General features: G+C 49.3%; 111 protein-coding genes, 1 tRNA gene, 1 riboswitch and 1 other annotated feature (2 of these 114 cut by a window edge). Of the genes, 64 read left to right on the top strand and 48 right to left on the bottom strand.

What is annotated here, in order from left to right:
* The 11 genes from H0248_RS00840 to dtpA form a co-directional block, all read left to right on the top strand.
* Window positions 1-174, top strand: the end of a protein-coding gene (locus tag H0248_RS00840; protein WP_180784309.1) for a ribulokinase. Its footprint begins 1,512 nt before the window's first position; the window shows 174 of its 1,686 coding nt (coding positions 1,513-1,686); the start codon falls outside the window, past its left edge; the stop codon is at window positions 172-174.
* Window positions 175-210: 36 nt separating this feature from the next.
* Window positions 211-1,716 carry an L-arabinose isomerase gene (gene araA, locus H0248_RS00835; RefSeq protein ID WP_039315063.1) on the top strand — a complete coding sequence of 502 codons (1,506 nt, stop codon included), beginning with the start codon at window positions 211-213 and terminating at the stop codon, window positions 1,714-1,716.
* Between the two features lie 278 nt (window positions 1,717-1,994).
* Window positions 1,995-2,210: a transcription modulator YdgT gene (gene ydgT, locus H0248_RS00830; RefSeq protein WP_010275188.1), complete on the top strand. Its 216-nt coding sequence runs from the start codon at window positions 1,995-1,997 to the stop codon at window positions 2,208-2,210.
* A 216-nt stretch (window positions 2,211-2,426) separates the two neighbouring features.
* Window positions 2,427-3,008 (top strand): electron transport complex subunit RsxA, encoded by a 582-nt coding sequence (rsxA, locus tag H0248_RS00825; RefSeq protein WP_180784308.1) that lies wholly within the window; start codon window positions 2,427-2,429, stop codon window positions 3,006-3,008.
* On the top strand, window positions 3,008-3,586 hold the full coding sequence (gene rsxB, locus H0248_RS00820; protein WP_180784307.1) for an electron transport complex subunit RsxB: 579 nt from the start codon (window positions 3,008-3,010) through the stop codon (window positions 3,584-3,586). Before rsxA ends, rsxB begins: the two co-directional genes overlap by 1 nt.
* On the top strand, window positions 3,579-5,711 hold the full coding sequence (gene rsxC, locus H0248_RS00815; RefSeq protein WP_180784306.1) for an electron transport complex subunit RsxC: 2,133 nt from the start codon (window positions 3,579-3,581) through the stop codon (window positions 5,709-5,711). Before rsxB ends, rsxC begins: the two co-directional genes overlap by 8 nt.
* Window positions 5,712-6,767: an electron transport complex subunit RsxD gene (gene rsxD, locus H0248_RS00810; RefSeq protein ID WP_180784305.1), complete on the top strand. Its 1,056-nt coding sequence runs from the start codon at window positions 5,712-5,714 to the stop codon at window positions 6,765-6,767.
* 10 nt (window positions 6,768-6,777) lie between these two features.
* Window positions 6,778-7,407 carry an electron transport complex subunit RsxG gene (gene rsxG / locus H0248_RS00805; protein WP_180784304.1) on the top strand — a complete coding sequence of 210 codons (630 nt, stop codon included), beginning with the start codon at window positions 6,778-6,780 and terminating at the stop codon, window positions 7,405-7,407.
* On the top strand, window positions 7,404-8,111 hold the full coding sequence (locus H0248_RS00800) for an electron transport complex subunit E (RefSeq protein WP_039279660.1): 708 nt from the start codon (window positions 7,404-7,406) through the stop codon (window positions 8,109-8,111). Before rsxG ends, H0248_RS00800 begins: the two co-directional genes overlap by 4 nt.
* Window positions 8,108-8,743, top strand: a complete 636-nt coding sequence (gene nth, locus H0248_RS00795; protein ID WP_180784303.1) for an endonuclease III — start codon at window positions 8,108-8,110, stop codon at window positions 8,741-8,743. The genes H0248_RS00800 and nth overlap by 4 nt, the downstream gene beginning before the upstream one ends.
* Window positions 8,744-9,432: 689 nt before the next feature.
* Window positions 9,433-10,950 (top strand): dipeptide/tripeptide permease DtpA, encoded by a 1,518-nt coding sequence (dtpA, locus tag H0248_RS00790; RefSeq protein ID WP_180784302.1) that lies wholly within the window; start codon window positions 9,433-9,435, stop codon window positions 10,948-10,950.
* A 130-nt stretch (window positions 10,951-11,080) separates the two neighbouring features.
* Here the strand turns inward: dtpA and cysB are convergent, their stop codons facing one another.
* Window positions 11,081-12,055, bottom strand: coding sequence for an HTH-type transcriptional regulator CysB (gene cysB / locus H0248_RS00785; RefSeq protein WP_005968651.1), 975 nt, complete (start codon window positions 12,053-12,055; stop codon window positions 11,081-11,083).
* 380 nt (window positions 12,056-12,435) lie between these two features.
* Window positions 12,436-15,036 (bottom strand): type I DNA topoisomerase, encoded by a 2,601-nt coding sequence (topA, locus tag H0248_RS00780; protein WP_180784301.1) that lies wholly within the window; start codon window positions 15,034-15,036, stop codon window positions 12,436-12,438.
* A gap of 369 nt (window positions 15,037-15,405) precedes the next feature.
* Here topA and H0248_RS00775 point away from each other — a divergent pair, with 369 nt between their 5' ends.
* On the top strand, window positions 15,406-15,675 hold the full coding sequence (locus tag H0248_RS00775) for a YciN family protein (protein WP_180784300.1): 270 nt from the start codon (window positions 15,406-15,408) through the stop codon (window positions 15,673-15,675).
* Between the two features lie 198 nt (window positions 15,676-15,873).
* On the opposite strand, the gene sohB is transcribed toward H0248_RS00775, so the two are convergent.
* Entirely contained in the window at window positions 15,874-16,920 is a 1,047-nt protein-coding gene (gene sohB / locus H0248_RS00770; RefSeq protein ID WP_180784299.1) for a protease SohB, read from the bottom strand.
* 356 nt (window positions 16,921-17,276) lie between these two features.
* On the opposite strand from sohB, the gene H0248_RS00765 reads away from it, so the two are divergent.
* A complete protein-coding gene (locus H0248_RS00765) occupies window positions 17,277-18,038 on the top strand; it encodes a YciK family oxidoreductase (RefSeq protein WP_180784298.1) in 762 nt (253 codons plus the stop codon).
* 18 nt (window positions 18,039-18,056) lie between these two features.
* The gene (gene cobO / locus H0248_RS00760; RefSeq protein WP_180784297.1) at window positions 18,057-18,647 is read left to right on the top strand and encodes a cob(I)yrinic acid a,c-diamide adenosyltransferase; all 591 of its coding nucleotides are present in this window, start codon (window positions 18,057-18,059) and stop codon (window positions 18,645-18,647) included.
* Between the two features lie 81 nt (window positions 18,648-18,728).
* On the opposite strand, the gene rluB is transcribed toward cobO, so the two are convergent.
* Window positions 18,729-19,613, bottom strand: coding sequence for a 23S rRNA pseudouridine(2605) synthase RluB (gene rluB / locus H0248_RS00755; protein ID WP_103860720.1), 885 nt, complete (start codon window positions 19,611-19,613; stop codon window positions 18,729-18,731).
* Between the two features lie 112 nt (window positions 19,614-19,725).
* Between rluB and H0248_RS00750 the strand changes: the two genes are divergently transcribed.
* Both H0248_RS00750 and H0248_RS00745 read left to right on the top strand, forming a co-directional pair.
* The gene (locus tag H0248_RS00750) at window positions 19,726-21,396 is read left to right on the top strand and encodes a tyrosine-type recombinase/integrase (protein WP_257981523.1); all 1,671 of its coding nucleotides are present in this window, start codon (window positions 19,726-19,728) and stop codon (window positions 21,394-21,396) included.
* An 840-nt stretch (window positions 21,397-22,236) separates the two neighbouring features.
* Complete coding sequence (locus H0248_RS00745; protein ID WP_044204534.1) at window positions 22,237-22,953, top strand: YagK/YfjJ domain-containing protein; 717 nt, start codon at window positions 22,237-22,239, stop codon at window positions 22,951-22,953.
* Window positions 22,954-23,218: 265 nt separating this feature from the next.
* Here the strand turns inward: H0248_RS00745 and H0248_RS00740 are convergent, their stop codons facing one another.
* From H0248_RS00740 to H0248_RS00730, 3 genes are all read right to left on the bottom strand, one after another.
* Entirely contained in the window at window positions 23,219-23,788 is a 570-nt protein-coding gene (locus H0248_RS00740) for a recombinase family protein (RefSeq protein ID WP_044204535.1), read from the bottom strand.
* Window positions 23,789-24,099: 311 nt separating this feature from the next.
* Window positions 24,100-24,714 (bottom strand): zinc ribbon domain-containing protein, encoded by a 615-nt coding sequence (locus H0248_RS22000; protein WP_240345983.1) that lies wholly within the window; start codon window positions 24,712-24,714, stop codon window positions 24,100-24,102.
* 12 nt (window positions 24,715-24,726) lie between these two features.
* The gene (locus tag H0248_RS00730; protein WP_240345984.1) at window positions 24,727-25,032 is read right to left on the bottom strand and encodes a hypothetical protein; all 306 of its coding nucleotides are present in this window, start codon (window positions 25,030-25,032) and stop codon (window positions 24,727-24,729) included.
* A 102-nt stretch (window positions 25,033-25,134) separates the two neighbouring features.
* Between H0248_RS00730 and H0248_RS21995 the strand changes: the two genes are divergently transcribed.
* On the top strand, window positions 25,135-25,344 hold the full coding sequence (locus tag H0248_RS21995) for a hypothetical protein (RefSeq protein ID WP_039531525.1): 210 nt from the start codon (window positions 25,135-25,137) through the stop codon (window positions 25,342-25,344).
* A 382-nt stretch (window positions 25,345-25,726) separates the two neighbouring features.
* Here the strand turns inward: H0248_RS21995 and H0248_RS00725 are convergent, their stop codons facing one another.
* Window positions 25,727-26,347, bottom strand: a complete 621-nt coding sequence (locus tag H0248_RS00725) for an L-threonylcarbamoyladenylate synthase (protein WP_039517275.1) — start codon at window positions 26,345-26,347, stop codon at window positions 25,727-25,729.
* 150 nt (window positions 26,348-26,497) lie between these two features.
* Window positions 26,498-27,382 carry an RNase RNM gene (rnm, locus tag H0248_RS00720; RefSeq protein ID WP_308415649.1) on the bottom strand — a complete coding sequence of 295 codons (885 nt, stop codon included), beginning with the start codon at window positions 27,380-27,382 and terminating at the stop codon, window positions 26,498-26,500.
* Between the two features lie 220 nt (window positions 27,383-27,602).
* Window positions 27,603-27,707 (top strand) — a sequence feature (Trp leader region).
* Between the two features lie 31 nt (window positions 27,708-27,738).
* Here rnm and H0248_RS00715 point away from each other — a divergent pair.
* The 7 genes from H0248_RS00715 (at window position 27,739) to H0248_RS00685 (ending at window position 35,454) form a co-directional block, all read left to right on the top strand.
* Window positions 27,739-29,301 carry an anthranilate synthase component 1 gene (locus tag H0248_RS00715; protein WP_180784294.1) on the top strand — a complete coding sequence of 521 codons (1,563 nt, stop codon included), beginning with the start codon at window positions 27,739-27,741 and terminating at the stop codon, window positions 29,299-29,301.
* Window positions 29,301-29,879 (top strand): glutamine amidotransferase-related protein, encoded by a 579-nt coding sequence (locus tag H0248_RS00710; RefSeq protein WP_010275261.1) that lies wholly within the window; start codon window positions 29,301-29,303, stop codon window positions 29,877-29,879. Before H0248_RS00715 ends, H0248_RS00710 begins: the two co-directional genes overlap by 1 nt.
* 83 nt (window positions 29,880-29,962) lie before the next feature.
* Window positions 29,963-30,961, top strand: coding sequence for an anthranilate phosphoribosyltransferase (trpD, locus tag H0248_RS00705; RefSeq protein ID WP_180784336.1), 999 nt, complete (start codon window positions 29,963-29,965; stop codon window positions 30,959-30,961).
* Window positions 30,962-30,968: 7 nt separating this feature from the next.
* On the top strand, window positions 30,969-32,336 hold the full coding sequence (trpCF, locus tag H0248_RS00700; RefSeq protein WP_180784293.1) for a bifunctional indole-3-glycerol-phosphate synthase TrpC/phosphoribosylanthranilate isomerase TrpF: 1,368 nt from the start codon (window positions 30,969-30,971) through the stop codon (window positions 32,334-32,336).
* A gap of 13 nt (window positions 32,337-32,349) precedes the next feature.
* Window positions 32,350-33,543: a tryptophan synthase subunit beta gene (gene trpB, locus H0248_RS00695; protein WP_180784335.1), complete on the top strand. Its 1,194-nt coding sequence runs from the start codon at window positions 32,350-32,352 to the stop codon at window positions 33,541-33,543.
* Complete coding sequence (trpA, locus tag H0248_RS00690) at window positions 33,543-34,349, top strand: tryptophan synthase subunit alpha (protein WP_180784292.1); 807 nt, start codon at window positions 33,543-33,545, stop codon at window positions 34,347-34,349. Before trpB ends, trpA begins: the two co-directional genes overlap by 1 nt.
* 385 nt (window positions 34,350-34,734) lie before the next feature.
* Complete coding sequence (locus H0248_RS00685; RefSeq protein WP_180784291.1) at window positions 34,735-35,454, top strand: oligogalacturonate-specific porin KdgM family protein; 720 nt, start codon at window positions 34,735-34,737, stop codon at window positions 35,452-35,454.
* A gap of 209 nt (window positions 35,455-35,663) precedes the next feature.
* Here H0248_RS00685 and ompW read toward each other — a convergent pair whose 3' ends face one another.
* The gene (gene ompW / locus H0248_RS00680; RefSeq protein WP_180784290.1) at window positions 35,664-36,296 is read right to left on the bottom strand and encodes an outer membrane protein OmpW; all 633 of its coding nucleotides are present in this window, start codon (window positions 36,294-36,296) and stop codon (window positions 35,664-35,666) included.
* A 349-nt stretch (window positions 36,297-36,645) separates the two neighbouring features.
* On the opposite strand from ompW, the gene H0248_RS00675 reads away from it, so the two are divergent.
* From H0248_RS00675 to yciA, 3 genes are all read left to right on the top strand, one after another.
* Window positions 36,646-37,398: a YciC family protein gene (locus H0248_RS00675; RefSeq protein WP_180784289.1), complete on the top strand. Its 753-nt coding sequence runs from the start codon at window positions 36,646-36,648 to the stop codon at window positions 37,396-37,398.
* A gap of 199 nt (window positions 37,399-37,597) precedes the next feature.
* A complete protein-coding gene (locus H0248_RS00670) occupies window positions 37,598-38,167 on the top strand; it encodes a septation protein A (protein WP_180784288.1) in 570 nt (189 codons plus the stop codon).
* A gap of 19 nt (window positions 38,168-38,186) precedes the next feature.
* Complete coding sequence (gene yciA / locus H0248_RS00665; RefSeq protein ID WP_180784287.1) at window positions 38,187-38,609, top strand: acyl-CoA thioester hydrolase YciA; 423 nt, start codon at window positions 38,187-38,189, stop codon at window positions 38,607-38,609.
* Window positions 38,610-38,722: 113 nt separating this feature from the next.
* Here yciA and tonB read toward each other — a convergent pair whose 3' ends face one another.
* Window positions 38,723-39,481, bottom strand: a complete 759-nt coding sequence (gene tonB / locus H0248_RS00660; RefSeq protein WP_180784286.1) for a TonB system transport protein TonB — start codon at window positions 39,479-39,481, stop codon at window positions 38,723-38,725.
* 266 nt (window positions 39,482-39,747) lie between these two features.
* Here tonB and H0248_RS00655 point away from each other — a divergent pair, with 266 nt between their 5' ends.
* Both H0248_RS00655 and H0248_RS00650 read left to right on the top strand, forming a co-directional pair.
* On the top strand, window positions 39,748-40,044 hold the full coding sequence (locus H0248_RS00655) for a YciI family protein (protein WP_180784334.1): 297 nt from the start codon (window positions 39,748-39,750) through the stop codon (window positions 40,042-40,044).
* 131 nt (window positions 40,045-40,175) lie between these two features.
* Window positions 40,176-41,849 (top strand): Tar ligand binding domain-containing protein, encoded by a 1,674-nt coding sequence (locus tag H0248_RS00650; RefSeq protein ID WP_180784285.1) that lies wholly within the window; start codon window positions 40,176-40,178, stop codon window positions 41,847-41,849.
* A gap of 68 nt (window positions 41,850-41,917) precedes the next feature.
* On the opposite strand, the gene H0248_RS00645 is transcribed toward H0248_RS00650, so the two are convergent.
* Window positions 41,918-42,094 (bottom strand): YciY family protein, encoded by a 177-nt coding sequence (locus H0248_RS00645; protein WP_125176083.1) that lies wholly within the window; start codon window positions 42,092-42,094, stop codon window positions 41,918-41,920.
* A gap of 190 nt (window positions 42,095-42,284) precedes the next feature.
* Between H0248_RS00645 and cls the strand changes: the two genes are divergently transcribed.
* Both cls and H0248_RS00635 read left to right on the top strand, forming a co-directional pair.
* Window positions 42,285-43,745, top strand: coding sequence for a cardiolipin synthase (gene cls / locus H0248_RS00640; protein WP_180784284.1), 1,461 nt, complete (start codon window positions 42,285-42,287; stop codon window positions 43,743-43,745).
* Between the two features lie 55 nt (window positions 43,746-43,800).
* The gene (locus H0248_RS00635; RefSeq protein ID WP_039286579.1) at window positions 43,801-44,124 is read left to right on the top strand and encodes an HI1450 family dsDNA-mimic protein; all 324 of its coding nucleotides are present in this window, start codon (window positions 43,801-43,803) and stop codon (window positions 44,122-44,124) included.
* A 219-nt stretch (window positions 44,125-44,343) separates the two neighbouring features.
* On the opposite strand, the gene oppF is transcribed toward H0248_RS00635, so the two are convergent.
* From oppF to oppA (H0248_RS00605), 6 genes are all read right to left on the bottom strand, one after another.
* Complete coding sequence (gene oppF, locus H0248_RS00630) at window positions 44,344-45,378, bottom strand: murein tripeptide/oligopeptide ABC transporter ATP binding protein OppF (RefSeq protein WP_180784283.1); 1,035 nt, start codon at window positions 45,376-45,378, stop codon at window positions 44,344-44,346.
* Window positions 45,375-46,370: an ABC transporter ATP-binding protein gene (locus tag H0248_RS00625; RefSeq protein ID WP_180784282.1), complete on the bottom strand. Its 996-nt coding sequence runs from the start codon at window positions 46,368-46,370 to the stop codon at window positions 45,375-45,377. Before H0248_RS00625 ends, oppF begins: the two co-directional genes overlap by 4 nt.
* Before the next feature lie 11 nt (window positions 46,371-46,381).
* A complete protein-coding gene (oppC, locus tag H0248_RS00620) occupies window positions 46,382-47,290 on the bottom strand; it encodes an oligopeptide ABC transporter permease OppC (protein WP_180784281.1) in 909 nt (302 codons plus the stop codon).
* Window positions 47,291-47,301: 11 nt separating this feature from the next.
* Window positions 47,302-48,222, bottom strand: a complete 921-nt coding sequence (gene oppB / locus H0248_RS00615; protein WP_180784280.1) for an oligopeptide ABC transporter permease OppB — start codon at window positions 48,220-48,222, stop codon at window positions 47,302-47,304.
* A 53-nt stretch (window positions 48,223-48,275) separates the two neighbouring features.
* Window positions 48,276-49,913, bottom strand: a complete 1,638-nt coding sequence (gene oppA, locus H0248_RS00610; RefSeq protein ID WP_180784279.1) for an oligopeptide ABC transporter substrate-binding protein OppA — start codon at window positions 49,911-49,913, stop codon at window positions 48,276-48,278.
* 196 nt (window positions 49,914-50,109) lie between these two features.
* A complete protein-coding gene (gene oppA, locus H0248_RS00605) occupies window positions 50,110-51,780 on the bottom strand; it encodes an oligopeptide ABC transporter substrate-binding protein OppA (protein ID WP_180784278.1) in 1,671 nt (556 codons plus the stop codon).
* 1,008 nt (window positions 51,781-52,788) lie between these two features.
* Here oppA (H0248_RS00605) and adhE point away from each other — a divergent pair.
* Window positions 52,789-55,464, top strand: a complete 2,676-nt coding sequence (gene adhE / locus H0248_RS00600; protein WP_180784277.1) for a bifunctional acetaldehyde-CoA/alcohol dehydrogenase — start codon at window positions 52,789-52,791, stop codon at window positions 55,462-55,464.
* 154 nt (window positions 55,465-55,618) lie between these two features.
* Here the strand turns inward: adhE and H0248_RS00595 are convergent, their stop codons facing one another.
* Window positions 55,619-56,215 (bottom strand): thymidine kinase, encoded by a 597-nt coding sequence (locus tag H0248_RS00595; protein ID WP_180784276.1) that lies wholly within the window; start codon window positions 56,213-56,215, stop codon window positions 55,619-55,621.
* A gap of 393 nt (window positions 56,216-56,608) precedes the next feature.
* On the opposite strand from H0248_RS00595, the gene hns reads away from it, so the two are divergent.
* Entirely contained in the window at window positions 56,609-57,016 is a 408-nt protein-coding gene (gene hns, locus H0248_RS00590; RefSeq protein ID WP_180784275.1) for a histone-like nucleoid-structuring protein H-NS, read from the top strand.
* Window positions 57,017-57,162: 146 nt separating this feature from the next.
* Here the strand turns inward: hns and galU are convergent, their stop codons facing one another.
* From galU to rssA, 3 genes are all read right to left on the bottom strand, one after another.
* Window positions 57,163-58,074: a UTP--glucose-1-phosphate uridylyltransferase GalU gene (gene galU, locus H0248_RS00585; RefSeq protein WP_014915333.1), complete on the bottom strand. Its 912-nt coding sequence runs from the start codon at window positions 58,072-58,074 to the stop codon at window positions 57,163-57,165.
* Window positions 58,075-58,279: 205 nt separating this feature from the next.
* On the bottom strand, window positions 58,280-59,296 hold the full coding sequence (gene rssB / locus H0248_RS00580) for a two-component system response regulator RssB (RefSeq protein ID WP_180784274.1): 1,017 nt from the start codon (window positions 59,294-59,296) through the stop codon (window positions 58,280-58,282).
* 84 nt (window positions 59,297-59,380) lie between these two features.
* Complete coding sequence (gene rssA / locus H0248_RS00575; protein ID WP_180784273.1) at window positions 59,381-60,286, bottom strand: patatin-like phospholipase RssA; 906 nt, start codon at window positions 60,284-60,286, stop codon at window positions 59,381-59,383.
* A 132-nt stretch (window positions 60,287-60,418) separates the two neighbouring features.
* Between rssA and H0248_RS00570 the strand changes: the two genes are divergently transcribed.
* The 3 genes from H0248_RS00570 to H0248_RS00560 all read left to right on the top strand — a co-directional run bounded on the left by H0248_RS00570 (window position 60,419) and on the right by H0248_RS00560 (window position 62,058).
* Complete coding sequence (locus tag H0248_RS00570; RefSeq protein ID WP_180784272.1) at window positions 60,419-60,886, top strand: YchJ family protein; 468 nt, start codon at window positions 60,419-60,421, stop codon at window positions 60,884-60,886.
* Between the two features lie 83 nt (window positions 60,887-60,969).
* Entirely contained in the window at window positions 60,970-61,818 is an 849-nt protein-coding gene (gene purU, locus H0248_RS00565) for a formyltetrahydrofolate deformylase (protein WP_180784271.1), read from the top strand.
* 155 nt (window positions 61,819-61,973) lie between these two features.
* Window positions 61,974-62,058: transfer RNA gene (locus H0248_RS00560), tRNA-Tyr, on the top strand.
* A gap of 187 nt (window positions 62,059-62,245) precedes the next feature.
* Here H0248_RS00560 and H0248_RS00555 read toward each other — a convergent pair.
* A complete protein-coding gene (locus H0248_RS00555) occupies window positions 62,246-62,872 on the bottom strand; it encodes a trimeric intracellular cation channel family protein (protein ID WP_039277547.1) in 627 nt (208 codons plus the stop codon).
* 21 nt (window positions 62,873-62,893) lie between these two features.
* Window positions 62,894-62,989: riboswitch (glycine riboswitch) on the bottom strand.
* Window positions 62,990-63,290: 301 nt separating this feature from the next.
* Between H0248_RS00555 and xthA the strand changes: the two genes are divergently transcribed.
* Window positions 63,291-64,097 (top strand): exodeoxyribonuclease III, encoded by an 807-nt coding sequence (gene xthA / locus H0248_RS00550; RefSeq protein ID WP_180784270.1) that lies wholly within the window; start codon window positions 63,291-63,293, stop codon window positions 64,095-64,097.
* 131 nt (window positions 64,098-64,228) lie between these two features.
* Here xthA and H0248_RS00545 read toward each other — a convergent pair whose 3' ends face one another.
* From H0248_RS00545 to H0248_RS00535, 3 genes are all read right to left on the bottom strand, one after another.
* Entirely contained in the window at window positions 64,229-64,519 is a 291-nt protein-coding gene (locus H0248_RS00545) for a DUF1496 domain-containing protein (RefSeq protein ID WP_180784269.1), read from the bottom strand.
* Window positions 64,516-66,441, bottom strand: coding sequence for a DNA topoisomerase III (locus tag H0248_RS00540; RefSeq protein ID WP_180784268.1), 1,926 nt, complete (start codon window positions 66,439-66,441; stop codon window positions 64,516-64,518). Before H0248_RS00540 ends, H0248_RS00545 begins: the two co-directional genes overlap by 4 nt.
* 96 nt (window positions 66,442-66,537) lie before the next feature.
* Window positions 66,538-67,089, bottom strand: coding sequence for an NAD(P)H nitroreductase (locus H0248_RS00535; protein WP_039464123.1), 552 nt, complete (start codon window positions 67,087-67,089; stop codon window positions 66,538-66,540).
* 268 nt (window positions 67,090-67,357) lie between these two features.
* Here H0248_RS00535 and sppA point away from each other — a divergent pair, with 268 nt between their 5' ends.
* The 3 genes from sppA to pncA all read left to right on the top strand — a co-directional run bounded on the left by sppA (window position 67,358) and on the right by pncA (window position 71,127).
* Window positions 67,358-69,208, top strand: coding sequence for a signal peptide peptidase SppA (sppA, locus tag H0248_RS00530; RefSeq protein ID WP_180784267.1), 1,851 nt, complete (start codon window positions 67,358-67,360; stop codon window positions 69,206-69,208).
* A 233-nt stretch (window positions 69,209-69,441) separates the two neighbouring features.
* Complete coding sequence (gene ansA / locus H0248_RS00525; RefSeq protein ID WP_180784266.1) at window positions 69,442-70,461, top strand: asparaginase; 1,020 nt, start codon at window positions 69,442-69,444, stop codon at window positions 70,459-70,461.
* An 18-nt stretch (window positions 70,462-70,479) separates the two neighbouring features.
* The gene (pncA, locus tag H0248_RS00520) at window positions 70,480-71,127 is read left to right on the top strand and encodes a bifunctional nicotinamidase/pyrazinamidase (RefSeq protein WP_180784265.1); all 648 of its coding nucleotides are present in this window, start codon (window positions 70,480-70,482) and stop codon (window positions 71,125-71,127) included.
* A 51-nt stretch (window positions 71,128-71,178) separates the two neighbouring features.
* On the opposite strand, the gene H0248_RS00515 is transcribed toward pncA, so the two are convergent.
* Together H0248_RS00515 and msrB are read right to left on the bottom strand one after the other, a co-directional pair.
* Window positions 71,179-71,457 (bottom strand): YeaC family protein, encoded by a 279-nt coding sequence (locus H0248_RS00515; protein WP_010275380.1) that lies wholly within the window; start codon window positions 71,455-71,457, stop codon window positions 71,179-71,181.
* 136 nt (window positions 71,458-71,593) lie between these two features.
* The gene (gene msrB / locus H0248_RS00510; RefSeq protein WP_180784264.1) at window positions 71,594-72,013 is read right to left on the bottom strand and encodes a peptide-methionine (R)-S-oxide reductase MsrB; all 420 of its coding nucleotides are present in this window, start codon (window positions 72,011-72,013) and stop codon (window positions 71,594-71,596) included.
* Between the two features lie 344 nt (window positions 72,014-72,357).
* Between msrB and gapA the strand changes: the two genes are divergently transcribed.
* Complete coding sequence (gene gapA / locus H0248_RS00505; protein WP_010295247.1) at window positions 72,358-73,353, top strand: glyceraldehyde-3-phosphate dehydrogenase; 996 nt, start codon at window positions 72,358-72,360, stop codon at window positions 73,351-73,353.
* 107 nt (window positions 73,354-73,460) lie between these two features.
* Window positions 73,461-74,330: a D-hexose-6-phosphate mutarotase gene (locus tag H0248_RS00500; RefSeq protein ID WP_180784263.1), complete on the top strand. Its 870-nt coding sequence runs from the start codon at window positions 73,461-73,463 to the stop codon at window positions 74,328-74,330.
* Window positions 74,331-74,411: 81 nt separating this feature from the next.
* Here the strand turns inward: H0248_RS00500 and H0248_RS00495 are convergent, their stop codons facing one another.
* Together H0248_RS00495 and H0248_RS00490 are read right to left on the bottom strand one after the other, a co-directional pair.
* Window positions 74,412-75,263, bottom strand: a complete 852-nt coding sequence (locus H0248_RS00495; RefSeq protein WP_180784262.1) for an aldo/keto reductase — start codon at window positions 75,261-75,263, stop codon at window positions 74,412-74,414.
* A 158-nt stretch (window positions 75,264-75,421) separates the two neighbouring features.
* The gene (locus H0248_RS00490) at window positions 75,422-76,171 is read right to left on the bottom strand and encodes a MipA/OmpV family protein (RefSeq protein WP_180784261.1); all 750 of its coding nucleotides are present in this window, start codon (window positions 76,169-76,171) and stop codon (window positions 75,422-75,424) included.
* A gap of 454 nt (window positions 76,172-76,625) precedes the next feature.
* Between H0248_RS00490 and yeaG the strand changes: the two genes are divergently transcribed.
* The 4 genes from yeaG to H0248_RS00470 all read left to right on the top strand — a co-directional run bounded on the left by yeaG (window position 76,626) and on the right by H0248_RS00470 (window position 81,810).
* Window positions 76,626-78,560 carry a protein kinase YeaG gene (gene yeaG, locus H0248_RS00485; protein WP_180784260.1) on the top strand — a complete coding sequence of 645 codons (1,935 nt, stop codon included), beginning with the start codon at window positions 76,626-76,628 and terminating at the stop codon, window positions 78,558-78,560.
* A 36-nt stretch (window positions 78,561-78,596) separates the two neighbouring features.
* Window positions 78,597-79,871, top strand: a complete 1,275-nt coding sequence (locus tag H0248_RS00480; RefSeq protein ID WP_180784259.1) for a YeaH/YhbH family protein — start codon at window positions 78,597-78,599, stop codon at window positions 79,869-79,871.
* A 139-nt stretch (window positions 79,872-80,010) separates the two neighbouring features.
* The gene (locus tag H0248_RS00475; protein ID WP_180784258.1) at window positions 80,011-80,421 is read left to right on the top strand and encodes a hemerythrin domain-containing protein; all 411 of its coding nucleotides are present in this window, start codon (window positions 80,011-80,013) and stop codon (window positions 80,419-80,421) included.
* Between the two features lie 189 nt (window positions 80,422-80,610).
* Window positions 80,611-81,810 carry a multidrug effflux MFS transporter gene (locus H0248_RS00470; protein ID WP_180784257.1) on the top strand — a complete coding sequence of 400 codons (1,200 nt, stop codon included), beginning with the start codon at window positions 80,611-80,613 and terminating at the stop codon, window positions 81,808-81,810.
* Between the two features lie 384 nt (window positions 81,811-82,194).
* Here the strand turns inward: H0248_RS00470 and H0248_RS00465 are convergent, their stop codons facing one another.
* Window positions 82,195-83,232, bottom strand: a complete 1,038-nt coding sequence (locus tag H0248_RS00465; RefSeq protein ID WP_180784256.1) for an AraC family transcriptional regulator — start codon at window positions 83,230-83,232, stop codon at window positions 82,195-82,197.
* Between the two features lie 238 nt (window positions 83,233-83,470).
* Here H0248_RS00465 and H0248_RS00460 point away from each other — a divergent pair, with 238 nt between their 5' ends.
* The 3 genes from H0248_RS00460 (at window position 83,471) to H0248_RS00450 (ending at window position 88,048) form a co-directional block, all read left to right on the top strand.
* Window positions 83,471-84,841 (top strand): PTS transporter subunit EIIC, encoded by a 1,371-nt coding sequence (locus tag H0248_RS00460; protein WP_180784255.1) that lies wholly within the window; start codon window positions 83,471-83,473, stop codon window positions 84,839-84,841.
* A 23-nt stretch (window positions 84,842-84,864) separates the two neighbouring features.
* Window positions 84,865-86,328 carry a glycoside hydrolase family 1 protein gene (locus tag H0248_RS00455; protein WP_180784254.1) on the top strand — a complete coding sequence of 488 codons (1,464 nt, stop codon included), beginning with the start codon at window positions 84,865-84,867 and terminating at the stop codon, window positions 86,326-86,328.
* An 82-nt stretch (window positions 86,329-86,410) separates the two neighbouring features.
* Entirely contained in the window at window positions 86,411-88,048 is a 1,638-nt protein-coding gene (locus H0248_RS00450; RefSeq protein ID WP_180784253.1) for a carbohydrate porin, read from the top strand.
* A 369-nt stretch (window positions 88,049-88,417) separates the two neighbouring features.
* Here H0248_RS00450 and H0248_RS00445 read toward each other — a convergent pair whose 3' ends face one another.
* The 3 genes from H0248_RS00445 to H0248_RS00435 all read right to left on the bottom strand — a co-directional run bounded on the left by H0248_RS00445 (window position 88,418) and on the right by H0248_RS00435 (window position 90,367).
* Window positions 88,418-88,774 carry an MmcQ/YjbR family DNA-binding protein gene (locus H0248_RS00445; protein ID WP_095700283.1) on the bottom strand — a complete coding sequence of 119 codons (357 nt, stop codon included), beginning with the start codon at window positions 88,772-88,774 and terminating at the stop codon, window positions 88,418-88,420.
* 132 nt (window positions 88,775-88,906) lie between these two features.
* Entirely contained in the window at window positions 88,907-89,365 is a 459-nt protein-coding gene (locus H0248_RS00440) for a nuclear transport factor 2 family protein (protein WP_180784252.1), read from the bottom strand.
* Between the two features lie 81 nt (window positions 89,366-89,446).
* Window positions 89,447-90,367 carry an NmrA family NAD(P)-binding protein gene (locus tag H0248_RS00435; RefSeq protein WP_180784251.1) on the bottom strand — a complete coding sequence of 307 codons (921 nt, stop codon included), beginning with the start codon at window positions 90,365-90,367 and terminating at the stop codon, window positions 89,447-89,449.
* A gap of 91 nt (window positions 90,368-90,458) precedes the next feature.
* Here H0248_RS00435 and H0248_RS00430 point away from each other — a divergent pair, with 91 nt between their 5' ends.
* Complete coding sequence (locus H0248_RS00430; RefSeq protein WP_205559024.1) at window positions 90,459-91,010, top strand: TetR/AcrR family transcriptional regulator; 552 nt, start codon at window positions 90,459-90,461, stop codon at window positions 91,008-91,010.
* Between the two features lie 47 nt (window positions 91,011-91,057).
* Here the strand turns inward: H0248_RS00430 and H0248_RS00425 are convergent, their stop codons facing one another.
* Window positions 91,058-91,438, bottom strand: coding sequence for a winged helix-turn-helix transcriptional regulator (locus H0248_RS00425; RefSeq protein WP_180784249.1), 381 nt, complete (start codon window positions 91,436-91,438; stop codon window positions 91,058-91,060).
* A gap of 144 nt (window positions 91,439-91,582) precedes the next feature.
* On the opposite strand from H0248_RS00425, the gene H0248_RS00420 reads away from it, so the two are divergent.
* Window positions 91,583-92,164, top strand: coding sequence for an NAD(P)H-dependent oxidoreductase (locus H0248_RS00420; RefSeq protein ID WP_180784248.1), 582 nt, complete (start codon window positions 91,583-91,585; stop codon window positions 92,162-92,164).
* A 374-nt stretch (window positions 92,165-92,538) separates the two neighbouring features.
* Here H0248_RS00420 and H0248_RS00410 read toward each other — a convergent pair whose 3' ends face one another.
* The gene (locus tag H0248_RS00410; protein ID WP_180784246.1) at window positions 92,539-93,786 is read right to left on the bottom strand and encodes a D-amino acid dehydrogenase; all 1,248 of its coding nucleotides are present in this window, start codon (window positions 93,784-93,786) and stop codon (window positions 92,539-92,541) included.
* A gap of 484 nt (window positions 93,787-94,270) precedes the next feature.
* Here H0248_RS00410 and H0248_RS00405 point away from each other — a divergent pair, with 484 nt between their 5' ends.
* From H0248_RS00405 to H0248_RS00370, 8 genes are all read left to right on the top strand, one after another.
* Entirely contained in the window at window positions 94,271-95,251 is a 981-nt protein-coding gene (locus tag H0248_RS00405) for a 6-phosphofructokinase (RefSeq protein ID WP_102117586.1), read from the top strand.
* A gap of 10 nt (window positions 95,252-95,261) precedes the next feature.
* The gene (locus H0248_RS00400; RefSeq protein WP_010295258.1) at window positions 95,262-95,555 is read left to right on the top strand and encodes a PTS sugar transporter subunit IIB; all 294 of its coding nucleotides are present in this window, start codon (window positions 95,262-95,264) and stop codon (window positions 95,553-95,555) included.
* 13 nt (window positions 95,556-95,568) lie between these two features.
* Window positions 95,569-96,906, top strand: coding sequence for a PTS sugar transporter subunit IIC (locus H0248_RS00395; protein WP_102117585.1), 1,338 nt, complete (start codon window positions 95,569-95,571; stop codon window positions 96,904-96,906).
* Between the two features lie 44 nt (window positions 96,907-96,950).
* On the top strand, window positions 96,951-97,229 hold the full coding sequence (locus H0248_RS00390; protein ID WP_180784245.1) for a hypothetical protein: 279 nt from the start codon (window positions 96,951-96,953) through the stop codon (window positions 97,227-97,229).
* A gap of 6 nt (window positions 97,230-97,235) precedes the next feature.
* Entirely contained in the window at window positions 97,236-97,673 is a 438-nt protein-coding gene (locus H0248_RS00385; RefSeq protein WP_102117584.1) for a PTS sugar transporter subunit IIA, read from the top strand.
* Window positions 97,670-98,203 carry an AAA family ATPase gene (locus H0248_RS00380; RefSeq protein WP_102117583.1) on the top strand — a complete coding sequence of 178 codons (534 nt, stop codon included), beginning with the start codon at window positions 97,670-97,672 and terminating at the stop codon, window positions 98,201-98,203. Before H0248_RS00385 ends, H0248_RS00380 begins: the two co-directional genes overlap by 4 nt.
* A gap of 37 nt (window positions 98,204-98,240) precedes the next feature.
* A complete protein-coding gene (locus H0248_RS00375; RefSeq protein WP_180784244.1) occupies window positions 98,241-99,140 on the top strand; it encodes a tagatose-bisphosphate aldolase in 900 nt (299 codons plus the stop codon).
* Window positions 99,141-99,397: 257 nt separating this feature from the next.
* A complete protein-coding gene (locus H0248_RS00370) occupies window positions 99,398-100,939 on the top strand; it encodes a SpoVR family protein (protein ID WP_116162350.1) in 1,542 nt (513 codons plus the stop codon).
* A 97-nt stretch (window positions 100,940-101,036) separates the two neighbouring features.
* Here the strand turns inward: H0248_RS00370 and fadR are convergent, their stop codons facing one another.
* Entirely contained in the window at window positions 101,037-101,756 is a 720-nt protein-coding gene (gene fadR, locus H0248_RS00365) for a fatty acid metabolism transcriptional regulator FadR (protein WP_102117582.1), read from the bottom strand.
* Window positions 101,757-101,986: 230 nt separating this feature from the next.
* Here fadR and nhaB point away from each other — a divergent pair, with 230 nt between their 5' ends.
* Together nhaB and dsbB are read left to right on the top strand one after the other, a co-directional pair.
* Window positions 101,987-103,567 (top strand): sodium/proton antiporter NhaB, encoded by a 1,581-nt coding sequence (gene nhaB / locus H0248_RS00360; protein WP_102117581.1) that lies wholly within the window; start codon window positions 101,987-101,989, stop codon window positions 103,565-103,567.
* 194 nt (window positions 103,568-103,761) lie between these two features.
* Complete coding sequence (gene dsbB / locus H0248_RS00355; RefSeq protein WP_102117580.1) at window positions 103,762-104,292, top strand: disulfide bond formation protein DsbB; 531 nt, start codon at window positions 103,762-103,764, stop codon at window positions 104,290-104,292.
* A gap of 343 nt (window positions 104,293-104,635) precedes the next feature.
* Here dsbB and H0248_RS21980 read toward each other — a convergent pair whose 3' ends face one another.
* The 6 genes from H0248_RS21980 to H0248_RS00325 form a co-directional block, all read right to left on the bottom strand.
* Window positions 104,636-104,833, bottom strand: coding sequence for a DNA polymerase III subunit theta (locus H0248_RS21980; protein WP_102117674.1), 198 nt, complete (start codon window positions 104,831-104,833; stop codon window positions 104,636-104,638).
* A gap of 210 nt (window positions 104,834-105,043) precedes the next feature.
* Window positions 105,044-105,646, bottom strand: coding sequence for a hypothetical protein (locus H0248_RS00345; RefSeq protein WP_116155821.1), 603 nt, complete (start codon window positions 105,644-105,646; stop codon window positions 105,044-105,046).
* A 60-nt stretch (window positions 105,647-105,706) separates the two neighbouring features.
* The gene (locus tag H0248_RS00340; RefSeq protein WP_180784243.1) at window positions 105,707-105,910 is read right to left on the bottom strand and encodes a hypothetical protein; all 204 of its coding nucleotides are present in this window, start codon (window positions 105,908-105,910) and stop codon (window positions 105,707-105,709) included.
* A gap of 86 nt (window positions 105,911-105,996) precedes the next feature.
* Window positions 105,997-106,443 (bottom strand): YcgN family cysteine cluster protein, encoded by a 447-nt coding sequence (locus H0248_RS00335; RefSeq protein WP_116155820.1) that lies wholly within the window; start codon window positions 106,441-106,443, stop codon window positions 105,997-105,999.
* A 117-nt stretch (window positions 106,444-106,560) separates the two neighbouring features.
* Complete coding sequence (locus H0248_RS00330; protein ID WP_010295272.1) at window positions 106,561-107,217, bottom strand: fumarylacetoacetate hydrolase family protein; 657 nt, start codon at window positions 107,215-107,217, stop codon at window positions 106,561-106,563.
* A gap of 343 nt (window positions 107,218-107,560) precedes the next feature.
* Window positions 107,561-107,818, bottom strand: coding sequence for a YcgL domain-containing protein (locus H0248_RS00325; RefSeq protein WP_102117577.1), 258 nt, complete (start codon window positions 107,816-107,818; stop codon window positions 107,561-107,563).
* A 136-nt stretch (window positions 107,819-107,954) separates the two neighbouring features.
* Here H0248_RS00325 and minC point away from each other — a divergent pair, with 136 nt between their 5' ends.
* From minC to minE, 3 genes are read left to right on the top strand one after another with little or no spacing between them, the layout of a single operon-like run.
* The gene (minC, locus tag H0248_RS00320; protein ID WP_102117576.1) at window positions 107,955-108,641 is read left to right on the top strand and encodes a septum site-determining protein MinC; all 687 of its coding nucleotides are present in this window, start codon (window positions 107,955-107,957) and stop codon (window positions 108,639-108,641) included.
* A gap of 20 nt (window positions 108,642-108,661) precedes the next feature.
* Window positions 108,662-109,474, top strand: coding sequence for a septum site-determining protein MinD (gene minD, locus H0248_RS00315; protein ID WP_102117575.1), 813 nt, complete (start codon window positions 108,662-108,664; stop codon window positions 109,472-109,474).
* 3 nt (window positions 109,475-109,477) lie between these two features.
* Window positions 109,478-109,747, top strand: a complete 270-nt coding sequence (gene minE, locus H0248_RS00310) for a cell division topological specificity factor MinE (RefSeq protein ID WP_005968801.1) — start codon at window positions 109,478-109,480, stop codon at window positions 109,745-109,747.
* Window positions 109,748-109,967: 220 nt separating this feature from the next.
* On the opposite strand, the gene rnd is transcribed toward minE, so the two are convergent.
* The 5 genes from rnd to H0248_RS00285 form a co-directional block, all read right to left on the bottom strand.
* Window positions 109,968-111,092 carry a ribonuclease D gene (gene rnd, locus H0248_RS00305; RefSeq protein WP_102117574.1) on the bottom strand — a complete coding sequence of 375 codons (1,125 nt, stop codon included), beginning with the start codon at window positions 111,090-111,092 and terminating at the stop codon, window positions 109,968-109,970.
* A 141-nt stretch (window positions 111,093-111,233) separates the two neighbouring features.
* Window positions 111,234-112,919 (bottom strand): long-chain-fatty-acid--CoA ligase FadD, encoded by a 1,686-nt coding sequence (fadD, locus tag H0248_RS00300; RefSeq protein WP_125176087.1) that lies wholly within the window; start codon window positions 112,917-112,919, stop codon window positions 111,234-111,236.
* 198 nt (window positions 112,920-113,117) lie between these two features.
* A complete protein-coding gene (locus H0248_RS00295; RefSeq protein WP_374705250.1) occupies window positions 113,118-113,720 on the bottom strand; it encodes a Slp family lipoprotein in 603 nt (200 codons plus the stop codon).
* 111 nt (window positions 113,721-113,831) lie between these two features.
* Window positions 113,832-114,533 carry a tRNA (adenosine(37)-N6)-threonylcarbamoyltransferase complex dimerization subunit type 1 TsaB gene (gene tsaB, locus H0248_RS00290; RefSeq protein ID WP_102117571.1) on the bottom strand — a complete coding sequence of 234 codons (702 nt, stop codon included), beginning with the start codon at window positions 114,531-114,533 and terminating at the stop codon, window positions 113,832-113,834.
* A 116-nt stretch (window positions 114,534-114,649) separates the two neighbouring features.
* On the bottom strand, window positions 114,650-115,343 hold the final stretch of the coding sequence (locus H0248_RS00285) for an ATP-dependent DNA helicase (protein WP_180784242.1). It continues 1,226 nt past the right edge of the window; the window shows 694 of its 1,920 coding nt (coding positions 1,227-1,920); its start codon lies off the right edge, out of view — the gene reads right to left on this strand; it ends in the stop codon at window positions 114,650-114,652.

Here is a 115,343-nt window from a genome sequence, read left to right as displayed (position 1 = left end):
GGCGTTCACGGCGATATCCCAACGGCACAGCAGCATATGGCCAGCGGCATCGAGCGCACCTTAATGCCAGACAGCAAGCGCGTCGCCCGTTATCAGCAGCTTTATGAGCGCTATCAGCAGTGGTGCCGCCTCGCGGAACACGCCTATAGCCCAACGTCTACGGCAAAAAACTAATTTTATCCCTCTGGGGATCACGTTACAGGAGTCATCATGGATCATTTTAAGCAGCTTGAAGTCTGGTTCGTCATCGGTAGTCAACACCTCTATGGGCCAGAAACGTTACGTCAGGTAAAAGAGAACGCGGAAAAAGTCGTCGCCGGATTGAATCAACAGGCCAACCTGCCCGTTAAGCTGGTACTGAAACCGCTGGTGAAAACACCGGACGAAATTCTGGCACTGTGTCGCGATGCCAACTATCAGGATAACTGTATCGGCCTGCTGACCTGGCTGCATACCTTCTCTCCGGCCAAAATGTGGATTGGCGGCCTGAGCGTACTCAGTAAACCCCTGCTGCAATTCCACACCCAGTTCAATGCCGAAGTGCCGTGGGACACCATGGACATGGATTTCATGAACCTGAACCAGACCGCGCACGGCGGACGTGAATTTGGCTTCATCGGAGCCCGGATGCGGCAGGCGCATCAGGTTGTCGTCGGCCACTGGCAGGATAAGAACGCCCATGCCCGTATCGGCAAATGGATGCGGGTTGCCGCCGCCATTCAGGAAAGCAAACAGCTGAAGGTTGCGCGCTTTGGTGACAACATGCGTGAAGTCGCCGTCACCGAAGGCGATAAAGTCGGCGCGCAGATCCAATTCGGCTACTCCGTCAGCGCCTGGGGGCTGGGCGATTTAACCGCCGTGGTCGATGCTGTATCCAAAGGCGATATCGATGCGCTGGTCGAAGAGTACGAAGCCAGCTATCAGTTAACCGACGCGGTGAAACTCAACGGCGCGAACCGTCAGAACCTGCTGGATGCGGCACAGATTGAACTCGGGATGAAACGCTTTCTGGAACAAGGCGGTTATCACGCGTTCACCACCGATTTTGAAAACCTGTACGGTTTGAAACAGCTGCCGGGACTAGCGGTGCAGCGCCTGATGCAGCAAGGCTACGGCTTCGGTGGCGAAGGCGACTGGAAAACGGCCGCGCTGCTGCGCATCATGAAAGTGATGGCCGGCGGGTTGTCGGGCGGGACGTCCTTCATGGAGGACTACACCTATAACTTCCAGAACGGTAACGATCTGGTCGTCGGCTCCCACATGCTGGAAGTCTGCCCAACGATTGCGAAAGAACAGAAACCGATTCTGGATGCGCAATACCTTGGTATTGGTGGCAAAGCCGATCCTGCCCGTTTGATTTTCTCCACGCCGGCTGGGCCGTCCCTCAACGCCAGCGTGATCGACATGGGCGACCGTTTCAGAATGTTGGTTAATCTAGTCGATACCATCGAACAGCCGCGCCCGTTGCCGAAACTGCCGGTTGCCCGCGCCATCTGGAAAGCCCAACCGTCGCTGGAAGTGGCGGCCGAAGCCTGGATTCTGGCTGGCGGTGCGCACCACACCGTCTTTAGTCAGGCGTTGGATCTCGAACACATGCGGCTCTACGCCGAGATGCAGAATATTGAACTGCTGGTGATCGACAACGAAACCCGACTCCACGAATTCAAAGATGCGCTGCGCTGGAACGAGGTGTATTACAAACTTTGTAGCCGCTAAGTCCGATCTCTGGGGCCGGTTGTCTATGGATAGGTGTCCGTGAACAATCTGCCCCTTTGCCAGCATTCGTATAGGCCCCCCCCACACTCTGATTTTCCATCGACCTGTCGCCCGACATTGCCCGAAACACATAACCTTTTTCTGTCAATCCGTTATTTTGCATTTTCATTTGTTTGTTATTGAAAAATAAGCGTACTTTATTCCATCGCCCTCTAGACAGGCTTTCTTGCTTGAATATACTTAGTCATCTTAACCACATAACTATTAGACCAATCACCATGACCGTTCATGACTATTTGCTCAAATTCAGGAAAGTCAGCTCAACAGAAAGTCTGGAAAAACTCTTTGATCACCTCAATTATTCTCTGACAGACAGTCAGGAAATCATCAACATGTATCGTGCCGCGGACCATCGGCGGGCTGAATTGGCATCCGGCGGGCGCTTGTTCGATCTCGGCTGCGTGCCAAAATCCGTCTGGCATCACGTTCTGTAGTTGTTAGCAACAAAAAGAATAATTATGCAATAATTTCCTTCCGGGATATTACGCAGAACGCTCAGCTCGTTACTGTATAATAGCCCGGCGCTTCTGTTATTAAGCGACTCTGACCTTCCGCCCCTTGAAGGGGACGGCGATAACCCTACTTTGGGTATGTTGTCGAAAACCCAACAATGCCTGATAATAGTCCGATTTTGTTTTCTAGGCACCGTAATGACCGAATACGCATTGCTCTTTGTTAGCATCCTTCTGGTAAATAATTTCGTCTTAGTGAAGTTTCTTGGGCTGTGCCCCTTTATGGGCGTGTCCAAAAAACTCGAGACGGCAATTGGCATGGGCATGGCGACCACGTTCGTCATGACTGTCGGTTCAATGTTTTCCTGGCTGGTCAACGAATTTATTCTCGTTCCGCTCGATATTCTCTATTTGCGCACCATGGCCTTTATTCTGGTGCTCGCCGTGGTGGTGCAGTTTTCCGAGATGTTCGTGCGCAAAGTCAGCCCTGAGCTGTACCGCCTGCTGGGGATCTTCCTGCCGCTGATTACCACCAATTGTGCGGTGCTTGGCGTTGTTCTGCTCAACATCAACCTGTCACACGGTTTCCTGCAATCGACGATTTATGGTTTCGGCGGCGCAGCGGGCTTCTCGCTGGTGATGGTGCTTTTTGCCGCCATTCGTGAGCGTCTCGCCGTATCGAATATTCCCGCGCCGTTCCGCGGTTCGTCTATCGCGCTGATCACCGCAGGCCTCATGTCGTTGGCGTTTATGGGCTTTACCGGACTGGTGAAATTCTGATGAGCGCTATCTGGATTGCCATTGCGGCATTAAGCGCCCTGGCGCTAGCATTCGGTCTGATACTCGGCTACGCCTCCCGTCGGTTTGAAGTCGAAAACGATCCGATCGTGGAAGAAGTGGAAGCCATGCTGCCACAAAGCCAGTGCGGCCAGTGCGGCTACCCCGGCTGTCGGCCTTACGCCGAAGCGGTCGCGCTGAATGGTGAAAGTATTAATAAATGCGGCCCCGGCGGCGAAGCGATGATGCTGAAGCTGGCTGAAAAGCTGAACGTCGATCCGCAACCGCTGGAAGGTGACGCCGACGTTCAAGCTCCCGCGCGCCAGGTTGCCTGGATCGATGAAAGCAACTGCATCGGCTGCACCAAGTGCATTCAGGCCTGTCCGGTTGATGCCATCATCGGCAGTACCAAAGCGGTACACACCGTCGTCAGCGATTTGTGCACCGGCTGCGATCTCTGCGTTTCCCCTTGCCCGACGGACTGTATCGAATTACGTCCTATCACGCCGACTCCCGCTAACTGGAAATGGGATCTCGATACGATTCCAGTACGCGTTATTCAAGTAGAACGACATGCTTAAGCTGTTTTCCGCCTTTAAAAAAGACAGGATCTGGGATTTCGCCGGAGGCATTCATCCGCCGGAAATGAAAACGCAGTCCAGCCAGACGCCACTGCGCCAGATTCCGCTGCCAGAACAGTTCATTATTCCGCTCAAGCAGCATCTTGGGCCGGAAGGCGAGATCTGCGTCAGCGTCGGCGATAAAGTCCTGCGCGGTCAACCGCTAACGCGGGGAAAAGGCCGCACGTTGCCCGTTCATGCACCAACGTCAGGAACGGTGAACGCGATTCGTCAGCATACAACGGCGCACCCGTCTGGCTTATCCGAACTCAGCATCATCATCGTGCCGGATGGCGAAGATCGCTGGTGCGAACGCCAGACCTTTACAGATTACCGTGAGCATAGCGTCGATACCCTGCTTGCCCATCTGCATCAGGCTGGCATTGCGGGCTTGGGCGGGGCAGGCTTCCCTACCGCGGCCAAGTTACAAGGCGGGATGCACGGGATTGAAACCCTGATTATCAACGGCGCAGAGTGTGAACCCTATATCACCGCCGACGATCGACTCATGCAGGAGTGTGCCGAGGAGATTATTCAGGGCATCGAGATTCTGTCATTCCTGTTGCAGCCGAAACGCATTCTGATTGGGATCGAAGATAACAAACCGGAAGCCATCAGCGCCCTGCGACTGGCCCTGGGCAAACGCAGCGACATACAGCTGCGCGTCATCCCAACCAAGTATCCGTCAGGCGGTGCCAAGCAGCTCACCAAGATTCTGACTGGTAAGGAAGTCCCGTTCGGTAAACACTCCGCCGCCATTGGCGTGCTGATGCAGAACGTCGGAACGGCTTTCGCCATCAAACGCGCCGTGATCGACGGCGAGCCGCTCACTGAACGCGTGGTGACGCTGACTGGTGAAGCCTTGCGCCAGCCCGGCAACGTCTGGGCACGACTGGGGACACCGGTACGTCACCTGCTCAAACAGGGCGGCTTCCACGTCAATAAGCAGCCAATGGTGGTGATGGGCGGTCCGCTGATGGGCTTTACCCTGCCGTCGCTGGATGTCCCTATCGTTAAAATCAGCAACTGCCTGCTCGCGCCGTCGCATACGGAAATGGAGCCGGTTGCTGAAGAACAATCCTGCATTCGCTGTAGCAAATGTGCCGATGCCTGTCCGGCAGGACTTTTACCGCAGCAGCTTTACTGGTTCAGTCGCGGGCAGGAACACGAAAAAGCCCGCAATCACCATCTGTTTGACTGCATCGAATGCGGTGCCTGTGCTTACGTCTGCCCCAGCAATATTCCGCTGGTGCAGTACTACCGTCAGGAAAAGGCCGAAATTCGGGCCATCGACGAAGAGGCACAGCGTGCCGCACAGGCCAAAGTGCGCTTTGATGCTAAACAGGCTCGTCTGGCGCGAGAAAAAGCCGCACGCGAACTGCGCCACAAACAGGCAGCAACTGGCGTATCCACCACGGATAAAGATGCCGTTCAGGCTGCACTGGAGCGCGTTCGCCGTAAGCAAACCACTGCAACAGAGGTCGGTTCGCCTATCGCCGTCATCCCCGATGCAGAGCCGGATAACAGCGCCGCCATCGCCGCGCGGGCTGCCCGCAAGGCATTAGTACGTGAAGAACAAGCACGTGAAAAACAGTTACGTGAAGAACAGTTGCATGAACAACGACAGGCGCAGCAGGAAGCGCCTACGGTCGAGGTTCCCTCTTCCGAGCTTGACGATCCCCGTAAAGCAGCGGTGGCCGCCGCCCTTGCACGTGTTAAAGCGCGTAAGGCTGCGCAGCAGTCTGAGGTAGTAAGCTCAGGAAGCACGGAAGAAGCGACGGCTCCTGCGGTTTCCAACGTGGCGGCAGAACCGATTGCCGTTGTTGAAGTACAAGAGCCAGAAGATCCGCGCAAAGCTGCCGTTGCCGCCGCTATCGCGCGCGTTAAAGCTCGTAAAGCAGCACAGCAATCTGCAACAAACACGGAAGAGCCGGTTCCGTCGGCTGCCTCTGACGTAGTGGCAGAGCCGATTGCCGTTGTTGAAGTACAAGAGCCAGAAGATCCACGTAAGGCTGCCGTTGCTGCCGCTATCGCTCGCGTTAAAGCCCGTAAAGCCGCGCAGGCATCGTCATATCAAGAGGAATAAATGGCTTTTAGAATTGCGAGTTCACCGTTCACACATAACCAGCAGCGCACACAGCGCATCATGCTGCTGGTCATTTTGGCCTGCCTGCCAGGCATGCTGGCGCAGGTCTATTTCTTTGGCTACGGCAACCTAATTCAGGTCGGGCTGGCGTCCGCTACTGCCCTTATTGCAGAAGGTGTGACACTGTCACTGAGGAAGTTCGCCGTACGCTCCACGCTGGCTGATAATTCCGCACTATTGACCGCCGTGCTGCTCGGCATCAGTCTGCCGCCGCTTGCCCCCTGGTGGATGGTGGTCATGGCAACCGCCTTCGCGATCATTATCGCTAAACAGCTGTATGGCGGCTTAGGGCAAAACCCTTTTAACCCCGCGATGATTGGCTATGTTGTGCTGCTGATCTCTTTCCCGGTCCAGATGACAAGCTGGCTGCCGCCCGTGCCGCTACAAACCATTCCCGTCGGTTTCCATGATGCGTTAGTTATCATCTTTACCGGACACACACCTGACGGGTACACCATGCAGCATCTGATACACAACGTTGATGGCGTCAGTCAGGCTACCCCGCTGGACACGTTTAAAACCGGTCTGCGCTCCGGCCAAACGCCGCAGGACATTCTGCAACAGCCGATATTTGCTCAATCGCTGTCCGGTATTGGCTGGCAGTGGGTGAATAGCGGTTTTCTTATCGGCGGACTGTTTTTGCTGATGCGCGGCACCATTCGCTGGCATATTCCGGTCAGTTTCCTGCTGTCGCTGCTGTTCTGCGCCTCGCTAAGCTGGATCATTTCGCCGGAGAAATTCGCGCCACCGATGCTACATCTGCTGTCTGGGGCGACGATGCTCGGTGCCTTTTTCATTGCGACCGATCCCGTTACCGCGTCAACTACCAACCGGGGACGTCTGATTTTCGGGGCACTGATTGGGTTACTGGTCTGGCTGATTCGTACCTACGGTGGCTACCCGGACGGCGTCGCGTTTGCCGTTCTGCTGGCAAACATCACCGTGCCGCTGATCGACTATTACACTAAGCCACGCGCTTACGGCCACCATCGCTGAGGAGACGCCTATGATGACGACAATGCGCCGCCACGCGACAACACTGGCCCTGTTTGCTGCTGGCACTACCGCATTAACTGCGGTAGTGAACATGTTAACGGAACCGACGATCTCGCATCAGGCGATGCTGCAACAAAAGATACTGTTGGATCAGGTGGTTCCCGCCGAGTTATACAACAATGACATGCAAAAAGAGTGTTACGTCGTCACTAATCCTGCACTCAGCTCGTCAGCGCCACACCGCGTGTTTATCGCCCGCCAGAACGGTGAACCGGTTGCAGCCGCACTGGAAAGTACCGCACCGGATGGCTATTCTGGTGCTATTCGACTGCTGGTTGGTGCCGATTTTCACGGTAAGGTACTCGGCGTTCGCGTTACCGAGCATCATGAAACACCGGGACTGGGTGATAAAATCGAAATACGAATTTCTGACTGGATCACCCGATTCAGCGGACAAACGGTACAGGGTGAGCAGGATGCCCGCTGGGCTGTGAAGAAAGAAGGCGGCATGTTTGATCAATTTACCGGCGCCACCATTACGCCGCGCGCCGTCATTAACAGCGTAAAACGCAGCGCCCTTTACCTGCAAACGTTGCCGCCACAAATCAACACGCTGTCCACCTGTGGAGAGAACCAATGAGTCAAACCAAAGCACTTTTCGTTGAAGGGTTATGGAAGAACAACTCGGCACTGGTTCAATTGTTGGGCCTTTGCCCCCTGCTGGCCGTGTCATCCACCGCGACTAACGCGCTGGGATTAGGGCTGGCAACCACGCTGGTTCTTACCTGTACCAACATGGCCGTCTCCGCGCTACGCCGCTGGGTGCCAGCGGAAATCCGTATTCCCATTTACGTCATGATCATCGCCTCGGTGGTCAGCACCGTGCAGATGTTGATCAACGCCTATGCCTATGGCCTATATCAATCTCTGGGGATTTTTATCCCGCTAATCGTGACGAACTGTATCGTTATCGGCCGGGCAGAAGCCTTTGCCTCCAAGAATGCGGTCTTCCCTTCGGCTATTGACGGCCTGGCAATGGGGCTGGGAGCCACCAGCGCACTGGTGGTGCTCGGTTCTCTACGTGAGATTCTGGGTAACGGTACGCTATTCGACGGCGCGGATTTGCTGCTGGGCAGTTGGGCTAAAGCGCTGCGCATTGAGGTTGTTCACCTCGATTCCCCTTTCCTACTGGCGATGCTGCCACCGGGCGCGTTTATTGGTCTGGGGCTGTTGTTGGCCGTGAAATATTTGATCGATGAGAAAATGAAACAACGTCGAGCTCGCGCGGCTGTCACCGAAGAGAAAGCCACGCCGGCAACCGGCACCGTAGGGGAATCGCTGTGAATAAGGCTAAGCGGATTGAGATCTTAACGCGTTTACGCGACAACAATCCCCATCCGACGACTGAATTGCAGTTCAGTACGCCCTTTGAACTGCTGATCGCCGTGCTGCTTTCCGCGCAGGCAACCGATGTTAGCGTCAACAAGGCAACCGCAAAGCTCTACCCTGTCGCCAATACGCCCGAAACCCTGCTTGAGCTCGGCGTAGACGGCGTGAAAGACTACATCAAGACAATCGGCCTGTTTAACAGCAAAGCGGAAAACGTCATCAAAACCTGCCGTTTGTTGCTGGAAAAGCATCAGGGACAGGTTCCAGAAGATCGTGCTGCGCTGGAAGCCTTACCCGGCGTAGGACGAAAAACGGCAAATGTCGTCCTGAACACCGCGTTTGGCTGGCCAACGATTGCCGTTGATACGCACATCTTTCGCGTCAGTAACCGGACAGGATTCGCGCCAGGTAAAAATGTCGAACAGGTAGAGGAAAAACTGCTGAAAGTCGTTCCGGCAGAATTTAAAGTCGACTGCCATCACTGGCTAATCCTGCATGGTCGTTACACCTGTATTGCCCGTAAACCGCGCTGTGGTTCCTGCCTGATTGAAGATTTATGTGAATTTGGCGAAAAGGTCGACGCCTAATCTGTCAAAGTCTGGTGGAATCCCCTTTCGCCAGACCTTCTTCTCCGTTATTCCATACTCCGCCTCGTCTTTCGCTCTCTCATCAGCAAAGCGAGCCGCGTGTTCTCTGCATCTTACGGCTCAGACAACGATGGTCTCAGGCAGTTTATTCGATGCACTGCAGCGTATTCCTCTATCAAAAAGCCTGTATAAAAGTACAAGTAACCACTATTTAAGGCTAATAAGTTATTTTTAATAGAAAATTTAGTGATTGAAAGTCACTTTGAGTGACTATATCGATATTTATCTTATTGTTTGCTATTGATGGATTTTTATACTCACTGCATAGTTAGTGATATGCAAAACATTAAACCGCATATTCATTCATAGTTAATGATATTGTCTTTATTTTAAGTAAAAGGCAGATTATATCCCTTTTATAAAAAATAAATGGGTGAAATCAATATAATCATTTGAAGCAAAAGAAAGTTATGAAATTAAACTCTGCATAACATTTAATTTATAGTTTTATCCAACAACAAAAACCACTTGTAACAAAACATGTCAAATGACTTGCCTGTCCGTAAAATCACGTCAATATAGCGCCGTTTTTCCTCCCCATAACTAGTCAAAAGAGGTTGCAGTTTCACTGTTTCACTCTTGTTATTTTCTCGTTAAAAAAAACGAGATAGGTAAAATCAGAGGTCTTTGTGTCAACAGCAAACAACAACAGCGAATCCCCTGAAAGCGTCAGCATGAACGCTTTCAAACAACCAAAAGCGTTTTATCTCATCTTCAGCATCGAACTGTGGGAGCGTTTTGGTTACTACGGTCTGCAAGGCATTATGGCGGTTTATCTGGTCAAAATGCTGGGCATGTCCGAAACCGATTCCATTACCCTTTTCTCCTCATTCAGCGCACTGGTATACGGTTTCGTCGCCATTGGCGGCTGGCTGGGTGATAAAGTCCTCGGCACTAAACGTGTGATCGTGCTGGGTGCCATCGTGCTGGCGATCGGTTACACCATGATTGCCTACTCAGGCCACAGCGTGGCGTGGGTGTATATCGGCATGGCGACCATTGCCGTCGGTAACGGATTGTTTAAAGCCAACCCGTCAGCCCTGCTGTCTACCAGCTATGCGAAAGACGATCCGCGCCTGGACGGTGCTTTCACCATGTATTATATGGCGGTGAACATCGGCTCCTTCTTTTCTATGCTGGCGACACCGGTACTGGCCGCGAGCTATGGCTGGAGCGTGGCCTTCTCCCTGAGCGTCGTGGGTATGATTCTGACGCTGATTAACTTTATGTTCTGCCGCAAGTGGGTCAGCACACAAGGTTCTCAGCCCGATTTCCAACCGATCAATCTGCAGAAGCTCGCTGTCACGCTCGCAGGTATTGTCGCGCTGGTCGCACTTTCCACTTGGCTGCTGCACAACCAGAGCATCGCACGTTGGATTCTGACGCTGATTTCACTGGCCGTTGTTGCCATCTTCATCAAAGAGATGCTGGCAGTGAGCGGAGCAGAACGCCGGAAAATGATTGTCGCGCTTCTGCTGATGCTGGAAGCGGTGGTCTTCTTTGTGCTGTACAACCAGATGCCAACCTCGCTGAACTTCTTTGCTATTCGCAACGTTGAGCACTCGATTTTAGGCTTTACCTTTGAGCCAGAGCAGTATCAGGCGCTCAACCCGTTCTGGATTATGGTTGCCAGCCCGATTCTGGCGGCGGTTTACAACAAAATGGGCGACCAGTTGCCGATGGCGCATAAATTTGCGGTGGGTATGGTGCTGTGCTCTGGCGCGTTTCTGGTGCTGCCGTGGGGTGCCAGCATGGCAAATGAACAAGGTATTGTGTCCGTCAACTGGCTGATCCTCTGCTATGGCCTGCAAAGTATCGGGGAGTTGATGATTTCCGGTCTGGGTCTGGCGATGGTCGCTCAGTTGGTACCACAGCGCCTGATGGGCTTCATTATGGGTGCCTGGTTCCTGACGTCAGCCGGTGCCGCCATTATCGCAGGCTACGTTGCTAATATGATGGCCGTACCTGAGAACGTCGTAGACCCGCACGCGTCTCTTGAGATTTATAGCAATGTCTTCATGCAGATTGGTATCGTTACAGGCATCATCGCCGTTCTGATGCTGCTGACCGCGCCGAAACTGACGCGTATGACGCAGGATGTCACCGACACGCCAGTAGAGGCCGTCACGACGACAGTCTCTGCCTGATAACTAGCCGGAACACGCCACGTCAATGACGGTATGACGTGTTACTGGTGAAGCGTTAGAGATAGCCAGATGATAAAAAGCCAGACAGTGTCTGGCTTTTTTACGCGGGTTGATCCGTCCTGAATGACGTTTACTTCACGGGCAGCGTCACATCTTTGAACATCGCTTCAATTTCATCATTCGAACGCAGCGCAACGGCAGAATCGACGACATCACGCGTTAAGTGCGGCGCAAAGCGCTGGATGAAATCGTACATGTAGCTGCGCAGGAATGTGCTGCGGCGGAAGCCAATTTTCGTCGTGCTGTAGCTGAAGATGCTGTTCGCGTTGATGGTCACCAGATCGGTTTCCGTCTGCGGATCGACCGCCATATTCGCAATAACCCCGACACCCAACCCTAAACGCACGTAGGTCTTAATCACATCGGCATCCGTTGCGGTAAAGACGATACGCGGCGTAAGGCCAGCGCGGTTAAACGCGGTATCCAGCTCGGAGCGCCCCGTAAAGCCAAAGGTATAGGTGACGATAGGATAAGCGGCCAGTTCTTCGATGGTGATATCGGTCTTAGATGCCAGCGGGTGATCCGGTTTTACCACCACCGCGCGATTCCAGTGGTAGCACGGCAGCATGATCAGATCGTCGTACAAATGCAACGCTTCGGTCGCAATAGCAAAATCCGCAGAGCCTTTCGCAACGGCCTCAGCAATCTGCGTCGGCGAGCCCTGATGCATGTGCAGCGACACGCGAGGATAGCGATCGATGAAACCTTTAATGACGCTTGGCAACGCGTAGCGCGCCTGCGTGTGCGTGGTCGCGACATACAACGACCCTTTATCGGGATAGGTGTGCTCTCCGGCAACCGCTTTGATGGCATCGACTTTCGACAACACTTCACGCGCGATGCGGATGACTTCCTGTCCGGCTGGTGTCACCTGTGTCAGGTGTTTTCCACTACGGGCAAAAATCTGAATGCCCAACTCATCCTCCAGCATGCGGACCTGTTTACTGATCCCCGGCTGAGAGGTGTACAACCCTTCTGCGGTAGAAGACACATTCAGGTTGTGATTAACAACTTCAACAATATAACGAAGCTGTTGTAGTTTCATAATTTATCCCATTCCCAATTGAAGTGTGCGCGTGGCATCTCACAACGTTCTGACGACGTTCCGTTTTATTGATTTTGATTGCGTCTTAACCATCTGGCGCATATTTCCATCAATTAATGTCATTTAATCATAAAAACTATTTTTATATAACCATTTCTGCATGGCGGCAGCGATAAAGAACGCGGTGCATGCGATTATCACCGAGGTAAACCGCATCATTCTCTATCACGGATCAACAATCGTCATGCTACCGCAGGACAATCTTCATGCACCTGTTTTATCGAGATATTTTCTGCGATCAAAAAAGCCAGCCTTACGGCTGGCTTGATTTAGCGATGTTTTACACATAACTCAGTTATGCACGGGGTAACTGAAAGAGGTTACTTCTTCCCTTCAACCCATTTTCCATCGATGTAAAACGCTGACCAGCCCGTTGCCTTGCCGTCTTTCTCTGACGAGACATATTGCTGTTTGGTCTTACGGCTGAAACGCACCTGCGTTTTGTTGCCGTCTTTATCGACCACTGGCGCTTCTGCCAGATAGCGCAATTTTTCCGGTAAACGATCTTTGAATCGCACCAGTTCTTCTACCAGCGGTGCCCGCGTTTCGCGAGATTTCGGGAACGTATTGGCCGCAAGGAAGACCCCTGCTGCGCCATCACGCAAGACGAAATAGGCATCAGACTTCTCGCAAGGCAGCTCAGGTAACGGCACCGGATCTTCTTTCGGTGGCGCAACATCGCCATTACGCAGGATCTTACGCGTGTTACTACAGGTCTCGCTGGTGCACGCCATGTATTTACCGAAACGTCCCATTTTGAGGTGCATTTCGGAGCCACACTTCTCGCACTCAACAATCGGGCCATCATAGCCCTTGATGCGGAACTCACCAGCTTCGATCTCATACCCGTCACAGGCTGGGTTATTCCCGCAAACGTGCAGCTTGCGCTGATTATCAATCAGGTAGCTGTCCATCGCCGTACCACATTTTTCGCAGCGACGACGGGCACGCAAGGCGTTGGTTTCGGCATCGTCGCCTTCCAACACGTTCAGGACTTCAGTTTCCGGTATCAGGTTGATCGTGGTCTTACAGCGCTCTTTCGGCGGCAGTGCATAGCCGGAACAGCCCAGGAACACCCCAGTACTGGCAGTACGGATACCCATTTGACGAGAGCAGGTTGGGCAATCAATGCTGGTTAACACCATCGCATTGGGGCGCATACCGCCTTCTTCAGGATCCTGCTCTGCTTTTTCCAACTGCTGGCTAAATTCGTTGAAGAATTCATCCAGTACCGCTTTCCATTCCGCCTGATTATTGGCGACCTGATCGAGACGGCTTTCCATCCGTGCGGTGAAATCGTAATTCATCAATTCGCGGAAGTTTTCTTCCAGTCGATCGGTAACGATTTCACCCATTTTCTCGGCATAGAAACGGCGGTTCTCCACTCGAACGTAGCCGCGATCCTGAATGGTGGAAATAATAGAAGCATAGGTAGACGGACGGCCAATCCCACGTTTTTCCAGCTCTTTAACCAGAGAAGCATCGCTGTAACGAGCCGGTGGTTTAGTGAAGTGTTGCCCTGGCAGCAGTTTCTGCAGCGACAGCAATTCGCCCACAGCCACGGTCGGCAACGTGCGATCTTCATCATTTTTACGCAGCGCAGGCATGACTTTTGTCCAGCCATCGAAACGCAGCGTACGGCCTTTGGCACGCAGTTGATAATCGGCAGCTTCGACGATTAGCGTGGTGGAGTCGTATTGCGCAGGCGTCATTTGGCAGGCGACGAACTGACGCCAAATCAGTTGATACAGCTTCTGTGCATCGGCTTCCATATCTTTCAGGTTGTCAGCCAGCACGCCAACATCAGAAGGACGAATCGCTTCGTGCGCTTCCTGCGAGTTTTCTTTGCTGCTGTAAAGGTTCGCTGACTCCGGCAGATAGCGCTTGCCAAACTCTTCACCAATATAGCCACGCACCATCGTCAAGGCATCCTGACTGAGGTTCGTTGAGTCGGTACGCATGTAGGTAATGTAACCTGCTTCGTACAGACGCTGCGCCATCATCATGGTCTTTTTCACGCCGAAGCCAAGGCGCGTACTGGCAGCCTGTTGCAGCGTGGAGGTGATGAACGGCGCGCCCGGTTTGCTGCTGGTCGGCTTGTCTTCACGATCGGCAACCACATAACGCGCGTGTTCAAGCAGACTGACCGCCGCATGCGTTTGTTCTTTATTAACCGGTTTAAACGGCTTGCCGTTGTGGTGTGTCACCTGCATTTGCAGTTGAATATCGCTGCCTGCCAACAAATCAGCGTGCAGTTCCCAATATTCTTCCGGCACGAACGCTTTGATTTCGCGCTCGCGATCGACAATCAGGCGCACGGCAACCGACTGTACGCGCCCAGCGGACAGGCCACGGGCAATTTTTTTCCACAGCAGCGGGGAAACCATGTAGCCCACCACGCGATCCATAAACCGACGCGCCTGCTGGGCATTAACGCGGTCAATATTCAACGTATCGGGTTTTTCAAACGCCTGTTTAATGGCATTTTTCGTGATTTCGTTAAACACCACGCGGCTGAAACGCTGATCGTCACCACCAATGATTTCCCGCAGGTGCCAGGCAATGGCTTCCCCTTCGCGGTCAAGGTCGGTTGCGAGATAGATGTGGTCAGCATTTTCCGCCAGCGTTTTTAATTCGGAGACAACCTTCTCCTTACCCGGCAGTATTTCGTAGTTGGCTTTCCAGCCATGATAAGGGTCGACGCCCATACGATTAACTAGCGCGGATTTCTCATCCTTTTTGACTTTCTTTTTCGTTTTATCTTTAGTCGTTGAGTCCGCGCTCTTTTTACTGACTGAGCCACTCGTCGGCAGATCGCGCACATGACCGACGCTGGATTTCACCACGTAGTCATTGCCTAAATACTTATTGATCGTTTTGGCTTTTGCCGGGGACTCGACGATAACGAGAGCTTTACCCATATGTACTATTACCTGCTGAATTCTTCTGAAAATCAGATATTTTTCGGGGCATCCAGAGCGGATTCTACTGACTGCGCAAAATCCCACACTCTACCTGATAAATATTGCCACGCAACCTAATTAGCATGGAAACCCTGTTTTATCCGCTTCCTGCCACACTGAATATCGGCAGGTAAGCGCCTAAAATGTAGTCCATTTGCATTATAATCTACGCTTTACGCTGAAACCGTATCGCAGTACCCTTCCTCTTGATGCGACTTTTGAAATAACCGCATTGTGTTTTGAAATTGCGGTGTTGATTTTAGCAATAGCCTTGTTGATATAGTGCAACGCCCCCTTTTTTCAAGGGTGAGTACAGGAGTAACAATCATGTCACCTGAACATCAGGTTAACGAAGAAAGGCGTCCTATTGACCGCCAGAGCTTATTAATTGAAGCCAATGACATCATTAAGCATCACGATGATTATTTGCATGGCATGGTCGCTGATAGCGTAGAACAAAAAAACGGCGTACTGGTTTTTCGCGGTGAGTTTTTTCTCGATGAGAACGGAATACCGACCTTAAAAAGCACCGCGGTATTTAACATGTTCAAGCATCTTGCGCATGTTTTATCCGAAAAATACGTCTTGATCGATTAAATAGCTTGGTGGATTAAATGCAAATGCCCGCAAATTCGCGGGCATTTGATTGTGTATTCTAGTCATATATACCCTAAATAATTCGAGTTGCGTGAAGGCGGCAACCGAGCGAATCCCCAGGAGCTTACTCAGGTAAGTGACTGGGGTGAGTAAGGGCAGCCAACGCACAAGCAGCTTGAAGTATGACGGGTATAGCAATTACAGCATGGGCTTTGAACCACGTTGCCACCAGCGCAACATCAGTCGTTCTGCGGTATCGCCAGCGCTGCCCGTCAGACGATCCAGCAGGCGTTTACGCCGTGTATAGCGAACGCTTAACACTTCATGACTGGCCATTTCAGCAATCAGCAGATCGTCACTGGTGCCGATAGCGTCAATCAACCCCAAATCTTTCGCCTGAGTACCAAACCAGTGCTCTCCGGTCGCCACCGAATCAATATCCAGCGAAGGACGCATCTGCTGTACAAAATCCTTAAACAGCGTGTGCGTGACATTCAGATCTTCACGGAATTTCTCACGACCTTGTTCGGTGTTCTCACCAAACAACGTCAGCGTACGCTTGAATTCACCCGCCGTGTGCAGCTCAACATCAATGTCTTTGTTTTTCAGCAAACGGTGGAAGTTGGGGATTTGTGCCACAACGCCAATAGACCCTACAATCGCGAACGGTGCCGCTACGATGCGGTCAGCCACGCAGGCCATCATATATCCGCCACTGGCAGCCACTTTATCCACGGAGACCGTCAAACGCACGCCGCCCTGGCGTAAACGCTGCAATTGCGAGGCCGCCAATCCATAACCGTGTACCACACCGCCTGGGCTTTCCAGACGCAGCAAGACCTCATCTTTCGGTTTCGCCACAGCGAGCACGGCGGAGATCTCTTCACGCAGCGAACTGACTTCGCCTGCATCCATACTGCCGTTGAAATCGAGCACGTACAGACACGGTTTAACACTCTTCTCTTCGCCACGTTTGGCGCGCTGTTTGTCTTGCTTCGCGGTTTCTTTTTCTTTCTTCTTTTCTTGTTTAGATAACAGCTTACGCTCGGTGTCGCTCATACAAGCGGTCTGCATTTCACGCTGCATTTCCTGATATTGTTCACCCAAATTCGTGACCTGCAACTCACCTTTATGCGGGCGCTTACGCTGCGTCATCCCGAATGCCAGAACGACTAACGCACCAATCGCCACCACGATGGTGAGTACCTTAGCCAGGAATAAACCGTACAGAGAAAGTAATTCCACAAACACCGTCCTCATTGACTGCGTATTAATTAATGTTGGTTTACTCACCAACCATGGCGTTGACGTCGTGCGCCATTCCCTTCCTATAACCTAACTGATGGCACGCAATATGGCGATGTGATTCCTGTGGTTTTTACGCCTGTTGCTGCTTTTTACAACAGCACAGGGGTAAATAGAGGCAGTCTCATTGAAAACAGTCGACATTTGAGGCATAACACCCCCATTCACCCTGCCCGGATGCGCCGTTATCTGACGTTCCGAGCGACACGACCGACGCATCTCATCGTGCCGACACGCGATGGCAGATCTATTATCTGAAGCGTGGCTGTTTTGCGCCACGGCAAGAGGAATTCATTGTGCATTACCAGCCTAAAATCGATTTACTGCAAAACCGCATCATTCTGGTTACCGGTGCTGGCGACGGCATTGGCCGAGAAGCCGCGCTGACCTACGCTCGCTACGGCGCGCACGTCATCTTATTAGGGCGGACAGAGAGTAAACTTCAGTCGGTTAAACAGCAGATCGAGCAGGAACACGGTACGCCAGCGCACGTGGTTGTCTGCGATATGCTGGCCTTATCCTCCGCGCAGTGCTTTCAACTGGCTGACGAACTGGCACAGGTTGTGCCGCACCTGGATGGGGTTCTCCACAACGCCGGATTACTCGGGGAAATCACCCCTATCAAACAGCAAACGCCTGAGATCTGGCATCAGGTTATGCAGGTCAACGTCAACGCGACCTTTATGCTGACACAGGCGCTGCTGCCTCTATTATTGAAATCGCCTTGTGCTTCTCTGGTTTTCACCAGTTCCAGCGTGGGCCGCGAAGGTCGTGCCGGCTGGGGAGCCTATTCCGTATCCAAATTTGCGACAGAAGGCCTGATGCAAGTGCTGGCCGAAGAGTATCGTTCGCACAATCTGCGCGTGAACTGCATCAATCCTGGCGGAACACGTACAGGAATGCGTGCGTCAGCCTTCCCCAACGAAGATCCAATGAGACTGAAAACGCCAGCAGATATTATGCCGCTGTATCTCTACCTGATGGGCGATGACAGCCGCCGTAAGACGGGGATGAGTTTTGACGCACAGCCGGGCAGAAAAGCCGGTCCAGCCGAATAATAGAGAAGAGCACGCACGATGAGCGATGAACGCCACCAGCAACGCCAACAGCGTCTGAAAGAAAAGGTCGACGCCCGTATTGCCGCCGCGAATGAAACACGCGGTATCCTGATCGTCTTCACCGGTAACGGGAAAGGAAAAACCACAGCGGCCTTTGGTACCGTCACGCGAGCGATAGGCCACGGATTACGGGCAGGTGTGATCCAGTTTATTAAAGGCGAATGGCCTAACGGTGAGAAGAATCTGCTGCAACAGCACGGCGTGGAATTTCAGGTCATGGCGACAGGCTTTACCTGGGATACACAGAATCGCCAGACGGATACCGAAGCGGCACAGCACGTCTGGCAGCATGGCAAACGCATGTTGGCCGATCCACAGCTCGACCTCGTCGTGTTGGACGAACTGACGTATATGATTAGCTATGATTATCTGGATTTAAGTGACGTTGTCACTGCATTAAAGCAACGCCCTGCCGAGCAGACAGTCATTATTACCGGACGAGGTTGCCATCGTGATTTGCTAGAAATGGCTGATACCGTGACGGAAATGCGTCCGGTAAAACATGCGTTTGATAGCGGAATTCAGGCCCAGCAAGGCATTGACTGGTAGCCGTTAGCTTTCATTAGTGATAAGCAGAGCGCAAATGAAAACGGGCAGCGAAAGCTGCCCGTGAAGCGTATAGAGAGAAGATTATCCGTTGCGCTTAGGTTTTGGCGAGGTACGGCGCGCTGGAGCACTGTTGAGCTGGCTGTGACGTTTTACCGCACGACGGATCTGGTTCGCTTTCACTCGGCGGCGTTCGCGCTCAACTGGTAGTTTCGATACCGTTTCTGCCGGAAGCTGCACGAGCTCACGCAGATAGTTCAGTTGTTCCAACGGCATTTCTGTCCAGCCACCGCGCGGAATGCCTTTCGGCAACGAAATGTCGCCGTAACGCACGCGAATCAGGCGGCTAACCTGCACGCCAACTGCTTCCCACAGACGGCGAACTTCACGGTTGCGCCCTTCGGTCAGCGTCACGTTATACCACTGGTTCAACCCTTCACCGCCCTGATAGCGGATAGTACGGAACGATGCTGGGCCGTCTTCCAGCTGTACACCTTTACTCAGTTGTTTGATCTTTTCATCGTCAACGACACCGAAGACCCGCACGGCATATTCGCGCTCAACTTCACGGCTGGGGTGCATCAGGCGATTGGCTAACTCACCGTCGGTCGTGAACAGTAGCAGACCGGAGGTGTTCACGTCCAGACGCCCTACGGCAACCCAGCGAGAGCCCTGAATTTTTGGTAGACGGTCAAATACCGTCGGGCGGCCATCAGGATCGTTACGGGTGCACAATTCACCTTCCGGTTTATAGTACATCAGTACGCGGCACACAGACTCTTCGGTTTCCTTAACGGTAACCACATGACCATCGATACGGATTTTGGTGGCTTTCGTCACTTCAACGCGATCGCCCAGAGTGGCAATCTTACCGTCAACGCTGACGCGTCCAGCCTGAATGATACCTTCAATTTCGCGGCGTGAACCATGTCCGGCACGCGCCAGAACTTTTTGTAACTTTTCGCTCATTGAGCAACCTCTAGTGTCGCCTTCCCAGGCGTCTGGTATACTTTAAAAAACAACGAGTTAACACCAATCTAGACGTAACTCACTGATATGTAACTATTTAATGGCACACAGCATGGCAAACAATATGTCACACAAGCTGTCACACACAATGATTCGTGGGCGCACATACTACACGAATTTTAGATTAAATGATTCAACTCGTTTCATCCGTATTTCGTTGGGGACTGACAGTTTCAAACAAGCAGAAATGCTGATGACCCAAGTTCGCCCATTTATACCTTTAGTACAAAACGGGACTATGAGCGTCGATGAATTTAAAAGACGCTTGCACGGCTTCAGGGTCGCTACAAAAAAAGATTTTGACGAATATCTTATAAATTGGCTAAAAGGTGGCCTTGAAGAGGCTCAACGGTTACCAGAATTAGGCAGGTATCATAAACAGATTACAGGTGAGCCTTTATCGCCCCTAGACACTGCAAACGAGGCGCGAGGCTACGCCAACTCCCATATGGGGCATATGTATAACGGTAACGATATTTCCGCCAGAATGATGACTGCTGCACTCAAGAAGAGGTTAACGGTTAATGAATCCGACCTTGATCAGATTCACCATATTGCCAGCCAGATAGATATGAATCAGGCCCTTATGTCACAGGCCTATGAGGCATTCTATTCTGGTGATTTGATCCGATACCAACAGCTCCTAGACTCTATGGCTTCTGCTTTGCAGAAAGCAGCTCCAACGGACAAGGCCGTTGTACAAGAATCATTCCCTCAAAATAAAGTTGCACTTGATGAGACATCGCCAGCCATAGGGCCTACTTTGCTAGAGGTGTGGAATGAATATATAAACGATAAAGGTCAAAAGTGGCGGAAACAGACAGCAAACGAGAATCAGCGTTTCTTTGATGTCCTCTACCATGTTGTAGGTAATGTCCCTATCGATAGCGTTACGAAACAGCATATAAGAGATTCTCTCAAGGTTGCGGAGAATCTGCCTACTCGAACTAGACTCCCTTATTCCAGAATGAGTCTTGCCGAGTGCATTGATTACGATGTACCCGAGGATGACCTGATCGCCAGTGAGCACGTCCACAAGCATTTAAAGCTCTGGCGCTCATTGTTCAAAACGTATCTAGTAGATCAGAAAGATATTCTTATCAAATCCCCTACCGATGGGATTAGTTACGAGGTGAAATCTAACCGGGGTGGGAACTACACAGCCAGCGAACTCAGTCGAATCAAAGAGTATCTCTTCGCACTACCAGACAGTGATTATCGGAAATGGTATTTCCTTACACTGGTCCATACGGGTGCCCGACGTAGTGAGATAGCGGAGATCCGTAAGCACCACATACGGAAAGATGATGAAACCGGGCGTTGGTATACCTTTATTGAAGGTGGGAAAACCGAACACGCCCGGCGACAGGTTCCAATCCATAAGGCTATAGAGGCGGGACTCTTGGCCTGTGTGGAAAACCGGAAGGATTCCGACCCTGTGTTTGGTAATCTTCCAAACTATACAACTATTACTTATGATTGGGTGGAATTGCTCAGAGTGCTAGAGATACCAGATTACAACGAGTTTGGACTAAAGCGGCGGGTACATTCACTACGACATACATTTATAAGTAATGCGATAGCATCCGTTGGAAATCAGGCGTTGGTTCAATTTGTCGTGGGTCACAGTAGAACGCAATCTCTCGGTATCACAGCCAGATACACACATACACCACCATTGAAGGCTTTACTTCCAGTCATTGATTGGGCAAGTCGAAAATAATTTATATAATAAAATCATACAGAAAAATTTAAAATAACTGTTTTGTACTGTGCTAAACACAAGCATCTCAAACATTAATAGTTATTGTGAGATATCGGGATAGAGTCCGTCCAAATAATCTGTTAATTAGCCCGGAAATAAAAATAATTCTCATTTCCATTTTTGGTGTTATTTGATAAAATTCTCTGTGAGATCAATCAACTCGCAGAGAGGAAAACTTGTACACTGAGTCCAATCTGCCAGCGTTTAGGCCACCGCTTTTGGATGAGCGTAAACGTATGGCAACCATCCTGAAGTCAGCGGGATTAACACTGACAACTTCGCGTATCAATATCTTATTCCACCTCACCCGAACAGTTATCCCAAGTACAGCTCTCGAACTTTCAAAACTCCTAAGCGTTCCACTTTCAAGCACACACCGAAATCTTTCTGTACTGACTGACGCGGGTTTGGTGGGTTACATCATAGATCGTTCAGGCATATCTCGTTGGTTCCTAATTGCAACGGGAAAGATAAATTTTTGTCCTTGCTGCAATCAGAAATACAGCACCAATTTTCGGCTTTCCTGAATAAAAATTCCTAGTAGGAACCTTAAATCTAAATCCTCGTTGGTGGGCTGATTTAAGTTAATGCTTGCAGTCCCGATATAATATTGATACTGTTATAATGGATTTTTATACGTGAAACTTTGATCGAAAAAAACACCCTCACTTCCCCGCCTACACCCCTTGCTGGAAGAGGCTTCAAGCTATTTCTTAGGTGGCGTTATGCGGTGGTCTGATGGTAATAACTTATAGGGTGGTGTATAGGATCATTTGTGTAAATATAAAGGGGGGTTTTTTGTTAACAACACTACAGTTAGACTCTGCATTTCCACCACCTACGCCATCTAAAACAATCTCACATAAGCATGGTCGCTATCCGCTAGTAGATGGTAATACATTCCACTATGGTGGCTTTGAATATCCGATTAACACTACAGATAAATCAGGTGTGCGATCAGATATTCTTACTCCTATCGTCGATGAGCTTAAGGCTATACAGACAATTTATAGTCGTGTGTTCTTTACTCGTTTTGACTTACGCATACCTAAAGGTACGCCTGTAGAGATCAGCAATAATTGGATGAGACTGTTATTTAAGACATTACATGAACGCCTTAAATCAAAGAACCGCAGACCAAAAGGCATTACTAGCCCAATAAACAATTTTGCCTATGGCTGGGTACGTGAAAAAGAAACGGCTAAACAAGTTCATTATCATTGCTGGATCGCACTACCACATCGAATCATACAGCGACTGGGTGGTCCAACATATGGCGTAGGGAGCGCTATTATTGATATCTGGTGTGACCTTACTAGGGGTGAGCATACACTGGTTGACCTTCTAGGTAAGGATGGCCGTTTTCCGAGTAATTATGTTATTGAACGTGGTAAACCAGAAACGTTGGAAGGCCCAATCAAATGGGTGTCATATCTTGCCAAGGAGCGCGGGAAGTCCCAAACTGGCAAGGGCCATCGTGTACATTCAACGTCAAAGCTAAGAAATAAAAAATAACCATTCCGTAAATGCCCAGCATAACGAGCCATGTTGAATTGTAACCTGTATGTAGTAGGTTGGTATTGGTTACACAATAAAAATCGATTACAGATCGATGTGTAGCGCTTAGCGTGCGTCGCTATCTGTCATCTCAGCTTAAACGTAATTTATTATACATCACTCTCAGTTTTGATTAATAATTAACCGTAGGGCTACTCGATTTAATCGATGTGGCCCTTTTTTATTTTCTCAGATTTATTACTATAAAAACTGAAAATATTATCTACTGGTTCCAATTTCGTTTGATGGTTGGAAGACTCAAACCTAACTCGGTAGCCACCTTAGATTGACTTAGTCCCTTAGCTCTGGCCTCCTGCACACGCCTACGAGTATCTGTAGCTGCTGGGCGACCTAACTTTTTCCCTTCCTTCTTCGCACGCTCCAAGCCCTCTTTAGTTCGTTCTACGATGCGCGACTTCTCAAATTCAGCAAAGGCTGAAAACATTTGTAGCATCAACTTTCCTTCAGCACTGGCAAGGTTGTGTGTTGGCAGGTCCAGCGATACAACATCAATTTTCTTTTCCATCAACATTGCGATAGTTTGTTGTACGTCGATGTTGTCACGGCCTAATCGATCGAGTTTGATAACGACTAACCGATCACCAGACTCCAGCTTATGATTCACCATATCCGCAAAAGCCTTACGTTTCATAGCTTGTACACTACCTGAAACGACTTCTGACACCACGCGATTATCAATCACGTCATAACCAGCCTGACGAATCGCTATGATTTGGTTTTCTGTTGTCTGCTCGCTGGTGGACACACGGCAATATGCAAATGTACGGCTCATAACATTCCCTTAAATGGTATCAACTAACGGTATCATAATTGATCATTGGTATCTTTATGTCAATAAGGTAATTTGATGATACCAATTTTGGGCAGGTTACACTGGTATCTTAAAACGTTCGATTGTTGATACCAATCTGTTGATATTTGCCAAACATTCAATGGGCAGTTCAGAGATATAAATAACTTGCTTGATCAGGCAATCCAAATGTTAACGATATTTGTTTCATCGAACATAGATTCAGCCAGTGGCTTCATGCGTAGGGTAAGAGAGTAAAGCGAGGTAGCAGGAACGCTACCTCTACGCGGGATTTATTGAAAGTCTTTCATTGTGTACTTGTACGACACATTGTCCGAGTTTGCGTACAGTTCGGTTACTCTCAGTTCTGAGTTATTTACAGTAAATTCAACATTGAATTCTACATTGCCAATCCCATTCCAACGATTAGATGTCTGCCCAGATTCGACCCAGATAACATTGTTTCCTGAAAGCTTGCAATCAAATGAAAAACGTTGGTTGTCTGACGGCCGACGGTAAGAAACTTTAAACACATCAAGAATCTTTGTCTTTTCTACTTTGATCGTATTTAAATTACGCCCAAACATCCCTGAAATCGTAGCCTTACAAACTTGCATATCTGAGAACGGCTTTGTAATTGCTGCTGCCATGTTTACTGGTGCTGCTGATTTAACCTTAGCTACATTCGTTGATGTGGGGGCGTTACTTGCTGGTACATCTGCTACTTTAGACGCAGATGACTTGTCAGAACTACCGCTGCAACCCTTGATGACAGCAAAGATAACAATTGCAATAAAGATGAAACCACGAACAGGAGACTCATAGGGTTTTTTAACGCCACAATTAGGGCATGTCTTTGCATCAGATGAAACACCATGTCCACATTCCCGACACGACTTCATTACCATGATAATCTTTCCTTAATCATCAACTTCAACAATATAGCGACCACCTTTATCCTTAATTATATATTTGTACAAATCATCGCAGAAGACTGTGACTGAACCACCAAAAGCTGCCGGATAGGCACCATTCACCTTGTTACATTGATAGCCAGCCTGACGGATCACAGCCTGGCTCTCAGCTTTGAGTTCAGGCGAACCATCACCCGCCATCGCCCCACCACAAACACTAAGTCCCAGAACTACCAAAAGAATTTTTTTCAAACCGGCCTCCATAGAGTTACATAAAAAAACCACATTATCTATAAAATCGATCATAATCATACTATCGATCGTTAAAACTGATCAATATGGTTACTATAATCCGGTGACAACACCCTATCGTGATCACGGATAAGTCAATCAATAGCTACAGGAGGGAATGTAATGAAGAGTTATATATTGGCGCTTCTTAGCTCGCTGTTACCGTTCAATGCCATGGCTGGTCAAATCACAATGAGCAATCCTGAGCAGTCAACAATGAAAAATGGATCAACTTTGTGCGTTTACAGCAACAGTATTTATACGTTCACTTACGTCACTAAATCGAAACACTGTCCGTATAGCAAAACGTTTAACACTGAGGATGAGGAGTAGGAAAAATATTCGTTAAGAGGGAGGATGTTCTTATATGATGCAAGCTGTAAACCGAGCTCTGTGCTCGGTTTTTTTACATTCAAATCTAACTAAGATGCTGTACAACATATCAGTGCTACTGAGTGGGTGTATTCCCTGTCACACAAACAGTCCCAACTCATAGCATGAAAAAAATAAGACATTGTTTTTAATGAATAAATAAAAATAACTGGTCGCCTTCCCAGGCGTCGGGGGGAGTCATAACTGCTGATAAAATTCAGCCGTTACGTAAAAATTGAATGTACGTAAAAATAGTGTGTACGTAAAAATCGTTCGTCATATTAAAAGCTGGCGCGATTATACCGATCTTCGCGCCATTTGTATTCCCATTGTTACCGCTCGTCTATAGGAACGGCGTGACATCACCGGTGCCTTCACGCGCGACGCGTGGCACGGAATCGGTCAAATCGATAACCGTCGTCGGTTGTTGACCCAGCGAACCGCCATGAATAATTAAATCCACCTGTTTTCCCAATCTGTCCTGAATTTCTTCTGGATCGGATTCGGCGAAATCATTTCCCGGCAGCATCAGCGTCGTCGACATCAGCGGTTCATTCAGCGCAGCCAGCAGCTCCAGTGCGATAGGATTGGACGGCACGCGCAGGCCAATGGTTTTACGCTTTTCATTCATTAAGCGGCGAGGAACCTCTTTCGTCGCTTTCAGAATAAACGTGTAATTACCGGGTGTATTATTTTTAATCAACCGAAAAGCCGAGTTATCAACATGGGCATACGTCGACAGTTCGGACAGATCGCGACACATCAGCGTGAAGTTATGATCGCTCCCCAGATCGCGAATCCGGCAGATGCGTTCCAGCGCGTTCTTTTCGCCCAACATACAACCCAACGCGTAACCGGAATCCGTTGGATAAACAATCACCCCACCTTTATGCAAAAATTCCACCGACTGATTGATCAATCGCGGCTGCGGATTCTGCGGGTGAATATAGAAAAACTGGCTCATAACCCTACCTCATACGTCTGACATTTCGCGGCGCTGTTCATTCCAACCCGCTTCATCGTGCAATAAGGATGATTATAGAACGTGTTGGCGGTAAAAGATTGTTATTCCATGATTTGTTATTTCAAAAAGAGCGTCATGGTATCACCGCGGCTATGCGCTGCCAGCTTCCACCAATAGCGGATGGTGCCAAACGGGTTCGACATCGGCAGGTAGCCACAGCTTGCGGCCCAGCTCAATCCAGGCACACGGCAGGTGGAAATCCGATCCTTGCGACGCCATCAGGTTGAAATCTTGCGCATAGCGCCCCAACTGCGTTCGTTCATCCGGTGCCTGTTGGCATTGCGCCACTTCCATCGCGATCCCGCCGCTTTCTGCGAAGGTAGCTAACAGACGCTTTAACCATTTGGCCGTCAAATCGTAGCGCCCCGGATGCGCCAACACCGATACACCGCCGGATTGATGAATCGCCTCGATCGCTTGCGGGATGGTGCACCACTGCGGTGGCACATAACCGATTTTGCCTTTCGCCAGATATTTTTTGAACACCTGATTCATATTCGCTGCGAGGCCCAGTTCGATCAGATAACGTGCAAAATGCGCGCGTGTAATCTGTCCTCCGATCGCCAGACGCTGTGCGCCAGCCAGCGCATCAGGAATGCGGTTTTTTTCCAGACGAGCCGCGATCTGTTCCGCCCGACTCTGCCGACACGCCGCCTGCTGTTGCAACAACCTCGTCAACGCTGGGTGTGCACTATCCATCCCCAATCCGACAATATGGATCTCATGGTTTTCCCACAGCGTGGAGATCTCTACACCGGGAATCAATCTCAGTGGCAGCCCCTGTTGTGCAATCGCATTCTGCGCTTCGTCAAGCCCAGCCGTCGTGTCGTGATCGGTAATCGCCAGCACGCTCACCCGCATGTCTACCGCGCGACTGACCAGCGCCGTCGGCGTTAAAAGGCCATCAGATGCCGTGGTATGGCTATGCAAATCATAAAGTGGGAACGACGATATCGGTTGAGAATCTTCTGGCACAAGCCTATCCATTAACAAAAATCATGCGAAGACCGCATGATGCCATCAATAGGGCGTAAATGGTAATGCCTGCCGTTTCCCTGAGTAATAAAATAATCCTATTGAAGGTGTTGACATTTTATCGCCGAACCAGTTAACTAGTACGCAAGCTCGGTACACAAAAACTGTGTCCGCAATAGACAGTGAGATGATGATAATGGCAACGCAGAAAATGATGAAGCATGGTTGGTGGCGTTCTTCCCTCTCGCGGGTGGACTAATCACGCATCGCTGTTATCACACATGCAGATATTCCCAGGCCCGCTTAACCAAGCGGGCTTTTTATTTGATGGGCACAACATTAAACGGGTAGCAAGAATGCAAACAACACAACCTAAACTGGAACTGCTGCGTATTGAGGCCGTTTACCGTAACGACCCCAGCGCTATCTTCCATCAGCTCTGCGGTGCCAGACCGGCAACGCTGCTGTTAGAGTCGGCTGAAATCGACAGCAAGGAAAACCTGAAAAGCCTGTTGATCGTTGATAGCGCACTGCGCATCACCGCACTGGGCCAGCACGTTTCCATTCAGGCACTGACGGAAAACGGCGCCAGCCTCCTGCCGCTTCTGGATGCCGCGCTGCCAGTGGAAATTATCAACCAACCACGTCCGAACGGCCGTGAACTCACGTTCCCACTGGCAGACGCCATGCAGGACGAAGATGCTCGCCTGCGTTCGCTGTCCGTGTTTGATGCCTTACGTCAGATTCTGACGCTGGTCGCCTGCCCAGCAGACGAACGTGAAGCCATGTTTCTTGGCGGCCTGTTCGCCTACGATCTGGTCGCAGGGTTTGAAGAATTACCCGCACTGAGCCAGCAGCAGCGTTGCCCGGATTTTTGCTTCTATCTGGCAGAAACGCTGCTGGTGCTTGACCACCAAAAGCGTGTAACCGCGCTACAAGCCAGCCTGTTTACACCGAACCATAGCGAAAAGCAGCGTCTGCAACAGCGTCTGGAACAGCTGCAACTTCAGCTCACCCAATCAGCGCCTGCGCTGCCACGTCAGTCCATCGAAGATATGACGCTGAGCTGCAACCAGAGTGATGAAGCCTTCGGGGAAGTCGTCAGTCAGATGCAGGAAGCTATCCGCATCGGTGAAATTTTCCAGGTCGTGCCGTCACGTCGTTTCTCTCTGCCGTGTCCTTCGCCACTGGCCGCCTACCAAACGCTGAAGGATAACAATCCCAGCCCTTACATGTTTTACATGCAGGATCAGGACTTCACGTTGTTCGGTGCCTCGCCGGAAAGCTCGCTGAAATACGATGCCGACAGCCGTCAAATCGAAATCTATCCCATTGCCGGTACTCGCCCGCGCGGTCGCCGTGCCGATGGCTCGCTGGATCGCGATCTCGATAGCCGTATTGAGTTAGAAATGCGTACCGACCATAAAGAGCTGGCTGAGCATTTGATGCTGGTAGATTTAGCCCGTAACGATCTGGCGCGCATCTGTCAGCCGGGTAGCCGTTACGTTGCTGATTTGACCAAAGTTGACCGCTATTCCTTTGTGATGCATCTGGTCTCCCGTGTCGTTGGTACGTTGCGTGAAGATCTGGATGTGCTGCACGCCTATCGCGCCTGCATGAATATGGGCACGCTGAGCGGCGCGCCGAAAGTCCGGGCCATGCAACTGATTGCCGAAAGTGAGAAAACCCGACGCGGCAGCTACGGCGGCGCGGTGGGCTACTTCACCGCTCACGGCGATCTGGACACCTGCATCGTTATCCGCTCCGCCTATGTCGAAGACGGTATTGCCACCGTTCAGGCCGGAGCAGGCGTGGTGCTGGATTCTAACCCTCAGGCCGAAGCCGACGAAACACGTAATAAAGCCCGGGCCGTACTGCGAGCCATTGCCAGCGCGCACCATGCAAAGGAGATTTTCTGATGGCCGACATCTTACTGCTCGATAACATCGATTCATTCACCTACAACCTGGTGGATCAGTTGCGTGCCAGCGGTCATCAGGTCGTGATTTACCGTAACCATCTGCCTGCCGACGTCATCATCGCGCGGTTACAGCAAATGGAGAAACCGATTCTGATGCTCTCCCCCGGCCCCGGCACGCCAGCCGAGGCGGGCTGTATGCCGGAGCTGCTCCAGCGTCTGCGCGGTCAGTTGCCGATTATCGGCATTTGCCTCGGCCATCAGGCCATCGTGGAAGCTTATGGCGGCCATGTCGGTCAGGCGGGTGAAATCCTGCACGGCAAAGCGTCTGCTATCGACCACGATGCCAGCGGCATGTTTAGCGGTTTACCGCATCCATTGCCCGTCGCTCGCTACCACTCGCTGGTCGGCAGCAACATTCCGTCGACGCTGACCGTCAACGCACACTTCAACACGATGGTCATGGCCGTGCGGAACGATGCCGATCGCGTCTGCGGTTTTCAATTCCACCCTGAGTCGATTCTGACCACGCACGGCGCTCGACTGCTGGAACAAACGCTGGACTGGGCGCTGGCTTAACGAGGGATACGATTATGCAACTGTCTTCTACACAACAGTCTCCTAAGACCCGGGAACCGTCTACTGCTCAGGATGTCATTACCATGCAACACATACTGGAAAAATTATACGGCGCGAACCCTATCAGCCGTCAGGAAAGTCAGGCGCTGTTTGGTGCCATTATTCGCGGTGAACTGGAAGCCAGTCAGTTGGCAGCGGCGTTGATTAGCATGAAAGTGCGCGGTGAACATCCCGATGAGATCGCCGGTGCTGCCACGGCTCTGCTGGCCGATGCGCAGCCGTTCCCGCGCCCTGACTATTTATTTGCCGATATCGTCGGCACAGGCGGTGACGGCACCAACAGCATCAACATTTCGACGGCCAGTGCCTTCGTTGCCGCCAGCTGTGGTCTGAAAATCGCCAAGCACGGCAACCGCAGCGTATCCAGCCGTTCCGGTTCCTCTGACTTACTCTCCGCTTTCGGCATTAAGCTGGATATGAGTGCGCAGGATTCCCGTCAGGCGCTGGACGACCTAGGCGTATGTTTCCTGTTTGCTCCGCAATACCATCTGGGCTTCCGTCATGCCATGCCAGTTCGTCAGCAGCTCAAAACCCGCACCGTCTTCAACGTGCTGGGGCCGTTGGTTAACCCCGCTCGTCCACCGCTGGCGCTGATTGGCGTGTATAGCCCCGAATTGGTTCGCCCTATCGCCGAAACGCTGAAAGTACTGGGCTACCAGCGTGCCGCGGTTGTACACGGTGGCGGAATGGATGAAGTCGCGCTTCATGCACCGACGCAGGTTGCCGAGTTGAACCATGGCGAGATCGCAACCTACGAACTGACGCACCGCGATTTCGGGCTGGATGCGTATCCGCTATCGGCATTACAAGGCGGTACGCCAGAAGAAAATCGTGACATTCTCGCGTCACTGCTACAAGGTAAAGGTGAACGTGCGCACGCCGCCGCGGTTGCCGCCAACGTTGCGCTGCTCCTGAGATTATTCGGACAAGAAGATCTGCGCCAAAATGCGCAACAGGCGCTTGAAGTCATTCATAGTGGACAGGCTTATCAGCGCGTTATCGCCCTGTCCGCCAGAGGATAATGGAACCATGCAGGAAACCGTATTACATAAAATTGTGCGCGATAAGGCGCTCTGGGTTGCGGAACGAGAAAAAGCACAGCCGCTGGCCTCTTTTCAGCATGAGATCGTTCCCAGTCAGCGTGATTTTTATCAGGCGCTGAAACAAGACAAGCCCGCCTTTATTCTGGAATGCAAAAAGGCGTCACCGTCGAAGGGATTGATTCGCGATGATTTTGACCCAGTAGCGATAGCGCAGGTCTATAAAGATTACGCGTCTGCTATTTCCGTTTTGACTGACGAAAAGTACTTTCAGGGCGATTTTGCCTTTCTGCCGCAGGTTAGCGCGGCAGTGCATCAACCGGTGTTGTGCAAAGACTTTATTATTTCGCCCTACCAGATCTATCTGGCACGCTACTATCAGGCCGATGCCATTCTGCTGATGCTATCCGTGCTGGACGACGATCAGTATCAGCAACTGGCCGAAGTGGCGCACAGTCTGAAGCTGGGCGTGTTGACAGAAGTCAGTAATGAAGAAGAGCTGCTGCGGGCCATTCAGCTCGAAGCCCGCGTTGTTGGGATCAACAACCGCGACCTGCGCGATCTCTCCATTGACCTCAATCGTACCCGGACGCTCGCACCGCGTCTGCCTGCTGGCGTCACCGTGATCAGTGAATCCGGTATCAACTGCCAGGCACAGATTCGTGAACTTAGCGCCTTTGCTCAGGGCTTCCTGATCGGCAGTTCACTGATGTCTGAGCCGGATCTGAACGGCGCGGTACGGCGCGTTATTTTGGGAGAAAACAAGGTCTGCGGCCTGACGCGCGCAACTGATGCGCAGGCCGCCTATCAAGCGGGTGCGCTCTACGGCGGTTTAATCTTCGTCGCCAGTTCTCCACGCTATATTGACGCCAAACAAGCCGCCGACGTGATGACAGGAGCCCCACTGCGCTATGTCGGTGTTTTCCGCAATGCGCCCGTCGAACACATCGTTGCGATCACAACGCAGTTAGGGTTAGCAGCCGTTCAACTGCACGGTGATGAAGATCAACAGACGATCGACAAACTACGCCAGCAACTCCCCGCGACCTGCCAGATTTGGAAAGCGCTGAGCATCGCGGATGTGCTGCCAGAACGCAATCTCACCCACGTTGATCGCTACCTGTTTGATAACGGCCAAGGTGGCAGCGGGAAAACCTTCAACTGGTCGCTGCTGGCGAATCAATCATTGAATAACGTGCTGCTAGCCGGCGGCCTGAATAGTGATAACTGCGCTCTGGCGGCCCAGCAAGGTTGCGCAGGACTGGATTTCAATTCCGGGGTAGAAAGCGAACCGGGAAAAAAAGACTCACATAAAATTGCGGCGGTTTTTGCGACATTACGTCAGCCGCAGCACTAAAACAGACGGGAAAATTATGACATTACTCAACCCTTATTTCGGTGAATTCGGCGGACAGTTTGTTCCGCAGATCCTCATCCCAGCGTTACGCCAGTTGGAAGAGGCTTTCGTCAGCGCACAAAAAGATCCTGAATTTCAGGCAGAATTTATCGATCTGCTGAAAAACTACGCAGGTCGTCCGACCGCGCTAACCCTGTGTCAAAACCTGACTGCTGGGACAAAAACCAAGTTGTACCTGAAACGCGAAGATCTGCTGCACGGCGGTGCGCACAAAACCAATCAGGTACTCGGACAAGCTCTGCTGGCTAAGCGCATGGGTAAAAGTGAAATCATCGCTGAAACCGGTGCGGGCCAACACGGTGTCGCGACGGCGCTGGCTTGCGCCCTGCTCGGCCTGAAATGCCGCGTTTATATGGGAGCAAAAGACGTTGAGCGCCAGTCGCCGAACGTGTTCCGTATGCGTTTGATGGGGGCAGAAGTGATTCCGGTTCACAGCGGTTCTTCCACGCTGAAAGATGCCTGCAACGAAGCGCTACGTGACTGGTCTGGCAGCTATGAAACAGCACACTATCTGCTGGGAACAGCTGCTGGCCCGCATCCTTATCCGACTATCGTGCGCGAGTTCCAACGCATGATTGGTGAGGAAACCAAAGCCCAGATTCTGGAAAAAGAAGGTCGCTTGCCGGATGCGGTACTGGCCTGTGTCGGCGGTGGCTCTAACGCGATTGGGATGTTCGCTGATTTCATCGACGATACTACCGTCCGTCTGATCGGCGTTGAACCTGGCGGCTTGGGCATTGAATCCGGGCAGCACGGCGCACCGTTAAAACACGGCCGCGTGGGTATTTATTTCGGCATGAAGTCCCCGATGATGCAAACGTCCGACGGACAAATTGAAGAATCTTACTCGATTTCCGCTGGGCTGGATTTCCCGTCCGTAGGGCCGCAGCATGCCTATCTGAACAGCATTGGTCGTGCCGACTATGTCTCGATTACCGATGATGAAGCGCTGGATGCTTTCAAAGCGCTCTGCCGCGGCGAAGGGATTATTCCCGCGCTGGAATCCTCCCACGCGCTGGCGCACGCCTTGAAGATGATCAAAGCGGAACCGGAGAAAGAGCAACTGCTGGTAGTCAACCTGTCCGGCCGTGGTGATAAAGACATCTTTACCGTGCACGATATTTTGAAAGATCGGGGAGAAATCTAATGGAACGCTATCAACAGTTATTTAACCGCCTGTCAGAGAAAAAGGAAGGCGCGTTCGTTCCGTTTGTTACGCTGGGCGATCCCTCTCCCGAGCAGTCACTGAAAATTATCGACACGCTGATTGCGGCAGGTGCCGATGCGTTGGAGCTGGGCGTGCCCTTCTCTGACCCGTTGGCGGATGGCCCAACCATTCAGGATGCCAACCTGCGCGCGTTTGCCGCAGGCGTCACGCCGGACCAATGCTTCGAAATGCTGGCGACCATACGCCAAAAATACCCAGAAATGCCGATTGGCCTGCTGATGTATGCCAATCTGGTCTTCAGCAACGGTATTGATGAATTTTATCAGCGCTGTGCGCAGGTTGGCGTCGATTCGGTGTTAGTGGCGGATGTGCCAGTCGTAGAATCTGCACCTTTCCATGAGGCTGCACTGCGACACGGCATCGCGCCCATTTTTATCTGTCCGCCTAATGCTGATGATGAACTGCTACGCGAGATCGCCTCTTATGGTCGCGGCTATACCTATTTAGTGTCACGTGCAGGCGTGACTGGGGCAGAAAAGCGCGCGCAACTGCCGCTGAATCATCTGGTTGCCAAACTGAACGCGTATCATGCTGCCCCGCCGTTACAAGGATTTGGCATTTCCGATCCCGCTCAAGTACGGGAAACGTTAGCCTCAGGCGCAGCGGGTGCCATTTCTGGCTCCGCAATCGTACGGATTATCGAAAAAAATCTGAACCAGCCTGACATTATGCTGTCCGAGTTACACGCCTTTGTGAGTGAAATGAAAGCCGCTACGTATTTATAACACGTTTCAGGCGCGCGATTTGTGCTTCACACAAGTCCTATCGCGCGCCGAATAATGTTTCAAATTATTTCTTATTTAATTAACCCGAAACACTTCCAATTAGTATTTAGTTTCCACTTTATTATAATTGTAAGAAAGATTTTCAAATTGAAATAATTATTTAATCCCATGCCAATAAAATAAATTAATTACCTCTTAATTTTGAAACCGCATAAATCCCACGAATAAAATACGAAGAAAATCACAGAAATAAAAACATTTCAAAAGATCTCCTTTTAATGATCTCGTTCACATTACTGTAAGAAATAATAAATAGAATGGAACTGCTGAACAAAAGTGGCAGCGCGTTTTTAAAAAATAATTCTCTTTGACTTGGGATAATAAAATGAAAGCTAAAATATTGACGATGGTGGTAACCTCCTTAATCAGCTTAAGCTCCATGGCAGTGACGATTGACTATCGTCATGAAATGAAAGATACAGCAAAGAACGATCATAAAGATCGCCTGCTGATGTCCCACCGTTTTGACAACGGGTTTGGTCTGTCCATGGAAGCAAAATGGGGACAATCTGACAAAGACACTACGCCAAATAAACCGTATAACGAAACCGTCAGTACTGGCACAGAAGTGACTGCCAGCTACCTGTACAAATTCGATAAAACCTTTGGTCTTGAAGCAGGTCTAAACATGGTTTCCTCTTCAAAAGACAATAACTATCGTCCATATATCAAAGGTACAGCCAACATCACCGATTCCCTGTACTATGGCCTGCGCTACCGTGCATCTTACCTGCGTAAAAGTGACAGCATTGGTACTACAGCCCCTTCAGATATGAAAGGCTACACCATCACCAGTACACTGGGTTACAAACTGCCAGCGAATTTTGTCATTGAATACGAATTTGAATACGACAAGAAAACTAAAGCCGGTTCTGTTGGCTACCTCGCTGACAACGAGAACTATGACACGACCCACGATGTTAAACTGGCTTACAAATTCGACAAAAACTGGACACCTTACGTTCAAGTCGGTAACGTTTCTGGTAGCAAAACTACTGACGAGCGTCAAACTCGCTACCGTGTTGGTGTACAATACAATTTCTAATGGCTAACGCCATCTAGATAATTGCTGTAATAAAAATAGCGTTTCTTTATTGGTTTGTTATTTCCTGTCTATCAAAACGGCGACGTTATTTACGTCGCCGTTTTTTATGGCGTACCATCCTTGGCCGCCACCCTTATGGATCATTGCTGACGCAACGTTAAAAATTTCTCACGAAAATTTTTATTCTTCACATCAAACGCAATTAATAATCAGAAGCGATAACCTACGCCAAACATAAAGACCCATGGGTCAAGCGTAGTATGGATGCTTTGCTGATTGTTACCGGCTTTAAATTTCACATCGGTATCAATATCCATCCACCATACAGACATGTTTACCAACCAATTTTTATCCAAGTTGTAATCCAAGCCCGCTTGTGCAGCAACACCCCAGGAATTTTTCAGACTCAGATCGCTCAACTGAGCATTTTTGCCCGTATCATTAAATTTCTCATCGAAGAACATCGTGTAATTCAGGCCAACGCCCAAATAAGGACGTAATTTATCTTGAGTATCACCAAAATAGTACTGCGCGACCAGTGAAGGCGGCAGGTGTTTAACCTCCGCAATCGTCCCCGTTCCTGGTGTGCCGACTTTATGTTTGAACGGCGTGGCGGCCAGCAATTCAACCCCAATATTATCCGTCACCATGTAGCTAAAAGTCAGACCCATTTGCGTATTGTTATTAACCTGAAACTCACCTAAACCCAGTACGTTGTCCGAGCTTTCAGCAGGTCGCACGGTTGCTGAACCCGCCCGAACAATGAAATCACCCGCTTGATGAGCCTGTGCCAATGCAGGCATGAGCGCCGCTGCCAACAATAATAAAGATGTTTTTTTCATTACCCACTCCATTTATAGGGTTTAAATTTCGAGCGAAATATACCCCTAAATAGGTATTCTTGTTTTAAGCCAGATCACATCTTTTAAAGATTTTACGTCCAAATTGAACTGAATCATTTATCGCTAACTCATTAGAATTCATGAAATTGATCCAGATCAATAGTGATGTGGGGATATCGAATACGCCGCAGGTGGCGATAAGCACCACGATAGGTAGCCATGCCATATGACTTCATCGTGAGGCGAAAAGCAGCATTGCATCGTTGACGGGGTGCCACAGCGCGAATTAACAGGTTACAATTGGGAGTTAAGTTCTCTCTGTCGATTTATCTTTTTTCAAGGAGCCTGCATGCCTATCACGGCTAACACGTTGTACCGTGACACGATGAATTTCACCCGTAACCAGTTCATCAGCATCTTAATGCTGTCACTGTTGACGGCATTCATTACTGTCATACTGAATCATGCACTATCGCCTTCTGGAGACGAGTTACAGATTCTGAGCAGTTCCAGCAGCGATCTGTCATCTTCTGTCGAAGCTGGCTTGATGGATATGATTCAGCAGATGACACCGGAACAACAAACCGTGTTACTGAAAATGTCGGCAGCAGGCACCTTTGCTGCGTTAGTGGGCAATGCGCTGCTGACGGGCGGGGTTCTGATGCTGATCCGACTGGTTTCTGACGGACAGCGTACCAGTGCACTGCGCGCGATTGGCGCCTCTGCACCTTTTTTACTGCGTCTGCTTATCTTGATCCTGCTGTGCACTCTGCTCATTCAACTTGGCATGATGCTTCTGGTCATTCCTGGCGTGCTGCTCGCTATTGCGCTGAGTTTGTCACCCGTGATTGTCGTCACGGAAAAAAGCGGGATTTTTAATGCCATTAAAGTGAGTACAAAACTGGCTTACGGTAACCTGCGTGCAACCGCGCCTGCCATCGTGATGTGGCTACTGGCTAAAATCGCTATTTTGCTGATCGTGTCGAAGTTACCGATTTCCTCACCGACCGTGCTCGGCGTGGTTCTGAATGGCTTGGGCAACCTGATTTCCGCGATCCTACTCATTTATCTGTTCCGCCTTTATATGCTGCTGCGCACTTAACTGCCGCTCTCTGCCTATGCCATCGATCTGGTGGCCTAGGTTCTGCCAAATCTCCGTTCGCTATCTACCCAATCGTAATTTTCTGCAAATTATTACAATATCTCGGGAATGGTGTTCCACAATAAAGGATAATGGCATGAGCTATCGGATAACTCTCGCGGGTTATGATTACGACACTGTTGAGTGATGGATTGACATAATGAAGCAACTTCTTGATTTTATACCGTTGGTCGTTTTTTTTGCGGCCTATAAACTTTATGACATCTATATCGCATCGGGTGCACTGATTGCCGCAACGGCGCTGTCACTCGTTGTCACCTGGGTGATGTATCGTAAAATAGAGAAAATGACGCTGGTCACCTTTGCCATGGTCGTCGTTTTCGGTTCGCTAACGCTGGTGTTCCATAACGATCTGTTTATCAAGTGGAAAGTCACCATTATCTATGCGTTATTTTCCGCAGCCCTGCTGGTTAGCCAATTTGTGATGAAACAGACCCTGATTCAGAAAATGTTGGGTAAAGAGTTAACCCTTCCGCAGCCCGTCTGGGGGAAACTGAATTTCGCCTGGGCCATGTTCTTTCTGGTGTGTGGACTGGTTAACATCTATATTGCTTTCTGGTTACCGCAAAATGTTTGGGTTAATTTCAAAGTCTTTGGTCTGACCGGTGTGACGCTGCTGTTTACGCTGATTTGTGGCGTTTATATCTATCGTCACTTGCCTAGCGATCAGGAAAAGTCAGAAGAAGAAAAAAGCGAGCAACAGCAATAGCCAAAGCGAGATAGACACAATGAGCACACAAAACGTGTTACCACAGGGCGAACTGGTTCTCCGCACGCTGGCAATGCCAGCCGATACCAATGCGAACGGAGATATTTTTGGCGGCTGGTTGATGTCGCAAATGGACATCGGCGGCGCGATTCTGGCGAAAGAAATTGCCGAGGGTCGTGTCGTTACCGTACGGGTTGATGGGATGTCATTCTTAAAACCTGTCGCCGTCGGCGATGTGGTTTGCTGCTATGCACGTTGTTTACGTACTGGCCGTAGCTCTATCAACGTCAACGTTGAAGTGTGGGTGAAGAAAGTCTCCTCTGAGCCGATTGGTCAGCGCTATCGGGCGACCGAAGCGTTATTCACCTACGTTGCCGTCGATGAAGAAGGCCATCCGCGCGAACTGCCTGCGGGTAAAGGCAACTTCACGCCAAGCGAGTAACGTTTAGCGTTCATCGGCGTAAGCTGCCTTGAATAGCGATCGATACGAAAACGGGACGTCATCGGCTAAAGATGACGTCCCGTTTCTTCTATGTATTTTTGTACTGGCGTGAATTATTCGACTGCCGCCCCGCCGTCAATTTTAAAGACGATGGTCACAACCAAATCTTTACCCGGTTTACCCGCTTCATAACGCCATTTACGCATGGCCTGTTTGATATCACGTTCGAACATATTACGTGGTTCAGCAGAAAGCACGCGCACGTTGTCAACACGTCCGGACTCGTCCACATCAAACTGCATCTTCACCCGCCCTTCAACGCGCAGAGAAAACGCGCGGGCCGGATACTGAGGCTGTGTGCGGCTCAACGGACGTGGCCCGCTTGACTGCGTGCTTGCTGCGGGTGCCGGTGCCTGCTTCACTGGCGCATTCGTCACATTGCGCGTTGGCTCTGTGCTGGTAAACGGTGAAGGCGGCTGTTTTTCAACCGTCGGTTCACGTTTAACCGGCTTCGGTTGCTCAACCTTCTTCACCGGCTTAGGCTCCGGTTTAGGTTTCGGCGGCTTGGGCTTTGGTTCAGGTAATGGCATAGGAACCGGCTGCGGCAATGGCTCCGGTTCTGGAATGGGTTCCGGCTCTGGTTCTGGCTGCTTAACCGGCTCTGGCTCCGGGGCAGATTTCGCAGCAGGTGCCGCTTCATAGGCCGCAGGGTTCACCATCACCACGCTGATGGGCTTAGATTCCTGCGGTAATTCGATTGAATGATTAAATGATGCGTACAGCAAACCTGCAATCAGTGAACCGTGAAAACCGGCTGAAAGTATGAATGGCCATGAGTAACGGCGGGTCAAAAAAAACTTTTTTTGCGGCATAGTCTGTCTTTATCCTCTTATGCCGCCCAAGTTTAAATGCAAATAGCAATCATATTCAATAACAACCCGTGGAATTGTTAAAAAAACCGAAATCGTGGGGGGGATTACTCTGGCAAATCAACCTATTGTCCTCGCACTATTGTCTTCAAACAACATCACGTATGATGATAGAAACTCGTTTCTCTTACCCGATAGCGTTTGAGCGCTGGGGTCTCAAACCCAGCACCCCAAACGATGAAGGGTACCTTCCCACCTGTGAGGTCGCTATGCTCTACGTCATTTATGCTCAAGATAATGTTGATTCATTAGCAAAACGCCTGTCGGTCAGACCGGACCATCTTGCCCGTTTACAGGCATTGCGCGATCAAGGGCGATTGATTACCGCTGGCCCTTTGCCTGCAATCGACAGCGAGGATCCCGGCCAGGCTGGTTTTAGCGGCTCCGTGATTATCGCCGAATTCACCTCGCTGGATGAGGCAACAGCATGGGCCAACGCCGACCCTTACCTCGCGGCAGGCGTTTATAAACACGTCAGCGTGAAGCCATTCAAAAAAGTGTTTTAAACATCCAATTGATGCAGGTCATGGTTGCATGAAAAAGCCATGGCCCTTTTCGCCCCCGTCAAAAGCTGAAATATTTTAGTCATTTAACAGTGATAGTTTGACCGCTATTCATCTATAGAGGGTCAACAATCATGTTAATGCCTGCGATTTTGCGAAACGGAGTTGCATCTATCCGCCGCCGTCATCGCCTCAGTATTCTCTCCGGATTGTTATTGATCATTGGGTTATTTTCTTTACTGCAATTGGTGTCCGTCGGCGTCATTTCTCAAACGATGACTCAGGTTCGGCAGGATATTTCCGCTAACGAGAGCCTTCGTCAGCAACAAGCGTTAATGGATAAAGCACGGATGGAAGTGATGAATGCCAGCGACAAGCTCAACCGCGCGGGCATTTATTTGTTGGTAGACAAAGAAACGGGGTCTGAAGGGAGCTGGCACAGCCTGATGGATGAAGCGGAAGTGTCTCTCAAACAGGCGCAGGAGCACTACCAATTACTGGGGACGGTCACGACGGCTGAAGCGGACACCGCGGCGTTTATCGATTTGAAAAAGAGCTATAGCCAGCTTTATTCCGGGCTTGTCGAACTGGCCGAAGGAATAAAGACCACTAATCAGATCGATATTTTCTTTGCTGTTCCGGTACAGGCTTACCAAAGCGATTTTACCCAGAAGTATTCACACTATCTGCAAGATACCGATGTGCTGCAAAAGCAGCATGGCCAACAATTTTTATCTTCTCTCGATAACGCCAAAACGATCTTCATTACGGTTCTCGGCCTCTTGCTGGCAATCGCCATCGCCGTGTGGATTGGCGTCAGTCGGATCATTATTCGTCCGCTGACGCACATTATTGCCCATTTAAAACTGATCGCGGCGGGAGACCTTTCGCATGCGGTCAATACAAAGACGCGCGGTACACGCGAAGTTGAACAGCTTAACGCCAGCGTCATTCAAATGCAGGAAGGCTTGGTAACCTTGGTCAATCAGGTTCGCCAGGGCGTTGACCATATGGTGACGCAGGTCGATCGGGTCGCGACAGATAACCATCGGCTTTCTGAACAGGCAAACCGCCAATCCCACGAGCTCAAAATCACCACAGAACATATTATTCAGCTTAGCCAGCATCTGGAACAAAATACCCAGCATACCCAACAGGTTAATTTGCATGCGGAAGATACCAGCAAGATCGCCGCACAGGGTGAGACGATGATGAATGACGTCAAGGTGGCAATGTCAGACATTGCAGGCAGGACACGTGAGATGACAGAAGCCATTGGGATGATAGAAAACGTGGCGTTTCAGACGCATATTTTGTCGTTGAACGCCGCCATTGAAGCCGCACGAGCCGGAACGATGGGGAGAGGTTTTGCCGTTGTCGCGCGGGAAGTCGGGATGTTGGCTTCGCAAAGCAGCCATTCTGCACAAAATATTAATGTGCTGATTCGTGATTCAGATAACAGCGTAACCGCAGGAACACGCCTGGTAAACAAACTGAATGACAGCCTGCAACACATCATTCAGACCGCGAAAGACACGGGCACGTTTCTGAGCGAGATTTCGGAGATATCGCACCAGCAGAACGAGAGCATCCATGAAGTCACCACCCGCCTCAGCACGCTGAACGACACCGTCAGGGAAAATGCGGGACAGGTTGAAGCCTCTGCACACACCTTCGCCTCACTGCTGGAGCAAACGGAACGCTTAAATACATCGGTATCGCTGTTTATCCTGCCCTCGACGGAGGCTGATATGAACCCGATGATTGACCAGAGAGAAATAACGCCGCGCATTCCCGTGATGGGATAAGCGGAATGAGATTCGTTATGTGATAAAAAATAGCGACCATACTTCGGGTCGCTATTTTCCTCACTGGCTTACCAGTCGTAGGTTACCGCATAGAGCAATGCTCGTCGTTGCTGCTTTTGTTGCAGATAACGGGCAGAGCGAATATGGCGATACGACCGTGATTGAGCCTCCAACCAGCGACTTCTTCTACGCTGGACCTGACGCAACATCCGCCAGCGGGCCACTTCATTCCGACTGCGTTTCATTATGCAACTCTTGTTAATACACTCGCGCTGGGCATTATACCCCCCTCATTCACGGCGACAATCCGTGAATCCCTTTCTCAACGATTCTCTTCTTACTCATCACTTTTATTCAGAGGAAAGGCATTTCCCCTTTTATAAATCTATGCGTACACTTTGTTAATTCTTTGCAGAAGGGAACCGTGCTGCTTTTATGTCGACATTTTATACCGTAATAAGTTGGTTACTGGTTTTTAGCTACTGGTTGCTGATTGCAGGTGTGACCCTGCGTATTCTGATGAAACGTCGGGCGGTGCCTTCTGCGATGGCTTGGCTGTTGGTGATTTATATTCTGCCACTTGTCGGTATTGTCGCTTATCTTTCGTTTGGCGAGCTCCATCTCGGCAAACGCCGAGCCGAACGTGCCAGCAAAATGTGGCCATCAACAGCAAAATGGCTACGCGAATTAAAAGAATATCGCCGTATTTTTGCGACGGAAAACAGTGAGGTCGCCAGCGCGTTATTTCAGCTGTGTGAGAGACGGCAAGGGGTTGGCGGCGTAAAAGGCAACCAGTTGCAACTGATGACCACGTTTGATGACACCATTAAAGCGTTGCTGCGTGATATTGAACTCGCACGCAACAACATCGAAATGGTGTTCTACATCTGGCAACCCGGCGGCCTGGTTGAGCAAGTCTCCTCTTCGCTTATCGCCGCGGCACGACGCGGGGTACACTGCCGTATTCTGCTGGACTCTGCCGGCAGCGTACAATTTTTCCGCCAGCATCACCCCGAGTTGATGCGCACCGCCGGGATCGACGTGGTCGAAGCCCTGAAAGTTAATCTGTTCCGTGCTTTCCTTCGCCGCATGGATTTGCGCCAGCACCGTAAAATTATCCTAATCGATAACCGCATTGCCTATACCGGCAGCATGAATATGGTCGATCCCCGTTTATTCAAGCAAGATGCCGGCGTTGGGCAATGGATCGACCTGATGGCGCGTATTGAAGGCCCGGTGGCGACCACATTGGGGATTATTTACTGCTGCGACTGGGAAATGGAGACAGGCAAGCGCCTGCTTCCGCCACCGCCGGATGTTAACGTTATGCCGTTCGAACAGGAGAGCGGCCATACCATTCAGGTTATTGCCTCCGGCCCCGGTTACCCAGAAGAAATGATCCATCAGGCGCTGCTGACGTCCGTCTATTCGGCACGTAAGCAATTGATCATGACGACCCCCTACTTCGTACCCAGTGACGATTTACTGCACGCCATCTGTACCGCCGCTCAGCGCGGGGTCGATGTCAGCATTATTGTTCCGCACAAGAATGATTCCGTGCTGGTCGGCTGGGCCAGTCGCGCGTTCTTCACGGAACTGCTGGACGCTGGCGTAAAAATTTATCAGTTCAGGGACGGACTGCTGCACACCAAAAGCGTACTGGTTGATGGACAGCTCAGTCTGGTTGGCACGGTGAATCTGGATATGCGCAGTCTGTGGCTGAATTTTGAAATTACGCTGGTGATTGACGATGCCGGATTCGGCAGTGATTTAGCCTGCGTACAGGAAGACTACATCGCTCGCTCACGCCTGTTAAACGCGACACAGTGGCAAAACCGCCCTTACTGGCAACGTATCGTCGAGCGGCTGTTCTACTTTTTCAGCCCCCTGCTATAAATACGCGTTTTCCCGTGTTCTAATAAGGCTATTGGGAATTAACAGGAATGACGTTATGGATTTGAATAATCGCCTGACCGAAGACGAAGCATTGGAACAGGCCTACGACATCTTTTTGGAACTTGCGGCTGATAACCTCGATCCAGCAGATATTCTGCTGTTCAACCTACAATTCGAAGAGCGTGGTGGCGCAGAGTTATTCGACCCTGCTGAAGACTGGGCCGATCACGTAGATTTCGACCTGAATCCTGACTTTTTTGCCGAAGTCGTCATTGGGCTGGCCGAAGAAGATGGTGAAGAGATCACCGATATTTTTGCCCGCGTGCTAATTTGCCGGGAAAAAGACCACAAACTTTGCCACATTTTGTGGAAAGAATAACTCGTTTCGCCTCAACACAAAGCGTCTAAAAACGCAGATGATTCTATTTACGAAACGAAAACGGTGATAATGGAATAGAAGAGTAAAGCGTCCGCGACAAGGATGTATTCACAGCGTCTTTACGATCTATCCATTATCAACGCTCAACGTACATTGTCAGCAATGCAAGGCGTCTCCCGCAGGAGACGCCTTTTTTACATCAGTAGCCGAGAAAACGGATTACTGTGATTCAGCTTCTGCCACCGGTAACAGTGCCTGCGGATCGACCTTCAAACAGGAAACTGCGTGCGTAAAGCTCCCTTCCAGCAATGGCCGAGTTTTCGAGCACTCAGGGCCGACAACCGGACAGCGCGTGCAGAACACGCAGCCCGATGGCGGATTGATCGGTGAAGGCAAATCCCCTTCTAGCAACTGTATCTGCTTGTTGCGTTCCTGATCGGGATCGGGAATCGGCACGGCAGACATCAGCGCACGCGTATACGGGTGCTGCGGGTTTTGGTAGACCTGATCGTAGGTTCCCAACTCTACGGCATGACCCAGATACATCACCAGCACACGATCGGAAATGTGCTTTACGACCGATAGGTCATGGGCGATAAAAATCAGCGACAGGCGCATTTCGCGCTGTAGCTGACGCAGCAGGTTCACGACCTGCGCCTGAATCGACACGTCCAGCGCCGAAACTGGCTCATCACAGATAATCAGCTTCGGCTCCAGAATCAGCGCGCGCGCGATACCGATACGCTGACATTGCCCGCCAGAGAATTCATGCGGATAGCGGTTGATCAGGTTTGGCAGCAGCCCAACCTTCAGCATCATCGCTTTCACACGATCTTTTACCGTCTGCCGATCCAGTTCTGGATGATAAACCTTCAACGGCTCGGCAATAATCTCACCGATGGTCATACGCGGGTTCAGCGATGCCAGCGGATCCTGGAATATCATCTGAATATCGCTACGTGCGGCGCGCCATTCATCGGCACTCATGCCCAGCAGGTCTTTCCCCAGCCACGTGACCCGTCCGTCCGTCGCTTTTACCAGACCGATAATCGCACGCGCCAGCGTGGACTTGCCGCAACCAGACTCCCCCACCACGCCCAGCGTTTCGCCTTCATATAAACGTAGCGTCACGCCATCCACTGCTTTCAGTTTTTTCGGCGGCTGCCAGAACCACTGCTTATCATCTCTGACATCAAAGTGGACTTTCAGATCGTCCACTTCTAACAACACCTTTTTCTCGTCCGCGTTGTTCATACCACCTCCTCAATCGCTCTAAAGCAGGCGCGCAAGCGGCCATCACCAAAAGATTCCAGCGCTGGTGCGCTATGGCAGAGATCCATCGCATACGGGCAGCGAGGTTGGAACGGACAGCCTTTCGGTAAGCGTAATAAGTTAGGCGGATTGCCCGGAATGGTTGCCAGCACTTCATCTTCCGCATCCAGACGCGGCACGGCGTTGAGCAGGCCAACAGAATACGGGTGGCTCGGATGATAAAAGACATCGCGTGCGACGCCGTATTCCATCGTGCGCCCGGCGTACATCACCAGCACTTTGTCACAAATACCGGCAACAACCCCCAGGTCATGGGTAATCATGATGATGGCGGTATTAAACTCACGTTTCAGCTCGTTCAACAACGTCATAATCTGCGCCTGAACCGTCACATCCAACGCCGTTGTCGGTTCATCGGCAATCAACAGCTTCGGCCGGCACAGCAGCGCCATTGCGATCATCACGCGCTGACGCATCCCGCCGGAAAACTCATGCGGATACATCTTCATACGCTTACGCGCTTCCGGCATTTTGACCGCATCCAGCATTTTGACCGACTCTTCAAACGCTTCGCTTTTGCTCAGGCGTTTGTGCAACATCAGCACTTCCATCAGTTGTTCGCCGACGCGCATGTACGGGTTCAGCGAGGTCATCGGATCCTGGAAGATCATACTGATTTCTTCAGCACGCAGCTTATTCAACTGGTTTTCAGGCAAATTGAGAATCTCTTTGCCACGAAAACGCGCCGAGCCGCCGATACGCCCATTACGCGCTAGCAGCCCCATCAACGCAAACGCGGTTTGTGATTTACCGGAGCCGGATTCACCGACAATCCCCAGCGTTTCACCGGCGTTGAGCGTGAAGTTCAGGTCGTTAACCGCCGTCACATCACCGTCCTGCGTGTTGAACGTTACCCGGAGATCCTGAACATGTAGCAGCGCGTCGTGCGCGCCAGTTAACTCAATCTTGCTCATGTCGATATCCCTCAGCGATCTTTCGGGTCGAGGGCATCACGCAGGCCATCGCCGATAAAGTTAAAACAAAACAGCGTGACAACCAGAAACGCCGCCGGATAGAACAGTAACCACGGCGACACCTCCATCGAGTTCGCACCATCATTCAGCAAGGCGCCCCAACTGCTTAACGGTTCCTGCGTGCCCAGCCCCAGGAAGCTCAGGAAGGATTCGAACAGGATCATACTTGGCACCAGCAGAGAGGCGTAAACGACCACCACGCCCAGCACGTTAGGCACAACGTGGCGTAATACGATACCGCGCGTGGACACACCGGAAACCAGTGCTGCTTCAATGAACTCTTTACGTTTCAGGCTCAGCGTCTGGCCGCGCACGATACGCGCCATATCCAGCCAGGACACCATGCCAATAGCCACGAAGATCAGCAGCATGTTCTGCCCGAAGAACGTCACCAGCAGAATAACAAAGAACATGAACGGGAATGAGTTGAGGATTTCCAGCAGGCGCATCATCACCGAATCCACTTTCCCGCCCAGATAGCCGGACATCGCGCCATACAGCGTTCCGACGATCACCGCAACCAGCGCCGCCGCAACGCCAACCATCAGCGAGACGCGGCCCCCGATGGCAACACGAACCAACAGATCACGACCCGAGGAATCCGTACCAAAATAGTGTCCAGACGTCATATCCGGCGCAGCCGACATCATTCCCCAGTCCGTATCCGCGTAGTCAAATGCCGACAACATCGGGGCGAAGCTCACGAACACGGTAATCACGGCTAAAACAAGCAGACTGGCCAGTGCCGCACGGTTGTGCATAAAGCGCAGGCGCGCATCCTGCCACAAACTGCGCCCTTCAATTTCAGCCTGCTCGGTGAAATTCTCTAACGCTTCAACGTTTTTTCGATTCCAAAACATAACGCCCCCAATTAATAGCGAATTTTCGGATCGATAACAGCGTAGAGCACGTCAATGATCGCATTAAAGAGAATGGTTAAGCCGCCGACCAGAATCGTCAGGCTCAGTACGAGTGAGTAGTCGCGGTTCAGTGCACCGTTTACGAACAGTTGCCCAATACCCGGTAAACCAAAAATGGTTTCAATCACCATCGAACCGGTAATAATCCCTACAAACGCCGGCCCCATATAAGAGAGCACGGGCAGCAGCGCAGGCTTTAACGCATGGCGCAGGACGATGCGGCGCATCGGCAGCCCTTTGGCACGCGCGGTACGAATAAAGTTAGAGTGTAAAACCTCGATCATCGATCCTCGGGTAATACGCGCGATGCTGGCGATATAAGACAAAGACAGTGCCACCATCGGTAAAATCATGTATTTGGGCGCCCCACCGTTCCACCCGCCGCCGGGCAGCCACCGCAGCGTAATGGCGAAAATCAGCACCAGCAACGGCGCGACGACAAAGCTGGGTATCACCACCCCTGTCATGGCAAAGCCCATCACGGTATAGTCCCATTTCGTATTCTGATTCAGTGCGGCGATCACGCCGGCACTCACACCAAAAACGACGGCCAGAACGAATGCCGCAGCGCCCAGTTTTGCAGAAACAGGGAAAGACGTCGCGACCAGATCGTTCACGGAATAGTCTTTGTATTTAAACGAAGGTCCTAAATCACCCTGCACCAATTGCAGCAAGTAGTTACCGTACTGCGTCATAATGGGGTCGTTCAGATGGTATTTGGCTTCAATATTCGCCATCACTTCTGGCGGCAAATTACGCTCACCGGTAAAAGGGCTGCCGGGTGCCAATCGCATCATGAAAAACGAGATGGTGATCAGGATGAATAGTGTCGGAATCGCCTCTAAACAGCGGCGAAGAATAAATTTTAACATTGCTCGTACCTATAAAAGGCTGGCAGCACAAGAGCGCGTGCCAGCCATTATTATTAGTGCTTGATGATATAAAGATCTTTCACGTAAACATTATCCTGCGGATCTTTGCCCGTTAATCCACCCACATAAGGTTTCACCAGTCGGGTATTGGCATAGTAGTAAACAGGTACGATAACTACATCTTTATTTAGCAATGCTTCAGCCTGTTGATATACGACAGCACGCTCTTCTTCGGTTTTCACCTGTAAAGATTTCGCCACCAATGCATCAAATTCTTTGCTCTTATAGTGTGCCTTATTATTGCTGCTGTCCGACAACATACTGTTCAGGAAGGTAGACGGCTCGTTATAGTCGGCACACCACCCGCCACGCGCCAGATCATGCGTTCCCTGTTGGCGAGAGTTGAGGAACGTTTTCCACTCCTGATTTTCCAGTTTCACTTCCACGCCAATGTTCTGCTTCCATATCGAAGACGCTGCAATCGCCATCTTTTTATGAAGATCGGATGAGTTATAGAGCAAATTAAACGTTAGCGGTTTGTCTGCGGTGTAACCGGCTTCCGCCAGCAGTTTCTTCGCTTCTGCGTTACGCTTTTCTTGTGACCAGGTGAACCATTCTGGGGTCTGCGCGTTGAAGCCATCAATATATGGCGGCACAAAACCATAGGCAGGAATATCGCCTTGGTTTTTCACCTTATTGGTCAGAATATCCTGACTTAGACCCAGACGCAGCGCGGTACGCACCCGCACATCGTTAAACGGCGGCTTCTGATTATTGATTTCGTAATAGTAGGTGCATAAGTACGGATCGACTTTCACTTCATTCGGGATTTCTTTCTTCAGCTTTTGGAAGAGTTCGATTGGTAATTGATTGTATGTCATGTCGATTTCACCGCTGCGATAGCGGTTCACGTCCGTCACTTCAGATGCGATCGGCAAATATGTCACCTGATTAATCACGGTGTGGGCGTTATCCCAATATTGCGGGTTGCGCTCCAGCACTATTTTTTCGTTTACGACCCAATCTTTCAGCTTGTAGGCACCGTTGCCGACCCAGTTTTGCGGCTGCGTCCATTTTTCACCGAATTTTTCGATTGCCGCCTTATTCACCGGTGACATGGCGACGTAAACAGGCAGTTTGTAAAAGTAAGGTACCGCTTCGGAGAGCGTCACCTCAAAAGTATGATCGTCGATCGCTTTTACACCCAGCGTATCGGGGGATTTTTTGCCGGCGATGATGTCATCGATATTCAGCAGATGACCATATTGCAGATAGCTGGCGTAAGGCGATGCTGTCTTTGGATCGGCCAGACGCTGCCAGCTATAGACGAAATCTTGTGCGGTAACCGGCTCACCGTTGGACCATTTGGCATCTTTACGCAGGTGGAATGTCCACACTTTAAAGTCTTTGTTATCCCAGCTTTCTGCTACGCCAGGACTGGTTTTGCCGTTAACGTCGGAAATAACCAATCCTTCGAGCAGATCGCGCGACACGTTGGATTCCGGTACACCTTCGATTTTATGCGGGTCAAGAGAGGAAACTTCAGCACCATTGTTACGGACCAACTCCTGTTTTTCTGCTAACTGAACGCCGGCGGGAACGGTCGCGGCGAAGGCAGAAACAGCCATCGTGCTACTTAATGCCGCGATAATAGCGGCCGCTACTCTTTTTTTAGTTGTGATGTGTGTCATTATTTTCTCCTGTAATGTTGTCGTGCTAGTTATCCCAGCACGATTCCTGAATTAGAGCCCGGTGAGAAAACGATTAATCGATTCGACTCACGCCCCATTCCCACATGGCAGGAATGGGTAACCAGAGAATAAACACCAAATTAATCACTGCTTGCTCACTTCATTTGCATCAAACCGTAAATGGCATCGCTACGGATTAATGCTTAATAATATAGAGATCCTTCACCCGTATATTATCCAACGGATCCTTACCGGTAATGCCACCGACATAAGGTTTTACCAGTCGCGAGTTAACGTAGTAATAGACTGGCACAATCGTCGCATCTTTATCCAACTGGGACTCTGCCTGTTGATAAATTTGTGCGCGTTCATCGTCCGTTTTCGCTTGAATAGCCTGTGCCATCAGTGTGTCGAACGCCGCGCTCTTATAATGCGACGTGTTGTTACTGCTGTCTGACAGCATGCTATTCAGGAACGATGTCGGTTCGTTATAGTCCGCACACCATCCAGCACGTGCGACGTCATAATTGCCTTGATGACGCGTGCTGAGATAGGTTTTCCATTCCTGGTTTTCCAGTTTCACGTCAACGCCCAGATTCTGTTTCCACACTGATGCCGCGGCAATCGCCAGCTTTTTGTGCAGATCAGAGGAGTTATAGAGCAAATTAAACGTCAGCGGTTTCTCTGCGGTATAGCCCGCTTCTGCCAGCAGTTTTTTTGCTTCTTCATTACGTTTCGCCTGTGACCAGGTAAACCACTCTGGTGTATGCGCTTTCAGGCCGTCCGTGAAGGGAGGAATATAGCCATAGGCAGGAATGTCGCCCTGGTTTTTCACTTTGTTGGTCAAGATGTTCTGATCAAGCCCCATACGCAACGCCGTGCGTACCCGTACATCATTAAATGGCGGTTTCTGATTATTGATTTCGTAATAATAGGTGCAGAGATAGGGATTGATGTTAACTTCTTGTGGGATTTCTTTTTTTAGCTTCTGAAATAGCTCAATGGGTAATTTATTGTTGGTGACATCAATTTCACCCGCACGGTAGCGATTAACATCCGTCACTTCAGACGCAACCGGCAAGTAGGTGACTTGATTAATCACGGTCTTGGCGTTATCCCAATATTGGCTATTACGCTCCAGCACAAGCCGCTCATTCACGACCCAGGATTTAAGACGGTAAGCACCATTTCCTACCCAGTTTTCCGGCTGAGTCCATTTATCACCAAATTTCTCCACCGTCGTTTTATTGACCGGAGACATCGATGAGTGATTCAGTAATTTATAAAAGTACGGGATTGGTTCGCTTAATGTGACTTCCAGCGTATGGTCGTCGAGGGCTTTTACGCCCAGCGTATCGGGAGATTTCTTGCTGGCGATAATGTCATCAATATTCAGCAGATGACCATATTGTAAGTAGCTGGCGTAAGGAGAAACGGTTTTTGGATCGGCCAGACGCTGCCAGCTATAAACGAAATCTTGCGCAGTAACCGGTTCGCCATTTGACCACTTGGCATCTTTGCGTAAATGGAATGTCCAGACTTTAAAGTCGCTGCTTTCCCACCGCTCAGCGACGCCGGGAATCGGATGTCCATCCGGATCGGAAATCACCAACCCTTCATATAAATCGCGCGCGACGTTGGATTCCGGCACACCTTCTATTTTATGCGGATCCAGTGATGACACCTCAGCGCCATTGTTTCTCACCAGAACCTGCTCTTTCGCCAGCTCAACACCGGCAGGCACAGTCGCAGCCTGAACATTCACGCATGACGCCATCACTGCTGCGGCAATCATACTGGTAACAAAGCATCGTTTTGTTTTACGAGTTTTCACTTTATAAACGCCCCTGTCTTGATACAACGCCATACCGGACTCCATGCGTAAAAATCGCCGTCACATAGAGCAGAAAAGATCGCCCATTATTCAAATAAATCATAAAATTAATTTATAGATGAATAACGAATAGCGGGTCGATACTCGAAGCTATCAAAAGCAGAGACATTCGCCAATATTTTTACATTGATGTTGCTTAATTTTCTTTACTACAGCTCGGAAAACGTTTTATTCCAATCATTTCACATGACCATTAATCCCATGATAAACAATGCTTTTTACGTTTATTTGCAGATATTTTTTAAATATTCAGCAATTTATATATTTTGAACAAAAAAACATCGTAGTGGGTTTTATCATTTTCACAGCACAAAAATGATGATGTATGCTTACCTGTCCGCGTCATTACCTGACTAGAATGTTATTATTTTAACAATTCCGTTACCCATCTTGCACAATAATAGTACACGATGCCCTTACGACAGGCGGCGCGTAGAATAACTCACTCGATCAAGATATAAGCATCGTTTATACGAACACGTTTTATACGCACAGGTCATTCCCACTATGTACACAACGTCGTGCTCGGAATGCGCCCCTAACAATGTCCCACGCCGATGCCGCTCCCTCCCTTACAATCCCTTTTGGGTAGAAAAGCCGCTAATTTTGCCTTGTTAATGATAGTCATTATCAACACCAAGCTGCTGAATGGTGTCAGCTTAAAGAAAATACGATATTGATCACAAAAAAAGCCCCCATAAATGGGTATGCTCATTTCATACCGTAACGGACACGCAGATATTCTTAATTTTTACGCAATTTCAAAACAATATTTTGAAAATTTACGACATCACCAGTTACAGTATTTTAAAAAGTAAAAATCGCGCCACAACGGCGGCTGACAAGCTCGTTGAGTCAATTAATGCGAAATAGGCAGAAAAGAATAGCAAGGTAACGAAAACGCCCCCCGCTCGTTTATCTATACTGTTCTATCCGGCGAACAATTGACTGAAAGAGTTTAACATTTATCAGGAGAGCATTATGGCCGTAACCAACGTTGCTGAACTTAACGCATTGGTCGAAAGAGTGAAAAAGGCACAGCAGGAATTTGCCACTTACACTCAGGAACAAGTGGACAAAATCTTCCGCGCTGCCGCACTCGCTGCATCAGATGCCCGTATCCCACTGGCAAAAATGGCGGTTGCCGAATCTGGCATGGGGATCGTGGAAGACAAAGTCATCAAAAACCACTTCGCATCCGAGTACATTTATAACGCCTACCAGGATGAAAAAACCTGCGGCATCCTCTCTACTGATGACACTTTTGGTACCATTACGATTGCCGAGCCGATTGGCCTGATTTGCGGTATTGTTCCCACCACCAACCCCACGTCTACCGCCATTTTTAAAGCGTTGATCAGCCTGAAGACCCGTAACGGGATCATCTTCTCTCCCCATCCACGTGCAAAAAATGCGACCAATAAAGCCGCTGACATTGTGCTACAAGCGGCAATTGCGGCAGGCGCACCGAAAGACATCATCGGCTGGATCGATCAGCCTTCTGTCGAGCTGTCCAACCAGCTTATGCACCACCCCGATATCAACCTGATTCTGGCGACTGGCGGCCCGGGCATGGTGAAGGCCGCATACAGCTCAGGTAAACCGGCAATCGGCGTAGGTGCAGGTAACACGCCTGTTGTCGTTGACGAAACCGCGGATATCAAGCGTGCCGTGGCGTCTATTCTGATGTCGAAAACCTTCGATAACGGCGTAATTTGTGCGTCAGAACAGTCCGTCATCGTGGTAGACAGCGTCTATGATGCCGTGCGTGAACGTTTTGCCACCCACGGCGGCTACATGCTGAAAGGCAAAGAATTGCATGCCGTACAGGGTATCTTGCTGAAAAACGGTTCACTGAACGCCGACATTGTGGGCCAGCCTGCACCGAAGATCGCAGAAATGGCGGGTATTACTGTCCCTGCGAATACCAAAGTGCTGATTGGTGAAGTGACGGCCGTCGATGAATCCGAACCGTTTGCCCATGAAAAACTGTCTCCAACGCTGGCGATGTATCGTGCGAAAGACTTCAACGATGCCGTCATTAAAGCGGAAAAACTGGTCGCCATGGGTGGCATCGGTCACACATCCTGCCTATATACCGATCAGGACAATCAGCCAGAGCGCGTAAATCATTTCGGTAATATGATGAAAACGGCGCGTATCCTGATTAACACCCCTGCGTCTCAGGGGGGTATCGGCGATCTCTACAACTTCAAACTCGCTCCGTCTCTGACGCTGGGCTGTGGTTCCTGGGGCGGAAACTCCATCTCCGAAAACGTCGGTCCGAAGCACTTGATCAACAAAAAAACGGTAGCCAAGCGAGCAGAGAATATGTTGTGGCATAAACTTCCTAAGTCCATTTATTTCCGTCGCGGCTCACTGCCTATCGCCCTTGAAGAAGTCGCTTCCGATGGTGCAAAACGTGCATTTATCGTGACCGACCGCTTCTTGTTCAATAATGGCTATGTCGATCAAGTGACGTCCGTGTTGAAACAGCACGGGCTGGAAACCGAAGTATTCTTCGAAGTTGAAGCAGACCCTACGCTGAGCATCGTGCGTAAAGGTGCGGAACAAATGCATTCCTTCAAACCGGACGTGATTATTGCGCTGGGCGGTGGTTCTCCAATGGATGCCGCTAAAATCATGTGGGTGATGTATGAGCATCCTACGACGCACTTCGAAGAGCTGGCGCTGCGCTTTATGGATATCCGTAAACGTATCTACAAGTTCCCGAAAATGGGCGTCAAAGCCAAGATGGTGGCGATCACCACTACATCCGGTACCGGTTCTGAAGTGACGCCGTTTGCCGTGGTGACCGACGATGCCACTGGGCAGAAATACCCGTTGGCGGACTACGCGCTGACGCCAGATATGGCGATTGTTGATGCCAATCTGGTCATGAATATGCCGAAATCGCTGTGTGCGTTTGGCGGGCTTGATGCCGTAACCCACTCGCTGGAAGCTTATGTTTCTGTACTGGCAAACGAATATTCAGATGGACAGGCATTACAAGCACTGAAACTGCTGAAGGAAAACCTGCCAGACAGCTACCGCGACGGGGCAAAAAACCCGGTTGCCCGTGAGCGTGTGCACAATGCCGCGACGATTGCAGGGATTGCGTTTGCTAACGCCTTCCTCGGTGTTTGTCACTCCATGGCGCATAAACTGGGCTCAGAGTTCCATATTCCACATGGCCTGGCTAACGCCCTGTTGATCTCAAACGTGATTCGCTATAACGCGAACGACAACCCGACCAAACAGACGACGTTCAGCCAGTATGACCGTCCGCAGGCCCGCCGTCGTTACGCGGAAATCGCCGATCACCTGCGCTTGACAGCACCAAGCGATCGCACTGCGCAGAAAATAGAGAAATTGCTGAACTGGCTGGAAGAAATGAAGACCGAGCTGGGGATCCCAACGTCCATTCGTGAAGCGGGCGTACAGGAAGCCGATTTCCTGGCTAAGGTCGATAAGCTGTCAGAAGATGCGTTCGACGATCAGTGTACTGGCGCTAACCCGCGTTACCCGCTGATTTCCGAACTGAAACAGATTCTGCTGGATACTTACTACGGCCGTCAGTTCTCTGAAGAAGAAAAAACGGAAGCGGCTGAGCCTGCAGCAAAAGCCGCTAAAACCGGCAAGAAAACCGCTCACTAACGTTCTTGTTATTACCGCCTTAGCGTAAAGGCGGTTTATCTCTTAACGATGCCCAACGCTTTTAAGGTTGGGCATTTTTATTACTCGTCCTCAGCATAGATACGCATCACTACACCGTTTATTCATCGCCCTGCCTGTCGGATATTTAATCGACTTACTCGCTTTCTTTACGGGTTAATCCCAGTGCAATTTTATAATGCTTACGGCACACGGAAACATAGCTCTCATTGCCGCCAATAACGACCTGTTCACCTTCGTGAACGGCATTACCTTGTGCATCTAACCGCAATACACAGTTAGCTTTACGGCCGCAATGACAGACCGTTTTTAACTCAATCAGCTTATCTGCCCACGCTAATAAATAGTGACTTCCGGAAAACAAATCGCCACGAAAATCAGTACGCAACCCGTAGCACAATACTGGGATATCTAATTGGTCCACGATATCGGAAAGCTCACTTACCTGCTCACGGGTTAAAAATTGACACTCATCAATTAATACACAATCTACGGGCTGAGCGCGGTGCTCTTTCTCCAGCAATCCAAATAACGATGTCTGCGGATTAAACAATAATGCCGGAGAAGAAAGGCCGATCCGTGAACTGACTATCCCCACGCCATGCCGATTATCTATTTCTGCAGTGAACACCAGCGTGCGCATCCCACGTTCCTGGTAGTTATATGACGACTGCAATAGCGCCGTCGATTTCCCTGCATTCATTGCAGAATAATAAAAATAAAGTTGGGCCACTCGGTTACTCCAAAAGGCAGGCTATATGAACGTCGTGTCGTAAACACTGATTGTAACAACTCGTCTTCACGCTACGCAATGGGCTATTCCTCGGCCACATTTTGTCCATACATCCGCCAGCGACGGTCTGTTATGATAAAAAAGATAAACGTTCCTTATAACAACGGCGCGGCATCAATAAGTCATTCTCTGCCGTTTGAGGTAGAAAAGCGGCATACCAAATGTATTTTTTTGATAACAGGAAAGTATTTATATTTATGTAACATACGATGTGAGTTTTGTTTTAAAAATGATATTTTTTAACAAACTTACAAATTTGACTATTGCAGAAAGGAAAATAGCACTCTATTATCACACCACACGCCACCAATAATATTATTTGAGATTATCACAATGAGCGAAGCACTAAAGATTCTTAACAACATCCGTACTCTGCGTGCCCAGGCAAGAGAATGTACCCTGGATACTTTGGAAGAAATGCTGGAAAAACTGGAAGTCGTGGTTAATGAACGCCGCGAAGAAGATAGCCAGGTTCAGGCTGAAGTTGAAGAACGTGCCCGTAAATTGCAACAATATCGCGAAATGCTGATTGCAGACGGTATTGACCCTAACGAATTATTGCAGTCTTTAGGCTCAGTTAAGGTTGCAGGTAAAAGCAAGCGTGCTGCTCGCCCAGCAAAATATCAATATACTGACGAAAACGGCGAACTTAGAACTTGGACAGGCCAGGGTCGTACACCAGCAGTAATCAAGAAAGCAATCGAAGAGCAAGGTAAATCTTTAGATGATTTCCTGCTGTAATTGTTTATAAGTACTGAATACGAAAAAACCCCCGATAACTATCGGGGGTTTTTCTTTGGTAACGCATATTGCAAAGAGAAAACAGATATGTCGCCATTTTGGCTGCTCTCTGTTTTTTGTAAACAGAGAGCAATCATTACATTCTGTTATTTTTCTTCTGCTTCAATCGTTTCCTGCAGCCACTGCGCAAATTCCTGGCCTAAACCATCATGGCGTAAACCATATTCCACGAATGCCTGCATATAACCTAATTTATTACCACAGTCATGGCTCACACCTTTCAGGTGATACGCTTCTACTGTTTCTTTTTCCATCAACATCGCGATAGCATCGGTTAACTGAATTTCATTACCTGCGCCTGGCGGTGTTTTTTCCAGCAGAGACCAAATATCGGCAGAAAGGACATAACGGCCAACGACGGCTAAATTAGACGGTGCTTCGGAAGCTTTCGGTTTTTCAACCACACCAACCATAGGTGCGCTATCCCCTGCTTTTAATTCCACGCCTTTGCAATCAACCACGCCATAGCTACTTACATTTTCAACAGGCTCAACCATAATCTGGCTACGGCCTGTCGTAGAAAAGCGTTGCAGCATTTCGCTCAGGTTATCTTTCGTCAGATCGGATTCATATTCATCAATAATCACATCCGGCAGAATAACCGCGACAGGCTCATCCCCGACTAACGGATGCGCGCACAATACGGCATGGCCGAGCCCTTTGGCTAACCCCTGACGCACTTGCATAATGGTGACGTGCTTAGGACAGATAGATTGAATCTCTTCCAACAGCTGACGTTTAACGCGTTTTTCCAGTATGGCTTCCAGTTCAAAACTGGTATCGAAATGGTTTTCGATAGAATTCTTAGAAGAGTGTGTAACGAGAATAATTTCATTAATTCCTGCTGCGATACACTCATTAACAACATATTGGATCAGCGGCTTATCTACCAACGGCAGCATTTCTTTAGGAATGGCTTTGGTGGCAGGTAGCATACGCGTCCCTAATCCAGCAACTGGTATGACCGCTTTTTTTACTTTTTTATTCACAATAGACATAAACAGCCTCTTATATACCGTTCAAATAATGAACTTTATTTATCTAATCAAGATAACCGCGAGAGTATAACGACTTTAACAAGAGCACGCTTGTCCCAACGTTACCGTTCAATAAAAATAAGATAACTCCCTACATAGTAGGAAATAAAAAATAATACCTAAAGATAGGTATTACCTGAAACCAGTACCCTCTCACGCCATCAGACTATTCTGTCATCAACATCAGTCGTAAACGGCCGCCGCCGCCCCATATCTGGCATTGCCATGCTTCGCACTGATAATTCAGTTGGTTGAGATAAGCCCCTTCAAGCGTGCCTAAAGGGACGCCGCTATTCAACGCTATCTGCTGTTCATTAACATTCAGTGTCGCGTTTAGCCCAGCGGAAATCAGTATCAACTGTTTTAATTGCTGGTGGTAATACCCCACGAGCAAAGGAAAACGACCGTCAAGGCCCGCCTGCCGCAACAACTGGTTTACCTGCTTTAACAGCGTCGGCAGATACGGCAAACGGTGTTGTTGATCGGCTAAATGCTCCTGAAGCACCCCATTGAACAAGGTTCGAAGCAGTAGCGCCGCCAGCGTCCCACTATTATTAACGCCCTGAGTGACATCAAGGCAATAGAATGCTAACTCAGTTTCCGAAAGCGCAGCAATATCCAGCACCAGCCCCGGCTGTTCCACCGCCGTTAATTGACGATAGTTAACACGGCAACGAGCAAGCGTTTGCTGAACGGGCGGCTGTAGCTGAGCAAGCAGTTTGGTGACCGTTTCAGGAGATTGATTCAGGGAGTCCATATCCTGCATGAGTTGATCCATCTCATTCAACTGTGAGGTGAACATATCGGGATACAGGCAGGACATCACGGCTTCACGCAAACGTGCATAATCACGAATCGGTTTTAGCAACACATCCTGAACACCAAGCCGTAAGACTTTGGCAATATCCGCCATCTGACTGGTCGCAGAAATGATCAGTATTGGCGTGTCGTTATCTTTCAGGCGCAGACGTTCAAGAAACTCAATGCCTCCCATCGTCGGCATATTCAGATCGCAAATCATCAAATCGGGTTGGTAATGTTCAAGGGTACTCAGTGCATCTAATCCATTAATGGCTTCCTGAACTGAAGCCCCAAGAGAAGTCAGATAACCAGCGAGCACAGATCGAAAAACGGCCTCGTCATCAATGACTAAAATATGCTTACCCGCTAGTGGTTGTTCCATCAGTACCCCTTACTTCAAACACCGAATAATCACACCTGCGTTAGCGCCAGTGTGCCGGATAGACGGCACACCCTGCCTTCTTCACTATGACACTTTCACTAGCGGTAACAATTCATCACGCATCTTTTGCACCGCCTTATAACCCGCTTCAATCGCCTCCTGCGCCCGATGAAAATCTAAGGTCGCAATCTGGGGACAATGCGGTTGCAGCAACACATCAGGCGGATCGCCTGCCATCCGTGTCATTTTCAAGCGATTTTCCAGAATCTGGATCGACGTACTCATTATCTCCATCGCCGTTGGCGAACTTTCCGCCGGTTGACGGCGGCCCCGCAGTAAGCGTTCCCGAATTCTGCTACGCCAATCTTGTGGAACATTCTCCACATCAATGTCGGACGCCGTCGGTTTGATCGACAGTAAATCCTGATGATTAAGGCTCGCATCGTGCTGGAGATCAACCGCGATCACGATATCGGCCCCCATTGCTCTCGCCAGAGAAACGGGAACAGGGTTAACCACCGCGCCATCCACCAGCCAGTAATCGTTAAATCGAACGGGGGATAGCAGGCCTGGCATACTGCAAGACGCGCGCATAGCCTGATGCAAATCGCCTTCCGTCAGCCAGAGTTCACGTCCTGTACTAAGATTTGTCGTCACTACGCCATATTTGATATCACAGTCTTCAATCTGTGTTGTGTGTAACAAACGTTTCACACTATTAAAAACACGATCGCCACGCAACAAACTGCCACGCTGCCAAGAGAGATCCATCAGTCGAATCACGTCCCAGTAACCAAACGCTCTCACCCAGCGATCCATCGAAGATAGAGTGTTTGTGGCATACGCCGCACCAACCAGAGCACCAATAGAACAACCCGCCACAACATCAACCTTTACGCCCATTTCGGTTAACGCATTAAACACACCAATATGCGCCCATCCTTTCGCTGCCCCTGATCCCAAGGCTATTCCAATTTTTTTCCGCTGCATGATCGATCCACCTGTCTTCATTTTAGCGCACATTGCTACACGTAGAGCTTCTTAGGTAACATATCGGCATCCTGTATAGTGATCTGTTTATTATCTATCAGTTTTTATCTTAAATTTTCTTCAGGAGACGTCGTGTCAGAATCTTGCCCCTGTTGCAGTGGATTGCAGTATAACGCATGCTGTCAACCCTACATCACGCACGCCGCAACAGCGGCTGAGCCCGCTATATTAATGCGATCGCGCTATACCGCGTATGTTAAACGCGATGTCGATTACCTTATTGCCACCTGGCATCCCGACCTTCAACCCGAGAAATGGCGCGGGTCCCTCGTGGAAAGTTGCCAGAATTCGCAATGGCTCGGCCTTACTATACTGGCAACGTCTCCCGGAAAAACGCCCGATGAGGGCTATGTGGAATTCGCCGCGCGTTATCTATCTGAAAGCGACAACCAGCGAACAGAAGTGATGCGAGAGCGCTCACGCTTCCTTCGGCAGCATAATCGCTGGTACTATATAGACGGCGTTCATTTACAGACAGGCAGAAATGAACCTTGCCCGTGTGGTTCCGGCAAAAAATACAAAAAGTGTTGCGGACAATAGAACACAGGCAATCGCCCACGCGGCCTTATTGCTGCGTTACCATAAGATCGTTATTTTAGTTTTTGGACAGGATCCACACGCTCATGCAATCCCAAAATATACAAAGAAAAGTATTACGAACCATTTGCCCCGACGCAAAAGGGCTCATCGCGAAAATTACGAATATTTGTTATAAGCACGAACTGAACATCGTGCAAAACAATGAGTTTGTCGATCATCGCACTGGTCGCTTTTTCATGCGGACCGAATTGGAAGGGATTTTCAACGACACTACGCTGTTAGCCGATCTGGATAGCGCGCTTCCCGAAGGCTCTTCTCGCGAATTAACCGCAGCAGGACGTCGTCGCATCGTCGTTCTGGTCACGAAAGAAGCCCACTGTCTGGGCGATCTGTTGATGAAAAGTACCTACGGTGGTTTGGACGTAGAAATCTCTGCCGTCATTGGCAACCACGATACTTTGCAGACGCTGGTCGAGCGATTTGATATTCCTTTCCATCTGGTCAGCCATGAAGGACTGACTCGCGAAGAGCACGATCAAAAGATGATCGCGCAGATCGATCAATACAAACCCGATTACGTCGTGCTGGCGAAATATATGCGAGTTCTGACACCGGCGTTTGTTCAGCACTACCCGAATCAGGTGATCAACATTCACCATTCGTTCTTACCCGCCTTTATCGGAGCTCGCCCTTATCATCAGGCTTATGAGCGCGGCGTAAAAATCATTGGCGCAACGGCACACTACGTCAACGATAATCTGGATGAAGGCCCAATCATCATGCAGGACGTCATTCATGTCGACCATACTTATTCGGGCGACGATATGATGCGTGCAGGCCGTGACGTTGAGAAAAATGTTCTGAGTCGTGCGCTGTACCGCGTGCTGGCACAGCGTGTTTTTGTCTACGGTAACCGTACCATTATTCTGTAATTGGTTGATTGGGCATCTTTTTTGTATAAGGATGCGCCGAACGGAATAAAAAAACGGCAACCGCGTTTATTTTTGCTATATACCGCTTTACAGGGGCGCGTCATTTGATATGATGCGTCCCGCTTGAAGCGAAAGCCTCTTGCAGTAAGGCCAGTGGTGGGGTTCCCGAGCGGCCAAAGGGAGCAGACTGTAAATCTGCCGTCACAGACTTCGAAGGTTCGAATCCTTCCCCCACCACCATTTCACAGTATCACTTCTGAATTACATCCCAACACCAAAGTATCAAATTCCCGTTAAGGGAAGGTGAGAACCTTCGACCAAGGTTCGACAAAACCGGTACGGTTTTGAGCAACGCGCAGCGTTATTTCCCCCACTGTCACTCGCACCAACAATCAGCGCGACATATAGAATGAGGGAAAAAATAGCCTTATGCCTTCCCTTTCCAGCGCCCAGGAACATAAGAGAACACAGGGAGCTGCCATGACCAGCGGATTGCCGCCAGACGCACGGCCAAACCAATACTGAATGACGCCAGCAGGTTAATATCGTGATTAACGTTAAGCGACTTTAGCCCAAGATAGAGAAGTGCGACTAAAAGCGAGACGCTGGCGTACAGCTCTTTTTTCAGCACCATGGGCGTACGGTTACAGAAAATATCACGCAATATCCCACCGAAAATTCCGGTTACGATACCCGCCATAACCACCACCGTCGTTGAATAGTTCAGTTGCAGTGCGACGTTGCAGCCAATAACCGTAAAGGCAATCAGCCCCATCGCATCCAGCACCAGAAAGAGCCGGTGCAGATGATGCATGAAGCGCGCAATGATAATCGTGAAAAGGCCTGCACCAATGGTGAGGTAGATATAGCCGGGATGCTGCGTCCAGCCGATGGGATAATTACCAAGAAGAATATCGCGAACGGTGCCACCGCCAAGCGCGGTGATGAAGGCAATCATGCCTACGCCAAAAATATCCATATTACGACGTCCGGCGGCCAGCGCCCCGGACATCCCCTCTGCCGTAATCGCGATCAAATAGATGTAAGTCAGCACACAAGTTATCCTGTGAAATGTGCCACTCCCTCTGTCCGCTTTACCTGAGAGTTTACGCAGCAGTGCTGCTTGCCCCTTCGGTGGGTTGCGTTGCAACCTCTCTCCAGTTGGCTTCAATGGAATTCGCAGTTAGGGTAGCCTGAGCGATTATGGGAGTTTGCGCCTTCGGCGGAGCGTTATAGTATTACTGATACTATACGCCCTCTCTCCTGCGAGGTGCGGAGTATAACGGTCGACAAGCCTCGTGTTCAACTGAATATAAGTGAATCTTATTTTTAACGATTCTCATCTGCGCCAACCGTCTCTGAAGCCACAGCAATAAGCCCATCAACACCGCTCGAAAGCGCAGCCTCACCGTGACGGCATCCCTCATTTTCTGCTACCATCTGGTCACATTTTTTAGCGAATGGCAGCGAACATGAAAGTTGTATCTTTTAATATCAATGGCCTGCGGGCGCGCCCTCATCAGTTGGCCGCCATTATCGAACAACACCAGCCGGATGTGATCGGGTTGCAGGAAACCAAAGTCCACGATGACATGTTTCCGTTAGAGGATGTCAGCCAATACGGCTACCACGTTTATTACCACGGACAAAAAGGTCACTACGGCGTCGCGCTGCTATGTAAAACGCAGCCCATTGCGGTTCGTCGCGGTTTCCCAACGGATGAAGACGATGCACAGCGCCGGATCATCATGGCGGATTTTGCCACCGAGTACGGCACGCTTACGGTCATTAATGGGTATTTCCCACAGGGAGAAAGCCGCGATCATCCGGTAAAATTCCCCGCGAAGACGCGTTTTTATCAGGATCTACAAACCTATCTGGAACAGCACCACAGCGCGACACAACCGCTGATTGTGATGGGTGATGTCAATATTAGCCCTACCGATCTGGATATCGGCATCGGCGAAGAAAACCGTAAGCGCTGGTTGCGTACGGGTAAATGTTCTTTCCTGCCGGAAGAACGTGAATGGATGGCGCGTTTGCAAGGCTGGGGGCTTATCGACACCTTCCGTGCCGCGAATCCAGACAGCAACGATCGTTTTTCGTGGTTTGACTACCGTTCTGCTGGGTTTGATGACAACCGCGGCCTGCGTATTGATCTGATTCTCGCCAGTACGTTCCTGGCCGAACGCTGCGTCGCTACTGGCATTGATTACGATATTCGAGGAATGGAAAAACCATCCGACCATGCACCGATCTGGGCACAGTTCTCGTTGTAGACGTTTTCGTTGTAAAGGCAATGCGTTGTAGACGTAATGCGCAGTAAAAATAACATCACCGCTGTGCATCAAAGCCACAGCGGTGATTAAAATTAGCAGAAATAGTAGTCGTAGTGCTTTTTAATGCACGATTATTGCTTAACCAACTGCCATATCAGGTTATTCGTTCCCAGCGTTTGTTTGTCACGCACGCATTGCAGAATCACCCCTTCGACCTTTAGCACCGCGCCCTCAGAATAGTTACGATTTTCATACACACAGCAGCGCAGGCAGGTGTTATTTTGCTCGCGCACCGCGGTCCCTGCACCCCACACTTCCGGTGGAACAGGAACCACAATATCTGTTCCGCCACGATTAGCCTGTGACAGCGTGGGTAGCACCAGCATCACACTGGCGAGACACAAAGACACTAACGATTTCATTGCTCCTGCTCCTTCGTTTTTTTAGTCTGAGGCTTACGCCGTTTTGAAGCACTTGACGGCGGTGCAGAAAGTCCTTTAAACGCTCTCACCGCGCCGTTCTGTTTCGCTTGCTGAATCAGCGCCTGCAAGGAGTGGGTCAGCGGTTGCATAAAATCCTGATAGCGACATTTCTTCTCGCTGATTTGCGTCAGCGTAGCTTCCCAATGTGCTGTCATGTCAGGATGCGCCGCGCTAGCAGGCAGTGAGTGAATCAACGCCCGCCCCGCTTCACTTGCGTGAATATAGCGGGCTTTCTTAAACAGAAATGTCCGTTTAAACAATAACTCGATAATACCCGCGCGCGTCGCCTCAGTTCCTAACCCATCGGTCGCCCGCAGGATTTTCTTCAGTTCTTTATCCTGCACAAAACGCGCGATGCCCGTCATCGCCGATAGCAGCGTGGCATCGGTAAACGGCCGCGGCGGCTGTGTTTGGCGCTCAACGACCTCGCCGCGTTCACACAGTAACTCATCACCTTTTGCCACCACAGGCAACGGCATGCCTTCGTTTTCTTCGTCCCGCTCTTTGCCACCTAACAACGTGCGCCACCCGGCTTCGGCCAAGAACCGCGCTTTGGCAATAAACTTACCCCCCGCGATATCCAGTTCAATGACACACTTGCGAAACACGGCGTCTGGGCAAAATTGCATGATGTACTGCCGCGCGACTAGACCATACACCTTGCGCTCATTCTCCGTCAGCGAGGCACTTGCACTGCGGGCGGTGGGAATAATCGCGTGGTGAGCATCGACCTTACCATCGTCCCAGCAGCGATTACGTCGATCCACATCCATTACCGGCTGTGGCAACAGATCGGGCTGATGTACAGATATCGCATTCAAGACAGCATGACGCCCGGCAAAATGTTCCTCTGGCAGATAGCGGCAGTCAGAACGCGGGTACGTAATCAGCTTATGGGTTTCATAGAGCTTCTGGCACACGTCGAGCACCTGCTGCGCGCTAAGTCCGAAACGCTTCGCGGCTTCGATCTGTAACGTCGACAGCGAGTAAGGCAACGGCGCGGTTTCTGATTCCCGTTTATCATTATAGCTGGTAACAATCGCAGGCTGGCCTTCGATACGCTTGACGACATGTTCCGCCAACGAGCGATGCAGCAATCGTCCTTCTTCATCCTGATAAGGTTCACAGGACTCGCTGGGCTGCCATAGCGCAACAAAACGCTCATCGGCAGGCGTCACGATATGGGCTTTCACTTCAAAGTAATCTTTGGAAACGAAGTTTTCTATCTCTTCATCTCGGCGCACCACCAGCCCCAGCACCGGCGTCTGCACGCGGCCAACCGACAGCACGCCGTCATAGCCCGCATTGCGCCCTAATATCGTATAGGCACGGGTCATGTTAATGCCGTAGAGCCAATCTGCACGGGAACGCGCCAGCGCCGACACGCACAAAGGGATGAACTCTCGGTTCTCGCGAAGACGAGAAACGGCACGTTCTACCGCCTGTGGGTTGAGATCGTTAACCAGGCAACGACGTACCTGCTGGCGTTTTTCTTCCGGCAGAGAAAGGTATTCCAGCACCTCGTCCACCAGCAGTTGTCCTTCACGATCGGGGTCTCCCGCGTGAATCACTTCGGTAGCATCATTCAGGAGCTTTTTTATGATGTTGAGCTGTTTACTGACCGAGGGCCGCGGCTGCAACAGCCATTTCTGGGGAATGATAGGGAGATCGGCAAGCGACCAGCGGGCATAGCGTGCATCATAAACATCCGGCTGTGCCTGCTCCAGCAGGTGCCCCACGCACCACGTCACAACATCATTCTGGCCGCAGGCAATAAAGCCATCGCCGCGTCGATGCGGTTTGGGTAACACGTCTGCAATCGCCCGCGCGAGGCTGGGCTTTTCGGCAATAAAAAGTCGCATTATTCACCATCGAGCAGACTGGGCATTTCCCGCGTAACTCGCGGGAAAGCACGCTGTAAAACGGGGTGGAAATCGATATTATTCAAGAGATGACGATCAGAAGTAATGAACAAACGCGTCGGTATCAAGCGGCGTGACCGTCGTCGATGCTTTAAGCACCGGCGTCCCCAGATAGAGGAAACCGACAATTTCATCCTGTTCACGGCAGTTGAACGCTTCACGCACCAGCGAATTGTGCGTCCAGGCACCGCTACGCCAGATACCGTTAAAACCCTGCGCCAATGCCGCCATCTGCATGGCCTGAACCGCACAGCCTGCGGAGACAATTTGCTCCCAAAGCGGGACTTTCGGGTTCTCTTCGCAATGCGCAACAACGGTGATAATCAGCGGTGCACGATAAGGTGCCTGACGCGCTTTATCGATACCGGCTTCGTCCAACCCTTCCTGCTGCGCCGCACGCGTCAGTAGCGAGCTAAAACGATCCAAACCGTCATTTTCGATCATAAAAAAGCGCCACGGCTGCATGGCACCATGATCCGGCGCACGCATACCGGCGTGGATAATGTTATTCAATGCGTCACCCGTCGGTGCTGGCGCGGTCAGGCGCGAGGCCGAACGACGATTCAATAGCAATTCAAGAGCATCCATCGCACATCTCCTGTCTGGCAATATAATTTCTGCGGTACAACCCACTTCTACGGTAGAAACGACTGTACGGCAACGTTGCGCGCCACGTTAGCACAAGTAGAAGTTTTGTTACAAGATAACCCCGACAGGGCGCGCTTCTGCGGCGATTTAATGCTGACTTTTTACTGTCCGCTCATTAGGATACTATCACTCCTTGTGCTTCATCACTTGCCAGAGGGCGAGTTGAAGGACGTAGGGCACACGCTGTTTACCCGTTCATGGAGATATCATGCGCACATTGTGGCGAATTTTTAGCGGATTTTTTAAGTGGACATGGCGTCTGCTTAATTTTATCAGAGAATTTATTCTCAATATTTTCCTTATTGCTCTGATTTTAGTTGGTGTTGGGATCTACTCACAGGTAAAAACGACGCCGGAAGAGGCCACGAAGGGTGCGCTGCTGGTCGATCTGACGGGTGTAGTTGTTGATCAACCCACCGTTAACAACAAACTGCGTCAATTAGGACGTGAATTCTTTGGCGCATCGAACAACCGTCGTCAGGAAAACTCACTGTTCGATATTGTCGACAGTATTCGTCAGGCAAAGAGTGACGACAACATCACGGGAGTGGTGCTGGATCTCAGCGACTTTACCGGTGCCGACCAGCCGTCTCTGCAATATATCGGCAAGGCGCTGCGCGAATTTCGCGATAGCGGTAAGCCTATTTATGCGGTCGGCGACAGCTACAACCAGTCTCAATACTATTTGGCCAGTTTTGCCAATACGGTGTCATTGACGCCACAAGGCAGTGTTGATCTACACGGTTTCGCGACCAACAATCTCTACTTCAAGTCCATGCTGGACAAGCTGAAAGTGACCACCAATATCTTCCGCGTGGGAACTTATAAGTCAGCCGTTGAACCGTATCTGCGTGACGATATGTCGCCTGCGGCGCGCGATGCCGATGGTCGTTGGATCAATGCGCTGTGGCAGCAGTATTTAAATACCGTTTCCGCTAACCGCCAGATTACGCCTCAGCAGCTCTTCCCGGGTGCAACCAACATCATTGCAGGCTTGCAGGCCGTCCAGGGCGATACCGCACGCTATGCGCTGGATAACAAGCTGGTCGATGAAGTGGCATCACGTTCCGTGACCGAGCAATCGCTGGTTAAAGCGTTCGGCTGGAATAGCCAGAAGAACAACTTTAATTTCATCAGCATTTACGACTACACCATCAAACCACCGGTGCAAAATAACAACCAGATCGCGGTTGTATTTGCCAATGGCGCCATAATTGATGGCCCGGAAACACCGGGAATGGTCGGTGGCGATACCACGGCGGCACAGATCCGCGCCGCGCGCCTCGATCCTAAAGTCAAAGCGCTGGTACTGCGCGTCAATAGCCCTGGCGGTAGCGTCACCGCGTCGGAGCTGATTCGTTCAGAATTGATGGCGCTCCGTTTGGCAGGTAAACCGATCGTGGTCTCCATGGGCGGTATGGCAGCATCGGGCGGCTACTGGATCTCAACGCCAGCAAACGCAATCATCTCCAGCGCCAGTACGCTGACAGGTTCTATCGGTATTTTTGGCGTGATTACCACGTTCGAAGATTCGCTGGAAAACCTTGGCGTCCACACGGATGGCGTAGCGACCTCGCCACTGGCCGATCTGTCGATCACGAAATCACTGCCACCTGAATTCTCGCAGATGATGCAGTTAAGTATCGAACGCGGTTATAAGAACTTCATTGATATCGTGGCGCAGGCGCGTAAGAAAACGCCTGAGCAAATCGATCAGATCGCGCAAGGTCACGTCTGGATCGGTAGCGACGCGAAAGAAAATGGTTTGGTCGATCAGATCGGTGATTTTGATGATGCCGTGAAGAAAGCGGCTGAGCTGGCAAAACTGGGACAGTATCAGTTGAACTGGTATGCCGAGCAGCCGGGTCTGCTGGACACGATGCTGAATCAGGTGAACGCCTCCGTGTACGCCCTGCTGCCCGTTGCCGTCCAGTCTATGCTGCCAGCACCGGTCGCACAGCTGGCGGAAGCCATGCGGTCACAGCCGTCCATCATGAATAACCTGAACGACCCGCAGAACCGGTACGCATTTTGCCTCACCTGCGGAGAAGTCCGGTAGCGTTTACAGTAGCCGCCAATATGTACCCTAAATAATTCGAGTTGCGTGAAGGCGGCAAGAGAAGGCATCCCGATGAGCTTACTCAGGTAAGTGATTCGGGTGACTGAACGCTGCCAACGCACAAGCAGCTTGAAGTATGACGGGTATAGCCCGGTAATAGTCATTGCTTATGATAGTATTATCGGGCTGTTTTTCCCTCTATAATTCTCGGTTTAATCCTGACTCACACCACCATGCGAAAGAAATCCATTTATGTCGCCTATACGGGCGGCACCATCGGCATGCAGCGCTCTGCTAATGGCTATGTTCCGGTATCCGGTCATTTACAACAGCAGTTGGCAAAAATGCCGGAATTCCACCGCGAAGAGATGCCGTCGTTCACGATTCATGAATATGATCCGTTGATCGATTCGTCTGATATGACGCCAGCGGATTGGCAATCCATCGCGGACGATATTCAAAACCATTACGATGACTACGATGGTTTCGTGATTCTGCATGGTACTGACACGATGGCGTTCACCGCCTCCGCGCTCTCGTTTATGCTGGAAAATCTTGCCAAGCCGGTTATCGTGACAGGGTCACAAATCCCGTTAGCGGAATTGCGCTCGGACGGTCAGACCAACCTGCTGAACGCGCTGTACGTTGCGGCTAATCATCCGATTAATGAAGTCGCCCTCTTCTTCAATAACAAACTGCTGCGCGGCAACCGCACCACCAAAGCTCACGCGGATGGCTTTGATGCCTTCGCCTCCCCCAACTATCCGCCGCTGCTCGAAGCCGGTATCCATATTCGTCGGCTGGCACCGACCGTGGAATGTAACAACTGTCCGCCACTGAAAGTGCATCACATTACGCCACAGCCTATCGGGGTGATTACGATTTACCCCGGCATTTCTGCCGATGTCATCAGCAATTTCCTCCGTCAGCCGGTGAAAGCACTTATCCTGCGCTCCTACGGCGTTGGCAACGCGCCGCAAAGCCCCGGGCTGCTGCACGAATTACGTGAAGCCTCCGCACGCGGTATTGTGGTCGTCAACCTGACGCAGTGCATTTCAGGGCGCGTAAACATGGGCGGCTATGCGACGGGCAATGCGCTGGCGCATGCGGGCGTTATCAGTGGCTTTGATATGACCGTTGAGGCGGCATTGACCAAACTGCATTACTTACTGAGCCAGCAGGACCTAAGCGCCGATGACATTCGCCAGTTGACGCAGCAGAACCTGCATGGGGAATTGAGCGATAAAGACTGAGTTAATCACGGAGTCGTAATGAAGAAAGCATTGCTATTAGTTGATCTGCAAAATGATTTTTGTCCCGACGGTGCATTGGCTGTTAATGAAGGCGACCGCGTCATTGAGGTGGCTAATCGCGCTATTGAAGCCTGCGTAGCCGCTGGCGTTCCAGTAATTGCCAGTCAGGATTGGCACCCCGCGAATCACGGCAGTTTTGCTGTTAATGCGCATACCAAGGTCGGAGAACTCGGTGAGTTAAACGGATGGCCGCAGATCTGGTGGCCCGTTCACTGCGTGCAGGGAACCACCGGCGCTGATTTTCATCCAGCACTGAATCAGTCAGCGATTCAGTGGATCGTACAAAAAGGGACTCAGCCGGAGATCGACAGCTATAGCGCTTTTTTCGATAATGGACATCGGGTGAAAACCGAATTGGATGCGTGGCTACACGCCAACCAGATCACCCATTTGATTATTCTGGGGCTGGCGACCGATTATTGCGTCAAGTTCAGCGTGCTGGATGCGATTGCGCTGGGCTATCACACCGAAGTCTTGGTGGATGGCTGTCGTGGCGTGAATCTTTCGCCTGATGACAGCGAATCTGCGTTACGGGAAATGGCACAGCGTGGGGCGATACTGACGGATATGACGCAGTTTCTTACTACGGTGTCAGCAGCTCACTAGCGCTACTGACAACCGGAATAGCGGCAGCCGTTGCGGCTGCCTGCTTCTGTTTTACGCGTCGGGTTTTAGCGTAATAATAGCGTCAGCGATGTTAAACTCGCGCTTCAGCTCCTGCTTGCTCTTCATCACGATTTCGCCATCAGTGCCAATCGTCATGTGCTCAGCCTGTTCGTTATGGCGAGCCTGCCACATCATCACCATTTGCAGGCAGTTTTCTTTCTGTTCAGCCGTCAACGCGACACCGTCTGGCCATTTGCCCAACTCCACCGCCGTGACTAACCGCTGGTAAATTTCTGGCGTCATGGCGTCGATCAGATCATTGAGTTCCATATCCGGTTTCTGCTCCGAGAAAGATCAGGTTTATTCTTATTGGGTTTCTGTGCTGTGCTAACAGCGTTTTTAGTAGCTGAATCGTTTAAAGCAAGATATTATCTATCTTATCGCCGTCGCACCTATCGCAAACAGATTACCCGTCAACGCGTTCGCCATCAACGTCGTCGATGAAACTCAGTGAAGCCGAATTCACGCAGTAACGTTCGCCCGTGGTTTTCGGGCCATCAGGGAAAACGTGGCCCAGATGCGCATCACACTGCCCGCAGCGGATTTCGATACGGTGCATATTGTGTGAATCATCTTCCAGATAGCGAATCGCCTCTGAAGATACGGGCTGATCGAAGCTCGGCCAGCCACAGCCGGAGTCGTATTTGCTGTCGGAATAAAACAACGGAGCCTGGCAGCACAGGCAGTGATAAGCGCCAGTGCGCTTGTTATGCAGCAATTTGCCTGAAAACGCAGGTTCCGTACCACGTTGCTGGGTGACATAGCGCTGCATCTCTGTCAATTCAGTATTGTCGGATGGGGTACGTGAAGCAGAGTCGTTAGTCATAGGAAGTCTCACGGCGGGTGTTATCAATTCAATTAATCATTGATTATAACAAAAAATTAACAACCTAACAGGCTGTTCTGACCTAATATTAGGAATGTTATTAGCATCAATATTTAATTGTGATGCACATCACATATTGAGATCACACAGGCTTTATATGATGCATTTCACCCTCATATCAGGCTTAGATGTTACTTAGTTACAGGGTCGAGCGGTTTTCGCACAAAGTTTGGTCATAGGTTTGACTTACAGCAACTATTGACACGATTCCGCTTGACGCTCAGCAAGGTTTTTGTAATTTTACAACCAACCTTTTATTCACAAACCAATAGCTGGTGGAATATATGACTATCAAAGTAGGTATCAACGGTTTTGGCCGTATCGGCCGTATTGTTTTTCGCGCTGCGCAAGAGCGTTCTGACATTGAGATCGTTGCAATCAACGACCTGTTAGATGCTGATTACATGGCGTACATGCTGAAGTACGACTCAACTCATGGTCGTTTCAACGGCACCGTTGAAGTTAAAGATGGCCACCTGGTTGTTAACGGCAAAACCATTCGTGTTACCGCAGAGCGCGATCCTGCAAACCTGAAGTGGAACGAAGTCAACGTAGACGTTGTTGCTGAAGCAACTGGCCTGTTCCTGACTGACGACACTGCACGTAAACACATCGCTGCTGGTGCGAAGAAAGTCGTTCTGACTGGTCCATCTAAAGATGATACCCCAATGTTCGTTATGGGCGTAAACCACAAAACTTACGCTGGTCAGGAAATCGTTTCTAACGCATCTTGCACCACCAACTGCCTGGCTCCGCTGGCAAAAGTTATCAACGACAACTTCGGTATCGTTGAAGCACTGATGACCACCGTTCACGCAACCACTGCAACGCAGAAAACGGTTGATGGCCCGTCTCACAAAGACTGGCGCGGCGGCCGCGGCGCAGCACAGAACATCATCCCATCTTCTACCGGTGCTGCTAAAGCAGTAGGTAAAGTGATTCCTGAGCTGAACGGCAAACTGACTGGTATGGCGTTCCGCGTTCCTACCCCGAACGTTTCTGTTGTTGACCTGACTGCACGTCTGGAAAAACCTGCTTCTTACAAAGAAATTTGTGCAGCAATCAAAGCCGCTTCTGAAGGTGAGCTGAAAGGCGTTCTGGGCTACACCGAAGACGAAGTAGTTTCTACCGATTTCAACGGTGAAAAACTGACTTCCGTATTCGATGCTAAAGCGGGTATCGCTCTGAGCGACAACTTTGTGAAACTGGTTTCCTGGTACGATAACGAAACTGGTTACTCAAACAAAGTTCTGGATCTGATCGCTCACATCTCTAAATAAGCGTCAGCGATGATTCTGTGAAAAAAGGGCGACGTGATGTCGCCCTTTTTTATTGTTTATTGCAGATTTCTTTTTACCACGAAAAACAATCAAAAAAAGGCACTATCATGCATAACACAATGTTCTCACTCCCCGTAACGAAGCAAATTAGCGCCACCCTCACCCAGCGTCAGTTGGACCAATTACCCATCATTGTCGTTGATCACCCTGAAGTGCGCGCGGCAGTCGCATTACAAGGTGCGCACCTGCTCAGTTGGCAGCCAACAAACGAAGAGCCGGTGCTCTGGCTAAGCGACAATACGCCTTTTACTCATCACGTTGCTATTCGCGGCGGTGTTCCAATCTGTTTCCCTTGGTTTGGCCCTTTCGCCGATCCTAATCACGGTTTTGCCCGTCTGCTGCCGTGGGAATTTACCGCCCACAGCGAAGATGAACACGGCGTACAGCTCACGTTCACGCTGCAGGATAATGAAGAAACGCGCAAGAGCTGGCCGCATGCGTTCACGCTCATCGCCCGCTTCAAGCTGGGCAAGGAATGTGGCATTGAACTGGAAGCGCATGGTGATTACAGCATTACCAGCGCGCTGCATACCTATTTCAATATCGGCGATATCAGCAATATCCGCATTGCTGGCCTGGGTGAGTCTTTCATTGATAAAGTGGATCAGGGCAAGCTGGCAACGCAGCAAGGCGATCTGGTCTTTACCGACCGTACAGACCGCATTTATACCCAGCCGCAGGACACCAGTGTGGTACATGACGCAGTGCTGAAACGTACTATCGAAGTGCACCATACGCACCATAGCGATGTCGTGTCATGGAACCCCGGAGCTGAGCTCTCTCGTACGATTAGCGATATGACCGATGAGGGATATAAAACGTTCGTGTGTGTGGAAACTGCGCGCATTAATCAACCGTTTGTCGCATCCGCCAACGCGCCAGCGCGTTTGGCAACGGTTATCCGCATCAAGAAATAATCACCGCTATAGCGATATCCAAACTATTAAGGTGTATGGCGATTTCGCCATACACCTATTCTGCCAATCCTTTCGCCTCAACTACACCACATCCAGATGCTGTTTGCACGTCGGCGGAGGGAAGGCCTGATCTAACTGCGCAATATCTTCATCAGACAACAGCACGTCCAGTGCTTGCGCATTTTCCTGAACATGCGTGACAGAACTTGCTTTAGGTATCGCGATCACGCCCGGTTGACGAATTACCCACGCCAGTAGCAGTTGAGCAGGCGTGATGCTCTGTTCGCGTGCAATGCGGTTCACTACCGGATGCGAGAATAACCCATCACGCAAGCGCCCTGCCTGCGCCAGCGGACAATACGCCATTACCGGAAGCTGCTGTTGCTGACACCACGGTAACAAATCAAACTCAATACCGCGCGATGCCAGATGGTAAAGCACCTGATTGGTCATGCAGCGCTGTCCGCCGTTTAGCGACCAGAGCTCCTGCATATCCTCAAGATCGAGATTGGAGACGCCCCACTGGCCGATTTTTCCCGCCTGCTGTAATCGCTCCATCGCCGCAATCGTATCCACTAACGGGATGCCACCGCGCCAATGTAGCAGATACAGGTCAATGCGCTCGGTTTGCAGTCGCTTCAGGCTGCGTTCACACGCCTGTATCGCTTTTTCGCCTCCCGCATTGTGCGGATAGACTTTCGACACCAGATAAACGCTATCACGGCGGCCACGTATCGCTTCACCGACGACGTCCTCCGCTCTGCCTTCCGCATACATTTCGGCCGTATCAATCAGCGTTAACCCAAGATCGATACCCGCTTGCAGCGCCGTCACTTCCTGCGCTTTCATTCGGGCATCTTCGCCCATGTACCACGTTCCCTGACCGATCGCCGGTACGCGGGTGTCATCTGGAAAACGAATCGCTTTTGTCACACGTTCCTCCCTTGCCTGCCGTCAACCTAACGGGTTTGCCGTCAACCTAACATGGCGTTTGGCGCACCATAAATGTGCAAATGGGGTGATATCACCCCATTATTGTACGGCAGATGCACTATGCTTACGAAGAGCATTAAAAGCGCTCACGAAAAGCATCAGAAGCGATAGCTGACGCCTGCGCTCATTAAGATGCTGTGGTTACTATCAACAATCGGGCTGTCTTTCATTTCGTCAGACAGACGCGTATAACGGCCCACAGCCCAGGCGCTCCAGCTTTGGTTAATTTCATAACCTGCACTCAGTTCAAGATACGGAGCCCAGCCATCACCAGGGCTGTATTGGTTAAAGCCAGAACGCGAAGATTCTTGCGCACTCACACCGTAGTAATACTGGTTCATGTTTTCACTAAACCAGGTCGCACCAATACCTGGAGTGATGCTCAGATCGCCCATTGAGAAACGGTAAAGGTAAGCGGTATCCCACGCGAAGCCGTTGCTGTAATCCAGCGTATCCCCTGCCAGCACGGTACGAATTTCACCCCAGTCGGCAGTATGACGATAAGCCGCCCCCGCCATCAGCGTACTGCGGCGTTTGTCCAACTGCTTCATACGCAGATCGTCGCTATCTCCCGGCTTAAACCCTAAAGGCAGGTAATAGGCCGTTAAAGAGAAACGATTTGCGCCGTCATTCCACAGGTAATATCCACCACCCAGCCCGCGGAAATAAAAATTTTCACTTTCATAATTCAGTACAGGAAGCGGATAAACGTCATTATCAACACCACGGTACACGGACGTTGAGCCCACAGCGCCGAGGCCCAGAGAGACATCGGCGGCATAGGCTGAAGGCAGGACCACAGCACCCGAAATCAGCGCGGCCAGCACACATAGTTGAGGTTTTTTCACAGTTTTCTATTTCCTATTACAGATAAATATCATGAAACATGATAGCCAATTACACACGTTCGCATTCAGGTTATATAAAAATAACATTAACGAATAACCGATATATTCGATAGGTTTTACGTGCGCTAACGTCGGTAAGAGGCTGTGTTCTTAAGGCTGAGCGCCCATTCTCAGTCATGCTACACGGATTTTCCTGAAAGTGAGTCCTTGAAATATCTTAAAAATACGTCTGTGGACTAGAGGAAATTTTACGGATGCAAACTACGCTTTAATACAGAAGGTGACGTCTTCCTGACCAGCAGGAATGAATAAAATCACGACGCCCTGACGCGACAAGTTGGCATAAGGGTTGCTGGACTCAGGAGATTTCTTCTTTCGGAGGGCAATACATTAATAGGCATATATTCCACACGCTCTCTTAATCTGTGCTAATCGACGAAGGACGGGCATCACTATGAACATATTTGATCACTACCGCCAGCGCTACGACGCTGCCAAGGACGAAGAGTTCACTCTGCAGGAATTCCTTACCATCTGTCAGCAGGATCGCAATGCTTATGCGAACGCGGCTGAACGCTTGTTAACGGCTATCGGTGAACCTGTAATGGTGGATACCGCCCAAGAATCACGAATGTCGCGCCTATTCTCAAACCGGGTGATTGCTCGCTACCCTGCTTTTGAAGAATTTTACGGTATGGAAGAGGCCATCGAACAGATTGTCTCTTACCTGAAACATGCCGCGCAGGGATTAGAAGAGAAGAAACAGATTCTGTATCTGTTGGGGCCAGTCGGCGGCGGGAAATCGTCTCTTGCCGAACGCCTGAAAGCGCTAATGCAGCGCGTACCGATTTACATCCTCAGTGCCAACGGCGAACGCAGCCCGGTGAATGATCATCCGCTCTGCCTGTTCAACCCGCAGGAAGATGCCACAATACTTGAGAAAGAGTATGCCATTCCACGGCGCTACCTCGGCACCATCATGTCACCGTGGGCAGCAAAACGCCTTCAGGAATTTGGCGGCGACATTACCAAGTTCAAAGTCGTCAAAGTGTGGCCATCGATTCTGGCGCAAATCGGGATCGCGAAAACCGAGCCCGGTGATGAGAACAATCAGGACATTTCAGCGCTGGTCGGTAAAGTCGATATCCGCAAGCTGGAGCACTATGCTCAGAACGATCCCGATGCCTACGGCTACTCCGGCGCATTGTGCCGGGCGAACCAGGGCATTATGGAATTCGTCGAAATGTTCAAAGCGCCGATCAAGGTTCTTCACCCGCTGCTGACTGCGACACAAGAAGGCAACTATAACGGGACGGAAGGCATTGCCGCCCTGCCGTTCAACGGAATTATTCTGGCGCACTCCAATGAATCCGAATGGGTGCAGTTCCGTAACAACAAGAACAATGAAGCGTTTCTTGACCGCGTGTATATCGTGAAGGTGCCGTACTGCCTGCGCGTGTCTGAAGAGGTCAAGATCTACGACAAGTTGCTGGATCACAGCGAACTGACGCACGCCCCTTGCGCGCCCGGCACGCTGGAAACGCTGGCCCGCTTCTCTATTCTGTCGCGGCTGAAAGATCCTGAAAACTCCAGCATCTACTCCAAGATGCGGGTTTACGACGGCGAAAGCCTGAAAGATACCGATCCGAAGGCGAAGTCCTATCAGGAATATCGCGACTATGCGGGTGTAGATGAGGGAATGAACGGTCTGTCGACCCGCTTCGCATTCAAGATTCTGTCGCGCGTCTTTAACTTCGATCACAGCGAAGTCGCGGCTAACCCAGTGCACCTGTTCTACGTGCTGGAGCAACAGATCGAGCGCGAACAGTTCCCGCAGGAGCTGGCAGATAAGTATTTAGAGCACCTGAAAGGCTATCTGACACCGAAATACGCCGAATTTATCGGTAAAGAGATCCAGACCGCCTACCTCGAATCCTATTCCGAATACGGCCAGAACATTTTTGACCGTTATGTTACCTATGCGGATTTCTGGATTCAGGATCAGGAGTACCGTGACCCAGATACGGGCCAACTGTTTGACCGCGAATCGTTAAACGCCGAGCTGGAAAAGATCGAGAAGCCTGCGGGCATCAGCAACCCTAAAGACTTCCGTAACGAGATCGTCAACTTTGTCCTGCGCGCCCGTGCCAACAATAGCGGCCGGAATCCAAACTGGACCAGTTACGAGAAGCTGCGTACGGTCATTGAGAAGAAGATGTTTTCCAATACGGAAGAGCTGCTGCCTGTGATTTCGTTTAACACCAAAACCTCAACGGATGAACAGAAAAAACATGATGACTTCGTCGATCGCATGATGGAGAAAGGCTACACCCGGAAACAGGTTCGTTTGCTGTGCGAATGGTATCTGCGGGTGAGGAAGTCATCATAATGACGCACGATGCTGGCAACAGCGTTTGGGGGAAACATGGCCTATTTTATTGACCGACGACTGAACGGCAAAAACAAAAGCACGGTGAACCGCCAACGCTTTCTGCGCCGCTATAAGTCGCAAATAAAACAGTCGATTTCCGAGGCCATTAATAAGCGTTCGGTGACCGACATCGAAAGCGGGGAGTCAGTCTCGATCCCCAATGCAGACATCAACGAACCGATGTTCCATCAAGGCCGTGGAGGACGCCGCCACCGCGTCCACCCGGGCAACGATCACTTTGTACAGAACGACAAAATCGAGCGGCCACAAGGAGGTGGCGGCGGTGGTTCCGGTCAGGGGGATGCCAGTAAAGATGGCGAAGGCGAAGATGAATTTGTCTTTCAGATCTCCAAAGACGAATATCTGGACCTGCTGTTTGAAGATCTGGCGCTGCCGAATCTGAAGAAGACCCAGCATCGGCAGATGACCGAGTACAAAACGCACCGCGCCGGGTACACCGCTAACGGCGTTCCTGCCAATATCAGCGTGGTACGTTCGCTGCAAAACTCGCTGGCACGCCGTATGGCGATGACAGCGGGTAAACGGCGCACGTTGCATGAACTGGAAGAGACGCTGGAACAGCTGGCGCATACCGAACCTGCACAATTGCTGGAAGAGGAACGGCTGCGGCAGGAAATTAACGAACTGCGCCAGAAAATCGCCCGCGTGCCGTTTATTGATACGTTTGACCTGCGCTACAGGAACTACGAGCGTCGGGCCGAACCGTCGAGCCAGGCGGTGATGTTCTGTTTGATGGACGTGTCTGGTTCGATGGATCAGGCGACGAAAGACATGGTGAAGCGCTTTTATATTCTGCTGTATCTGTTCCTCAGCCGAAATTATAAAAACGTCGACGTCGTCTACATTCGCCACCATACGCAGGCGAAAGAGGTTGATGAACAGGAGTTCTTCTACTCTCAGGAAACCGGCGGCACCATTGTCTCCAGTGCATTAAAGCTGATGGAGGAAGTGGTTCGCGAGCGTTACGATCCGTCACAGTGGAACATCTATGCGGCACAGGCGTCGGATGGCGATAACTGGGCTGATGACTCACCACTGTGTCACCAGATTCTGGCAAATCAGCTTCTGCCGATGGTGCGTTATTATAGCTATATTGAAATCACCCGGCGTTCACACCAGACGCTCTGGCGCGAATATGAAACGCTGCGCGATACATTCGATAATTTCGCCATGCAGCATATCCGCGATCAGGATGATATCTACCCTGTCTTCCGTGAACTCTTCCGTAAACAAACGGTAGGGCATTGACCCTCCTCTCAATCAGCCAGTTATCTGTTAATGATTAATCGTTAGCTGGCTGATTTTCTCTTTCTGGGCATTTTTCTATAAACATGCATTTAAAATACATGTATTATAAATAGCATTATACCTGCATAGAGAATCGCTTATGAACATTGATAAATTCAAACACCAGCACAACGAAATACTCGAAAGCATTGATACCCTGCGTCGGCTATCACGAGAAGGCGTGACGGAGAACGCCACTGACATCGCCCGCGCCATCGTCGCCATGAGTTCAACCATCAAGCTGCACCTTTCCGCAGAAGATCGCGTGCTTTACCCTTCGCTTCAGCGCAGCGGTGACGCGCAGCTAACGAAGATGAGTCAGCATTATCAGAATGAAATGCAAACCATTGCCGCAGACTACGATGCATTTTCCCGTCGCTGGAATACGGCTTCACAACTGATAGGGCACGATAGGGATTTCCGGGCTGATGCCAATAACGTGTTGCGTAAGGTCTATGAACGTATGCAGAGGGAGAATCACGATTTTTATCCCCGCATTGAAACGGCCTGAGTGGATTAAGCATGTTTGACTAAAGGGCGGAAAATCTCTGCTCCGCCCTATTGATTAGCGCCTTCATACAACCTCGCCACGCTATTTCCCTTCACATCATCGTGACATTGTCACAAAGATAACGCTTTCTTTCCGCCAGTGTGCGCATTACCCTGTCGAACCCATAAAACATAGATTTCTGTTTTTGTTATGCAAAGATTTGTTCTGATTTTACTGACTCTGGTTCTACTCGGCCCTCTGGGTATAGACATTTATTTACCGCTTATTCCCGCCATCGCCGTGGCGCTGAACAGCCCTGAATCGCTGATTCAATCCACCGTCGCACTGTTTATTCTGATCATGGGATTAGGCCAACTGCTAGCAGGGCCGCTGGTCGATAAATACGGTCGACGCCCTATGGCGCTGGCTGGCGTGATTATCTACCTCATCGGTGCGATCATGGCCGCGCTAGCCACCAGCGCCACGCTATTCGTCCTCTCACGTCTTTTTCAGGGGCTGGCCGTCTGCTGTACTGCCGTCGCCATTTTCAGCAGCGTGCGTGACAAACTGAACGGCGACGATGCCGCCAGAACCTATGGCTTTCTTAACGGCACGCTGAACATTGTGCCGGCACTGGCTCCGCTATTAGGCGGGCTGTTGGCCGAAGCCTTCGGCTGGCGTGCTCCCTTCTGGTTCCTCGCGGGCTACAGCGTTCTGGTACTGGCACTCGTCACCCGCTTCCTGCCTGAAACGCGCCCAGACTCAACGCTTCCCGTACACGGCTTGCCGCTGCGCCAATACGCACGTCTGTTATCCGATCGCCAGTTTCTGGGATTCGCCTCAGTCAACGCGGGTGCCATGGGGATGGCATTGACCTATGTCACCTTCTCTCCCGTGGTGTTGATGAATGAGGCTCGGCTCACGCCGCTTGAGTTTTCGATTGCCTTTGGCGTAAACGGTTTTTGGATCATGCTCGTCAGCTTCTTTGCAAATCGCATGATTCGTAAAGTCGGCCGACCGCGCTGCCTGGCTATCGGTAGCCTGCTAATGGGAACTGGGTTTCTTTCGCTGCTTGGCGGCGTCGTTCTCTTACCCGAAGCGATGCAAAACACCTGGCCAACCTACATGCTGCCTGTCGCGCTGGCCTGTGCCGGTCTGGCATTTTTGATCGGGCCGTCCACCAGCTATGCACTGGAGCCTTATTCCAATGAGGCGGGGATTGCGTCGGCGATGGTAGGATTTGTGCAGATGGCGGGCGGCGCGGCGCTGGGCCTGATGGCTATGGCCGTTCCTCTGCCGTCAAAAGTATCACTGGCGCTGGTCATGCTCTGTGCCGCTCTGCTGGCGATATGCGCCCGCCTGCTTACGCGGCACCACAAGAGCAGCATTACATCGCTGCCCCGTACGTAGTTTAAAATATATTTGGGATAATTAGCCGCCGGTAGATTTTTCCAGCGGCTAATTACATATTGAACATCGAATTACCAGCCCGATACTTGTCTTTATCATTCATAATTTCCTTTATACCACAATGAATAGACATAAAATCACTTATTATGGGACATGACATTCATCAAAGAGGTTGCTTTCTATACTCCACATAATTCGAGTATCAGGAAGACGGAAAGTAAGGAAATCCCAATGAGCTAACTCAAGTAAGTGATTCGGGTGACAGAATGAAACCAACGCACATGTAACTTGAAGCATGACGGGGATATAAGCAATGATTAATGCTAAACACTCCTTAGCTTTATTAGTCTGAATATTTAACAAAATATAATCTTGATTAGACCATCATAATAACTTTTGTTCAATTAATTGTTCAAAAGAAAATTCACACCTATATTCCTTTGGTGTTTTTCCATATTCTTGAAAGAATTTTTTATAGAAAAAATTTTCATTTGCAATACCTGACCTCTCTGATACATCTCTAATTGGCAATGCACTTGTTTCAAGTAAATGTGCAGCATATTTAATTCTTTTCATTGTTTGAATATCTTTAAATCCCAAGCCGGTTTTATTTTTTATAAGATGAGAGAGATATTTTTCATTATATCCGAATTCTTTAGCTAACGATTTAAGAGAACAAGTTATAAAATTATCATCAATATAACTAAGAATATCAATAATATCACCCCTTTCCTCCTTTGGAATATTAATCACATGTGGAGCTGGGTTCTCTCTATACATCATAATGAGCTCAAACATAATTAACGACAAATAACAGCTTATTATTTCATTTGAGTAGGAGTTTTTATTATAACACTCAGAGATCAATTGCATGAAAAGCATTCGTATTTTCTTATTATTATTGCTCCGGAAAAATATATAACTTTTGTGGTCGTTGTTTTCAGAAAGTGCAGACGCAATAAAATCAGAAAAGAAACTTCGGTTAGTCAGTTTTTTCAAAAAATTATTTGTGAGAAACTTATGACCAAAATGAATGCTTATTATTATATCGTTTTCACCTAAGAATTCTTTACTTCTAATTACATTACGATCAATAAAGCAAACATCATTTTCACCAAGCGATATACACTTACCATCTACACTCATAGTAGATTTTCCCGAATAGACATAGCTCATGTGCAAACTGGAATGAACATGCTCCAGCACTGATGTAAATCGAGAATTCCTTGTTATTTCAAATGCATGAGTATCAAGATCGGTCAGTTCAAAGTAATAGATGTTTTTCCCATCTATATCCACTTTAGCAATACGGTCATATTTCTTACTAAGCGCTCCTGGATTTTGAAGGTAAAATGCTTCACTTTCTGTAATTTCTCTAATTTTTTCATCTAAAACTGCATCCAGTTTACCAGCGTTTACCATTTACTTTTCCTCTTTTGCCACTTAAAACCACCTACACTCAGCAACATCACATGCTCAACGATGCTAATACGGTACTAAGGTATCAGTTATGTGACTCTTAGCAAGAGATATGGAATTTTGACAGTGCCATCATGTGTTTTTGCCATAGTCTAAGTTACGAAGAGAGTGATTTAATTGCAGTGGTCATGAGATGTTATAAAAAATTAGACATGATTTTTCTTAAATAAGAGAGAACACCGTGGATTACAAAGAGCTTGCAGAAAAAATCTTTATCAGAATTGGTGGTCAAGAAAATATATCACACTTAGCACATTGCGCTACCCGCCTTCGTATCACACTGGCGAACAATGTGAAAATAGATAAAGAGGATATAAAAAATCTCAAAGGCGTTCTTGGCGTTGTCGAGAGTGGTGGGCAACTACAAATTATCTTAGGTCAGCATGTTTCTCATATTTATTCAGAAATAGATAAAATGCTATCTCCTAACGACGTTAAAACAGAGAGGAAAACAAGTAATAAAACGACTAAAAAGAGCATAGTTTCTACTGTACTTGATACGATAACAGGCATCTTCACTCCGGTCCTAAGCGCAATTACTGGCGCAGCGATGGTCAAGGTTTTGTTAATACTATTGACCCTTTCTGAGTTAGTAAAAAAAGATTCTGATATTTATATAACACTTACATTTATTTCTGACACGGCATTCTTTTTTCTTCCAATAATGCTTGCCTATTCAGCAGCACAAAAATTTAAAATGAACCCTTATGTCGCTATGACCTTAGGTGGCGTGTTGATGCATCCAGCACTAACACAGCTTAAAGCCACCAAAGGATCTTTAGCTTTTTTAGGGATAGATATCCCTCTAATTTCATACGGTTCAACAGTTATTCCAATTATACTTGTCATATGGCTAGCCTCATATGTCGAGCGTTTAGCAGATCGCATCTCCCCCAGTTCGTTAGTTTTCTTTCTGAAGCCATTTTTAACTGTTTTGATCATGGCTCCATTAGCACTAACACTTATTGCTCCTCTTGGGGTCTATTTCGGCAGTGGGTTAGGCTTCGCAATTAATTATATAAATTCGAATTTCACCTGGCTTTTACCTGTCATATTCGGAATATTCTCTCCAATATTCATCATGACTGGTATGCATTATGCTGTGACAATTCCTTTAGTGATTACCTCTATTGCTACTTATGGTTTTGACATGGCTGGTGCAGGGTTCTTGATGGCAAATATTGCTCAAGGTGCCGCAGCGCTCGCAGTTGCACGCTTAGCCGTTGATAGGGATTTCAAGTCAATGGCTAATGCTGCTGGTTTTACTGGTCTACTTGGTATCACTGAACCTGCGTTATACGGTGTTAATTTAAAATTTAGAAAGCCTTTTTATGCCGTAATGATTTCTGGTGGGATTGCAGGTCTTTACGTGGGTTTCTTTGGCGTGAAACGTTTAGCACTGGCACCAACAGGATTAACAACCTTACCTATATTTGTAGATCCTGAAAATAGCATTAATTTTGTACATGCAATTATAGGATTATGTATTAGCTTTGTCATGTCTTACTCTTTGACCACTTTATTTATGAGAAAAACAGACATAAAAGTATAGCATTTTTCAATTAAGGAAAAATTATGAAATTAAAATTTAATCACGAATTTTTATTTGGTGGCGCTATTTCTGGAGCGCAGGCTGATGGAGGCTATCTTAGCGACAATAAAGGGCCAGACACTCAGTCCATGCGATTCTTTGATGCTAACTGGTCTCGTGAAGAGAGGGATTTAAAGCGTGGTTCAATAACACACGATAACTTTATTAAGGCTATCAAAGATAATAATCATGCATCTTATCCATGTCGAAATGGCATCAATTTTTATAAAAATTACAGAGACGATATAGCACTATTAGAAGAGTTAGGCATCCAGATATTTCGGACATCAATCGATTGGTCACGTATTTTTCCACATGGGGATGATGAAAATCCTAATGAAATAGGCATTCAATTTTACATTGACCTTTTTAGCTTATGTAAAGAAAAAGGGATAAAGATTTTTGCCACAATCCTGCATTACAATATGCCTGTAGAAATCATTACAAAGTACAATGGATGGAAAAACAGAAAAACAATTGATCTGTATATAAAGTATGTAAATGTTTTATTTTCCCGTTTAGGGGACTTGGTAGATTACTGGCTTCCATTCAATGAAATTAATGCTGCAAAATTTAACCCATTCAATGGAGTTGGGTTAATAAAAGATCAAGAGGATGATATTGAATCTTCTATTTTTCAGTCATTACACCATCAGTTCATTGCAAATGCCAAGGTCGTTGAACTTGCTAAAAAATTACTCCCTGAGGCAAATATAGGCGGGATGATCGCCAGATTTACAACTTATCCAGCCACATCTAGACCAGAAGATGTGATGGAGACAATACTGAAGGAAAAATATTCAAACTATTTTTATACCGATGTAATGGTTCGTGGGAAATACCCTAGATACATGGAAAGATACTTCAAAGAAAATAACATTCACATTTTTTTCGAGGAAGGAGATGAAGAATTACTAAAGGAAAATAAAGTTAACTTTCTTAGTTTTTCATATTACATGTCTATGGTTGCATCCACTGAAAAAGATTGGAAAAAAACAGACGGTAATTTGATTTCAGGAAACCGTAATCCTTATCTACAAGCAAGCGAATGGGGATGGCAGATCGATCCTATTGGTTTAAGGATTACTCTTGACCAATTCTGGGATAGATACGAGATACCATTATTTATTGCTGAAAACGGCATCGGGGCTAAGGATATTCTCACCCCAGAAAATCATGTTCATGATCCTTATAGATCTTCATATATCAGGTCACACCTTGAACAAGTGAAAGAAGCGATTGCTGATGGTGTGATTGTTATTGGATATACGTTGTGGGGTGTAATAGACATCATATCCTGTGGAACAATGGAAATGTCAAAAAGATACGGTGTCATATACGTAGACATCGACGATACAGGTAATGGCACAGGAAATCGATTCAAAAAGGACTCCTTTTATTGGTATAAAAAATACATCGAATCACGAGGAGAGTATTCAGGAAACTAAAGCTAGAGTTATTTAACACAAGGTGTGTCCATACAGATGCACCTATTTCATAGCGTACCCAATAATAACCAGAGAGAACAGCATGAAAAAACCTCAATTAACCATGGTTGCAATCATGGTTATTTTTAGCATACACACTGCCCAGGCAGAAAGTATTACGCTTGAACAAAAAATTGAAAGATTAGAAAAACTTCTTTATCAAAATAAAATAGAAACACAAGAAAACAATCGTCAGATAAAAAAATATCAGCAAGAACTTGCCAAAACAAATACTGAATTAAATAATTATAAAAAAATCATGGCGGTTAGTGACAAATCCATTTCAACGAAAGAAAATATTTATGTACCTATACAGAAAGAAGAGAAAATTGTAGAAAACGTTAATAAACCAATTACGGGAAATTCCACCATTACCATCGATAGAACACGTGAAATCTCAATTGCAGAACTAAGTCAGGCAGTCAAGGAGGAAAATGGTTTTTCATATACAGGATATTTACGCGGTGGGTGGGCATCAGGTAATCGCGGTGCCCCAACATCGTATGCTATAGGTTCTTTAGGCCGTCTCGGTAATGAAAATACTGGTTGGTATGGTTTAGGTTTTGCACAGCGGGTGTATAACTCAAATGGAAAAACAGCCCGTGCCGTTGTGAAGCTCGATGGTAATGTCAGCCAATCAAAGAGCAACGCATTCGTTGATGGCGAAGGCGAAAATATCATGCAATTCGTAGATTTATATCTCGATACTAAAGGCTTTATGACATTTGCACCAGAAGCATCTTTATGGGCAGGCCGTAGATCGTTACCTTCCTATGAAATTCAAATGTTAGACTGGAAAGCTTATAAAGCCGATGCAGCTTCTGGGGTCGGAATTGAAGGGCTGGATGTTGGAAACGGAAATCTTAATCTAGCTTTGCTAAGGAAAGATGTTGATGCCACTGACAAAACAACAGCCCGTACATCTAGCCAGACTGTCAATGTTAACGGTATCGACATTCGTTGGAAAAATATTGCACTAGCAGATAGAACAACACTGGAACTTCAAACGAAATACAATTTCGCCAATAAAAATGATACGCAAAAGAATGATGCCAATGCTGGTCTATATTATGATGTCAAAAAATCCTTTATTTCTACCGCTATTTTAAGACATAAGTGGCAGGATAAAAGTTTCAATGAGATAACCGTACAATATGCAAATAACTCCTTTGCCAGCACATTCTCAGAGTTAGCGGGTGACATTCAGTTCGGATTTGGAAATCGCTACTATGGGGAACATACAGGTGGTACAGCCTATCGGCTCATTGAACAGGGTGAAAATTATTTAACACCGAATGTGATTATGGCTCATTCGTTTGTTTGGACCCAAGGTCAAGATATATATAACCGGTATACGGGTAGCAATACCGATTTCAATGCGTTAAAAGGAGTAATTAGACCCGCCTACATCTGGAATGAAAACAACCAAACAGGCGTCGAACTTGGTGCATTTACCCAAACTAATACCGTTGGTAACGTAAAATACAAACAGAGTGCGTATAAAATCACACCTTATCATGCGATTAAAGTCGATACGAGTATCTTGAACTCTCGTCCGGAAGTAAGATTCTTTGGCAGTTATATCAACATTGAACATAATGATATTGATAAATTTAGTTTTTCCGATGGTCGCCGCAATCAATTCGTAGTTGGTGTCCAGGCAGAGGTGTGGTGGAAATAACGTTAAATTGGCCTCTTTATGTACTGCCCCCAAAAGTTGGACATAATAATCGAGGCATCTCAGAAAGAGTCCATGGAATACATGGACTCTTTTTTGTTTCCTGCAAAAGCTAAATACACGCTTCCACAGCCAAATTATCCATTCTGCTGCATCTTATTCCATGCGCTTCCCTGTTTCTACAACAACCTGTAATACACCAACCAATTGAGTAAGATCCGGTCCTGATTATTCAGATCTTAGGTGAAGAAAAGATTAAGTTTCGCAGCACCATATAGTATTGACTAAAGAGGCTCTTCTGTACTGGTAAAAACAGAGGTCACATGCAGGGTATACGGAATGGTTAAATAACGTATACCCCGTATAAAGGTCTTAGCCTGAGGTCAGCTCATGGCTTTCAGCAAGCAGGTCATGTATTTCATTCGCCGACAACGGCCCAGAGAGAATCACACTAATCCAGTGTTCCTTATTCATGTGATAGGCTGGCAAAATGCCGTCCTTCTGGCGTAGTGACCCTATGTGTTCAGGCCTGACTTTCACGTCAAGTATGTCAACCGAATCATCCGTTTCAAGCCCCAGCTTTGTACCCGGCACGTTCATCACGATACCAAACCATTTGTCACCTTTGTGATGACGAAGTACGGCGTAATCAGGCAAATTACTCCACAGATACTCAGGCTCTGAGTGAAAATGTTCCCGAGCGTACCTGAATAACGTATCTCTTTTCATAACCACTCCTGCAGTGTTGATTTACAGAAAATACACCCGACAGGCATCTTTCGCTGTGTCTGAAGGACCTTGTTTAAAGCCCTCAATCCTGGAGCATTTAAAAAAAACGGTTCCGAGCTAAATGCACATCACTCATATAACGCTGTCTTCAGAGGCGAAATTTTTATCCATCGGGCGAATAAATGACCAGGTTGAATGAATAACCCGCCAGTGGTCTTCTTCTTTCTGGAAAACTTCAATGACGTTGTATTCCATGTCAATCAGGTTCGTTTTTGCATACAGCTGATAGGTGAGTACGGCCATGTCTTTACCCGCCTGAACCCTGGGCTGGCGAAAATCGTAACTGGCAGCGAACAGTTTTCCGTCGATCGATTTCAGGAAGTTTTTGATAGCATCATGGTCATCCACCCTTTCTTTCACTACAGCATCAAAATAAGTAAAGCTGCGTTTTGACCAGAGTGATTCATAGCCGGATGTGTCTCCCTGAAACCACTTGTCTAGTGCCGACCTTTCAAGGCTGATAAGGTGTTCGGCAAGTCTGCGCTCATCATCAGAGTAGTTCTGTTCATAAGTTTGAGTGGATTCTGACATAAAAGCTTCCTTTTAAACTTGCTACCGGAACAGTGCTCATTGGACGATTGCAGGTTTCACGAATAAACCGGTCTCTGATAATCAGGCAATATCAAACTCATCTTTGTGCATAGTTACCCAGTCCCAGAGAGAGAGGGTGCTTATGCCCAGCCTGTTAGCCTCATCGGGTACAGCAGGATATCCGACTTCTGCCTGCCATTCCTGAGCATTGATGACACCGGGTCTGAACCCCATATCCAGCATGGTCTGACTCTCTGCATATTCGTAGCTGACGGCAGAGCCGGTTACCTGGGAAAGCGTTACAGCCACTTCGGACGGAGTGGCTAAGGTATCAGCCAGCTCCAGCTCATATCCATTCATAACATCAGGATTTTCCAGGGAGAAACGTACTGCAGATGCGAGTGTTTCTGATGATATCCAAGCGATTTTAGTACTGGCGGATATGCGGGAAACCAGGCGTCCCGTCTCCAGACCGGCATACATACCCGCGGCTTTTGGAGGAAGCAGGTTTTCCATAAACAATGCGGGTTTCAGAATAGTATATCTCTCAAATCCGGCTCTTCGAACCTCGTCCTGAACCGCCATTTTGTCATTCCAGTAATCGGCTGACCACTTATCCGATTTAAACCAGTCGGCGGTTGCATGCTGACCCGCGCCTGAAACCGTACTCTGAATAAAATGCCGCACGCCGTTTCTTTTTGCCGCGTCGATAAGAGATTTAGCCTGAATGACCTCGCGATGCTGACCTGAGGGATCGGTCAGTTGCAGAGAGAAGACAGCATTCACCCCCTTCAGAGCCCGATCCAGTGAGGCGTTATCGTCAAAATTCCCCTGACATACCTCGGCTCCCATGACGCTGAGCGCCCGAGCCTTTTCGCTGTCTGCATTTGTGGTAAGAGCGCGAACGTGGTATCCGCCGGAGATAAGATTTTTTAAAACCCCCTTTCCCTGCATGCCAGTCGCCCCGGTGACAAGTACAATACGGGAATGATTATCAGACATAGTTCCTCACTTGCTAATTGTTTCCGACAATCATAAAGTGGAGGAAATTCTCCACTTTGTCAATGTCAGTCATTTCATTCAGGGGGCAGTTATGAGGCGGGATGCAGCCTTACGTCGGGAAAAGCTTCTTGATGCAGCAGAAATTGAATTTGGCCTGCGCGGGGTAAATACCCCGCTTGAGGCTGTCGCAGAGCGTGCAGGAGTAGGGCCGGGAACTTTCTATCGCAACTTTCCGGACAGGCAGGCCTTGCTGGATTCACTACTGGACAGATCACTTACGCGAATGGAATTAAGGCAGAGTGAAGAGACGGGTCATTACTCAGCCTGTGCGCTGATTGAACACATGGCTCAGAATCTTGTAACAAGTCCCGTTCTGTCAGAGTACTGGCGATCTGCAGGAAGAGAGTCAGGGGGTGCTAATCTTGGTCGTGAACGATTTATTCGTATGGCTGCTAAATGTCTTGGTGACGAATTAGGACAGGGGAACCTGCGCCATGATCTGCTCCCGGAAGATTTCCCGCTGATATCTTCGATGTTAGGAGCAATACTGTGCGGAAGAGATCTGAGAGAACGTGAAAATATAAAAGAGCGGGTCCTGTCAATTTTGTATACGGGCCTTCTCAGACGTTCTGGTGAATCCTGACCTACTGCACCCCGAGTATGAGCACATGGCGGCAGTGCTGACACCTTTTACAAACCACGCTGGTCGAAGCGCTGCCGGGCAGATTCAACCTCCTCAATCTTACTCATTGTCCAGTCATGCATCACCTTAAATGGATGCAGCAGCGTACGCCCGAGCGGCGTTATTTCGTATTCCACGGCAACAGGGGAAGTAGCGATAACGTGTCTCGTCAGGAGACCATTTCGTTCCAGCCTGCGCAGACACTGTGTAAGAGCCTTCTGTGTAACGCCTTCCAGGCGGTGTTTGATCGCATTAAAGCGTACAGGCCCTGCTTCAATGGTAATAAGTACCATCATGGACCATTTATCGGATATCTGATCAAACAGAGCTCTGGCCGGACAATCGGCAGAAAAGCACTCTGGCGGAACAACAGTTTCATTTTTTTGCATGCAGGTTACCTCTGATATACCTGGGCACTATTAAGTGCCTGATTGACTCTAAGTATAATCTATATACCATGAAAATCTCACTAAAACCTCTACCTCAGTCTCTCAGGCTGCTGTGCAGCCTCAACATTATCCGGGAGTTATATCATGACCAATGTATTGATTTTAAATGGGCACCTTCAGTATTCCTATTCGCAAGGCACTCTGACGGCCAGCCTTATCGAACGTGCCGAATCCTTTTTCCTCAACAAAGGCTGGGCTGTTAAAACGACCATTACTGCAGACTCCTATGATGTGGCCGCCGAGATTGAGAAGTTCAAATGGGCAGACGTGGTGCTCTTGCAGATGCCATTAAACTGGATGGGAATGCCATGGTCGCTGAAAAAGTACGTTGATGACGTATGGGGAGCAGGAATGGCGGGTGAGATGTCTCTCTACGATGGCCGCAGCTCGGAAGATCCGAAGAAAAATTACGGAACGGGAGGACTCCTGAAAGGCCGCTATATGCTTTCCGTGACCGCCAATTCGCCACAGGAAGCGTTCAGTAACCCATCAGAGCACTATTTTGCGGGGCGAAGTGAGGATGACTTACTGTTGCCGATACACCTGCTCTTTAAGTGGGTCGGACTTGGAAAAGTGGAGTCATTCTGGTCATATGATGTGATGAAAAATCCTCAGATAGAGCAGGACTTTGTGCGTTTTGATAATCATCTTAACTTACATTTCTGACGACAGAATTTCACTCCTGAAGATGAGATAGCCTGGAAGTATGTCTATCTCATCACCTGATCCGAAGCATACATTTGTCCCGGCAGTACAGCCATCACGGCTTCCACTCTGATTTCGGGATCAATTGATACGCCCTTATCTCTGGGCTTCAGACCTTCTTCTCCATAAGCATCATAGGCTGCAACACATAATCTTACCTAGGTTCTGGGAACGTTAAAGCGAGCGGATGTTAAGCGATAGCCTTCATCAGTAGCGAAATAGTGCATAACCACTTCGAGGCGCTGTTCAAAGGTATACTTACGTCTGGACATGGGACTCTCCAATTTGAGAGTCCAACTAAATGGGTGCAGTGCATTAAGAGGCCTTCCTGATGGTTAATACCTTTCCACGGACAAATCATCGGCCTCAATCTCCGGTGATTTGTTCGACAGAATATCTGCCAGTACCTTTCCTGACCCGCAGGCCATCGTCCAGCCTAACGTGCCATGCCCGGTATTCAGATACAGATTTTTCAGCGGAGAACGCCCCACCAGCGGCGTGCCGTCTGGCGTCATCGGACGCAGCCCCGTCCAGAATGTCGCTTGTTCAATCGGACCACAATGGGGATACAGATCGCGCACGACCATCTCCAACGTCTCACGCCGTTTAGGATTCAGATCGGTGTTGAAGCCCACCACCTCAGCCATTCCTCCAACGCGGATGCGACGATCGAAACGCGTGATTGCCACTTTGTAGGTTTCATCCAGCACGGTAGAAACTGGCGCGGAGGCATCATCCGCCAGCGGGATCGTCAGTGAATAGCCTTTCAGCGGATAAACCGGAATGTCGAACCACTGCCGCAGTAGCCCCGTAGAATAGGAACCGCAGGCCATCACATAGGCGTCCGCCACGATCATCTCGTCATCACACTGAACGCCCGTTACGTTTTGGCCTTCCACCCGTAGTTGGCGGACGTTACGTCCCAGCTTAAAGGTGACGCCCGCATCGGCAGCCATCGCCGCCAGTTGACGAGTGAACAGTTGACAGTCCCCTGTCTCATCATGTGGTAAGCGCAGCCCGCCGGTCAGTTTCTCCGCCACATTCGCCAGCGCAGGTTCAACGGAGGCCAGCTCATGACGCGTCAGCAGTTGATATGGCACGCCAGCTTCTTCCAGCACGGCGATATCGCGTGTTGCGTTTTCATACTGCTGCTCAGTGCGGAACAGTTGCAGCGTTCCGCCTTGCCGCCCTTCGTATTGGATACCGGTATCTCGCCGCAGCGCTTGCAGACAGTCGCGACTGTATTCCGCCAGACGCACCATCCGCGCTTTATTCGTTTTATAGTGGCGCGCGTCGCAGTTGATCAACATTTGCCACATCCAGCACAGCTGTGCAGCCGTAAAGTCCGGCCGGATGGCCAGCGGCGCATGGCGCTGAAACATCCACTTTATCGCTTTCAGCGGTATGCCCGGCGCAGCCCAAGGCGCGGCGTAGCCAGGAGAAATTTGTCCGGCATTCCCGGCGCTGGTTTCCAACGCGGGCTCCGGCTGTCTGTCGATCACGGTAACATCATGCCCTGCCTGCGCAAGATACCAGGCGGTACTTACGCCAACGACGCCACTTCCCAGAATCACAACCCGCATGCTACCGCTCTCCCTTTCTCTCCGTTAAAGACCGTTTAATCTGCTAGAAAACTATTTATTTAATGGAACAAAACACTAGGTAACAGGTAAAACTGAAGACTACTCTAGCATTTGGGAAGAAATTGTCACCCGCCTCGGCGATAACATTTATGTATTGTTATCTCTTCGATCCGTTGCTTCTCCATTGGGATCGTAACGAAATAACTGTGAAATCATTCACAAAATACGTATTCGTTTTTTAGCTAAAAAACAGAATAAAAGTAAAAAAGGGGAAAATGTTAAAGTCCAAGTTAATTAATAAGTTAGTTAGATTGCTTATTTTTAAATCGTGATAATCATCACAGCAATCGAATAATCGACATCACTGTCAAGACACTCAAGCCCGTAGTTAAATACAAATTTGCGACATTCATCAAAAAAACGCCTTATCAGTTTAATAACATTGTGTTCACACGGTGGTTATTCATATTTCCAGAGGGCGACGATGAAAATTGGATTAGTCATTAGCGGCGGCGACGTTAGCGGAATAAATAACTTCATCTTTCAGGTGAATAGAATGACTGCCTCCGACATCGTCATTTTCGATGGTGGAATTAATGGCCTTATCGATAACTGTTGCAAAGTGCTCACTCGCCGCGATTTAGTGGATTATTCCCTCTCAGCAATGCCCCTGATTACTTCAGGGAGAAAAACCGGAAAGTGTCGAAAAACAGACTATGAGCACATCGTCAAAAACATTCAAAAACAAAAACTCGACGCGCTCATTATGGCTGGAGGAGATGGCTCATTCCAATTTCTAAAAAAACTCAGCCACTATGGTATTCATTGCTATGGCGTAGGAATGACGATTGATAATGATATCTCAGGGAACAGCTATACGATCGGTTTTTCTACCGCCTGTGAGCAAGTAATGAGTGAAGTAGAGAAATTGCGAAATACTGGCCGCGGGTTACAAGGTCGGGTGTTCATGATTGAATTACTCGGCGGGTATTGTGGCGAATTAACCTTGCAGGCGGCATTAAAGAGTAATGCAGATATCGCACTCATTCCAGAATCACCGTGGGATATTGAACAATTATCACAATGTATTCGGGAGAAAATCGCGGAACAAAACAGCGTAATCATTTTATGCTCTGAAGGTTATACCCATGAGTATACTCCTGGCTTTCAGGGCGCTATCGACACCATTATCAAGAAACTAGAGCATAAGATTGGCATCCGTATCCGAAAAACCATTTTGGGATATGGTTTACGAAATGGCGCGCCCACCGGGGAAGAAATTATTCAGGGCACCCTGTTAGCAGAAGAAGTGGTTCGGTGCATTAATACCGGACTAACCAATAAAATCATCATTATCAATAATAACAACAAAGCCATTCCTATCGACCTGGAGGATTCCGAACGACGTTTGGTTGATGTCGACAGTCACTTTTATAAGCTCGCGAAAGCCCATCACCTTATATGAGGCCATGATTATGTTGAAAGTACTTTGCGTTTGCGGTTGTGGATTAGGTTCCAGTTTCGCTATCGAAATGAGTGCGAAATCCGTACTAAAAAAATTAGGTATTGATGCAGAAATAAATCACACCACGATTTCAGAGGCCTCTGCCTTCAATTATGACGTCATCCTAACCCAGAAAATATTTGCTGACATCCTGAATAGTGATGCCAGTGAAGATGAGAAAAAAAGAATCATCATTCTTAATAAATTGACCGACAAAGATGAAATAGAAGAAAAAATTTTAGCGTATATCCAGGCTCATCAATAGCATGAGGTGAAAAATGAACACCGTTATCAATTTCATTGTGAAAGATTTATTAGGCCAGGCATCCATATTAATCGCGCTGATCGCCATGATCGGGTTGATTTTGCAGAAGAAATCAGTAGGAAAAATTGCAGAGGGAACCTTCAAGACGCTGCTGGGTTTCCTCATCATGATGGCAGGGATTAACATCATCGTTGATACCCTGACGTATTTGAACAACATATTTACCCAAGGCTTTGGCATGAAAGGCTACATCACCGATGTCGCCGCCATCGCTGGGTTGGCAAACCGCGAGCTCGGATCAGAAGTCGCGTTGACGCTCATGGTGATCTTTGCCGTTAACATCCTTATCGCGCGAATCACCCCCTTTAAATATATCTTCCTGACGGGACAGGCTCTGCTGTGGATGGCAACCATCGGTACCGTAATTGGCTATAAGGCAGGTTTAACCGGCGCGACACTGATCTTAACCGGAGGCATATTTGGCGGCATTATGGCCGTGCTGATGCCCGCGCTGGCGCAGCCGATTGTCCGTAAAATCACGAATTCCGATGATGTTGCTCTGGGACATTTTTGTACCATCGGGTATCTGGTGCAGGCTGCCGTCGCTCGGGTCGTCGGTAAAAATTCCAAATCCACGGAAGATTTAACGCTGCCTGATCACTTCAAATTCTTGCAGGATACCTACCTGTCGATGGCCGTCGTCATGGTGCCGATGTATCTCATCCCTGCCGTGGCGGCAGGACCGGCCTACATCGCGCAGTACGCCAACGGCGTCAATTATCTGATGTATTCCTTCATGCAATCTATGCAGTTTGTCGCAGGCGTTTTCGTTCTCTACAGCGGTGTACGTCTGCTGCTTAATGAGCTGGTTCCCGCCTTTCGAGGTATCGCCATGCGTCTGGTGCCTAACGCCAAACCCGCGTTGGATTGCCCAGTGCTCTTCCCTTATGCGCCCAACGCTGTGATTGTCGGGTTTCTCGCTACCACCGTCGGTTCTATTCTGGGGATGCTGATCTTCCCGATGTTTGGGCTGGCAATGATTTTGCCGGGTTTATTGACCAACTTCTTTGCGGGCGGAACAGCCGGTATTTTCGGTAACGCGCTGGGAGGACGACGTGGTGCTGTCATTGGCGGCGTGGTTCATGGTCTTTTCATTACCTTATTACCCGCCATTCTGGTGCCATTACTGGAAGTCTTCGGCTTTACCGGCGTCACCTTCAGTGATTCCGATGTCATCGGCACCGGCCTGATATTAGGACATGCCTTCCAGCAAGATTGGTTATTTGTCGCCGCCTTTGTCGCGTTCGTTGCCTTCATTGCTTTTATTGCGAACCGAAAACTCTCGCAATAGCGTACTGGCCTGTCGTCATTATGCAAATAGCTTAAGGAGTCACTATGTTTTCTCTACTCAAACGCTTTTTATCCCCTGGTCCCTCTTCCGACCATCGCGATAATACGGATGACAATCGCGTCAGGGAAATTGAGGAAGAATTAACAGAGCTTGAATCTCGGTTAGCACAAGATCCGGGTCATAGTGAAACGCAAAAAATGCTAATGATTAAATACAATCAGGCCATTCAACTATTTTCTTCTCATCCTGACTATCGGGAGCGCGTTGATCGTATTTTTATTCAGATAGATGAACTCAGAAATACCATTCGGAAAAATATATGAGGATTTATGAGCATAAAAAATTTCCTTTTGCAGCATGATTGCATTCAACTCGGCGTAATATGTGAGACATGGGAAGACGCTATTTATTGCGCCGCGCAACCGTTAATTCGCGCAGGATGTATCACAAAGCACTATCCTATCGCGGTGATAGAAAACACGAAGGAATTCGGCCCTTATTATGTATTTGATGAAGGCATCGCTATTCCCCATGCACGCCCTGAATGTGGCGTTCGGGAGAATTGTTTTAGTTTACTGACGTTACAGACGCCGCTCTCTATTCAGGGCAGTGAACCGGTGGATATTTTAATTATGTTCGGCGGCATTAACAGTGATGCGCATATTACGGAAGGTATCGCCTCAATCGTCAATCTATTAGAAAAGGACGACATGCTCTCTCGTATTCGAAATGCCACTACGGCAGATGATATTGTCGGAGTATTATGAAAAAGCTTATTTTAGTAAATGGTATTCCCGCATCAGGGAAAAGCACGGTAGCACGTATTATTGCGGATGAATTGAGTTTCCCTCGGTTAAGCCTTGATGAAATAAAAGAGCCGTTCATGATGCAGTTCTGCGATGCCATTGATAGAACGTTAAACAGAAAACTGGGAGTCGCCGCCTATCAGGCCATGTTTAATATCGTTAGACAAGCTCCTGAAAATAGCATTCTGATTCTTGATGCTTGGTTCGGTTTTCGCGAAAGATCCGTATTACAGGACTACCTGGCCTCGTGTGGCATCAACCATACGATTGAAATATGGAATGCCATCTCATCCGATCGGGTAGCGGCGCGATATCAAGCCAGAGCTAATGAAAGAATAAAAGGCCATCCCGGCAACGAGTATCTGCCGGAATTAATTTCACTCGCGCATCAGGCGCAGCCGATGGGTATGGGGAAATGTTACACGGTTGATCAGGATAAGGAAATTAATCATCAGGAATTAATTCAATGGATCAAAACACACCTGGATTAATCGCTTATTTATATTGCTTTTTATGAGGGTAATGATTATGAACACCATGACAACAGCTGAACACCGAGGGTATCAATTAATTTGTAACTCAACAGGCGCTATGATGGTTATTGCCTGCGATCAACGTGGCGGTATGCGAACATTATTAGCACCGACATCAGAAGCACAGGCCGCGATTACCAATGAAACATTAGGAAAAACAAAATATGACATCACTCGCTATCTGGCGGCTGAGGCAGGCTGTGTACTGGTTGATCCGATCTGCGCCATACCGGGTCTTATAGACGAAAAGATTTTGCCCCGCGATACCGGCCTGCTCATCGGGCTTGACGCGTCAGGGTGGGAAACAACGCCAGAAGGCTACCGCATCTCCACAATGGTTGAAGGCGTAACGGCACGTAAAGTGCGTGAATGGGGTGCCACCGGCGGAAAAATCATGATCTACCTTCGCCCAGATAGACCTGACGCCAATACCCGTAACCTTGCCACACTCCGTACCGTGATTCAGGACTTTGCACAGGAAGATTTACTGCTTGTCGTTGAGTTTCTGACCTACCCTCTGGAAAATGAATCTCGCGACGCCTATACCCGCCTCTTGCCCGAACTCATTCCGGCAGGCTGCCAGGCTTGTATCGAGCAAGGCGCAAAAGTCTTGAAGATTCCTTATCCTGGATCGGATGAGGCCTGTGCACGCGTGACTGCACTCTGCGGCGACATTCCCTGGGCCGTCCTGTCTGCCGGCGTCGATCACGCCACCTTTCTCCCTCAGGTAGAGAGCGCGTTGAAAAATGGCGCCTCTGGCGTGATTGCCGGACGCTCTCTGTGGAAGGATTGCATCTCGCTCGATCGCAGCGTATCTAAAGAGAAGCTGTCGACGATTGCCGTTTCCCGTCTCAACGATATTCAGGCGCTGTTAAAACGGTATCAACACCGCTAGCCCAAACGGTCTTTCGCGCTCTCTCTGGGAGAGCGCATTTCCCTATCAGCATTTCCCTATCAATAAACAGCGTAATACCGATTTCTTTTTTCTCTTCTCAGCGACCTTTTTCCATCAAACACGCTCAATTCGTCAATTGCCGCGTTGCCAAAGCTCAGCTATAACTAAATGAACAACGATGATTTTTTGACAGGAGCCAGCGGGAAGGCAGTAAACGAGATCTCACGTACAGACTTGTTATGTTAGGGGGCGCGCTGATGGCTATATCAACGGATAATCAGGTAAAAAAAACACTTCGCCTGAGTGATGGACCGGACTGGACGTTTGAGTTATTGCAGGTTTACCTTGATGAGATTGATCGGGTGGCGAAGCTGTACCGTCTGGCGACCTATCCTCATCAGATTGAAGTCATCACTTCAGAACAAATGATGGACGCCTATTCCAGTATAGGCATGCCGATCAACTATGCCCACTGGTCGTTCGGGAAGAAATTTATCGAAACCGAACAGCGTTACAAACACGGGCAGCAGGGGCTGGCATACGAAATCGTCATTAACTCCGATCCCTGTATCGCGTATTTGATGGAAGAAAACACGCTGCCAATGCAGGCGCTGGTGATGGCGCATGCCTGCTACGGGCACAACTCATTCTTCAAAGGCAACTACCTGTTCCGCAGTTGGACCGATGCCAGCTCCATCGTCGATTACCTGCTGTTTGCCCGGCAGTATATCGCGCAATGCGAAGAGCGTTATGGTGTGGACGAGGTGGAACGCCTGTTAGATTCCTGCCATGCGCTCATGAATTACGGCGTTGACCGCTATAAGCGCCCGCAGAAGATTTCGCTCGAAGAGGAAAAGTCCCGCCAGAAAAGCCGTGAGGCCTACCTGCAAAGCCAGGTTAACGATCTCTGGAAGACATTACCGCGTCGTGAACAAGGTGCCGCCCCAGAGCAAGCCAGACGTTTTCCGCAAGAACCGCAGGAAAATCTGCTCTATTTTATGGAGAAAAACGCGCCGCTGCTGGAGCCTTGGCAACGTGAGGTTCTGCGTATCGTGCGCAAAGTCAGCCAGTATTTTTATCCGCAGAAGCAGACTCAGGTGATGAATGAAGGCTGGGCGACGTTCTGGCACTACACCATTCTGAACCATCTCTATGACGAAGGCCGGGTCACCGAGCGCTTCATGCTGGAGTTCCTGCACAGCCATACCAACGTGATCTATCAGCCGCCGTACAATAGTCCTTATTACAACGGGATTAATCCGTATGCGCTGGGCTTCGCGATGTTTCAGGACATCAAACGTATTTGTCAGTCACCGACCGACGAAGACCGCTACTGGTTCCCCGATATCGCGGGCAAAGACTGGCTCGATACGCTGCATTTTGCGATGCAGAACTTCAAGGACGAGAGTTTCATCAGCCAGTTCCTGTCGCCTAAATTGATGCGTGATTTCCGGCTGTTTACGGTGCTGGACGACGATCGCAATAATTATCTGGAAATTGCTGCGATTCACGACGAAGAAGGCTATCGTTTGATCCGACAAGAGCTCTCCGCCCAGTACAACCTGAGCCATCTGGAACCGAACATTCAGGTCTGGAACGTGGATTTACGCGGTAATCGGGCGCTGACGCTGCGCTATGTTCCGCATAATCGCGCACCGCTGGATAAAAGTAGCCAGGAAGTGTTGAAGCACGTCCACCGCCTGTGGGGATTTGACGTCTATCTGGAGCAGGCTAACACGGATGGCAGCATCGAATTGATTGAACGCTGCCCGCCGCGTAACGGGACTACATCCACATAACGGAACTCGGTTCGCAGGTCAGCGACACGACCAAAGACAAAGGGGATTCAGGCAACAACCTGAATCCCCTTTTCACAATGAAACTGCGGTATGAGCCTTAGCGGCGTACTTCTGCGATATCCCGCGGGATAGCACTCTGCATACTGTGCCAGATCGCTCCGCTTTCTTTACCGTAATGTCTGACGACATCCATCACCTGATCGTAGCGCTCTTCGCTACGCAACGCTTCCAACCGACCGTAAAAATCCACCGCCAGCTTGCGGGCTTCCGGATTGGAAAAATAATAACGCCCTACGCGAATATACAGCCCTTTCAGGCCGTTCAGGATCAGACCATAAATCGGATTGCCAGAGGCAAAGGCCAAACCACGGAACACGTTGTAGTCAAGCTGCGCAAAAGCTTCTGCGCTATCGTCTACCGCACTTGCCTGAGTTAATACCTCACGCACTTTTTCCGGGTTATGGCGTAACGCCGTCCGAATAAAAATAGCAGCGATGTTGGTGCGCACGGCCAGCAGGTTATCGATCAGTTGCGGCACGCTATCGTGATCGAGTCGCGCCAGCGTTTCCAGAATATTGAGCCCGGAGGTTTCCCAAAAATTGTTAATCTTTGTGGGTTTCCCGTGCTGTATCGTCAGCCAGCCATCGCGGGCCAGGCGCTGAAGGACTTCACGCAGGGTCGTACGGGTCACGCCAATCAGTTCGGAAAGCTCTCTTTCCGCGGGCAAAATAGAGCCAGGAGGAAAGCGGTTATTCCATATACTTTCGATAATGTATTCTTCCGCGAATCCAGCCGGACTTTGCGCCTTTATAACCATGTGTTTGATAATCCGTAGCGGTGATTGCCGAAAAAAGCTAAGTCATAATACCAGACGAAAGAATCATGATATAGCGCCGCACTCGGGCACCGAACCCTTTCAATGAAAAATTGTGACTGCAAACCGCTCTCTCGCGGCGTAAAACAGTAGACTTCTGCCCGTTTGTAAAGTTTTTACGATATGATAAAAACCATCAAACTATTCTAACGAATAAGGATTCCTCTTCCATTATGATCGGCATGCCCCTTCACCGCGCGCTGTTAAAAAATTTCCTGGGATACGCGCCAGACTGGTACAAACTGACTATTTTTTGCTTTTTGCTGATTAATCCGCTGCTGTTCTATTTTGTCAGCCCGTTTTGGGCCGGTTGGTTACTCGTTGTGGAGTTTATTTTTACGCTAGGCATGGCGCTGAAGTGTTACCCGCTACAGCCTGGCGGCCTGCTAGCACTACAGGCCATCCTCATCGGTATGACCAGCCCGCAGCAGGTCTGGCATGAGGTCACGGGGAATATTGAAGTCCTCATGCTGCTGGTGTTTATGGTGGCAGGCATCTACTTCATGAAGCAACTGCTGCTCTTTGTGTTTACCAAATTGTTGCTGCGCATCCATTCCAAGACGCTGCTTTCGCTTGCGTTCTGTATCGCCGCTGCCTTTCTTTCCGCGTTCCTTGATGCGCTGACCGTGATTGCCGTTGTTATCAGCGTCGCTATCGGGTTTTATGGTATTTATCACCGCTTCGCTTCCCAACAGGGTGAAGACGAGGCCGATATCAGCGATGACAGCACGCTAAGCAGCGAGGAGCATCATCGTACGTTGGAACAATTCCGGGCATTCTTGCGCAGTCTGCTCATGCACGCTGGTGTCGGTACGGCATTGGGCGGCGTGATGACGATGGTTGGCGAACCTCAGAACCTGATTATCGCGAAAAGCGCCGGCTGGGATTTCGTCAGCTTCTTCCTGCACATGTCACCCGTGACCGTCCCGGTGTTTATTTGCGGTATCCTGACCTGCGTGCTGGTTGAGCGTTTTAAACTCTTCGGCTATGGCGTAGTTCTGCCAGACAACGTGCGTCGCGTGCTTGAAGATTACGATCGGGACATGACAGAAAAGCGCACGCCGCAGGATAAAACGCGTTTACTCGTGCAGGCGGTGATTGGCATCTGGCTCATCATCGCGCTGGCGTTTCATCTAGCTGAGGTCGGGTTAATTGGCCTTTCTGTAATTATTATGGCGACGACGTTCTGCGGCGTGACTGAAGAACATGCGATTGGTAAAGCGTTTCAGGATGCCATGCCGTTTACCGCATTGCTGACAGTTTTCTTTGCCATCGTCGCCGTCATTATCGATCAGCACCTATTTTCACCGATTATCCATTACGTCCTGCAATCTTCTGAAAGTGCGCAACTGACGCAGTTTTATCTGTTCAACGGTCTGCTCTCATCGATATCGGATAATGTCTTCGTTGGTTCGGTTTACATTAACGAAGCGCGCAGTGCCTTTGAGAACGGCCATATATCGCTTTCTCAGTTCGAGTTGCTCGCCGTGGCAATCAATACCGGCACCAATCTGCCTTCTGTCGCAACACCGAATGGGCAAGCCGCGTTTCTGTTCTTGCTGACATCCTCCCTGGCACCACTGATTCGTTTATCTTACGGACGCATGGTGGTGATGGCGCTGCCCTACACGATTGTGATGACGCTGGTCGGGTTGTTTTGTATTGAGTTCACGCTGGTACCGTTTACTGACTTTTTGATAAATAATCACTGGATTTCTTTGCCAGATTTGACCATATCGGGCAGTCACTCATAATCACGATCGTGTATAGTAATCGCGGCAGCGACAATTTCGGCCTTGATGATGTTATCAATACCCTTTTCGCCGCCGCAGAATGACAGAAAAGCATCAAATAAACATATCGTTACGTTTTGCACAGTGAAATGATGGCAGTGAAGTCAGAACGGTTTACACTGCTGCTTTAATCATGTTTAGCATGGAATATTTTTATGTTGCGATTTCTTAATCGTTGCTCACGCGGGCGTGGTGCGTGGCTGCTGCTAGCGTTTACTGCTTTAGCGCTGGAATTGACCGCGCTCTATTTTCAGCATGTGATGTTATTAAAACCGTGCGTGCTGTGTATCTATCAGCGCTGTGCGCTGTGGGGCGTGTTCGCGGCAGGTATTGTTGGTGCTATCGCGCCATCAACGGCGTTGCGTTACCCAGCCATCGCGCTATGGATATACAGTTCTTACGAAGGGGTCCGACTGGCATGGAAACACACGGATATTTTGTTAAATCCGTCGCCGTTTACCACCTGTGATTTCTTTGTCAGCTTCCCGTCATGGCTGCCTTTGGACAAATGGCTTCCGGCCATTTTCAATGCGACAGGTGATTGCTCAGTACGTCAGTGGGAATTCCTTTCCATGGAAATGCCACAATGGCTGCTTGGCATCTTCGCCGCTTATCTGTTGGTTGCCGTGCTGGTCTTAATCGCTCAGCCTTTCCGACCTAAGCGTCGCGACCTCTTCAGCCGCTGATCATATACCCTAAATAATTCGAGTTTCAGGACAAACGTAAACGTTTGAACAACGCAAGGCGTTGGCCCGTTAGGGCGAGGCTTATTTATAAGCCTTGTAACGCGGCAAGTGAAGAAATCCCGATGAGCTTACTCAGGTAAGTGATTCGGGTGACTGACAAACCAGCCGGAGGCTGGTTTGAACGCTGCTTGCAGCGGCCCCAAAGGGGCGAGGCACACGCAAGTGTGCCGAGTAGCGTAGCCAACGCACATGCAACTTGAAGTATGACGGGTATAGACCGAAAAGCCCGACGAAAGTCGGGCTTTTGGTAACTGTTTCTACGCTTACAGGCTTGTGCCACCTCTCACGGCTGTGGTCTGTAGATATCGCGATAATGGCCTAATCTTTCGTTAAAAAAAGGCCTTTTTTCCTGCGGGATTCTTCGTGATATTTCATCTGCATCGATCTTTTTTGCCTGACTTTCCATAAAAGCGATAGTGGAAGCCGCAAAATCGGTATACTGCTCACTGTACTCAAGAATAATTTTCTCAAAGTTAATCACATGCTCTCCCTCCTGCTGGTTACGTGGCTCTAAAATTATACAACACGCTGGCGATTGCATAGCGGAAACACTTGCTATTCCTTCTGTAGCTCATCAGAAACCAGTAAAACTTATTGCTTCCTAATACATTTCTACACACGATGAGAAAAAATGCTTAGAAAAAACAATAAATAAGTATTTCAGTCAAACTGTGTGACGAAAGTCATTATTTTACAATTTGGATTCAGACTTATTGGCTGACGGCTCATCGCCTAAAGGAAGATCAACACCATGCCGGGGCAACATTGTATCGAGCGCTTTATCAATTCCTTTTCGTGCTACTGCAGTAGGTTCATCGCTAAGTAGCGCAAAGCCGCCAACAATTATGACCGTCGTCACCACGGTTGCCAGAAGACCTGGAACGCCAGAAACCAGCCAGCGGCCCACTTTTTTCCCGAAGCCTGGCTTTTGTAGATGATCGCTATAATCTGAAGCGCGCTCACCCCATTTTAACCAAATGTCCTGTTCAAGTTTTTTAATGCGATCGGCGTAAGAAAGATCGACTCGATTACTTACTCTCGTTGTCAGCTCATCAACCATAGCCTGAGCTTTGTCACGGTAAGACTGCAAACGACCGGGGGATATAACAATGTGGTCATGAAACTGTTGCAGCTCTTTTTCTATCTGAGCTTCACTGAGCCCAAGCTCCTGCCGAGATTTAACCGCAAGTTCGTCTTTATCACCTTTATACATGGCATAGGCAATAAGCTGTTCTGGATCATTGGGGTCTTTTACAAGTTCTGAAAACACCCATCTCTTTGGTTGCTGAGACATTTTTCTTCCTGAAAACAAAAACGCCCCAATAAGGGGCGAAGTCCATGTGAAATGACGAAGTTACCCTTTTCGTACCTTGTTAAAGGCATCCTTGAATATTTCACGTCCCTGAGCCTGAGATAATACAGCACCTGTTGAACCACTTTTTACAACAGAATTAGCTGATGAAGTTATTCGTTGTGCTGCCACATCCGCAACTGCGGATCTGGAAATATTGCGAATTTCTTCAGGGCTGAGAGTTGGTATGCGATATACATTGCTCATTTTTCAACTCCTTTTAAACCTGTCACAAGTTTATCAAATGATAAAGAATTCGCATCTTTTTTATTCTATTAGTGAGTAATCAAACACTATCGCGCCCATTCCGGCTTATTCAGGATATGGTCCTGCCAGTCCACCACCTCACTCTCACGCACGGCGATATGACGCACGGAGATGCGCTCACGGTGCATGGCCGTTTTATTACCGCAGACCAGCGGGTGCCACTGCGGTAAATCTTCACGTTCATGAATCAGGCGATAAGCACAGGTCGCGGGTAGCCAGTTAAACGTCAGCAGGTTTTCACGCGTCAGCTTAATGCAGTCCGGCTCGTACTCGAAGCGTTTCTCATAGTTACGACACTGGCAGCTTTTAATATTCAGTTGATTACAGGCGACGTTGGTAAAGTAGATCTCCTCCGTATCCTCATCAATCAATTTATGCAAACAGCACTGACCGCAGCCATCGCACAGCGACTCCCATTCATCGTCAGACATCTCAGACAACGTTTTTTGCTGCCAAAAAGGGCGTTCAGTCATGTCTCTTCCCGTTACCTTAGTTGTTAAATCGATAGCGTTGTAAATAAAGATGCGTGATTCTGGCAGGCGCAGCGGGGAAATGTTGCTGCCCGTCTTCAACACGGGCAGCCAGAGGCGTTAGATAATACGCGTACTTAACGTCCGGTCATTGACCGTAATCGTCAGCATATCGCCAGACAGGATCGGACCGACCCCTTTTGGCGTACCCGTTAAAATAATATCGCCCGCGCGCAGCGTAAAGAAACGGCTCATGTAAGCAATCAGCGGCAGAATCGGCGTAATCATATCACGCGTGTTGCCCTGCTGGCGCACTTCATCATTCACTTTTACACCCAGATCGGTTTGCTGCGGATCGCCAAACTCGGCAACCGGAATGAAACCGGAGATCGGGCAAGAACCATCGAACGCTTTGGCTTTCTCCCACGGTTGCCCCGCCTTTTTAAAGTCGGACTGCAAATCACGCAGCGTCAGATCCAGTGCCACACCATAGCCCGCAATCGCCCGAGCGACGCGTTCTTCATTCGCCTGCTTTAACGGCGTACCGATCAGTACAGCCAGCTCAACTTCGTGGTGAACCGAACCCAGATTTTTGGGAATGGCAACGGGCTGGCGTAAGTCACACAGTGCGGTTTCAGGCTTGATGAATAAAACGGGCTCGCTCGGGGTCGCATTTCCCATTTCTTTGATGTGTTCTGAGTAGTTACTTCCTACGCAAACGACTTTATTTACTGGAAAATCAAGCAGCGCGCCCTGCCAGTCTCTGTGTTGATACATGGGTATTCTCCTGCCCTGTCTGTTGGATTATCGCTGCTTTCGTGGCACAGAACACGGCCAAAAGGAAAACAGCTATATAAGAACACGATGGTGCAAAACCATCGTTATATCATCGTAACGGGGGTTACCCCAATAGATTTCAGGCGAGCAAGGCAGGGGATCCGATGAGGGAGAAACGAAGTCCTATCCCATCAAAAAATCGAATCAATTAAATTGTGGCGGGATAAAGTTCAAAAGATGAATATTTATCGCGCGGAATATCCTGCAAATGGCTGAGATATTCCACGCCAAATTATGTTTTCGGTTTTATCTGAAAATGCACTTTGGTATTATTTTTTTACATTTATACCGGCGTGGTTAATAAGCTCTCGACCGGTGGAGGAACTTGCAGATAAAAACCCTGCTCCTGTAGCGCAAATTTCACTTTTTCTATATCGGCATTCGCCAGTTTTTTACGCCCATCCAGCGGTAAGAGCATGGACAAGTGCGGCGTGCCAAAACTTCTCATTAATTCTTCTGGCACGCGTGAGAAATCGTCTTTTTTTTCAACATAAAGATAGGTCTGATCGCGTTTAGCACTTCGATAGATCACACAAAACATTTTTTTTACTCTATTTGATGGGAATGCCATCTTGCCTGTATATAATTGTGACTATAACATGCTTACAGCGCTCTGGAATATCATGCCTTAAATGTTACTCTAGGGATTAAAAGATGCTGAAACTGAGTCAGGATAGATGTCACAAACGCCAATAGAGCTAAAAGGCAGCAGCTTTACCTTATCGGTTGTTCATTTGCATGATTCCCAACCCGAGGTAATTTACCAGGCACTACAGGAAAAAATAGAGCAAGCGCCTGCTTTCCTGAAAAATGCCCCCGTTGTCATTAATGTTGCTGCATTAACAGCGGAAACCGACTGGATAAAATTACAGCAGGCGATTTCATCAACCGGCCTGCATGTCGTTGGCGTCAGCGGATGCACCGACGACGTATTAAAGAAAACTATTGTGCAGGCAGGGCTTCCCCTTCTGAGCGAAGGTAAAGTACAACGCCGGGTCGTCGAGCCCGTCGCCGCCGTTCCTGCCGCAGTGAAAACGAAAGTCATCAACACCCCCGTTCGATCCGGCCAACAAATTTACGCTCGGAACTGTGACTTAATCGTCATAAGCAGCGTGAGCGCGGGTGCTGAGGTGATTGCCGATGGCAATATTCATATTTATGGCATGATGCGCGGCCGAGCCCTCGCAGGCGTTTCTGGCGATGTTCATAGCCAGATATTCTGTACGCATCTGGCCGCAGAACTGGTCTCAATTGCTGGCCGTTACTGGCTAAGCGACCAAATTCCTGAACCGTATTTTGGGCAGCCAGCACGGATTAATCTGAACCAGCTGGACAATGTTTTAACGATAAAACCTCTAGACTAGAATCTCCCAAGGAAACATTTATGGCACGCATCATTGTTGTTACATCGGGTAAAGGGGGCGTTGGCAAGACCACATCAAGCGCAGCCATTGCTACCGGTTTAGCCCAGAAAGGAAAAAAAACGGTTGTCATCGATTTTGACATTGGTCTGCGTAACCTCGACCTGATCATGGGATGCGAGCGTCGCGTAGTGTATGACTTTGTCAATGTTATTCAAGGTGATGCCACGCTGAATCAGGCACTGATCAAAGATAAGAGAACCGATAATCTCTACATTCTGCCAGCATCACAAACACGTGATAAAGATGCGTTAACGCATGAAGGCGTAGAGAAAGTGCTCAACGATCTGGGTGAGATGGAATTCGATTTTATCGTGTGTGATTCACCCGCGGGGATTGAAACCGGTGCGTTGATGGCACTCTATTTCGCAGATGAAGCGATTATCACCACCAACCCGGAAGTCTCTTCTGTTCGCGACTCCGACCGTATTCTGGGTATTCTGTCTTCTAAATCACGTCGTGCCGAGCGTTCTGAAGATCCAATCAAAGAGCATTTGCTATTGACGCGCTACAACCCAGGTCGGGTGAGCCGTGGCGATATGCTGAGTATGGAAGACGTTCTTGATATCCTGCGGATCCCGCTGGTTGGCGTAATTCCAGAAGACCAATCCGTACTCCGTGCTTCTAACCAAGGTGAACCCGTGATTCTCGATACTGAAGCCGATGCTGGTAAGGCTTACGCAGACACCGTTGAACGTCTGCTTGGCGAAGAGCGTCCTTTCCGTTTTGTTGAAGAAGAGAAGAAGGGTTTCCTTAAACGACTTTTTGGGGGATAAATTATGGCTTTACTGGACTTCTTTCTGTCCCGCAAAAAAACGACAGCCAATATTGCCAAGGAACGGCTGCAAATTATTGTCGCGGAGCGACGCCGGGGAGATAGCGAACCCCATTATCTGCCGCAATTAAAGCGAGATATTCTTGAGGTTATCTGTCGATATGTACAGATTGATCCTGAGATGGTGACCGTTCAGCTTGAGCAAAAAGGAGATGATATTTCCGTGCTTGAGTTGAACGTTACCTTACCGGAAGCGGAAGAAACGCCTAAATGATTTTTCTGCTGTAGTATCCCCTGCTTTTACGCAGGGGATATCTATTCCCGTCTTACATCAAATTAAGTGCATTTCATTTCGCAACAAACTGTATATTCAGCCAGTATTTTGTTTCTTGTTGTATTTTTTCACCGTATTCTTATCACCCTATTTGCTGCTTTTCTCATGATTGCTTCATCACAGCAAATAAGGCGTATTGATAAGACGTATTTACCGATGATTAATAATCTTGCACAATTTCACGCAGTTCATCACCATATAACTGGCCGCGCCAGCCAGACAACATTTCCGGCATTCCCGTATCTTGCCCGCTTAATTTCCAGTGCCAATTCAGCAGACGATTAATTTGGCGACGTGAGGCCAATAGCTCGGCGGATAATCCACTCTGTTCGCTCACACGCTGCACCAGTGCTTTAATATCTTTAAACACTTTTTTATAGCTGGGATAGTCGATCAAATTATTCACCGGCGGTGGGCAATCCGCATCAGCAATACCGTCCGTCTGTGCAACACAGTCCAGCAGCGTTTTGCCGTGGTAGCGGATTTCAGGGCCGCTCAGCCCCAGCGAACTCAGTTCACCCAGCGACGTCGGCAGACAACGCGCCACCTGCAACAGATTCTCTTCACGAACGACAAAATTCACCGCGCTGTCTCGCTCACGAGCTTTACGCAAACGCCACTCGGCCAGACGCTGAAGGCAAGCCAGATTCCGGCCACGCAGTTGCCAGGCGTTGCCAAATTCGCGATAGGCCAGCGCAGGTGCCAGGATATCCTGTTTACGCTGACACAGCAGGAGACATTCATCCAGCGCCGCGTTCATCCACCCTGCTGCTTGCGTATCAGCCACCAGTTGAATGGCCATCGGCAACAAATAGAACACATCGGCAGCAGCGTAATCACACTGTTTTTCGCTCAGCGGACGTGCAAGCCAGTCCGTTCTCGACTCACTTTTATCCAGCGTCACGCCCATGTAGTCGGCCACTAGCGCAGCAAAACCATACGAAAGCGGCTTACCTAAAAATGCGGCCAGAATCTGTGTATCGATGAAAGGCGTAGGCAGTGTTCCAAACGCATTGAGAAACACCTCCAGATCTTCACTGCTCGCATGCAGGAATTTAGTGACCTGTTCGTCACGCAGTAACGCCTGAAAGGGTGCCCAGTCGGTAATCGTTAGCGGGTCGATGAGTGAAAGCTGTTCGCCGTCATACAATTGAATCAACCCTAATTGCGGATAATACGTGCGGGTTCTGACGAACTCCGTGTCCAATGCCACCTGCGGAAAGCGTCGCGCCTGGGTGCAAACCTGTTGTAACCCAATGTCGGAAGTGATCAACTGATAATTCAAAACGTCATTCTCTTGGTTGTTTTTACTTTACGGTTCTGGGTCAAATCCGTATCGCCGTAAAAAAGAACGCCGGATGAACCGGCGTGAAAACATCATATCGCGTCCTGCCTCTCTCTGGCAGTCGTTTTTCGTAGAAAATCGTCAGGCGGCAGCATCTTTCTTTGCCGTTTTCTCACCGCGTAACTCGCGCCGCAGAATTTTCCCCACGTTAGATTTCGGCAAATCGTCGCAGAATTCGATCTCTTTAGGCACTTTGTAGCCAGTAAGGTTACGTCGGCAGTGAGTAATGAGTTCCTCTTTCGTTAACGCGTTGTCGCGTCTGACGACAAAGGCTTTGACTGCTTCACCGGAGACCTCATTCTCCACCCCAACCACCGCGGATTCAGACACGTTGGGATGACGGCTGATCACATCTTCAATTTCGGTCGGATAGACGTTAAAGCCGGAAACCAGAATCATGTCTTTCTTACGGTCGATGACTCGCAGGAATCCCTCATCATCGGACGTGACAATATCACCCGTTGCCAGCCAGCCATCTTTTAACACTTCATCCGTAGCGGCAGGCTGCTGCCAGTACCCTAACATCACCTGCGGCCCACGCACCCACAGCTCACCGGATTCCCCCGGACCTGCGTCGTTACCATTATCATCAATGATTCTGACATCCGTTGATGGCATCGGTAGCCCAATACTGCCGCTGTAATGCTTCAGATCGTACGGGTTGCCCGATACGACCGGAGAACTCTCTGTCAACCCGTAGCCTTCGAGCAGATGTTTACCGGTCAATTTTTCCCAGCGCTCGGCCACCGACTGCTGTACTGACGCGCCGCCTCCCGCGGACAGCCGCAGTGCCGAAAAATCCAATTCGTGGAATTCTTTATTGTTGAGCAACGCGTTAAATAACGTATTCACGCCAGTGATTGCGGTAAATGGATACTGTTTCAGCTCTTTCACCACCGCTGGAATATCGCGGGGGTTAGTAATCAGGAGATTCTTCCCACCGAGTTCAAAGAACAGCAGCCCATTCACCATCAGCGCATAGATGTGATACAGCGGGAGTGCGGTCACTACCAGTTCAGTTCCTTCACGCAAAACAGCACCGTATGCGCCTTTACACTGCTCAAGATTCGCCAACATATTGCGGTGTGTGAGCATGGCGCCTTTAGCGACGCCCGTGGTACCGCCGGTATATTGCAGAAATGCCAAATCGGAGTTGATCATATCGGGACGAATATACTGCTGGCGGCGCCCTTCCTGCAAAACACGACGAAATGATATCGCATCCGGCAGATGGTATTTGGGCACCAGCCGTTTAATGTATTTCACCACAAAGTTAACTAACGTGCCTTTTGCCGTAGAGAGCTGGTCACCCATGCGGGTCAAAATGACGTGCTTCACTGCCGTGTTATGGACAATTTTTTCCAACGTATGCGCAAAGTTAGATACGATAACAATCGTACTGGCGCCGCTGTCTTTTAGCTGATGTTCCAGCTCACGCGGCGTATACAGTGGGTTAACGTTGACAACCACCATACCCGCACGCAACACGCCAAATAGCGCAACGGGATATTGCAGCAAATTGGGCATCATCAATGCTACGCGATCGCCTTTCTGCAATTTAAGCTGATTTTGCAAATAGGCCGCAAATGCTCGGCTCCGCTCTTCCAACTTGCGAAACGTCATCACTTCACCCATGTTGACAAACGCGGGCCGATCGGCATAGCGCTTCACGCCATTTTCAAACATGTCAATCAACGACGAATAGCGATCCGGATCGATTTCCGCTGGCACATCCGCCGGATAGCGTGATAACCAAATTTTTTCCAAGACGTCACTCCCGAGATATTTTTTTAGTGGCATCGTCGTCGCCCTCAGAGGCTTGTTATTAACATTATTTTAACTCAGCCTACCAGTTAGCTAACAAACAATGTTAAGGTTGCGAGATCGATCACTAATTTATTCTTTATTCAAAAAAAATCAGGCAACCTGCGTCGCCTGATCTCAATAGTCCTGCTGAATAGATTCTTATTCTGTCACGACATTCTCAATCCGCGCCGGACCAGACCACCCGCCGTCAAATCCCCACCCTGAGCCCCAGCCGTAGCCGTAACCTGCTCGCCATCCCCACGGGCCATAGCCATAGCCGCCGGGTGGCACCATCAGACGCTGTACGACATTCCAGCGTTTGTAGCCTTGCGCGTCGATCACGACATAACGATAGGGTTTATCACCAATAGCGCCCTGTTCGGTGCCGACAATTGGCCCGACAACGGTGACCAGTTGGTCTTTAACATCGACAGGTTCCAGAAAGCGATTCACATAGGCGATAAAGCGCCCTTCTGACGGCATATCCAACCGCGGTTTTGCGCCGCTATCCAGCGGCATGCTGGCAATTTCCAACCGCGTTTTATTCGCTTCATTGCGGATGCTAACCACTCGTCCGCCAAAGCGTGATTCCTGACCGACATAAATCTGCGGCGCATTCATCACACGCACCAAATCGTCCTGCGGCGTTGGCGACGTGCCTTTAATGGCATCCGGCACCGTGACACAGCCAGAAAGCAGCAGCGCTGTCGCAACCACTATACAGAAGCGTGTTTTTTTCTGATTTATACGCATTTTTTTCATGTGCACAACCATGACACAATCTCCGTCTCAGATATCTGATAGTTAGACTGCTTAGCATCAAATAAGTTGCTGTTTATACACGTCATACTTCAAGCCTGACAGGCATTCGGACTACTCGCGTCCGGGCAATTTCTTCCAGGTCACTTCATTACGCAGGTAGCGCGGTTGCGCATTTTCAACGCTGACCGCTTTTCCTGCCTGCCAGAGCTGACAGGCCAACGGCAGCATGTCCTGCGCCTGAGGCAGCAGCACGTCACCCTTCGCTAATACCAGTGAGGAATGGCTGACCAGTTCAGGATAGGTTTCCCATCCGGTGCCTACCGTGGCCCATTCACCTGACAGCGCGGCAGTTAACGCCTGCACCTGTTCAGGTTTCAAGACCGCTTCCTCGGACTCGCCCTGCCAGCTACCGTCAGCATCACGCTGATAGCAGCCCCAGTACACTTCACCCATTCGCGCATCAATGGCCGCCAGCACCTGCTTTGCCTGCGTGAGACGGAAAGCGCCCTGTGCCATCGTCGCCAGTGACGAGATGCCAAGCAGCGGTAAATCAGCTCCCAGCGCCAGCCCTTGGGCAATGCCAATACCAATCCGTACGCCGGTAAAACTTCCCGGCCCCTGACCAAAGGCCAGTGCATCAAGATCCTTGAGCGTCAGGCCGCTATCGGCCAGCACCTGCTGCACCATCGGCAGAATACGTTGTGTGTGTTCACGGGGACAAATTTCGAACAGAGAATGAATTTCACCTTCATTCCAGAGTGCGACGGAACAGGCTTCCGTTGCGGTATCAAGCGCTAGAATTCGCGTAGACATGCCAACCTCAGGCAGGATAAATAAATCTTAATAACCCGTATCATAGCATAAGCCCCTGTCGTGCCGCAGCCCTTCCCACCATCGGTCAAAACCATGCGGCAATCACCAGTTGGGAATTATGTGTTACGCGTCAGGAAAGTAATCGCCTGCCCAATATCGCGAGTTCGCGGCGTCGGCGGCAGGCTGTTAAGGAATACGGCACCATACGGACGCATCACCAGTCGATTATCGCAAATCACAATCACACCGCGATCCTCAACATCACGGATGAGGCGGCCCACGCCTTGCTTCAGGGTAATCACCGCATCGGGAACCTGCACATCGTCGAAAGGCTCACCACCGCGCAGGCGGCAGTCTTCAATACGCGCCTTCAGCAGCGGATCGTCCGGTGAGGTAAACGGCAGTTTATCGATAATGACGCAGGAGAGCGTATCGCCACGCACATCCACCCCTTCCCAGAAGCTGCTGGTCGCCACCAGCAAGGCATTACCTGCCGCTACAAACTGCGACAGCAATTGCGCCTTGCCAGTTTCACCCTGTAACAGCACCGGTAACGTCAACGTGGCGCGGAATTCAGCCGCCAAATCGCGCATCATCTGATGCGAGGTACACAGCATAAAGCAGCGCCCCTGATTCGCCTCAATCAACGGCCGCAGCATTGCCGCCAGCCTTTTCGCCGCACCGGGACGATTGGTTTCCGGCAAATTGCGGGGGACGCAAAGCAGCGCCTGATTGGCATAATCAAACGGGCTGGGTAACAGGAGCGTATTCGCGTTATCCAGCCCCAGCCTATCGGTGAAGTGGAAAAGT

Source organism: Pectobacterium brasiliense (genome assembly GCF_013449685.1).
GTDB lineage: Bacteria > Pseudomonadota > Gammaproteobacteria > Enterobacterales > Enterobacteriaceae > Pectobacterium > Pectobacterium brasiliense_A.
The sequence above is the reverse complement of the archived record's forward strand: the minus strand, read 5'-3'. Positions and strand labels throughout refer to the sequence as shown.

Coding starts and splice junctions, on each gene's coding strand:
- yciA (WP_180784287.1), top strand. CDS start 38,187: ATGAGCACACAAAACGTGTTACCACAGGGCGAACTGGTTCTCCGCACG.
- adhE (WP_180784277.1), top strand. CDS start 52,789: ATGGCCGTAACCAACGTTGCTGAACTTAACGCATTGGTCGAAAGAGTG.
- H0248_RS00385 (WP_102117584.1), top strand. CDS start 97,236: ATGAGCATAAAAAATTTCCTTTTGCAGCATGATTGCATTCAACTCGGC.
- rssA (WP_180784273.1), bottom strand. CDS start 60,286: ATGCAGCGGAAAAAAATTGGAATAGCCTTGGGATCAGGGGCAGCGAAA.
- H0248_RS00425 (WP_180784249.1), bottom strand. CDS start 91,438: ATGCAAAAAAATGAAACTGTTGTTCCGCCAGAGTGCTTTTCTGCCGAT.
- trpD (WP_180784336.1), top strand. CDS start 29,963: ATGCAACACATACTGGAAAAATTATACGGCGCGAACCCTATCAGCCGT.
- H0248_RS00395 (WP_102117585.1), top strand. CDS start 95,569: ATGAACACCGTTATCAATTTCATTGTGAAAGATTTATTAGGCCAGGCA.
- H0248_RS00750 (WP_257981523.1), top strand. CDS start 19,726: ATGGCAAACAATATGTCACACAAGCTGTCACACACAATGATTCGTGGG.
- H0248_RS00445 (WP_095700283.1), bottom strand. CDS start 88,774: ATGAAAAGAGATACGTTATTCAGGTACGCTCGGGAACATTTTCACTCA.
- H0248_RS00410 (WP_180784246.1), bottom strand. CDS start 93,786: ATGCGGGTTGTGATTCTGGGAAGTGGCGTCGTTGGCGTAAGTACCGCC.
- H0248_RS00545 (WP_180784269.1), bottom strand. CDS start 64,519: ATGAAATCGTTAGTGTCTTTGTGTCTCGCCAGTGTGATGCTGGTGCTA.
- gapA (WP_010295247.1), top strand. CDS start 72,358: ATGACTATCAAAGTAGGTATCAACGGTTTTGGCCGTATCGGCCGTATT.
- nhaB (WP_102117581.1), top strand. CDS start 101,987: ATGATCGGCATGCCCCTTCACCGCGCGCTGTTAAAAAATTTCCTGGGA.
- H0248_RS00295 (WP_374705250.1), bottom strand. CDS start 113,720: ATGAAAAAAATGCGTATAAATCAGAAAAAAACACGCTTCTGTATAGTG.
- H0248_RS00375 (WP_180784244.1), top strand. CDS start 98,241: ATGAACACCATGACAACAGCTGAACACCGAGGGTATCAATTAATTTGT.
- minD (WP_102117575.1), top strand. CDS start 108,662: ATGGCACGCATCATTGTTGTTACATCGGGTAAAGGGGGCGTTGGCAAG.
- purU (WP_180784271.1), top strand. CDS start 60,970: ATGCAATCCCAAAATATACAAAGAAAAGTATTACGAACCATTTGCCCC.
- cls (WP_180784284.1), top strand. CDS start 42,285: ATGTCGACATTTTATACCGTAATAAGTTGGTTACTGGTTTTTAGCTAC.
- H0248_RS00675 (WP_180784289.1), top strand. CDS start 36,646: ATGCCTATCACGGCTAACACGTTGTACCGTGACACGATGAATTTCACC.
- H0248_RS00710 (WP_010275261.1), top strand. CDS start 29,301: ATGGCCGACATCTTACTGCTCGATAACATCGATTCATTCACCTACAAC.
- H0248_RS00540 (WP_180784268.1), bottom strand. CDS start 66,441: ATGCGACTTTTTATTGCCGAAAAGCCCAGCCTCGCGCGGGCGATTGCA.
- H0248_RS00400 (WP_010295258.1), top strand. CDS start 95,262: ATGTTGAAAGTACTTTGCGTTTGCGGTTGTGGATTAGGTTCCAGTTTC.
- oppF (WP_180784283.1), bottom strand. CDS start 45,378: ATGAACAACGCGGACGAGAAAAAGGTGTTGTTAGAAGTGGACGATCTG.
- H0248_RS00370 (WP_116162350.1), top strand. CDS start 99,398: ATGGCTATATCAACGGATAATCAGGTAAAAAAAACACTTCGCCTGAGT.
- minC (WP_102117576.1), top strand. CDS start 107,955: ATGTCACAAACGCCAATAGAGCTAAAAGGCAGCAGCTTTACCTTATCG.
- H0248_RS00655 (WP_180784334.1), top strand. CDS start 39,748: ATGCTCTACGTCATTTATGCTCAAGATAATGTTGATTCATTAGCAAAA.
- ydgT (WP_010275188.1), top strand. CDS start 1,995: ATGACCGTTCATGACTATTTGCTCAAATTCAGGAAAGTCAGCTCAACA.
- minE (WP_005968801.1), top strand. CDS start 109,478: ATGGCTTTACTGGACTTCTTTCTGTCCCGCAAAAAAACGACAGCCAAT.
- rsxG (WP_180784304.1), top strand. CDS start 6,778: ATGATGACGACAATGCGCCGCCACGCGACAACACTGGCCCTGTTTGCT.
- pncA (WP_180784265.1), top strand. CDS start 70,480: ATGAAGAAAGCATTGCTATTAGTTGATCTGCAAAATGATTTTTGTCCC.
- cobO (WP_180784297.1), top strand. CDS start 18,057: ATGAGCGATGAACGCCACCAGCAACGCCAACAGCGTCTGAAAGAAAAG.
- rluB (WP_103860720.1), bottom strand. CDS start 19,613: ATGAGCGAAAAGTTACAAAAAGTTCTGGCGCGTGCCGGACATGGTTCA.
- H0248_RS22000 (WP_240345983.1), bottom strand. CDS start 24,714: ATGGTAATGAAGTCGTGTCGGGAATGTGGACATGGTGTTTCATCTGAT.
- oppA (WP_180784278.1), bottom strand. CDS start 51,780: ATGGCGTTGTATCAAGACAGGGGCGTTTATAAAGTGAAAACTCGTAAA.
- trpA (WP_180784292.1), top strand. CDS start 33,543: ATGGAACGCTATCAACAGTTATTTAACCGCCTGTCAGAGAAAAAGGAA.
- H0248_RS00390 (WP_180784245.1), top strand. CDS start 96,951: ATGTTTTCTCTACTCAAACGCTTTTTATCCCCTGGTCCCTCTTCCGAC.
- H0248_RS00405 (WP_102117586.1), top strand. CDS start 94,271: ATGAAAATTGGATTAGTCATTAGCGGCGGCGACGTTAGCGGAATAAAT.
- yeaG (WP_180784260.1), top strand. CDS start 76,626: ATGAACATATTTGATCACTACCGCCAGCGCTACGACGCTGCCAAGGAC.
- H0248_RS00430 (WP_205559024.1), top strand. CDS start 90,459: ATGAGGCGGGATGCAGCCTTACGTCGGGAAAAGCTTCTTGATGCAGCA.
- H0248_RS00740 (WP_044204535.1), bottom strand. CDS start 23,788: ATGAGCCGTACATTTGCATATTGCCGTGTGTCCACCAGCGAGCAGACA.
- H0248_RS00450 (WP_180784253.1), top strand. CDS start 86,411: ATGAAAAAACCTCAATTAACCATGGTTGCAATCATGGTTATTTTTAGC.
- rsxC (WP_180784306.1), top strand. CDS start 3,579: ATGCTTAAGCTGTTTTCCGCCTTTAAAAAAGACAGGATCTGGGATTTC.
- rsxA (WP_180784308.1), top strand. CDS start 2,427: ATGACCGAATACGCATTGCTCTTTGTTAGCATCCTTCTGGTAAATAAT.
- trpCF (WP_180784293.1), top strand. CDS start 30,969: ATGCAGGAAACCGTATTACATAAAATTGTGCGCGATAAGGCGCTCTGG.
- oppA (WP_180784279.1), bottom strand. CDS start 49,913: ATGACACACATCACAACTAAAAAAAGAGTAGCGGCCGCTATTATCGCG.
- dsbB (WP_102117580.1), top strand. CDS start 103,762: ATGTTGCGATTTCTTAATCGTTGCTCACGCGGGCGTGGTGCGTGGCTG.
- H0248_RS00480 (WP_180784259.1), top strand. CDS start 78,597: ATGGCCTATTTTATTGACCGACGACTGAACGGCAAAAACAAAAGCACG.
- H0248_RS00475 (WP_180784258.1), top strand. CDS start 80,011: ATGAACATTGATAAATTCAAACACCAGCACAACGAAATACTCGAAAGC.
- rsxD (WP_180784305.1), top strand. CDS start 5,712: ATGGCTTTTAGAATTGCGAGTTCACCGTTCACACATAACCAGCAGCGC.
- tonB (WP_180784286.1), bottom strand. CDS start 39,481: ATGCCGCAAAAAAAGTTTTTTTTGACCCGCCGTTACTCATGGCCATTC.
- H0248_RS00635 (WP_039286579.1), top strand. CDS start 43,801: ATGGATTTGAATAATCGCCTGACCGAAGACGAAGCATTGGAACAGGCC.
- H0248_RS00330 (WP_010295272.1), bottom strand. CDS start 107,217: ATGTATCAACACAGAGACTGGCAGGGCGCGCTGCTTGATTTTCCAGTA.
- galU (WP_014915333.1), bottom strand. CDS start 58,074: ATGTCTATTGTGAATAAAAAAGTAAAAAAAGCGGTCATACCAGTTGCT.
- H0248_RS00715 (WP_180784294.1), top strand. CDS start 27,739: ATGCAAACAACACAACCTAAACTGGAACTGCTGCGTATTGAGGCCGTT.
- ompW (WP_180784290.1), bottom strand. CDS start 36,296: ATGAAAAAAACATCTTTATTATTGTTGGCAGCGGCGCTCATGCCTGCA.
- H0248_RS00685 (WP_180784291.1), top strand. CDS start 34,735: ATGAAAGCTAAAATATTGACGATGGTGGTAACCTCCTTAATCAGCTTA.
- H0248_RS00725 (WP_039517275.1), bottom strand. CDS start 26,347: ATGAGCCAGTTTTTCTATATTCACCCGCAGAATCCGCAGCCGCGATTG.
- H0248_RS00515 (WP_010275380.1), bottom strand. CDS start 71,457: ATGGAACTCAATGATCTGATCGACGCCATGACGCCAGAAATTTACCAG.
- H0248_RS00500 (WP_180784263.1), top strand. CDS start 73,461: ATGCATAACACAATGTTCTCACTCCCCGTAACGAAGCAAATTAGCGCC.
- msrB (WP_180784264.1), bottom strand. CDS start 72,013: ATGACTAACGACTCTGCTTCACGTACCCCATCCGACAATACTGAATTG.
- tsaB (WP_102117571.1), bottom strand. CDS start 114,533: ATGTCTACGCGAATTCTAGCGCTTGATACCGCAACGGAAGCCTGTTCC.
- H0248_RS00325 (WP_102117577.1), bottom strand. CDS start 107,818: ATGTTTTGTGTGATCTATCGAAGTGCTAAACGCGATCAGACCTATCTT.
- H0248_RS00380 (WP_102117583.1), top strand. CDS start 97,670: ATGAAAAAGCTTATTTTAGTAAATGGTATTCCCGCATCAGGGAAAAGC.
- ansA (WP_180784266.1), top strand. CDS start 69,442: ATGCGAAAGAAATCCATTTATGTCGCCTATACGGGCGGCACCATCGGC.
- H0248_RS00345 (WP_116155821.1), bottom strand. CDS start 105,646: ATGTCTCAGCAACCAAAGAGATGGGTGTTTTCAGAACTTGTAAAAGAC.
- H0248_RS00470 (WP_180784257.1), top strand. CDS start 80,611: ATGCAAAGATTTGTTCTGATTTTACTGACTCTGGTTCTACTCGGCCCT.
- xthA (WP_180784270.1), top strand. CDS start 63,291: ATGAAAGTTGTATCTTTTAATATCAATGGCCTGCGGGCGCGCCCTCAT.
- H0248_RS00335 (WP_116155820.1), bottom strand. CDS start 106,443: ATGACTGAACGCCCTTTTTGGCAGCAAAAAACGTTGTCTGAGATGTCT.
- araA (WP_039315063.1), top strand. CDS start 211: ATGGATCATTTTAAGCAGCTTGAAGTCTGGTTCGTCATCGGTAGTCAA.
- rsxB (WP_180784307.1), top strand. CDS start 3,008: ATGAGCGCTATCTGGATTGCCATTGCGGCATTAAGCGCCCTGGCGCTA.
- oppC (WP_180784281.1), bottom strand. CDS start 47,290: ATGTTTTGGAATCGAAAAAACGTTGAAGCGTTAGAGAATTTCACCGAG.
- H0248_RS00650 (WP_180784285.1), top strand. CDS start 40,176: ATGTTAATGCCTGCGATTTTGCGAAACGGAGTTGCATCTATCCGCCGC.
- sppA (WP_180784267.1), top strand. CDS start 67,358: ATGCGCACATTGTGGCGAATTTTTAGCGGATTTTTTAAGTGGACATGG.
- H0248_RS00465 (WP_180784256.1), bottom strand. CDS start 83,232: ATGGTAAACGCTGGTAAACTGGATGCAGTTTTAGATGAAAAAATTAGA.
- topA (WP_180784301.1), bottom strand. CDS start 15,036: ATGGGTAAAGCTCTCGTTATCGTCGAGTCCCCGGCAAAAGCCAAAACG.
- H0248_RS00535 (WP_039464123.1), bottom strand. CDS start 67,089: ATGGATGCTCTTGAATTGCTATTGAATCGTCGTTCGGCCTCGCGCCTG.
- rssB (WP_180784274.1), bottom strand. CDS start 59,296: ATGGAACAACCACTAGCGGGTAAGCATATTTTAGTCATTGATGACGAG.
- H0248_RS00645 (WP_125176083.1), bottom strand. CDS start 42,094: ATGAAACGCAGTCGGAATGAAGTGGCCCGCTGGCGGATGTTGCGTCAG.
- H0248_RS00800 (WP_039279660.1), top strand. CDS start 7,404: ATGAGTCAAACCAAAGCACTTTTCGTTGAAGGGTTATGGAAGAACAAC.
- H0248_RS00670 (WP_180784288.1), top strand. CDS start 37,598: ATGAAGCAACTTCTTGATTTTATACCGTTGGTCGTTTTTTTTGCGGCC.
- cysB (WP_005968651.1), bottom strand. CDS start 12,055: ATGAAACTACAACAGCTTCGTTATATTGTTGAAGTTGTTAATCACAAC.
- H0248_RS00440 (WP_180784252.1), bottom strand. CDS start 89,365: ATGTCAGAATCCACTCAAACTTATGAACAGAACTACTCTGATGATGAG.
- oppB (WP_180784280.1), bottom strand. CDS start 48,222: ATGTTAAAATTTATTCTTCGCCGCTGTTTAGAGGCGATTCCGACACTA.
- H0248_RS00625 (WP_180784282.1), bottom strand. CDS start 46,370: ATGAGCAAGATTGAGTTAACTGGCGCGCACGACGCGCTGCTACATGTT.
- hns (WP_180784275.1), top strand. CDS start 56,609: ATGAGCGAAGCACTAAAGATTCTTAACAACATCCGTACTCTGCGTGCC.
- H0248_RS00420 (WP_180784248.1), top strand. CDS start 91,583: ATGACCAATGTATTGATTTTAAATGGGCACCTTCAGTATTCCTATTCG.
- H0248_RS00775 (WP_180784300.1), top strand. CDS start 15,406: ATGTCACCTGAACATCAGGTTAACGAAGAAAGGCGTCCTATTGACCGC.
- H0248_RS00730 (WP_240345984.1), bottom strand. CDS start 25,032: ATGATTATGATCGATTTTATAGATAATGTGGTTTTTTTATGTAACTCT.
- H0248_RS00340 (WP_180784243.1), bottom strand. CDS start 105,910: ATGAGCAATGTATATCGCATACCAACTCTCAGCCCTGAAGAAATTCGC.
- fadR (WP_102117582.1), bottom strand. CDS start 101,756: ATGGTTATAAAGGCGCAAAGTCCGGCTGGATTCGCGGAAGAATACATT.
- H0248_RS00455 (WP_180784254.1), top strand. CDS start 84,865: ATGAAATTAAAATTTAATCACGAATTTTTATTTGGTGGCGCTATTTCT.
- H0248_RS00435 (WP_180784251.1), bottom strand. CDS start 90,367: ATGTCTGATAATCATTCCCGTATTGTACTTGTCACCGGGGCGACTGGC.
- H0248_RS21995 (WP_039531525.1), top strand. CDS start 25,135: ATGAAGAGTTATATATTGGCGCTTCTTAGCTCGCTGTTACCGTTCAAT.